This is a genomic window from Streptomyces sp. NPDC001828 (assembly GCF_042892175.1).
In the GTDB taxonomy this organism is placed as follows: domain Bacteria; phylum Actinomycetota; class Actinomycetes; order Streptomycetales; family Streptomycetaceae; genus Streptomyces.
The window spans coordinates 1-115,343 of sequence record NZ_JBIATV010000005.1; the positions used below are offsets into that span (position 1 = coordinate 1).

At 72.3% G+C, this 115,343-nt stretch carries 90 protein-coding genes, 1 tRNA gene and 1 pseudogene; 39 read left to right on the forward strand and 53 right to left on the reverse strand.

From position 1 onward, the window contains the following. Window positions 1-130 precede the first annotated feature (130 nt). The 4 genes from pflB to ACFYZA_RS16405 all read right to left on the reverse strand — a co-directional run bounded on the left by pflB (window position 131) and on the right by ACFYZA_RS16405 (window position 8,072). Entirely contained in the window at window positions 131-2,401 is a 2,271-nt protein-coding gene (gene pflB, locus ACFYZA_RS16390) for a formate C-acetyltransferase (RefSeq protein ID WP_388491032.1), read from the reverse strand. A 330-nt stretch (window positions 2,402-2,731) separates the two neighbouring features. Continuing rightward, window positions 2,732-4,162, reverse strand: a complete 1,431-nt coding sequence (locus tag ACFYZA_RS16395) for a NarK family nitrate/nitrite MFS transporter (RefSeq protein WP_382599413.1) — start codon at window positions 4,160-4,162, stop codon at window positions 2,732-2,734. Window positions 4,163-4,374: 212 nt separating this feature from the next. Beyond that, window positions 4,375-7,140 carry a nitrite reductase large subunit NirB gene (gene nirB / locus ACFYZA_RS16400; RefSeq protein ID WP_388491036.1) on the reverse strand — a complete coding sequence of 922 codons (2,766 nt, stop codon included), beginning with the start codon at window positions 7,138-7,140 and terminating at the stop codon, window positions 4,375-4,377. Between the two features lie 185 nt (window positions 7,141-7,325). Next, on the reverse strand, window positions 7,326-8,072 hold the full coding sequence (locus ACFYZA_RS16405) for a DUF1838 family protein (protein WP_388491039.1): 747 nt from the start codon (window positions 8,070-8,072) through the stop codon (window positions 7,326-7,328). A 535-nt stretch (window positions 8,073-8,607) separates the two neighbouring features. Here ACFYZA_RS16405 and ACFYZA_RS16410 point away from each other — a divergent pair. The 5 genes from ACFYZA_RS16410 (at window position 8,608) to ACFYZA_RS16430 (ending at window position 14,152) form a co-directional block, all read left to right on the forward strand. Then, window positions 8,608-9,279, forward strand: a complete 672-nt coding sequence (locus ACFYZA_RS16410) for a sirohydrochlorin chelatase (RefSeq protein ID WP_388491042.1) — start codon at window positions 8,608-8,610, stop codon at window positions 9,277-9,279. A 29-nt stretch (window positions 9,280-9,308) separates the two neighbouring features. Beyond that, entirely contained in the window at window positions 9,309-10,481 is a 1,173-nt protein-coding gene (locus ACFYZA_RS16415; RefSeq protein ID WP_382581726.1) for a low temperature requirement protein A, read from the forward strand. A 153-nt stretch (window positions 10,482-10,634) separates the two neighbouring features. Continuing rightward, a complete protein-coding gene (locus tag ACFYZA_RS16420; protein ID WP_388491046.1) occupies window positions 10,635-11,687 on the forward strand; it encodes a P1 family peptidase in 1,053 nt (350 codons plus the stop codon). A gap of 112 nt (window positions 11,688-11,799) precedes the next feature. Further along, window positions 11,800-13,107: an Ig-like domain-containing protein gene (locus tag ACFYZA_RS16425; RefSeq protein ID WP_382581732.1), complete on the forward strand. Its 1,308-nt coding sequence runs from the start codon at window positions 11,800-11,802 to the stop codon at window positions 13,105-13,107. A 157-nt stretch (window positions 13,108-13,264) separates the two neighbouring features. After that, window positions 13,265-14,152 carry a DUF6227 family protein gene (locus ACFYZA_RS16430; RefSeq protein WP_382581735.1) on the forward strand — a complete coding sequence of 296 codons (888 nt, stop codon included), beginning with the start codon at window positions 13,265-13,267 and terminating at the stop codon, window positions 14,150-14,152. Between the two features lie 49 nt (window positions 14,153-14,201). Here ACFYZA_RS16430 and ACFYZA_RS16435 read toward each other — a convergent pair whose 3' ends face one another. From ACFYZA_RS16435 to ACFYZA_RS16455, 5 genes are all read right to left on the reverse strand, one after another. After that, on the reverse strand, window positions 14,202-14,456 hold the full coding sequence (locus tag ACFYZA_RS16435) for a hypothetical protein (protein ID WP_382581738.1): 255 nt from the start codon (window positions 14,454-14,456) through the stop codon (window positions 14,202-14,204). 160 nt (window positions 14,457-14,616) lie between these two features. After that, window positions 14,617-16,653 carry a fructose-specific PTS transporter subunit EIIC gene (locus ACFYZA_RS16440; protein WP_388491049.1) on the reverse strand — a complete coding sequence of 679 codons (2,037 nt, stop codon included), beginning with the start codon at window positions 16,651-16,653 and terminating at the stop codon, window positions 14,617-14,619. 37 nt (window positions 16,654-16,690) lie between these two features. Next, window positions 16,691-17,641, reverse strand: coding sequence for a 1-phosphofructokinase (pfkB, locus tag ACFYZA_RS16445; protein ID WP_382581744.1), 951 nt, complete (start codon window positions 17,639-17,641; stop codon window positions 16,691-16,693). Continuing rightward, window positions 17,638-18,399, reverse strand: coding sequence for a DeoR/GlpR family DNA-binding transcription regulator (locus ACFYZA_RS16450; RefSeq protein WP_382581747.1), 762 nt, complete (start codon window positions 18,397-18,399; stop codon window positions 17,638-17,640). The genes pfkB and ACFYZA_RS16450 overlap by 4 nt, the downstream gene beginning before the upstream one ends. A 667-nt stretch (window positions 18,400-19,066) precedes the next feature. Further along, window positions 19,067-20,593 (reverse strand): MFS transporter, encoded by a 1,527-nt coding sequence (locus tag ACFYZA_RS16455; protein ID WP_382581750.1) that lies wholly within the window; start codon window positions 20,591-20,593, stop codon window positions 19,067-19,069. 64 nt (window positions 20,594-20,657) lie between these two features. Between ACFYZA_RS16455 and ACFYZA_RS16460 the strand changes: the two genes are divergently transcribed. After that, entirely contained in the window at window positions 20,658-21,641 is a 984-nt protein-coding gene (locus tag ACFYZA_RS16460) for a helix-turn-helix transcriptional regulator (RefSeq protein ID WP_382581753.1), read from the forward strand. 126 nt (window positions 21,642-21,767) lie between these two features. On the opposite strand, the gene ACFYZA_RS16465 is transcribed toward ACFYZA_RS16460, so the two are convergent. Beyond that, window positions 21,768-22,766 carry an RNA polymerase sigma factor RpoD/SigA gene (locus ACFYZA_RS16465; RefSeq protein WP_382581757.1) on the reverse strand — a complete coding sequence of 333 codons (999 nt, stop codon included), beginning with the start codon at window positions 22,764-22,766 and terminating at the stop codon, window positions 21,768-21,770. Between the two features lie 147 nt (window positions 22,767-22,913). On the opposite strand from ACFYZA_RS16465, the gene ACFYZA_RS16470 reads away from it, so the two are divergent. Next, window positions 22,914-23,450 (forward strand): GNAT family N-acetyltransferase, encoded by a 537-nt coding sequence (locus tag ACFYZA_RS16470; protein WP_382581760.1) that lies wholly within the window; start codon window positions 22,914-22,916, stop codon window positions 23,448-23,450. A gap of 168 nt (window positions 23,451-23,618) precedes the next feature. Here ACFYZA_RS16470 and ACFYZA_RS16475 read toward each other — a convergent pair whose 3' ends face one another. Further along, window positions 23,619-24,404 carry a dioxygenase gene (locus ACFYZA_RS16475; RefSeq protein ID WP_388491055.1) on the reverse strand — a complete coding sequence of 262 codons (786 nt, stop codon included), beginning with the start codon at window positions 24,402-24,404 and terminating at the stop codon, window positions 23,619-23,621. A gap of 109 nt (window positions 24,405-24,513) precedes the next feature. Between ACFYZA_RS16475 and ACFYZA_RS16480 the strand changes: the two genes are divergently transcribed. Continuing rightward, on the forward strand, window positions 24,514-25,005 hold the full coding sequence (locus ACFYZA_RS16480; RefSeq protein ID WP_382581766.1) for a MarR family winged helix-turn-helix transcriptional regulator: 492 nt from the start codon (window positions 24,514-24,516) through the stop codon (window positions 25,003-25,005). 48 nt (window positions 25,006-25,053) lie between these two features. Here ACFYZA_RS16480 and ACFYZA_RS16485 read toward each other — a convergent pair whose 3' ends face one another. After that, window positions 25,054-26,598: an MFS transporter gene (locus ACFYZA_RS16485; RefSeq protein WP_388491059.1), complete on the reverse strand. Its 1,545-nt coding sequence runs from the start codon at window positions 26,596-26,598 to the stop codon at window positions 25,054-25,056. Between the two features lie 105 nt (window positions 26,599-26,703). Continuing rightward, a complete protein-coding gene (locus ACFYZA_RS16490) occupies window positions 26,704-27,360 on the reverse strand; it encodes a TetR/AcrR family transcriptional regulator (protein ID WP_382581772.1) in 657 nt (218 codons plus the stop codon). A 335-nt stretch (window positions 27,361-27,695) separates the two neighbouring features. On the opposite strand from ACFYZA_RS16490, the gene ACFYZA_RS16495 reads away from it, so the two are divergent. Continuing rightward, entirely contained in the window at window positions 27,696-29,003 is a 1,308-nt protein-coding gene (locus ACFYZA_RS16495; RefSeq protein WP_388491527.1) for a M6 family metalloprotease domain-containing protein, read from the forward strand. Window positions 29,004-29,081: 78 nt separating this feature from the next. Here ACFYZA_RS16495 and ACFYZA_RS16500 read toward each other — a convergent pair whose 3' ends face one another. Together ACFYZA_RS16500 and ACFYZA_RS16505 are read right to left on the reverse strand one after the other, a co-directional pair. Continuing rightward, window positions 29,082-30,752, reverse strand: coding sequence for a class I adenylate-forming enzyme family protein (locus ACFYZA_RS16500; protein WP_388491530.1), 1,671 nt, complete (start codon window positions 30,750-30,752; stop codon window positions 29,082-29,084). A 314-nt stretch (window positions 30,753-31,066) separates the two neighbouring features. Further along, window positions 31,067-32,266, reverse strand: coding sequence for an LCP family protein (locus ACFYZA_RS16505; protein ID WP_388491062.1), 1,200 nt, complete (start codon window positions 32,264-32,266; stop codon window positions 31,067-31,069). Window positions 32,267-32,411: 145 nt separating this feature from the next. Here ACFYZA_RS16505 and ACFYZA_RS16510 point away from each other — a divergent pair, with 145 nt between their 5' ends. From ACFYZA_RS16510 to ACFYZA_RS16525, 4 genes are all read left to right on the forward strand, one after another. Then, the gene (locus ACFYZA_RS16510) at window positions 32,412-33,728 is read left to right on the forward strand and encodes an Ig-like domain-containing protein (RefSeq protein ID WP_388491065.1); all 1,317 of its coding nucleotides are present in this window, start codon (window positions 32,412-32,414) and stop codon (window positions 33,726-33,728) included. Window positions 33,729-33,981: 253 nt separating this feature from the next. After that, window positions 33,982-34,057, forward strand: a tRNA-Arg gene (locus ACFYZA_RS16515). 931 nt (window positions 34,058-34,988) lie between these two features. Further along, the gene (locus ACFYZA_RS16520; protein ID WP_388491067.1) at window positions 34,989-35,249 is read left to right on the forward strand and encodes a hypothetical protein; all 261 of its coding nucleotides are present in this window, start codon (window positions 34,989-34,991) and stop codon (window positions 35,247-35,249) included. 11 nt (window positions 35,250-35,260) lie between these two features. Further along, window positions 35,261-36,088 (forward strand): helix-turn-helix domain-containing protein, encoded by an 828-nt coding sequence (locus ACFYZA_RS16525; RefSeq protein ID WP_388491069.1) that lies wholly within the window; start codon window positions 35,261-35,263, stop codon window positions 36,086-36,088. A gap of 271 nt (window positions 36,089-36,359) precedes the next feature. On the opposite strand, the gene ACFYZA_RS16530 is transcribed toward ACFYZA_RS16525, so the two are convergent. Further along, on the reverse strand, window positions 36,360-36,587 hold the full coding sequence (locus tag ACFYZA_RS16530; protein ID WP_388491071.1) for a hypothetical protein: 228 nt from the start codon (window positions 36,585-36,587) through the stop codon (window positions 36,360-36,362). Beyond that, on the reverse strand, window positions 36,584-37,072 hold the full coding sequence (locus ACFYZA_RS16535; protein WP_388491073.1) for a hypothetical protein: 489 nt from the start codon (window positions 37,070-37,072) through the stop codon (window positions 36,584-36,586). Before ACFYZA_RS16535 ends, ACFYZA_RS16530 begins: the two co-directional genes overlap by 4 nt. A gap of 366 nt (window positions 37,073-37,438) precedes the next feature. Here ACFYZA_RS16535 and ACFYZA_RS16540 point away from each other — a divergent pair. Further along, a pseudogene (locus ACFYZA_RS16540) lies at window positions 37,439-38,698 on the forward strand (transcriptional regulator). On the opposite strand, the gene ACFYZA_RS16545 reads toward ACFYZA_RS16540, so the two are convergent. Beyond that, the gene (locus ACFYZA_RS16545) at window positions 38,679-39,344 is read right to left on the reverse strand and encodes an HAD family hydrolase (protein WP_388491075.1); all 666 of its coding nucleotides are present in this window, start codon (window positions 39,342-39,344) and stop codon (window positions 38,679-38,681) included. The pseudogene ACFYZA_RS16540 and the gene ACFYZA_RS16545 overlap by 20 nt on opposite strands. Before the next feature lie 228 nt (window positions 39,345-39,572). Between ACFYZA_RS16545 and ACFYZA_RS16550 the strand changes: the two genes are divergently transcribed. Next, window positions 39,573-43,880, forward strand: a complete 4,308-nt coding sequence (locus ACFYZA_RS16550; RefSeq protein WP_388491077.1) for a molybdopterin-dependent oxidoreductase — start codon at window positions 39,573-39,575, stop codon at window positions 43,878-43,880. 69 nt (window positions 43,881-43,949) lie between these two features. On the opposite strand, the gene ACFYZA_RS16555 is transcribed toward ACFYZA_RS16550, so the two are convergent. Then, window positions 43,950-45,878, reverse strand: coding sequence for an MFS transporter (locus ACFYZA_RS16555; RefSeq protein WP_388491079.1), 1,929 nt, complete (start codon window positions 45,876-45,878; stop codon window positions 43,950-43,952). 222 nt (window positions 45,879-46,100) lie between these two features. Continuing rightward, window positions 46,101-48,617: a serine hydrolase gene (locus ACFYZA_RS16560; RefSeq protein ID WP_388491082.1), complete on the reverse strand. Its 2,517-nt coding sequence runs from the start codon at window positions 48,615-48,617 to the stop codon at window positions 46,101-46,103. Window positions 48,618-48,762: 145 nt separating this feature from the next. On the opposite strand from ACFYZA_RS16560, the gene ACFYZA_RS16565 reads away from it, so the two are divergent. The 3 genes from ACFYZA_RS16565 to ACFYZA_RS16575 all read left to right on the forward strand — a co-directional run bounded on the left by ACFYZA_RS16565 (window position 48,763) and on the right by ACFYZA_RS16575 (window position 50,986). Beyond that, entirely contained in the window at window positions 48,763-49,515 is a 753-nt protein-coding gene (locus ACFYZA_RS16565) for a GPP34 family phosphoprotein (protein ID WP_382581806.1), read from the forward strand. Between the two features lie 226 nt (window positions 49,516-49,741). Further along, on the forward strand, window positions 49,742-50,611 hold the full coding sequence (locus tag ACFYZA_RS16570) for a helix-turn-helix domain-containing protein (protein ID WP_382581809.1): 870 nt from the start codon (window positions 49,742-49,744) through the stop codon (window positions 50,609-50,611). A 171-nt stretch (window positions 50,612-50,782) separates the two neighbouring features. Continuing rightward, a complete protein-coding gene (locus ACFYZA_RS16575; protein WP_382581812.1) occupies window positions 50,783-50,986 on the forward strand; it encodes a DUF397 domain-containing protein in 204 nt (67 codons plus the stop codon). A 103-nt stretch (window positions 50,987-51,089) separates the two neighbouring features. On the opposite strand, the gene ACFYZA_RS16580 is transcribed toward ACFYZA_RS16575, so the two are convergent. Further along, window positions 51,090-51,929 carry a hypothetical protein gene (locus ACFYZA_RS16580; protein WP_382581815.1) on the reverse strand — a complete coding sequence of 280 codons (840 nt, stop codon included), beginning with the start codon at window positions 51,927-51,929 and terminating at the stop codon, window positions 51,090-51,092. Window positions 51,930-52,010: 81 nt separating this feature from the next. On the opposite strand from ACFYZA_RS16580, the gene ACFYZA_RS16585 reads away from it, so the two are divergent. Further along, window positions 52,011-52,793 carry an SDR family oxidoreductase gene (locus ACFYZA_RS16585; protein ID WP_388491086.1) on the forward strand — a complete coding sequence of 261 codons (783 nt, stop codon included), beginning with the start codon at window positions 52,011-52,013 and terminating at the stop codon, window positions 52,791-52,793. A 390-nt stretch (window positions 52,794-53,183) separates the two neighbouring features. Then, window positions 53,184-54,755, forward strand: a complete 1,572-nt coding sequence (locus ACFYZA_RS16590) for a sodium:solute symporter family protein (RefSeq protein WP_382581821.1) — start codon at window positions 53,184-53,186, stop codon at window positions 54,753-54,755. Here the strand turns inward: ACFYZA_RS16590 and ACFYZA_RS16595 are convergent. From ACFYZA_RS16595 to ACFYZA_RS16610, 4 genes are all read right to left on the reverse strand, one after another. Further along, complete coding sequence (locus ACFYZA_RS16595; RefSeq protein ID WP_382581823.1) at window positions 54,692-55,108, reverse strand: hypothetical protein; 417 nt, start codon at window positions 55,106-55,108, stop codon at window positions 54,692-54,694. The genes ACFYZA_RS16590 and ACFYZA_RS16595 overlap by 64 nt on opposite strands. Before the next feature lie 82 nt (window positions 55,109-55,190). Further along, window positions 55,191-56,315, reverse strand: coding sequence for an ADP-ribosylglycohydrolase family protein (locus tag ACFYZA_RS16600; RefSeq protein WP_382581826.1), 1,125 nt, complete (start codon window positions 56,313-56,315; stop codon window positions 55,191-55,193). A gap of 71 nt (window positions 56,316-56,386) precedes the next feature. Then, window positions 56,387-58,891 carry a tetratricopeptide repeat protein gene (locus ACFYZA_RS16605; protein WP_388491532.1) on the reverse strand — a complete coding sequence of 835 codons (2,505 nt, stop codon included), beginning with the start codon at window positions 58,889-58,891 and terminating at the stop codon, window positions 56,387-56,389. A 136-nt stretch (window positions 58,892-59,027) separates the two neighbouring features. Further along, window positions 59,028-61,652, reverse strand: a complete 2,625-nt coding sequence (locus tag ACFYZA_RS16610) for a bifunctional FO biosynthesis protein CofGH (protein WP_382581829.1) — start codon at window positions 61,650-61,652, stop codon at window positions 59,028-59,030. Window positions 61,653-61,848: 196 nt separating this feature from the next. Here ACFYZA_RS16610 and ACFYZA_RS16615 point away from each other — a divergent pair, with 196 nt between their 5' ends. Next, entirely contained in the window at window positions 61,849-63,543 is a 1,695-nt protein-coding gene (locus tag ACFYZA_RS16615) for a CocE/NonD family hydrolase (protein ID WP_382581832.1), read from the forward strand. A gap of 68 nt (window positions 63,544-63,611) precedes the next feature. Here the strand turns inward: ACFYZA_RS16615 and ACFYZA_RS16620 are convergent, their stop codons facing one another. Then, the gene (locus ACFYZA_RS16620) at window positions 63,612-64,442 is read right to left on the reverse strand and encodes a TIGR03619 family F420-dependent LLM class oxidoreductase (RefSeq protein ID WP_382581835.1); all 831 of its coding nucleotides are present in this window, start codon (window positions 64,440-64,442) and stop codon (window positions 63,612-63,614) included. 223 nt (window positions 64,443-64,665) lie between these two features. On the opposite strand from ACFYZA_RS16620, the gene ACFYZA_RS16625 reads away from it, so the two are divergent. Beyond that, the gene (locus tag ACFYZA_RS16625; RefSeq protein WP_388491090.1) at window positions 64,666-66,192 is read left to right on the forward strand and encodes a CehA/McbA family metallohydrolase; all 1,527 of its coding nucleotides are present in this window, start codon (window positions 64,666-64,668) and stop codon (window positions 66,190-66,192) included. Window positions 66,193-66,295: 103 nt separating this feature from the next. Further along, entirely contained in the window at window positions 66,296-66,619 is a 324-nt protein-coding gene (locus tag ACFYZA_RS16630; protein WP_382581841.1) for a putative quinol monooxygenase, read from the forward strand. Between the two features lie 14 nt (window positions 66,620-66,633). On the opposite strand, the gene ACFYZA_RS16635 is transcribed toward ACFYZA_RS16630, so the two are convergent. From ACFYZA_RS16635 to ACFYZA_RS16690, 12 genes are all read right to left on the reverse strand, one after another. Then, window positions 66,634-68,094 carry an aldehyde dehydrogenase family protein gene (locus ACFYZA_RS16635; RefSeq protein WP_388491093.1) on the reverse strand — a complete coding sequence of 487 codons (1,461 nt, stop codon included), beginning with the start codon at window positions 68,092-68,094 and terminating at the stop codon, window positions 66,634-66,636. After that, window positions 68,091-69,830 carry an amidohydrolase family protein gene (locus ACFYZA_RS16640; RefSeq protein ID WP_382581847.1) on the reverse strand — a complete coding sequence of 580 codons (1,740 nt, stop codon included), beginning with the start codon at window positions 69,828-69,830 and terminating at the stop codon, window positions 68,091-68,093. The genes ACFYZA_RS16635 and ACFYZA_RS16640 overlap by 4 nt, the downstream gene beginning before the upstream one ends. Window positions 69,831-70,302: 472 nt before the next feature. Beyond that, a complete protein-coding gene (locus tag ACFYZA_RS16645) occupies window positions 70,303-71,424 on the reverse strand; it encodes an LLM class flavin-dependent oxidoreductase (protein WP_100574011.1) in 1,122 nt (373 codons plus the stop codon). 139 nt (window positions 71,425-71,563) lie between these two features. Next, a complete protein-coding gene (locus ACFYZA_RS16650; RefSeq protein ID WP_388491094.1) occupies window positions 71,564-72,349 on the reverse strand; it encodes an SDR family NAD(P)-dependent oxidoreductase in 786 nt (261 codons plus the stop codon). A gap of 49 nt (window positions 72,350-72,398) precedes the next feature. After that, entirely contained in the window at window positions 72,399-73,307 is a 909-nt protein-coding gene (locus ACFYZA_RS16655; protein ID WP_388491535.1) for an LLM class F420-dependent oxidoreductase, read from the reverse strand. A 142-nt stretch (window positions 73,308-73,449) separates the two neighbouring features. Next, complete coding sequence (locus ACFYZA_RS16660; RefSeq protein ID WP_388491097.1) at window positions 73,450-74,709, reverse strand: S8 family peptidase; 1,260 nt, start codon at window positions 74,707-74,709, stop codon at window positions 73,450-73,452. 106 nt (window positions 74,710-74,815) lie between these two features. Continuing rightward, the gene (locus ACFYZA_RS16665; RefSeq protein ID WP_388491099.1) at window positions 74,816-74,986 is read right to left on the reverse strand and encodes a hypothetical protein; all 171 of its coding nucleotides are present in this window, start codon (window positions 74,984-74,986) and stop codon (window positions 74,816-74,818) included. 32 nt (window positions 74,987-75,018) lie between these two features. Further along, the gene (locus ACFYZA_RS16670) at window positions 75,019-75,684 is read right to left on the reverse strand and encodes a hypothetical protein (RefSeq protein WP_388491101.1); all 666 of its coding nucleotides are present in this window, start codon (window positions 75,682-75,684) and stop codon (window positions 75,019-75,021) included. Continuing rightward, window positions 75,681-76,595, reverse strand: a complete 915-nt coding sequence (locus ACFYZA_RS16675) for an ABC transporter ATP-binding protein (protein WP_388491102.1) — start codon at window positions 76,593-76,595, stop codon at window positions 75,681-75,683. Before ACFYZA_RS16675 ends, ACFYZA_RS16670 begins: the two co-directional genes overlap by 4 nt. A 246-nt stretch (window positions 76,596-76,841) precedes the next feature. Beyond that, the gene (locus tag ACFYZA_RS16680) at window positions 76,842-77,120 is read right to left on the reverse strand and encodes a hypothetical protein (RefSeq protein WP_388491104.1); all 279 of its coding nucleotides are present in this window, start codon (window positions 77,118-77,120) and stop codon (window positions 76,842-76,844) included. Window positions 77,121-77,276: 156 nt separating this feature from the next. Continuing rightward, window positions 77,277-77,708, reverse strand: coding sequence for a hypothetical protein (locus ACFYZA_RS16685; protein WP_388491106.1), 432 nt, complete (start codon window positions 77,706-77,708; stop codon window positions 77,277-77,279). Between the two features lie 504 nt (window positions 77,709-78,212). Then, entirely contained in the window at window positions 78,213-79,433 is a 1,221-nt protein-coding gene (locus ACFYZA_RS16690; protein ID WP_388491107.1) for an amidohydrolase family protein, read from the reverse strand. Window positions 79,434-79,650: 217 nt separating this feature from the next. On the opposite strand from ACFYZA_RS16690, the gene ACFYZA_RS16695 reads away from it, so the two are divergent. Beyond that, window positions 79,651-82,659, forward strand: a complete 3,009-nt coding sequence (locus ACFYZA_RS16695) for a BTAD domain-containing putative transcriptional regulator (protein ID WP_382581873.1) — start codon at window positions 79,651-79,653, stop codon at window positions 82,657-82,659. Window positions 82,660-82,866: 207 nt separating this feature from the next. Continuing rightward, the gene (locus ACFYZA_RS16700) at window positions 82,867-83,070 is read left to right on the forward strand and encodes a hypothetical protein (RefSeq protein ID WP_382581876.1); all 204 of its coding nucleotides are present in this window, start codon (window positions 82,867-82,869) and stop codon (window positions 83,068-83,070) included. A gap of 301 nt (window positions 83,071-83,371) precedes the next feature. On the opposite strand, the gene ACFYZA_RS16705 is transcribed toward ACFYZA_RS16700, so the two are convergent. Then, window positions 83,372-84,952, reverse strand: coding sequence for a FadD3 family acyl-CoA ligase (locus ACFYZA_RS16705; protein WP_388491110.1), 1,581 nt, complete (start codon window positions 84,950-84,952; stop codon window positions 83,372-83,374). 94 nt (window positions 84,953-85,046) lie between these two features. Here ACFYZA_RS16705 and ACFYZA_RS16710 point away from each other — a divergent pair, with 94 nt between their 5' ends. The 3 genes from ACFYZA_RS16710 to ACFYZA_RS16720 are packed head-to-tail and all read left to right on the forward strand — an operon-like array spanning window position 85,047 to window position 87,400. After that, window positions 85,047-86,195: a lipid-transfer protein gene (locus ACFYZA_RS16710; protein ID WP_382581882.1), complete on the forward strand. Its 1,149-nt coding sequence runs from the start codon at window positions 85,047-85,049 to the stop codon at window positions 86,193-86,195. Window positions 86,196-86,198: 3 nt separating this feature from the next. Further along, complete coding sequence (locus ACFYZA_RS16715; RefSeq protein WP_382581885.1) at window positions 86,199-86,630, forward strand: Zn-ribbon domain-containing OB-fold protein; 432 nt, start codon at window positions 86,199-86,201, stop codon at window positions 86,628-86,630. Further along, a complete protein-coding gene (locus ACFYZA_RS16720) occupies window positions 86,627-87,400 on the forward strand; it encodes an enoyl-CoA hydratase/isomerase family protein (protein ID WP_388491113.1) in 774 nt (257 codons plus the stop codon). Before ACFYZA_RS16715 ends, ACFYZA_RS16720 begins: the two co-directional genes overlap by 4 nt. A 156-nt stretch (window positions 87,401-87,556) precedes the next feature. Here ACFYZA_RS16720 and ACFYZA_RS16725 read toward each other — a convergent pair whose 3' ends face one another. Continuing rightward, window positions 87,557-88,123, reverse strand: a complete 567-nt coding sequence (locus tag ACFYZA_RS16725; protein ID WP_388491116.1) for a hypothetical protein — start codon at window positions 88,121-88,123, stop codon at window positions 87,557-87,559. A gap of 257 nt (window positions 88,124-88,380) precedes the next feature. On the opposite strand from ACFYZA_RS16725, the gene ACFYZA_RS16730 reads away from it, so the two are divergent. Then, window positions 88,381-89,175 (forward strand): hypothetical protein, encoded by a 795-nt coding sequence (locus ACFYZA_RS16730; protein ID WP_388491118.1) that lies wholly within the window; start codon window positions 88,381-88,383, stop codon window positions 89,173-89,175. 18 nt (window positions 89,176-89,193) lie between these two features. On the opposite strand, the gene ACFYZA_RS16735 is transcribed toward ACFYZA_RS16730, so the two are convergent. The 3 genes from ACFYZA_RS16735 to ACFYZA_RS16745 form a co-directional block, all read right to left on the reverse strand. Further along, entirely contained in the window at window positions 89,194-89,982 is a 789-nt protein-coding gene (locus ACFYZA_RS16735; RefSeq protein WP_388491121.1) for a putative protein N(5)-glutamine methyltransferase, read from the reverse strand. A 168-nt stretch (window positions 89,983-90,150) separates the two neighbouring features. Then, entirely contained in the window at window positions 90,151-92,508 is a 2,358-nt protein-coding gene (locus tag ACFYZA_RS16740) for a PQQ-binding-like beta-propeller repeat protein (RefSeq protein WP_388491122.1), read from the reverse strand. Between the two features lie 164 nt (window positions 92,509-92,672). Continuing rightward, a complete protein-coding gene (locus ACFYZA_RS16745) occupies window positions 92,673-93,461 on the reverse strand; it encodes a VOC family protein (protein ID WP_388491125.1) in 789 nt (262 codons plus the stop codon). Between the two features lie 412 nt (window positions 93,462-93,873). On the opposite strand from ACFYZA_RS16745, the gene ACFYZA_RS16750 reads away from it, so the two are divergent. Continuing rightward, complete coding sequence (locus ACFYZA_RS16750; RefSeq protein ID WP_100573995.1) at window positions 93,874-94,521, forward strand: TetR family transcriptional regulator; 648 nt, start codon at window positions 93,874-93,876, stop codon at window positions 94,519-94,521. A gap of 117 nt (window positions 94,522-94,638) precedes the next feature. Here the strand turns inward: ACFYZA_RS16750 and ACFYZA_RS16755 are convergent, their stop codons facing one another. Together ACFYZA_RS16755 and ACFYZA_RS16760 are read right to left on the reverse strand one after the other, a co-directional pair. Further along, window positions 94,639-95,172: a nitroreductase family deazaflavin-dependent oxidoreductase gene (locus tag ACFYZA_RS16755; protein ID WP_382581908.1), complete on the reverse strand. Its 534-nt coding sequence runs from the start codon at window positions 95,170-95,172 to the stop codon at window positions 94,639-94,641. Continuing rightward, the gene (locus ACFYZA_RS16760) at window positions 95,169-96,356 is read right to left on the reverse strand and encodes an acyl-CoA dehydrogenase family protein (protein WP_388491126.1); all 1,188 of its coding nucleotides are present in this window, start codon (window positions 96,354-96,356) and stop codon (window positions 95,169-95,171) included. Before ACFYZA_RS16760 ends, ACFYZA_RS16755 begins: the two co-directional genes overlap by 4 nt. Before the next feature lie 159 nt (window positions 96,357-96,515). Here ACFYZA_RS16760 and ACFYZA_RS16765 point away from each other — a divergent pair, with 159 nt between their 5' ends. The 3 genes from ACFYZA_RS16765 to ACFYZA_RS16775 all read left to right on the forward strand — a co-directional run bounded on the left by ACFYZA_RS16765 (window position 96,516) and on the right by ACFYZA_RS16775 (window position 99,539). Then, on the forward strand, window positions 96,516-97,697 hold the full coding sequence (locus ACFYZA_RS16765) for an acetyl-CoA acetyltransferase (protein ID WP_388491128.1): 1,182 nt from the start codon (window positions 96,516-96,518) through the stop codon (window positions 97,695-97,697). Between the two features lie 276 nt (window positions 97,698-97,973). Continuing rightward, window positions 97,974-98,633, forward strand: a complete 660-nt coding sequence (locus tag ACFYZA_RS16770; RefSeq protein WP_382581917.1) for a pyridoxal 5'-phosphate synthase — start codon at window positions 97,974-97,976, stop codon at window positions 98,631-98,633. 204 nt (window positions 98,634-98,837) lie between these two features. Next, the gene (locus tag ACFYZA_RS16775; protein WP_382581919.1) at window positions 98,838-99,539 is read left to right on the forward strand and encodes a DUF4232 domain-containing protein; all 702 of its coding nucleotides are present in this window, start codon (window positions 98,838-98,840) and stop codon (window positions 99,537-99,539) included. Between the two features lie 67 nt (window positions 99,540-99,606). On the opposite strand, the gene ACFYZA_RS16780 is transcribed toward ACFYZA_RS16775, so the two are convergent. From ACFYZA_RS16780 to ACFYZA_RS16790, 3 genes are read right to left on the reverse strand one after another with little or no spacing between them, the layout of a single operon-like run. Further along, window positions 99,607-100,179: a GNAT family N-acetyltransferase gene (locus ACFYZA_RS16780; RefSeq protein ID WP_388491131.1), complete on the reverse strand. Its 573-nt coding sequence runs from the start codon at window positions 100,177-100,179 to the stop codon at window positions 99,607-99,609. A gap of 8 nt (window positions 100,180-100,187) precedes the next feature. After that, complete coding sequence (locus ACFYZA_RS16785) at window positions 100,188-100,652, reverse strand: Zn-ribbon domain-containing OB-fold protein (RefSeq protein ID WP_382581926.1); 465 nt, start codon at window positions 100,650-100,652, stop codon at window positions 100,188-100,190. Further along, complete coding sequence (locus ACFYZA_RS16790) at window positions 100,649-101,101, reverse strand: DoxX family protein (RefSeq protein WP_382581929.1); 453 nt, start codon at window positions 101,099-101,101, stop codon at window positions 100,649-100,651. The genes ACFYZA_RS16785 and ACFYZA_RS16790 overlap by 4 nt, the downstream gene beginning before the upstream one ends. Before the next feature lie 255 nt (window positions 101,102-101,356). Here ACFYZA_RS16790 and ACFYZA_RS16795 point away from each other — a divergent pair, with 255 nt between their 5' ends. The 4 genes from ACFYZA_RS16795 (at window position 101,357) to ACFYZA_RS16810 (ending at window position 106,889) form a co-directional block, all read left to right on the forward strand. Next, entirely contained in the window at window positions 101,357-102,499 is a 1,143-nt protein-coding gene (locus tag ACFYZA_RS16795; protein WP_388491133.1) for a flavin-containing monooxygenase, read from the forward strand. Window positions 102,500-103,062: 563 nt separating this feature from the next. Next, a complete protein-coding gene (locus tag ACFYZA_RS16800) occupies window positions 103,063-105,288 on the forward strand; it encodes an acetate--CoA ligase family protein (protein WP_388491135.1) in 2,226 nt (741 codons plus the stop codon). An 88-nt stretch (window positions 105,289-105,376) separates the two neighbouring features. Then, the gene (locus ACFYZA_RS16805; RefSeq protein ID WP_382581937.1) at window positions 105,377-106,189 is read left to right on the forward strand and encodes an enoyl-CoA hydratase/isomerase family protein; all 813 of its coding nucleotides are present in this window, start codon (window positions 105,377-105,379) and stop codon (window positions 106,187-106,189) included. Window positions 106,190-106,298: 109 nt separating this feature from the next. Next, entirely contained in the window at window positions 106,299-106,889 is a 591-nt protein-coding gene (locus ACFYZA_RS16810; RefSeq protein WP_382582670.1) for a flavin reductase family protein, read from the forward strand. A 27-nt stretch (window positions 106,890-106,916) separates the two neighbouring features. Here ACFYZA_RS16810 and ACFYZA_RS16815 read toward each other — a convergent pair whose 3' ends face one another. From ACFYZA_RS16815 to ACFYZA_RS16825, 3 genes are all read right to left on the reverse strand, one after another. Next, the gene (locus ACFYZA_RS16815; RefSeq protein WP_388491136.1) at window positions 106,917-107,627 is read right to left on the reverse strand and encodes a hypothetical protein; all 711 of its coding nucleotides are present in this window, start codon (window positions 107,625-107,627) and stop codon (window positions 106,917-106,919) included. Between the two features lie 85 nt (window positions 107,628-107,712). Then, the gene (locus ACFYZA_RS16820; RefSeq protein WP_382581941.1) at window positions 107,713-109,020 is read right to left on the reverse strand and encodes an MFS transporter; all 1,308 of its coding nucleotides are present in this window, start codon (window positions 109,018-109,020) and stop codon (window positions 107,713-107,715) included. 83 nt (window positions 109,021-109,103) lie between these two features. Continuing rightward, complete coding sequence (locus tag ACFYZA_RS16825) at window positions 109,104-110,468, reverse strand: MFS transporter (protein ID WP_388491138.1); 1,365 nt, start codon at window positions 110,466-110,468, stop codon at window positions 109,104-109,106. A gap of 69 nt (window positions 110,469-110,537) precedes the next feature. On the opposite strand from ACFYZA_RS16825, the gene ACFYZA_RS16830 reads away from it, so the two are divergent. Both ACFYZA_RS16830 and ACFYZA_RS16835 read left to right on the forward strand, forming a co-directional pair. Continuing rightward, window positions 110,538-111,542, forward strand: a complete 1,005-nt coding sequence (locus tag ACFYZA_RS16830) for a GlxA family transcriptional regulator (protein ID WP_388491140.1) — start codon at window positions 110,538-110,540, stop codon at window positions 111,540-111,542. Window positions 111,543-111,756: 214 nt separating this feature from the next. Continuing rightward, window positions 111,757-112,884: a hypothetical protein gene (locus ACFYZA_RS16835; RefSeq protein ID WP_382581954.1), complete on the forward strand. Its 1,128-nt coding sequence runs from the start codon at window positions 111,757-111,759 to the stop codon at window positions 112,882-112,884. A 63-nt stretch (window positions 112,885-112,947) separates the two neighbouring features. Here ACFYZA_RS16835 and ACFYZA_RS16840 read toward each other — a convergent pair whose 3' ends face one another. Both ACFYZA_RS16840 and ACFYZA_RS16845 read right to left on the reverse strand, forming a co-directional pair. Next, window positions 112,948-113,997 (reverse strand): Zn-dependent alcohol dehydrogenase, encoded by a 1,050-nt coding sequence (locus ACFYZA_RS16840; protein WP_382581957.1) that lies wholly within the window; start codon window positions 113,995-113,997, stop codon window positions 112,948-112,950. Continuing rightward, window positions 113,994-115,142 carry an acyl-CoA dehydrogenase family protein gene (locus tag ACFYZA_RS16845; protein ID WP_388491143.1) on the reverse strand — a complete coding sequence of 383 codons (1,149 nt, stop codon included), beginning with the start codon at window positions 115,140-115,142 and terminating at the stop codon, window positions 113,994-113,996. The genes ACFYZA_RS16840 and ACFYZA_RS16845 overlap by 4 nt, the downstream gene beginning before the upstream one ends. Window positions 115,143-115,343: the final 201 nt, after the last annotated feature.

The window sequence follows — 115,343 nt, forward strand, 5'->3', positions numbered from 1 at the left end:
CGCCCGCCCCCCGCCCCGGCCGCCCCGGCGGGGCGCGCCCCCCCCCCCCCCCGGCCCCGGGCCCCCCCCCCCCCCCGCGCGCGCGCCCGGGGGCCCCCCCCCCCCCACCCCCCCACCCCCGCCCAACCCCTCAAAGCCCCCCGTGGAACGTCCGGTTGATGACGTCCAGTTGCTGTTCGCGGGTGAGGCGGACGAAGTTGACCGCGTAGCCGGAGACCCGGATGGTCAGCTGGGGGTAGTTCTCCGGGTGGCGCATGGCGTCTTCGAGGGTGGTCTTGTCGAGGACGTTGACGTTCATGTGGAAGCCGTTGCTCGCCATGAAGCCGTCGAGGACGCCGGACAGGTTGTCGATGCGCTCGCGCGGGGTGCGGCCGAGGGCGTCGGGGGTGATGGTGTTGGTGAGCGAGATGCCGTCTTCGGCGTCGTCGTAGGGCAGCTTGGCGACGGAGAGCGCGGAGGCGATGTAGCCGTGCTGGTCGCGCCCGTTCATGGGGTTGGCGCCGGGGGCGAACGGGGTGCCCGCGCGGCGGCCGTCGGGGGTGTTGCCGGTCTTCTTGCCGTAGACGACGTTGGACGTGATGGTCAGCACGGACTGGGTGTGGACGGCGTCGCGGTAGGTGGGGTGCTTGCGCACCTTCTCCATGAAGTCGTGCACGATCCGGGTGGCGATCTCGTCGGCGCGGTCGTCGTTGTTGCCGTAGGCGGGGTAGTCGCCCTCGATCTCGTAGTCGACGGCGAGGCCGGTCTCGTCGCGGACGACCTTGACCTTGGCGTGCTTGATGGCGGACAGCGAGTCGGCGGCGACCGAGAGCCCCGCGATACCGCAGGCCATGGTGCGCAGGATCTGCTGGTCGTGGAGCGCCATCTCGATGCGCTCGTAGGCGTACTTGTCGTGCATGTAGTGGATGACGTTGAGGGCGTGGACGTACGTCTTGGCCAGCCAGTCCAGCATCGCGTCGTACTGCCGGGCGACGGTCTCGTAGTCGAGGTGGTCGCCCTCGATGGGGGTGAAGCCTTCGACGACGAGCTTGCCGCTCTTCTCGTCGCGGCCGCCGTTGATGGCGTAGAGCAGGGCCTTGGCGACGTTGACGCGGGCGCCGAAGAACTGCATCTGCTTGCCGACGGCCATGGCGGAGACGCAGCAGGCGATGGCGGTGTCGTCGCCGTACTTGGGCCGCATGAGCGCGTCGGACTCGAACTGGATGGCCGAGGTGTCGATGGCGACCTTGGACGCGAACTCCTTGAATCCGACGGGGAGTTCGCTGTCCCAGAAGACGGTGAGGTTGGGCTCGGGGGCGGGGCCGAGGTTGTAGAGGGTCTGCAGGGCGCGGAAGGTGGTGCGGGAGACGAGGGGGCGGCCGTCCTCGCCGATGCCGGCCATGGACCAGGTGACCCAGGTGGGGTCGCCGGAGTACAGCTCGTTGTATTCGGGGGTGCGCAGGAAGCGGACGATGCGGAGCTTGATGACGAAGTCGTCGATGAACTCCTGGGCCTGCTCCTCGGTGATGAGGCCGGCGTCGATGTCGCGCTGGAGGTAGATGTCGAGGAAGTTGTCGATGCGGCCGATCGACATGGCCGCGCCGTTCTGCTCCTTCACGGCGGCGAGGTAGGCGAAGTACAGCCACTGGACGGCTTCGCGGCCGGTGGTGGCGGGGCCGGAGATGTCGTAGCCGTAGGACTGGGCCATGGCCTTGAGTTCGCCGAGGGCCTTGATCTGCTCGGAGATTTCCTCGCGGTCGCGGATGACGTGTTCGGTGGCCCATTCTTCGCCGAGGCGGGCCTTGTCGGCTTCCTTGGCGGCGATGAGGCGGTCGACGCCGTAGAGGGCGACGCGGCGGTAGTCGCCGATGATGCGGCCGCGGCCGTAGGCGTCGGGGAGGCCGGTGATGATGCCGGAGGAGCGGCAGGCGCGGATTTCGGGGGTGTAGGCGTCGAAGACGCCTTCGTTGTGGGTCTTGCGGAGGTGGGTGTAGACGTCGCGGACGTCGGGGTCGGCTTCGTAGCCGTAGGCGTTGAGGGCGCCTTCGACCATGCGCCAGCCGCCGTTGGGCATGATGGCGCGCTTGAGGGCGCCGTCGGTCTGGAGGCCGACGATGAGGTCGTTGTGGTCGGCGGGGGTGCCGTCGATGTAGCCGGGCTTGAAGGCGTCGATGCGGGACGGGGTCTTCACGTCCACGTCGTAGATGCCCTGCTCGATCTCCTGGGGGAACATCGACAGGAGCTTGTTCCAGACGGCGGTGGTGCGTTCGGAGGGGCCGGCGAGGAAGTCGGCGTCGCCTTCGTAGGGGGTGTAGTTCTGCTGGACGAAGTCGCGGACGTCGATGGCGTCGCGCCACAGTCCACCCTTGAAGCCGTCCCAGGCTGCGCCGTTCTTCGTTGCCTCTGCGGGGGTCGCGGTCATGGCGGGCACCCTTCCGAATCGCCGTTGACGTGTCCTTCTTCGTCGTTGAGCGGTAGCTCTTCGACTGCTTCCATTCCACTCCTTTTGATCGATCAATTGCGGCGGCAGAGGTCACCAGATCCGGGCCGAAAGCCCCGTTCTTTCCCTCCTCCTTTTCTTGACAGTGCCCTTGACCTGCGCATTCGGTCGGGACTTTGGCCCCTAGTTCGCTTGTGAACGCATTCACAAGAATTTCGCACCGCCGAATCGCCGCCCCGGCCCCGGCCCCGGTGGAAATGCGAAGGAGGCCCGCACAGAACGTGCGGGCCTCCTTCCTCCATGATCTGCGGCCTAGCTGGGCGCCTCCGCGCCCTTGCGGGCGTAGAACCACCAGGCGACCACGATGCAGCTGACGTAGAAGGCGACGAAGCCCCACATCGCGCTCGTCACCGCGAAGTTGGCGAACATCGCCGGGATGAAGAAGAAGCCGTACGCGGCGATCGCGGAGGTGAAGCCGGTGACCGCGCCCGCCTCCATCTCGGACTGCTTGAGCGCCTTGGCGTACTCGGGGGTGCCCTCGGTCAGGCCCTTCAGGTGCTGGTTGCGGAAGATCACCGGGATCTGCCGGAAGGTGGAGCCGTTGCCCACTCCGGAGAAGAAGAACGCGGCGAGGAAGCAGCCGAAGAAGCCGTAGAAGTTGCCCGAATCGCCGCCCGCCGGAAGGAAGTTGATGACGCCGATGATCGAGAGCGCCATGCCGACGAACGAGATGATGGTGACCTTCGCGCCGCCGAGCTTGTCGGCGATCCAGCCGCCGGCCCAGCGGGCCAGTGCGCCGAGCGCGGGGCCCATCCAGGCGTAGGTGGCGACGGAGTAGGCCGGGAACGTGGTCTTGATCAGCAGCGGCAGGGCGGCGGCGAAGCCGATGAAGGAGCCGAAGGTGCCGACGTACAGCCAGGTCATCAGCCAGTTGTGCTTGCGCTTGAAGATGACCTTCTGGCGGCTGAAGGGGGTGGAGGCGACCTTGAGGTCGTTCTGGCCGAACCAGGCGATCAGGGCGAGGACGATCAGGACCGGGACCCACAGGAACGCGGCGTTCTGCAGGTAGACCGGAGTGCCGTCCTTCTTGTGCTGGGCGGTGCCGATCGCGATGGTCGAGAAGGTGATGACGATCGGCGTCAGGAGCTGGACGACGGAGACGCCGAGGTTGCCGAGGCCGCCGTTGATGCCGGTGGCGTTGCCCTTCTCCTTCTTCGGGAAGAAGAAGCCGATGTTGGCGAGCGAGGAGGCGAAGTTGGCGCCGCCGATGCCGCAGAGCGCGGCGATGATCACCATGACGCCGTACGGGGTCGAGGTGTTCTGGATGGCGATGCCGAGCCAGATCAGCGGCACGATCAGGATCACCGTCGACAGCGCGGTGAAGCGGCGCTGGCCGATCATCGGGCCGAGGAAGGTGTAGAGGATGCGGGCGGTGCCGCCGGTCAGGCCCGGTATGGCGGTGAGCCAGAACAGCTGGGAGGTGGAGAAGGTGAAGCCGACGTCCTTGAGGTTGGTCGCGGTGACGGACCAGACCTGCCAGACCACGAAGGCGACGAGCAGGGCGGGGACGGCGATCCACAGGTTCCGGGTGGCCACCTTGCGGCCGACCGAGCGCCAGAAGACCTCGTTCTCCGGCTCCCATTCGGTGATGGTGCGGCCGGGACGGTAGTTCTCCGGGTCGTACGGGACTGTGGCGTCGGGGCCGGCATCGTGCCGGGTGGACGGCTGGAGCGCGGAACTCATGGTGCTTCCCAGGGGGTTGAGACGAGTCCTGACATATCCAGGTTGCGCCGCGCTCGCCCCCGGGGTGAGAGGCGAACGCCATGACTGCGGGCGGCCCTAGGTCCCCACCGTCGCCGCCGTACGACCCGGCCGGTCGCCGCAGGCCGCGCGCGTACCACCCGGCCGGTCGCCGCAGGCCGCGCGCGTACCGCCCGGCCGGTTCCCCCGGACCGCTAGAACCGGGTCGCGGGGACGTCGGCGAGGTCGACGACGGGGAGGCGGACGTCCGGGTCGTCGAGGCACTGGCCGGTGCGCAGGTCGAACTCCTGCTTGTGCATGGGCGAGGCGACGACGGGGACGCCGTCGCGGCTGCCCATGATGCCGCCCGCGATGACGTCGGCACCGGAGAACGGATCGCGGTTGGAGACCGCGTACACCTGCCCCGTGGGGGATTTGAACAGGGCGGCCTCGCTGCCGTCGGGGAGCTTGGCGGGGCGGCCCCGGCCGGGTTCCAGTTCCTCGTGGGCGCCGAAGTCGACGTGGCCGAAGCGGTCGAGGGCGGCGGGGTCGGCGAGGACGGCGCCCCATTCGTCGCGGTAGGCGGCGACATGGCGGTCCATCTGGGCTTCGAGCTCGGCGCAGATGCCGAGCGAGTCGCCCAGGAGGACGTCCTTGAGGTGGTCCAGGCCGCCGTCGATGCGCTCGATCCAGGCGGCGGTGCGCTCCAGGCGTTCGGCGGTGCGCGCGTAGTACATGAGGAACCGGTCGACGGTCTTGAAGAGGTCGGCGGTGGACAGGTCGGAGGCGAGCAGGTCGGCGTGGCGGGGCTGGGCGCCGCCGTTGCCGCAGACGTACAGGTTCCACCCTCCGGCGGTGGCGATGACGCCGATGTCCTTGCCGCGCGCTTCGGCGCATTCGCGCAGGCAGCCGGAGACGCCGCCCTTGAACTTGTGCGGGGTGCGCAGGCCCCGGTAGCGGTTCTCCAGGTCGATGGCGAGCTGGATGGAGTCACCCTGGCCGAAGCGGCAGAACCGGGCGCCCACACAGGACTTGACGGCCCGCAGCGACTTCCCGTACGCCTGCCCGGACTCGAAGCCGGCCGTGCCGAGGCGGCGCCAGATGTCGGGGAGCTGGTCGGCGCGGGCGCCGAAGAGGCCGATCCGCTGAGCGCCGGTGATCTTGGTGTAGAGGCCGTAGTCACGGGCGACCTCGCCGAGCGCGATGACCTGCTCGGGGGTGACTTCGCCGCCGGGGACGCGCGGGATGACGGAGTAGGTGCCGTCCTTCTGGAGGTTCGCGAGGAAGAGGTCGTTGGAGTCCTGGAGGGTGGCCTGCTCGCCGTCGAGGACGTGTCCGATGCCGAGTTCGGGGGCGAGGGTGCCAAGTACGTTGCCGACAACGGGCTTGCAGACAGCGCAGCCCTCCCCACCCTTTCCATGACGCTCCATCAACTCAGTGAAGGAACGGATGTGTTCGTCCTTGATGACGGCGTAGATCTCGGAACGGGACAGGGCGAAGTGTTCGCACAGGCCGTGCGCCTTCACGACGCCGGCGGCGGCGAGTTCGGCGTCGAGGACGGCCTGGAGCGATCCGATGCAGCCGCCGCAGCCGGTCCCGGCCTTGGTGCACCGCTTGACGCCGCCGATGTCGGTGAGCCCGTGTTCGGCGACGGCGTCGCGCACCCGGCCCTTGGTGACGTTGTGGCAGGAGCAGACGACGGCGTCGTCGGGCAGCGCGTCGGCGCCCGGCGCCTCGCCGCCGGCCGGGGCGATGAACGCCGATGCGGGGCCCGGGAGTTGACGGCCGGTGTGCGGCTGGAGCGAGCCGTACGCCGCAGCGTCGCCGACCAGGATGCCGCCGAGGAGGCGGCCGTCGGGGGCGAGCAGCAGCTTCTTGTAGACGCCCTCGCGGCCGTCGGAGAAGAGCACCTCGACGGCGCCGCTCCCGGAGGCGGCGAAGGGGTCGCCGAAGGAGGCGACGTCGGCGCCCATCAGCTTGAGCTTGGTGGAGGTGTCGGCGCCGGTGAAGGTGAGGCCGGTGCCGCCCGCGAGGCGCTCGGCGACGGCCTCGGCCATCTGGTATCCGGGCGCGACCAGGCCGTAGACGCGGCCGTCGACGGTCTGGGCGCACTCGCCGATGGCGTAGATGTACGGGTCGGTGGTGCGGCAGTGCGCGTCGACGGCGACCCCGCCCCGGTCGCCGACGGCGAGCCCGCACTCGCGGGCGAGGCGGTCGCGGGGGCGTACCCCGGCGGAGAACACCACGACGTCGGCGCCAATGCGGCGGCCGTCGCTGAGCCGCAGCTCGCGCACCCGGCCGGTGTCGTCGAGCTCGACCTCGTGGGCGCCGACGCCGGTGTGCACGGCGACGCCCATGGACTCGATGGTGGTGCGCAGGGCGGCGGCGCCGCCGTCGTCGACCTGGAGCGGCATGAGACGGGGCGCGAATTCGACGACGTGGGTCTGGAGGCCGAGGGTGCGCAGCGCGCCGGCGGCTTCCAGGCCGAGCAGTCCGCCGCCGATGACGACGCCGGTGCGGGCGCCGCCGTCCTGGGCGTACCGGGTGAGCTGTTCGACGTCGTAGAGGGTGCGGTAGGTGAAGCAGCCGGTGGCGTCCGCGCCGGGGATGGGCGGCACGAAGGGGTAGGAGCCGGTGGCCAGGACGAGCGCGTCGTAGGGGACGACGGTGCCGGAGGTGGTGGTGACCGTGCGGGCGGCCGGGTCGATGACCTCGGCGGGGTCGCCGAGCCTTAGGTCGATGCCGTATCGCTCCATGAACTCGCCGTCGCACAGGGCGAGTTGGTCGGAGGTCGCGCCGGTGAAGGCCGACGAGAGGTGGACGCGGTCGTAGGCGGGGACGTCCTCCTCAGCGAGTACGGTGACGTGCAGGCCGGGGCCGCCGGGCAGGGCGAGGGCCCCGCGCTCGGCGAGGGCTTCCAGGAGCCGGTGGCCGACCATGCCGTGGCCGATCAGCACGAGGTTCTGCGCGGGCTGCGCCATGGCTTCGCTCCGGGGGCTCGGGGCCCGCCTCTTCGAGGGCGCTGGAGGTCCACTCGACGGGGACTGGGCGGTCTACCCCTTCGACGCTAGACCGCCCGCGCCCGCCCGGGCCCCCGAAAAAGCCCTCGTCGCCAGGGCCTTGTGGCCCCCCGGGGCGGGCAGTTGGACCCGCCGTGGGCGACGCTTCAGGCGGGCGGGTTGAGCTTGCGGAAGTAGGTCCAGCTGGTCTCGTTGGGCTCGCTCCACTTCTCCGGGGCGTGCGCGTACTCGGGGTGGTGCTCGGCGATGTGGGCCCGGGTGCGCTCGGGCACCTCGTCGTACGAGCCGAGCTTGCGGCCCCGGCAGTGGTAGGTGAGCCCGCCGGGCCGCTGGCCGCGCGCCATCCAGGGCAGCCACGGCGACATCCGGGTCCAGGACATGGTGGCCGGGACGCTGGGCGCGTCGCCCGCGAGGTCGGCGCGGTCGGCGAAGAACTGGAAGAGCTCCAGGGCCTTGTAGGTGTCGCCGGCCGAGTGCAGCGGGTACTGGGCGACGGGCAGCGGCGAGGGGTAGGCGAGCGGGATCTCCAGGCTGAAGCAGACCTGCCCGCCGAGCTGGGTCGTCGGCACGGGGAAGGGGCGCCAGCGCTGGTTGGCCGGGTCGTTCCAGATGTGCAGCACCGGCAGGTCCTGCCAGGTGTCCAGGATCTCGCGGGTGGCGGGGTCGAGGTAGAACGCGGCCTCGCGGGTGAGGAGTTGGTACGCGTCCGGGCCGTTCTCCTCATCCTCGACGAGGCGGGCGACGTTGACCCCCTCGAACCCGAAGAGCCGCTGGTAGGGCTCGTCGGGCGCCCAGGAGTACACGTCTCCGGACCACCAGTAGGTGACCTCCTCGCCGTCGAGGGAGGCGCGGGTGCGGGCGAGGTCTCGGAGCTGCTGCACGGGTGTGGTCATCCCCCTACTCTGCGCGGCTCCCCCACCCCGGGGAACCCCCAGCCCCCTCCGGCCACGGACCGGCGGCTGCCGTGGCTCCGCCCCCAGACCCCGTTCCGCGCGGTTCCCCGCGCCCCTGAACCCCGTTTTCGTCCGTCCGTCGCACGTGGCCGTTCGCGCAGTTCCCCGCGCCCCTGTAGGTGACCCCGAATGCCTCGGTGCTGGCCCGCACAGGCATCCTCAGCCCGTCCGGCGTTTGAGGACGAGCGCCCTTCAGGCGCGAACGGGGGTCTGGGGGCGGAGCCCCCAGGGTCCCTTCAACCCCCGGAGGGTTGCGGGAAGGGGCGGGGCGGGGCGACTCCCGGGGTCTGGGGCGGAGCCCCAGGGAGCCAAGCCCCAGGGCGCCGAGCCCAAAGGCCCCCCACCAGGGGACTTTGGCGGGCCCCACCCAACCCCACCCCGCGCTAGCGTGAAGACGCCGGGGTGCCACGACACCACCCCGGCACCCAGCACCAGCACCCGCAACCCCGCACCCCCACCCCCCGGGAGGCCCGCGATGCTAGTGATCGCCGTACACGGCAGCTCCGCCCCCGGCGCGGGCGCCACCATCGGCCGGCTCGCCCAGGCCCTGGGCCGCCCCGCCCTGATCGCGCACCTGGACGTGCAGCGCCCCTCCCTCGCCGACGTCCTGGCGAAGAACCCCGGAGCCGTGGTCGTGCCGCTGCTCCTCGGCGAGGGCTACCACCGCCGCGTGGACGTACCCGCCGTCGCCCGCCGCTTCCACTGCACGGTCACCGCCGGGCTCGCGGGCGAGCCGGACGTGGCCCGCGCCGTGCACGACCGGCTGCTCGCGGCCGGCGGCCCCGGCGACGCGATCGTCGTCGCGGGAGCGGGCTCCACCCGCCCGCACGGAAATGCCGGAACCCGGGCCGTGGCAAGGGAGTTGAGCGCCGCCCACCCCGACATCCCCGTACTCGACGCGTACTGCTCCGCCGCCCGCCCCAGCGTCCGCGACCGCGTCGAACAGCTCCAGCGCGCCGGCTTCCGGCGGATCACGATCGCCACCCACCTGCTGGCCCCCGGCCGCTTCACCAGCGCGCTCGAAGAGCTCCGCGCCACGACCCCCGGCGTGCACGCCGTGTCGGCGCCGGTCGCCGACCACCCCCTGCTCGCGCGCCTTGTGCTGAACCGGTACGAATCCGTACGCCCGGAAGTGTTGGCCGCCTAGCGCACCGGCCCGTCTGGTGTGCTGTGCGCATGCCCCGCATGACCGCACGCAGCCGCCACGAGGACCACCGCGCCTCGACCCCGCTAGAACTGTTCTTCGACCTGTGTTTCGTCGTCGCCGTCGCCCAGGCGGGCGCCCGCCTGGTCCACGCCCTGGCCGAGGGCCACGTGGGCACGGGCCTGGCCGGGTACGCCGCCGTGTTCTTCGCGATCTGGTGGGCGTGGATGAACTTCTCGTGGTTCGCCTCCGCCTACGACACCGACGACGCCCTGTACCGGGTGGTGACCCTCGTCCAGATCACCGGCGTCCTGATCCTCGCGGCGGGCGTGCCGCGCGCCTTCGACGACGGTGACTTCACGATCGGCGTCATCGGGTACATCGTGATGCGGCTCGCGCTGACCAGCCAGTGGCTGCGGGCCGCGTACAGCTGCCGGGACCCGGCCGAGCGCCGGGCATGTCTGCGGTACGCGGCCGGGCTCGTGGTGTGCCAAGTCGGCTGGGTGGTCATGCTGTTCGTACCGGACTCGGCGCGCACCTGGCTGTTCCCCCTGCTGGCGCTCGCCGAGCTGAGCGTGCCGTTGGTCGCCGAACGCGACTACTCCACGAGCTGGCATCCGCACCACATCGCCGAGCGGTACGGCCTGTTCACCCTGATCGTGCTCGGCGAGACGGTGTCGGCGGCCACCATCGCCGTACAGGAGGCGCTGGACGAGCACGACGAACTCGGCGACCTGCTGCCGCTCGCGGCGGGCGGCCTGCTCATCGTGTTCGCGGCGTGGTGGATCTATTTCGCGGTCCCCATCCACAACCACCTCACCTCCAACCGGCAGGCTTTCGCGTGGGGTTACGGCCACTTCGTGGTGCTCGCGTCGGCGGCGGCGATCGGCGCGGGCATGGAGGTGGCGATCGAGCAGACGGTCGGCAAGGCCCACATCTCGGCGAACGCGGGCGCGGCCGCCGTGACGGTCCCGGCGGCCCTGTTCCTCCTGACGGTGTGGCTCCTGCACTCCCGCCACTTCAAGCGCGGCACGGCCCAGCAACTGGTGTTGCCCATCTCGGCGTTGGCGATCCTGGCGTGCACGTTCGCGGGCCACACGGCGGTGCCGCTGGCCGGGGCCGTCTCCGCCCTGACGGTCGCGGTCGGCTGGACCCTGAACCGCGCCCGTCCCGAAACCCCGGGGCCCGCCACCGCCCGGCCCTGAAAGCGGCGGACGCCAAACGGGCGGCCGGGCGGAGAGCCGGCCCCACCGTGACCACCACCCCCGCCGCCCGGGCGTCCTTCGTAACCGGGCTCAAGGCATGGCCCGGCCCCGCACCGCCGGCATCGGGGGCCGCGGCGGGGTAGGGATGGCCCCATGACGAACCCCGCACCCACGAACAACTCCCTCACCGACGTGCCCGGCTTCCGCGTCGGGCACGCGGCCGTCGCCGGGCCCGGCGCGCTGAGCGGTACGACCGTCGTGCTGGCCCCGCCCGGCGGCGCCGTCGCCGCCGTCGAGGTGCGTGGGGGCGGCCCCGGCACCCGGGAGACCGACGCGCTCGATCCGAGGAACGTCGTCGAGCGGATCGACGCGGTGGTCCTGACCGGCGGCAGCGCGTTCGGGCTGGACGCGGCAACCGGCGTGATGGCCTGGCTGGAGGAGCGGGGGCGCGGGGTACGCGTGGGGCCCGAGCCGCACCAGGTGGTGCCCGTCGTGCCCGCGGCCTGCGTGTTCGACCTGGGGCGCGGCGGCGACTGGCGGGCCAGGCCCGACGCGTCCGTGGGCCGGGCCGCCGCCGAGGCGGCCGGGGCCGCCGGGACCGAGGTCGCCGAGGGCAATGTGGGCGCCGGGACCGGCGCGGTCGTCGGCGGTGTCAAGGGCGGCGTCGGCACGGCGAGCGTCCGGCTCGCCTCGGGGGCGACGGTCGCGGCGCTGGCCGTCGTCAACGCCTTCGGCTCGGCGGTCGACCCGCACACCGGGGTGCTCTACGGCGAGTACGGCGAGTACGGTGAGGGCGATCTTCAACTCCCCTCCCCCAGGGTGCACTTGGCTGCCCAGGAGGAGATCGCCCGCTCGCGCGAGCGGATGGGGCTGCCGCCGCTCAACACCACGCTCGCCGTCGTCGTCACCGACGCCCCGCTGAGCCGGCCGCAGGCGCAGAAGCTCGCCGGGACCGCGCACGACGGCCTGGCCCGCGCCCTGCGGCCCGTCCATCTGATGCACGACGGCGACACCGTGTTCGCCCTGGCCTCCGGGGAGCACGGCGACTCCGGGGACGCCGCGCTCGGCGCCCTGGAGCTGAACCACGTGCTCGCCGCCGGGGCGGACGTCGTCGCGCGGGCGATCGTGAGGGGCGTGCGGGCCGCCGAAAGCATCGAGGGACCCGGGGGGACATTCCCCTCTTATAGGGATCTGTACGGGAGTTGAGGGCCCAAAAACCTCGATTGTGATCGCCGTCACAATTCAATGTCGCAACCAGTTGGCCCATTGGGGTTCTCTATGCCCGTACTGGATTCATTTCGCAGTACATCACGCATACATGGAGCAGCCCGTGACACCGCCGGCGTCGGACAACGCAGCGCAGCCTCAGCAGTTCAGCACCCCGCGCACCGCGCGTCCGTTCGCCCGGCGTCGTGTCCGCCTCGTCGCGGGAGCGGCCGGCCTGCTGGTCGGCGCGCTCGCGCTGACCGCCTGCGGCGGTGACGCCAAGGCCAACGACGACGGCAAGGGCGGCCAGAGCGGCAAGGGCGCCGACGCCTCGGCCGCCAAGGACGCCTCCACGCTGAAGATCACCATCTCGGCGAAGGACGGCTCCACCAACGCCTCCATCAACGACGTCACCGTCACGGCGGAGGGCGGCAAGCTCTCCGACGTGACGATGACCGAGGCACAGGGCGGCAAGGCCGTGCCCGGCACGCTCGCCGCCGACGGGCTGTCCTGGAAGCCGACCGGCAAGGTCGAGCGCGGCACCCAGTACAAGATCGCCGCGAACGGCAAGGACGACAAGGGCCGGGCCGCGACGGAGAACTCGCAGTTCACCACCGTCTCGGCCAAGGACAGCTTCATCGGCACCTACACCCCCGACGACGGCTCCACGGTCGGCGTCGGCATGCCGGTGTCGTTCAACTTCAACAAGGCGATCACCAACAAGAAGGACGTCCTCTCCCACATCACGGTCACCAGCAGCAGCGGGCAGCAGGTCGTCGGGCACTGGTTCAACTCGCAGCGCCTGGACTTCCGCCCGGAGCAGTACTGGAAGGCCGGGTCGAAGGTGACGATGAAGATCGACCTGGACAAGGTCGAGGGCGCCAAGGGCGTCTACGGCGTGCAGAAGAAGAACGTCACCTTCACCATCGGCCGCAACCAGGTCTCCACCGTCGACGTGAAGACGCAGGAGATGACCGTCCAGCAGGACGGCAAGACCGTCAAGACGATCCCGGTCTCCACCGGAAGCGCCGAACACCCCACGTACAACGGGCAGATGGTGATCTCGGAGAAGTTCACGCAGACCCGGATGAACGGCGACAGCGTGGGCTTCGGCGGTGAGTACGACATCAAGGACGTGCCGCACGCGATGCGCCTGTCCACCTCCGGCACCTTCATCCACGGCAACTACTGGGGCGACCCCTCGGTGTTCGGCAACGAGGGCACCAGCCACGGCTGCGTCGGCATGAGGGACGTGAAGGGCGCCGCCGGGGACACCTCGGCCAAGTGGATGTTCGACCACAGCATCATCGGTGACGTGGTCGTGGTGAAGGGGTCCCCGGACAAGACCATCTCCCCGGACAACGGCCTCAACGGCTGGAACCTGTCGTGGGCGCAGTGGACGGCGGACAGCGCCTCCTGACCAACTCCCCTTCCTCAGAAGGAACTTCACCGGCCGGTAACCCATATGTGGGCTGCCGGCCGGAAAAGTTTCGGCCATGCCCGCTGCGCGAATCGCCCTCAGGGGCTACGTTGAGCACCTTCTACGTGACCAACAGCGACGGCCAGGAGAAGCCTTGGTGCTCCATGTGCCCCACCCGCTCGACGGCGAGCGCGGCCCCCGTGAGGAATCGGCCCAGGATCAGCTGGCCGCGCTTCTGGGGCGGGCCCTGAACTCCTTCGATCTGCCGGACGAGCTCGTCGAACGCCTCGCCCTCGCGATGGCGCACACCACGTCGCTCCATTCCTCGCTGCACACCTCGGCGGCGGGCGAAGCCGGCCACCGCCTGAGCCGCGAGACCTACCGGCACTGCTATCTGCTCCTGGACGGCACCACCGTCACCCTGTGGGAGCTGACCCATCACGACGGCCGCGAGTACACCCACGAGGTCTACGCGTCCGAGGACGACGCCCGCCTGGCCGCGGCCCGGCTGCGCCGCAGGGCGCTCCCCGCCACCGGCGCGGACGACGAACTGGACGCCCTGGTGGCCGAGTTGAACGGCATCGGGCTCGGGCTCGGGCTCGGCGGCCACGAGCACCCCCAGGACGTCGAGGGCTTGGGCGACTGCTGGGAGGCCGGACTCGGCCCCGACGCCGTCGTCGGCCGGGACCGCACCGCACCGCCGTCCGGCCGCGCCCCGTACGCCCACGACGACTCGGCGGACCACGCCCGCCGGCTGCTGCGCCGCGCCGAGAACCCGGACCGGCCCGACGAGCGCACGGCGTTGCGGCTGCGGGCCGCGCACGGGCACCGCATCACCCAGGCCTTCGGCCGGCACTGCCGCACGGGCGGCCGTGACGCCGCGTTCACGCTGTACGAGCACGCCTTCCGACTGCTCGACGGCGGCGAGCTGAGCCTGTGGGAGGTCGAGCACACGGCGACGCCGGACGGCCGCCACATGTGCGAGGTGTACGCCACCGAACAGGCCGCCCGGGCCGCCATGGAGCGCCGCGCACACGTGAGTTGAGCCCCGCGCGAGTCCTGGGCGCGGGGCCGGGGAGCGGCGCGGGGGACGGTCAGGAGCTGCGCGGGTCGAGCTGGCGGATCAGCCCCGCGAAGGCGTCCCGCTCGGCCTCGGTGAGGGCCACCGCCTCCTGGGCGGGCGGCCCGGCCTGCCGGCCCACCGCGCGCAGCGCCCGCAGCGCGTGCCACTCGGCCCGGTCGGCGCGCTCCCGGCGCAGGATGCGGACCAGTCCGACGACCCAGGCGACACTCGCCGCAGCGAGGACGGAAAGGCCTATCTGCTGAATGATCGTGATGTTCTGAGCCACGCGCCCCAGTAGACAACACCGGCCGGGACTTGCGGCAGGGGGTGGCGGGACTTTGGTCCTCAAGTGGTACATGTCACGTCATGACAGGCGAAGACGCCCGGCCCACGGGGGCCGGGCGTCTCGTGCGGGAGGGCGCGGGAGGGTGCGGGAGGGCCGGGTCTCAGGCGGCCACCGCCACCTCGCGGTCGTCGGCGGGCTCGACGGCCGCGCTCTCCGGCTCCGGCTGCTGCTTGCGCAGCCCCTTGAGGAGGACGACCAGGCCCGCGCTCACCGCCGTGCCGGCCGCGATGGCGAGCAGGTAGAGCAGCGCGTTGCCGATCAGCGGGACCACGAAGATGCCGCCGTGCGGAGCCCTCAGGGTGCAGCCGAAGGCCATCGACAGGGCGCCGGTGACCGCGCCGCCCGCCATCGCGGAGGGGATGACCCGCAGCGGGTCGGCCGCGGCGAACGGGATCGCGCCTTCGGTGACGAAGGATGCCCCGAGCACCCAGGCGGCTTTGCCGTTCTCGCGTTCGGTGCGGGTGAACAGGCGCCCCCGTACGGTCGTGGCCAGGGCCATCGCCAGCGGCGGGACCATGCCCGCGGCCATCACGGCCGCCATCACCTTGAAGCTGCCGTCGGTGCCGTCGGCGAGGCCGCCGATCGCGAAGGTGTAGGCCACCTTGTTGAGCGGGCCGCCCAGGTCGAAGCACATCATCAGGCCCAGGATCACGCCGAGGACGATCACGTTGGCGCCGTTGAGCCCGTTGAGCCAACTGGTCAGCGCGGACTGGAGCTTGGAGATCGGCTCGCCTATGACGAGGAACATCAGGAAGCCGACCACCGCCGAGGAGATCAGCGGGATCACCACCACCGGCATGATGCCGCGCAGCGAGGCGGGGATCTTGACCTTCTGGATCGCCATGACCACGGCGCCCGCGATCAGACCGGCCGCGAGGCCGCCGAGGAAGCCCGCCTTGATGTCGAGGGCGATGGCGCCGCCGACGAAGCCGGGCACCAGACCGGGCCGGTCGGCCATTCCGTAGGCGATGTAGCCGGCCAGGACCGGGACGAGGAACTTGAACGCGACCCCGCCGACCTGGAAGAGCAGCGCGGCCCAGCTGCCGGTGTCGGTCCACAGGAAGTGGTCCATGACGGAGGGCGCTTCACTGACCTTGTAGCCGCCGAGTGCGAAGCCGAGGGCGATGAGCAGTCCGCCCGCCGCGACGAACGGGACCATGTAACTGACGCCGGACATCAGCCACTTGCGCAGCTTGGTGCCGTAGCCCTCGCCCGGCTCGCCCGCCGCCTCCACGGGGGACGGCTTGGCGCCGGCCTCGGTGATCTCGCCGCGTGCGGCCTTGTCGCGCACCTCGGCGATCAGTTCGGCGGGCCGGTTGACGCCCGCCTTCACGCCGACGTCGACCGTGGCCTTCCCGGCGAAGCGCTCCTTGTCGCGTACGGGCACGTCGTGCGCGAAGATCACGCCGTCGGCCGCCGCGATGACGTCCGGGTCGAGCCGGGTGAACCCGGACGAGCCCTGCGTCTCGACGCTGACCTCCACGCCCTCGGCGCGCCCGGCCCGCTCCAGGGACTCGGCCGCCATGTAGGTGTGGGCGATGCCGGTGGGGCAGGAGGTGACGGCCACGATCCGGAAGGGCCGGTCCGCCCCGGCGGGGGCGGCAGCGGGGGTCGCTCCGGCGGGTGCCTGCGGCCCGGGGGCCGACGTGGGTTCCGGTGCCGTACGCGGGGCCTCGGCCTGGGTGTCCGTCTCCTCGCCCCCGATGAGTGCCGCCGCCTCGCCGGCCGTCGTCGCCGCGCGCAGCGCCGCGGTGAAGTCGGCGTCCATCAGCTGGCGGGCCAGGCTGGACAGGATGGAGAGGTGGGCGTCGTCGGCGCCCGCCGGGGCCGCGATGAGGAAGATCAGGTCGGCCGGGCCGTCCGGCGCCCCGAAGTCGATTCCGGTGGCGCTGCGCCCGAAGGCCAGCGTCGGCTCGGTGACATGGGCGCTGCGGCAGTGCGGGATGCCGATGCCGCCGTCGAGGCCGGTGGGCATCTGGGCCTCGCGGGCCGCCACGTCGGCGAGGAAGCCGTCGAGGTCGGTGACGCGGCCGAGCGCGACCATCCGCTCGGCGAGCGAACGGGCGGCGGCTTCCTTGGAGTCGGCGGCCAGGTCGAGTTCGAGGTCGACCAGTTCCGCGCTGATCATCTGGCTCATCGCGGGCTCCTTTGCGGGCGGTGAGTGCGGGCGGGGGTCATGGCGCCGGTTCCGTCAGGGGGCGGTCCAGCGGTACGGCGTCGGTGACGGTGACGGATGCCGGGTCGAGGTCGCCGGGGGCGGGCATCACGCTGCCGGGGAGCTGGACGGCGGCGGCCCCGTGGGCGACGGCGGCGGCGAGCGCGCCGGGTCCTTCGCCGCCGGCCGCGAGGAACCCGGCGAGCGAGGCGTCACCGGCTCCCACGTTGCTGCGTACGGTCGCCACCGGCGCGGAGGCGAAGTAGGTGCCGGAGGCGGTGACCAGGAGCTGGCCGTCGGCGCCGAGGCTGGCGAGGACGGCGCCGGCCCCCAACTCCCGTACTTCCTCGGCCGCCTTGACCGCGTCGCCGACGGTGGCGAGGGGGCGGCCGACGGCCTGGGCGAGCTCCTCGGCGTTCGGCTTGACCACGTCGGGGCGCTCGCGCAGCGCGGCGATGAGGGAGGGCCCGGAGGTGTCGAGGGCGACCTTGGCCCCGGCGGCGTGCGCGCGGGCCACGAGGTCGGCGTACCACTGGGGCGCGAGGCCGCGCGGAAGGCTGCCGCAGCAGGCGATCCAGTCGGCGCGGCCGGAGTGCTCGCGCACGGCGTCGAGCAGCAACTCGCTCTCGGCGGCGCTCAGTTCGGGCCCCGGCGCGTTGATCTTCGTGAGGGTTCCGTCGGGTTCGGCGACGGAGATGTTGGAGCGGGTGTGCCCGGCGACGGGCACGGGCGCGACCTCGATGCCTTCGGCGCCGAGCAGTTCGGCGACCAGGGCGCCGGGGGCGCCGCCGAGCGGCATGACGGCGACCGTGCGGTGTCCGGCGGCGGCGACGGCACGCGAGACGTTGACGCCCTTGCCGCCGGGGTCCACGCGTTCACCGGTGGCGCGCAGCACTTCGCCGCGCTGGAGGCCGGGGACCTCGTAGGTGCGGTCCAGGCTGGGGTTGGGGGTGACGGTGAGGATGTTCATACGGTGATCACGTCCGTGCCGGCGGCCTCGATGGCGGCGATGTCGTCGGGCGCGAGCCCGCTGTCGGTGATGAGGAGGTCCACGTCGGCCATGCCGGCGAAGCGGGCGAAGTGCTCCTGGCCGTGCTTGGCGGAGTCGGCGAGCACCACCACGCGCCGGGCGGCCCCGATCGCGGCCCGCTTGACGGCGGCCTCGGCGAGGTCGGGGGTGGTCAGGCCGTGGGTGGCGGAGAACCCGTTGGTGCCGAGGAAGACGACGTCGGCGCGGATCTCGCCGTAGGCGCGCAGCGCCCAGGCGTCCACTGCGGCCCGGGTGCGGTGGCGGACCCGGCCGCCGACGAGGTGGAGGTCGATGGAGGGGTGGTCGGCGAGCCGCGCGGCGACGGGCAGGGCGTGGGTGACGAGGGTCAGCCCGCTGTCCAGGGGGAGCTCGGCGGCCAGGCGCGCGATGGTCGATCCGGCGTCGAGGATGACGCTGCCCTCGGCGGGCAGTTCGGCGAGCGCGGCGTGGGCGATGCGGTCCTTCTCGTCGGCGGCGGTCGACTCCCGCTCGGCGAGGTCGGGCTCGAAGTCGAGCCGCCCGGCCGGGATGGCCCCACCGTGCACCCGACGGACCAGGCCGGCCCGGTCGAGGGCCTTCAGGTCGCGCCGTACGGTCTCGGCGGTGACCTGGAACGTCTCGGCGAGCGAGAGCACGTCGACGCGTCCGCTCTCCCGCGCGATCCGCAGGATCTCCTGCTGGCGCTCCGGTGCATACATGTCTGGTTACGTCCGTTTCCCTACCCGAACCGGTGGTTACACGCCCAGAGTACGACCGCCTCAGCCTCACGTAAACCAATTCGGGCACCACCCGGACACAAACGGGCTTAGGTCCCGCCCCCGGGGAGCCCCCCGACCCGGGCCCGACGACCCGGCCCCCCTCGGGGCTGCGCCCCGAACCCCGCCCGCGCCTGAAGGGCGCTCGTCCTCAAACTCCCCCAAGGCCTTAAGGGCCAGGGGGGACCCCCATGACGGGCTGAGGATGCCCATGCCACCGGCGCCGCCAGGGGCGCGAGGAACTGCGCGAGAAGCGACCAGGGCCCGCAGACGAAAGGGGGTTGGGGGCGCGGGGAACTGCGCGACCAGCCACCCACGGCCCGCACCCGAAAGCCGGTCAGGGGCACGAGGAACCGCGCGAGCAACCACGCACGGCGCGAGGCCGAAAGAGGGGTTAGGGGCGCGGGGAACTGCGCGACCAGCCACGCACGGCCCGCAGCCGACGAACCGGGGCCCGGGGCCAAGCCCCCGCACGAACCGGGGCCCGGGGCCAAGCCCCCGGGGAGCACCCCACCCGCACCCGGCACCGGCACCCGCACCCGCACCCGCCCCCCGGGCAAACCGATGGCCCCGCACCTCGGAAGGTACGGGGCCATCACACGCGAGCGGATCAGACCGGCTGAGCCGACTTCGTGAGGTCGAGCAGCTCGGCCTCATCGATCCCGCCCTCGACATGCTGCCGCGGCCTCGCCGGCAACGCGAACATCACCACGAAGATCACCGCCAGCACCCCCGCCACGTACCAGAGCGAGTGCTCGAAGCCGTCCACGAACGCCTGGTTGAGCTGCGGCGGCACCAGGCCGTCGCCGATCGAGCCGAAGAAGACGACCGACACCAGGCCGAGCCCGAGCGCGTTGCCCATCTGCTGCACGGTGTTGATCAGGCCGGAGGCCGAACCCGAGTGCTCCTTGGGGACCTCGGAGAGCACCGCGTCGGTGAGCGGGGCGACGATGAGGCCCATGCCGAGGCCCATCACGACCAGCGGCAGCGCCATCTGCCAGGAGGCGATGGCCATGCCGTAGTGGTCGGCCTCCCAGATGTAGATCAGGAGCCCGGCCACCATCGTCAGGGCGCCCGCCTGGAGGACCTTGCGGCCGAAGCGCGGGACGAGCTTCTGCACGGACAGGCCGGCCGCCACCGACACCGCGATCGAGAACGGCACCCCGGTCAGGCCCGCGCGCAGGGCGCTCCAGCCGAGGCCTATCTGCATGTACAGCGTCCACACCAGGAAGAAGATGCCGAGGCCGACTCCGAAGGTGGCCTGCACGGCAATGCCCGCCGCGAAGCTCTTGACCTTGAACAGCGACAGCTCGATGAGCGGGGAGCCGTCCCGCCGCGCCTTCATCCGCTCGTACGCGATCAGACCGGCGAAGACCACGACGCTGCCGGCCATCGAGAGGTAGCCCCACAGCGGCCAGCCCAGCTCGCGGCCCCGGGTCAGCGGGTAGAGCAGCATGAGCAGGCCGAGGGTCACCAGGACCACGCCGACGAGGTCGAGCTTGAGGGCCCGGGGCGCCTTGGACTCGCTGATGAACTTGGTGCCGAGGATCAGACCGGCGATGCCGACCGGCAGGTTGATCAGGAAGATCGGGCGCCATTCCAGACCGAACAGGTTCCACTCGGTGAGCAGCGCGCCGAGCAGCGGCCCGGAGACCGCGCCGAGGCCCACGACCGCGCCGAACAGGCCGAACACCTTGCCGCGCTCGTGGGCGGGGAAGGTGGCGTGGACGATCGAGAGGACCTGCGGCACCATCATGGCCGCCATCGCGCCCTGCAGGATGCGGGAGGCGACCAGCATCTCGGGGTTGGCGGCGAAGCCGCACAGCGCGGAGGCGAGCGTGAAGCCGCCGATGCCGAGCAGGAAGAGCTTCTTGCGGCCGTGGATGTCGCCGAGGCGGCCGCCGGTGATCAGGCCCGCGGCGAACGCGAGCGCGTAGCCGGCGGTTATCCACTGGATCGAGGAGAAGCTCGCCCCGGTGTCCTTCTGGATGGAGGGGATGGCGATGTTGACGATGGTGACGTCGACCAGGTCCATGAAGGCCGCGGTCATCACGATGGCCAGGGCGAACCACCGGCGGCGGTCCGCTGCGGCGCTCGCCGCGGTCTCTGGGGTGCTGCTGGTCGCTGTGGAGGTCATGGGAAGAAAGTTAGACCCCCTATAGGACAAGGTGTGTCCTCTTTGGCCGGGCATCCTGGAGGACATGACCGACACCCCGGCACGGCTGCTGCAACTGCTCTCCCTGCTCCAGACCCCGCGCGAGTGGCCCGGCGGCGAGCTCGCCGACCGGCTCGGGGTCTCCCGGCGCACGGTGCGGCGCGACATCGACCGGCTGCGCGAGCTCGGCTATCCCGTCCAGGCGGCCCGTGGCGCGGACGGCGGCTACCGGCTCGTCGCGGGCAAGGCGATGCCCCCGCTGGTCCTGGACGACGAGGAGGCGGTGGCGATCGCGGTGGGCCTGCGGGCCGGCGCGGGCCACGCGGTGGACGGCGTGGACGAGGCCTCGGTGCGGGCCCTGGCCAAGCTGGAGCAGGTCCTGCCCTCGCGTCTGCGCCATCGCGTCGCGAGCCTCCAGGCGGCGACGATGCCGCTGGCCGGGCCCTGGCGCGGCGACGGCGCCACGGTGGACCCGCGCACCCTGACCACGCTCGCCGCCGCCGTCACCGGCGAGGAGCGGCTGCGCTTCGGCTATGTGTCGGGTGACGGCACCGCCACCAAGCGCCTGGTCGAGCCGTACCGCCTGGTGTCGACGGGCCGCCGCTGGTACCTGGTGGCGTACGACGTGGAGCGCGGCGACTGGCGTACGTTCCGGGTCGACCGGGTCGCCGAGCCGTTCGCGACCGGCGCCCGCTTCGCGCCGCGGGAGCTGCCCGAGGCGAACGCGGCGGAGTTCGTGCGCAACTCGATGAACCGCCTGCAGCCCGTGCTGGACGTGGACGTCACCTTCGAGGCGCCGGCCGACTTCGTGACCGCCCGCCTGCCCGCCACGCTCGGCGCCCCCGAGCCGTTGGACGCCGGGCGCTGCCGGCTGCGCACCTCGTGCACGGACTCCCTGGAGTGGGTGGCGCTGCGCCTGGCCCTGGTCGACTGCGAGTTCACCGTGAACGGGCCGCCCGCGATGACGGGCTATCTGCACGAGCTGGGCGAGCGCCTGACCCGGGCCACGGCGGGCGGCCCCGGGGAGTGAGGCGCGGGGCCCGTGCGCGGGGCCCGGAAAGGGGAGGGGCCCCGACACCAGGGGGGGAAGGTGCCGGGGCCGGGAGCCCCAGCACCAGGGGGGGGAGGGTGCCGGAGCTCGTCTTGGGGGCGGGGCCTAGGCCGCCGCGTCGAAGCCCGTGTCACGGGCCATCTTCTTCAGTTCGAGCAAGGCGTGCTTCTCGATCTGGCGAATCCTCTCGCGGGTCAGACCGTGTTCCTTGCCCACCTCTGTCAGCGTACGCTCACGGCCGTCGTCGATGCCGTAGCGCATCTTGATGATCGAGGCGGTGCGCTGGTCGAGCTTGCCGATCAGGTCGTCGAGTTCCTCGCTGCGCAGCAGTGTCAGCACGGACTGCTCGGGCGAGACGGCGGAGGTGTCCTCCAGGAGGTCGCCGAACTGGGTCTCGCCCTGGTCGTCGACCGGCATGTTGAGCGAGACCGGGTCGCGCGCCCAGTCCAGGACGTCACCGACGCGCTCGGGCGTGGAGCCCAGCTCGGCGGCGATCTCCGTGTGCTCGGGGTCCCGCCCGTTCTCCCGGTTGAACTCGCGCTGGACCCGGCGGATGCGGCCCAGCTCCTCCACGAGGTGCACGGGCAGCCGGATGGTGCGGGACTGGTCGGCGATGGAGCGGGTGATGGCCTGGCGGATCCACCAGGTGGCGTACGTGGAGAACTTGAAGCCCTTGGCGTAGTCGAACTTCTCGACCGCGCGCACCAGGCCCGCGTTGCCCTCCTGGATGAGGTCGAGGAGCGGCAGGCCGGCCCTCGGGTACCGCCGGGCGACGGCTACGACCAGGCGGAGGTTGGATCGGATGAACAGGTCCTTGGCGCGCTCACCGGCGGCGTACAGCGCCTCCAGCTCCTCGCGCGAAGCTCCTGCCGCCTTGCTCTCCACCTCACCGTCGAGGATCTGGCGTGCGTACACACCGGCCTCGATGGTCTGCGAGAGCTCGACCTCCTTGGCGGCATCGAGCAGCGGCGTACGCGCGATTTCGTCGAGGTACATACCGACCAGGTCGCGGTCGGCGATCTCACCGCTGACTGCGCGGACCCTGCTTCCCGACTCTGAACCGCCGGTGGCGGACTGTCGGCGGGCGACGGCGCGGGTTGCCATGCGTGCTCCCTTACTGAGTGGTCGCGACACCCTCCCGGGTGCCCTGCATCCGATGGAAACAACGGCTGGAATCCGGACAGAATTCCCGTCCCGCCCATCGATTTTCGTGATCATGCAGTACCCTGTGCCGCCACGGGAGGGGGACAGGTGCCGCAGGAACGTACAGAGGTGCAGGTCAGAGCGGGTGTGGAGGGCGATCTGGGAGCTCTCACGGATCTTTACAACCACTTCATCCGTGAGACCGCCATCACATTCGACACGGCCCCCTTCACCACTGAACAGCGCCGTCCGTGGCTGCACTCCCATCCTGAAGACGGCCCGCACCGCCTTCTGGTTGCTCACGATGACCGATTTGTCGGACAGGAGGGCGTCCTGGGGTACGCGACGAGCGGCCCCTTCCGGGCGAAGCCCGCGTACGCGACCTCCGTGGAGGTCAGCGTGTACTGCGCGCCCGGGGCGACCGGCCGGGGCGTGGGCAGCCTCCTGTACCGCTCCCTCTTCGCGGCCCTGGCCACCGAGGACGTGCACCGCGCCTACGCCGGGATCGCGCTGCCGAACGAGGCCTCGGTCCGCCTGCACGAGCGTTTCGGCTTCGCGCACGTCGGCACCTACCGCGAGGTGGGCCGCAAGTTCGGCCGCTACTGGGACGTGGCCTGGTACGAGAAGGAGCTCGGGGAGCACTGAGGCCACCCGGCGGGGCCCCCTCCGGGACACGCACCCCGGGCGCGCGCCAGGGGCTCAACCCCCTTGAGCCGCGCCCCCGTTCACCTCACCCCGTCCTCACCCCGCTCTCCCCCCGTCCTCACCCTTCCTCACCCTTCCTCACCCTTCCTCACCCTTCCTCAGCCTTCCTCAGCCGTACTGCACCGAGCGCTTCGCGAGCCCCATCCAGAACCCGTCGATGACGCTGCGCGCCCCGCCCGGCTCGCCCTCGCTCGCGCCCATCGTCACGAACAGCGGGGCGAAGTGCTCGGTGCGGGGGTGGGCGAGGCGCCCGGCCGGGGCCTTGTGCTCGAAGTCGAGCAGCGCGTCCACGTCGGCGGCGGCGAGCGCCCGCGCGCCCCAGTCGTCGAACTCGGCCGACCAGCCGGGCACTTGGCCGCCGGGGTGGCGCAGTGCGGCCAGGTTGTGGGTGAAGAAGCCGCTGCCGACGATCAGCACGCCTTCGTCCCGCAGCGGCGCCAGCGTGCGGCCGATGTCGTAGAGGCGCCGCGGGTCGAGCGTCGGCAGGGAGATCTGGAGCACCGGGATGTCGGCGGCGGGGAACATCTCGACGAGCGGGACGTACGCGCCGTGGTCGAGCCCGCGGTCCGGGACGTCCTGCACGGGCACGCCGGGTGCGCGCAGCAACTTGCGTACGGAGTCGGCGAGTTGGGGTGCGCCGGGCGCGGCGTAGCGCACCTGGTAGTAGCGCTCGGGGAAGCCCCGGAAGTCGTACACGAGGGGCACGGTCTCGGTGGCGCCGAGCGCGAGCGGGGCCTCCTCCCAGTGCGCGGACACCATGAGGACGGCGGTCGGCCGGGGCAGCTCCGCCGACCAGGCCGCCAGCTCGGCGGGCCACAGCGGGTCGTCGGCGAGCGGCGGGGCGCCGTGCGAGAGGTAGAGGGCGGGCATGCGCTCGGGGCGGGCGACGGTCATGGCGCACTCTCACGTTGCTCGAACGGAAACGGTGCTTGAACTCTCAAGCTTCTGGGGCAGCCTAACCCGACCTAGTTCAACTTTCAAGAAGTGTCCGTACAGTAGATGCATGACCTCGGCACCTAATTGGCTCAGCGACGAGGAGCAGCGCACCTGGCGCGCCTACCTCCACGCCACCCGGCTCCTCGAAGACCACCTCGACCGACAGCTCCAGCGCGACGCCGGGATGCCGCACATCTATTACGGGCTGCTCGTGCAGCTCTCGCAGGCCCCGCGCCGCCGCATGCGGATGACCGAGCTGGCCAAGAACTCCAAGATCACCCGCTCGCGGCTCTCGCACGCGGTGACGCGCCTGGAGAAGAACGGGTGGATCAGGCGCGAGGACTGCCCCTCCGACAAGCGGGGCCAGCTCGCGATCCTGACCGACGCCGGTTACGGGGTCCTGGAGCGGACCGCGCCCGGGCATGTGGCCGCCGTACGGCAGGCGATGTTCGACCGGCTGTCCCCCGACCAGGTGGACCAGCTCGGCGAGATCATGCGGGTGATGGCGCAGGGCCTCCAGCCCACCGACGCCAAAGCCGACCTGCCCTGGCTCCGCTGAGAGAAGCGGGGCCAGGGCAGGTCGTGCGTCCGGGGTGCTACCGCGGGGTCAGTGCGCGACCACCGGGATGCGCACCTCGTCCTCGGCGTCCTCGCCGGTGCCCGGTCCGGTGACCGAAGTCCCGCCGGGGCGCCCGGTGTTGATGAGCGTGACGGCGATGACGGCGGCGGCCGCCAGGATGCCTACGGCCCACCAGATGGCCGCGGTGAAGCCGTGCACCATGGCCTGGAGCTTCAGGAGCTCGGGGTTGGTGGCGCCCAGGGCCATGTGTCCGGTGACGTAGGCCGTGGTCGCCGAGGCGGCGATGGTGTTGAGCAGCGCCGTGCCGATCGCGCCGCCGACCTGCTGCGAGGTGTTGACCATCGCGGAGGCGACACCCGCGTCACGCGGCTCGACGCCGATGGTGGCGAGCGACATGGCGGGCATGAAGGCGGTGCCCATGCCGAGGCCGAGCAGGATCTGCGCGGGCAGGATCACACCGGCGTACGACGTGTTGATGTCGAGCTGGGTGAGCAGCAGCATGCCGACGGCGGCGGTCAGGAAGCCGGGGCCCATCAGGAGCCGCGGCGCGACCCGGGTCATCAGGCGGGCGCCGATCTGGGTGGAGCCGGTGATCATGCCCGCGATCATGGGCAGGAACGCGAAGCCCGTCTTGACCGGCGAGAAGCCCTGCACGACCTGGAGGTAGTAGGTGAGGAAGAGGAACAGGCCGAACATCGCGATGATCGCGAGGCCGAGCGAGAGGTAGACGCCACCGCGGTTGCGGTTGGTGATGACGCGCAGGGGCAGCAGCGGGTGCCGCACCTTGGCCTCGACGGCGACGAAGGTCGCGAGCAGCACCGCGGAGGCGATGAACATCGAGATGGTCAGCGCGTCCGACCAGCCGGCCGACTCGGCGCGGGTGAAGCCGTAGACGAGGGCGACGAGACCGGTGGTCGACAGGATCACGCCGGGGACGTCGAGCGGCGAGCGGTTGCGGGTGCCGGCCGGCTCGCGGATGACGAGGTAGGCACCGACGGCCGCGACGATCGCGAACGGGATGTTGACGAAGAAGGTCCAGCGCCAGTTCAGGTACTCGGTGAGGAAGCCGCCGAGGATCAGGCCCACGGCGCCGCCGCCACCGGCGATCGCACCGTAGATGCCGAACGCCTTGGCGCGCTCCTTGGCGTCGGTGAACATCACCGCGAGCAGCGAGAGCGCGGCCGGCGCGAGCAGTGCGCCGAAGGCACCCTGGAGCGCGCGCGAGCCGAGCAGCATCGCCTCGCCGGTGGCGGCGCCACCGAGCGCGGAGGCCGCGGCGAAGCCGAGCAGACCGACGACGAAGGTGCGCTTGCGGCCCCACAGGTCGGCGATGCGCCCGCCGAACAGGAGGAGCCCGCCGAACGCCAGCGCGTAGGCCGTGATGACCCACTGCTTGTTGGCGTCACTGATGTGCAGCGCGTGCTGCGCCGAGGGCAGCGCGATGTTCACGATGGTCGCGTCGAGGACGACCATCAGCTGGGCCAGGGCTATGAAGGCGAGTGCCTTCCAGCGACTGGGATCCGGGGCGAGGGAGAACTGGTCCGGCTTGTCCAGACCGACTGTTTTTGACATGGGGGTAGCCACCTTGGGACGCGGATTACCGAGAAAAGTGTTCTATCGGAACTGCAACTACGTTGTGTTAACGGGGAGTTGAGGGCGGTTGAGGATTGAGGGCGATCAACTCTTCCGAAGGTCGTCGAGGGTCGCCGCACTGCCCGGCAGCTCGGACCGCGCCGGGGCCTGAAGCCCGTCGAGGAACAGCTGCAGATGGCGGTGGACGAACTGGTCGATGTTCGGGCACGGCGTGCCCGGCAGCGGCCTGGTCAGCTGGGAGAGGGCGACCATGAGGTCGCCGACGGCGACGTCGGTGCGGAGCCTGCCTGCCGCGCGGGCCCGCCGCATCAGCCCCTCGACGTCGCGTTCGAGGCGCTCGCGGGCCGCGTTCAGTTCGGCGTGGTCCTGGTCGAAGGTGTCGGAGAGCATCGGGCAGAGCGCCCCGATCCGCTCGTCGGCCGCCGCGTGCACGAAGCGGCGCAGCGCGTCGAAGGGATCGGCCTCCTCGGCCGCGGCGGCCTCGGCCTGCGCCGAGACCCGGTCCATGACGGAGAGCACCACGCTGGTGATGAGCTCCGCACGGTCGGCGAAGTGCCGGTAGATCGTGGCGTTGCCGACGCCGGCCCGGCGCGCGATCTCGTCCAGCGGGCGCTCGGCGCCGTACTCGACGAACATCTCGCGCGCGGCGGCGATGATCCGCTCCCGGTTGCGCAGGGCGTCGGCCCGCGGGCGCGGGGCACGACGCGGCTCTGCGGCGACGGAGGCGGCGGCAGTCTGCACGGCTCTGCTCCTTCTTGTACGTGATCAAGCTTGGTCGGGGGCCGGTCGTGTACGCAATCGGTTTTACGTGACCGGTTCACCGCCCGGGACCTGACCCAAGCGGGGAAGCACTCCCCGTTTAGCGGGGACGAAGGTTCAAACGGGGAAACCTTCCCCGGTTATTTCCCGAGCGTCATGTGACCTGGGTCACATGTTCAACCTGCGGCTTCGATATCCGGAAAAACCCACATTTGGTCCACTCAGCGAGCGCACGCGACACGCCCGACACAGGGTGATCAGACGAGCGCAGCCAGGAACCGGCCTGCTGTCACGTCCCCGAAGGCGAGCGCGTGCGCATGCAGGACGTCAGCCAGTCCCGCCCGGCCCGGGCGCCAGGACGCCGGATATGCGGCCGGCGCCGGAACAGCCTTCTCGGCGCCGCTCTCGCCTCGGTCGCGCTCGCGGCGCTGACCACCGGTTCCACCACCCTGTCGATCGCCAGCCGCGCCTCCGCCGGCCCGGTGTCCGCCACCGGCGAGACCCCGCTCGGCCCCTGCCGGATCCCGGCCGGCCTCGGCGTCCAGATGTCGGAGGGCCTGCCGACCGCCCCCGGCTACGCGCACTCCACCGGCATGGTCCGGGCGCTCACCCTCATGATCGACTTCCCGGACGCCGTCGGCTCCGGCTCGGCGCTCAGCCGGTACAAGGAGTTCTTCCCGCAGACCAGCAACTGGTTCCGCAACGCCTCCTACGGCCGGCTCGACTACCGCCCCGAGGCCCCGATCACGGACTGGCTGCGGATGCCGAAGTCCTTCGCGGCGTACGGGATCGAGCGCGGCTCCCCCTACGAGCCCGGGTACCACCGCCTGGTCCAGGACATGATCGCGGCGGCCGGGACGCGGGTGAACTTCTCCCAGTACGACCTGGTGAACGTCCTGGTCACGCCGAACGCGGGCCCCTCCGCACTGGACACGGTCCTGTCGGTGACGTTCTCCGGCAACGAGGACGCGCCCTACGCCGACGGGGTCCCGCTCTCCAGCACCTCGTTCGTCTACAGCCGCCAGGACGACGGCTCCGGCTCCTACGGCGAGACCGGCTACCGGGTGCTGCCGCACGAGAACGGCCACGTCTTCGGCCTGCCCGACCTCTACACCGCGCAGGGCGGCGGGGCCGTCGGGCACTGGGACATCATGTCCGAGGACTGGGGCGCCAACAACGACATGCTGGGCTGGCACAAGTGGAAGCTGGGCTGGCTCGACAACAGCCAGGTGTCCTGCGTGACGGGCGGCGGCACCGGCCAGTACGTCCTGAGCCCACTGGCCACGGAGGGCGGCCCGAAGCTGGTCTTCGTGCCGGTGTCGAAGGACAGCGGCTTCGCGGTGGAGGTCCGCACCCGGGCCGGCAACGACGAGGCGGTCTGCAAACCCGGGGTGCTGATCTACCGGGTGGACGCGACGGTCGACACCGGCCGGGGCCCGGTCAACGTCTCCGACAGCACCCCCAACACGGGAGGCTGCACCCGCACCCCCAACGTCAACGCCGAACTCTCCGACGCGCCGTACACGACGGGCGAGACGTTCGTGGATCGGGCGAGTGGGGTGCGGGTCGCGGTGACGGGGGTGGACGGGATGGGCAACTATCACATCCGGGTGACCCGCTCCTGACGGCCCGTCAGGTCCACCCGGACCGCGCCCGGAACCGAACCAGCCCCGGGTCACGGGATGGGGGTCCCCCCTGCTCCTTCAGAGCTTGGGGGAGGGTGGGAAAACATCCCGGAGCTCTCGCTTCAGCACCTTCCCCGTCGCGTTCCGCGGCAGCGCAACCTCCCCCACAACCACCCGCGCCGGCACCTTGAACCCCGCCAGCACCGCGCGAACGTGGTCCCGGAGCTCCTCCGGGGACACCGCGGCCCCCGCCCGCACCTGCACCACCGCCGCGACCTCCTCCCCCAGCACCGGATGCGGAACCCCGAGCACCGCCGCGTCGAGCACCGCGGGGTGGTCGTGGAGCACCCCCTCCACCTCCACGCAGTACACGTTCTCGCCGCCCCGGATGACCATGTCCTTGATCCGGTCGACGATCCCGACCCGCCCCGCCGCATCCCGCACCGCGAGGTCGCCCGTCCTGAACCACCCGTCCTGGAAGGCGAGTTCGGTCCCGGCGGGATCGTTCCAGTACCCGCGCACCAGTGACTGGCCGCGCAGCCACAGCTCCCCCACCTCGCCGTCGGCGAGCGGGGCCCCGTCGGGCCCGGCGATGCGCACCTCGGTCACCGGCGTGGGCCGCCCCACGCTCTCCGGCCAGCTCCGGTACTCCGCACCGAAGTTGGCAAGGACTCCGCCGCTCGTCTCGGTCAGCCCGTACCCGTTGCGCGGCTCGATGCGCGAGCCGTGCCGCGCGGTGAGGCCGCCGACGAGCCCGGGCGGCGCCGCCGCACCCCCGGTGTTGAGCGCGGCGAGGCTCTCCAGGGCGTCCCCCGACTCCTCGGCGGCGTCCAGGAGTTGGAGCGCGGTCGCGGGCACTCCGGCGTAGTGCGTGACCCCGTGCTCGCGGATCAGCGCGAGGGCCCGGCCCGCGTCCCACTTGCGCATGAGGACGAGCGTGCCGCCCGCCGCCATCGCCGCGTACACCGAGGTGAAGGCGGCGACGTGGAAGAAGGGGAAGGTCATGAGGGTGACGGGGGCGGGCCCCTGCCCCGGCACGACACCGCGTCCGAGCATCGAGGCGGCCGCCTGGAAGCGGGGGTTCATGGCCGCCCCGGCCTGCGCGAGCTGCGTGGCGACGGCGCCCTTGGGGCGGCCGGTGGTGCCGGAGGTGTAGATGATGGTGGCGTCCGCGTCCGGGACGACGTCCACGTCGGGCGGTCCGGCCGCCGGATCGGGCGAGGTGAGCTCGTCGAGGTCGGCGAACCGCTCGAACCCCTCGGGCAGCCCGTCCTCCCGCCTAATCCCCTCGTGGTGGAAGACCATGCCCCGCACACCGTGCGCCCGGGCCCACCCGGCCACCCGCTCAAGACGCTCACCGTCGACGAGCAGCACGCGCGGGGTGCAGTCGTCGAGGGCGTACGCGAACTCCTCGGCCGTCCACCACGCGTTCAGCGGCACCGCGACGAGCCCCGCCAACTGGGCCGCCCAGAAGGCGACTTGCCACTCCGGATGGTTGCGCATGGCGATGGCGGCACGATCGCCAGGGCGCAGCCCGTAGACGTCGACGAGGCGCCGGGCCAGCGCGCAGGAGGCGGCGAGGAACTCCCCGTAGGAGTAGCCGCCGCTCTCGGCGACCAGGAAGGGCCGCTCCCCGAAGGCCCACACCGTCTCGACGAACTCGCGCAGGGTGCGCGGCCCGGTCGCGTACTCCAGGACCCCCGCCTCGCCGCGTACGACGGCGAACGGCGCCCCCGGCGCGGTGAGCAGCGCCTCGGCGCGGACGGGTTCGACGCCCGGCCCATCCGACTGGGGTCCATCCGACTGGGGCCCACCCGATTGCGGCGCATCCGACCGCGACCCACCGGGCTGCGGCGCATCCGACTGGGGCCCACCCGGCTGCGACCCGCCCGGTCGCGGCCCACCCGGCCCGGCCGGCTGTGCCGCCGCACCGCCTTGCGCCCCTGTCGTCGCCACGGGAAGCCCTCCTAAGCGTTCGCTCAGTCCAGTGCTCCCCGACGCTATGCCGCGACCCCGCCCCGGTCAAGGTCGATGTAGAACGCAACCGCTCCGGGGGTCAGTGGTCAGCCAGGCCGTACGACCTGGCCGATGCCGTTCGGCCCCGACGCCGTGCCGGTCAGCGCGTCGCCCGGCACCGCCCGGTCCGCCTTCAGCGCGGCCCAGAGCTTCGCCCCCTTGGCCGCGTCCGGCACCAGGCGGTCCTCGTCCCCCTGCTCCAGCTGGGCCGGCAGGGTGACCATCTGGACGTTCTGCGCCCCGAGCCCCTTCATCGAGTACGCGAGCGAGGCGAGGCTGTCGACGCGCGCGAGGGAGGAGTCGGTGGTCAGGGACTTCGTCGCGGCGTCGGCGGCCGTGAAGAGCCGCGCCGGATCGGTGAGCACGTTCTGGCCGGCCACCTTGCTGATCAGCGCCGTCAGGAACTGGTGCTGGAGCTGGATCCGGCCGAGGTCGCTGCCGTTGCCCACGCCGTGCCGGGTGCGGACGAGGTCGAGCGCCTGCTGTCCGTCCAAGTGGTGCTTCCCGGCCGGGAGATGGAGCCCGCTGTCCTTGTCGTCGATGGGCTTGACCAGGGTCACGTCGGCGCCGCCGACCGCGTCCATCAGCTCCGCGAAGCCGTTGAAGCCGACCTCGACGTAGTGGTTGACCCGCAGTCCGCCGCTCAGCGACTCGACCGCGGCCACCGTGCAGCGGGCGCCGCCCGTCTCGTACACGGAGTTGAACATGACCCCCTCGCGCGCCGTCAGCTTCTGGCCGGAAGCGGTGGTGCAGGCGGGGCGGTTCACGATGGTGTCGCGCGGGATGCTGACGAGCGCCGCCTTCTTGCGCCCGCCGTACACGTGCAGCAGCAAGGTGGTGTCGGAGCGCCCGACGTCATCGCCGCCACCCGCCCGCGAGGCGTTCTTCCCGGCCCGCGAATCGGAGCCGACGACCAGGATGTTGAGGTCGGAGGTGGCGGAGGCCGCCGGGGTGAGCAGCGAGCCGAGCTCGACGCTGCTGATGTTGTGGTTCAGCCGGTGCCAGGCGTACGCGGCCGCGCCGCCCGCGAGCAGCAGGATCCCGGCGAGCGACCAGATCAGGATGTGCGGCCGCGAGCGCCTCGGGCGACCGGAGTTCGGGGCGGCGGGGCTCGGGCGGGCGTACCCGAGCCGTGCGGGCTCGGGCCGGACGGGCCGCAGGCGCGGGGTCTTCGGCCGGACGGGCCGGGCGCCCCGGGGGACCCGGGATATCCGGCGTATCCGCCCCCAGCGAGGTCCGTGCGTCATCCTTCGACTCCGTCCGTCGGCGGCCATCGGCGACCCAGAACTCCGCATGCGTACAAACAGGGCGTTACCGCACACTACAAGAAAGGTGCATAACCCCGCATAACGGGCACTGGAGGCGACGGGCCGCCAGAGGGGAGACGTCCAGGTGAGGACCACGTCGAACGCGTCGATGGGATCGCCGGGCCGGGCCCGCACGCGCCCGAAGGGCGGCCGCCCCCGCATGGCCCCGCTCCTGGCCCTGTGCGCCGCCGCCGCGCTGGCGCTGGCCGGCTGCACCTCGGGCGGCGGCGGCAAGGACGCGCCGAGCCCGAGCCCCACGGTGTCCAAGGCGCTGATCACCACGAAACCGCAGGACGGCGCGGACCACGTCGGCATCGGCGTCAAGGACGTCGGGGCGAACGTCACGCTGGGCACCTTCACCTCCGTCACCCTGACGGCCCAAGGCGGCCGGGAGATACCCGGCGAGCTGAACCCCGCCCGCACGGCCTGGCACCCCTCGGCGAACCTGACCCGGGGCACGGCGTACGTCCTCACCGCCCAGGCGAAGGACCCGGACGGGCGGACCGCCACCAGGACCACGCACTTCACGACGGTCTCCCCGAGCAACTCGGCGGTCGCCTTCTACACCCCCGAGGACGCCTCCACGGTCGGCGTCGGCATGGAGGTGTCGTTCAAGTTCGACAAGCCCGTCGCCGACCGCAGGGCCGTCGAATCCGCCGTGAAGATCACCTCGACCGGCGGCCAGCAGGCGGCCGGCCACTGGTTCGGCACGCAGCGCATCGACTTCCGCCCCCAGGACTTCTGGAAACCCGGCTCCAAGGTCACCGTGTCCTTCGACTTCGACGGGCTCGAACTGGCCAAGGGAATATACGGAGTTCAGGACCGGACGTTCTCCTTCACGGTGGGCCGCGAGCAGATCTCCACGGTGGACGCGGCCACGCAGACGATGACCGTCCAGCAGAACGGGGCCGTCCTCAGGAAGCTCCCCGTCTCCACCGGCTCGCCGCAGTACGCCACGTACAACGGCACCATGGTCATCAGCGAGCAGGACCGGCAGACCAAGATGAACAGCACCACGGTGGGCCTCGGCGACGAGTACGACATCCCCGACGTGCCGCACGCCCAACGCCTCACCAACTCCGGCACGTTCATCCACGGCAACTACTGGGCCGCGCCCTCCACGTTCGGCACCGCGGCCACCAGCCACGGCTGCATAGGCATCCAGGACACCCAGGGCGGCGCCGACCCGGACTCCCCCGGCGCCTGGTTCTACGCCAACTCCCTCCTGGGCGACGTGGTGATCGTGCGGAACTCCACGGGCGGCGGCACGGTCGCCCCCGACAACGGCCTGAACGGCTGGAACCTCCCCTGGACGACCTGGACAACGGAGCAGCCCACCCCCTCCCCCTCCCAGCCCCCGCCCCAGCCCACCGCCTCCCCGTCGACCACCACGACGGGATAACCCGGCCCACGCGGCAGCACGGCCCGGCCATCCCGCGCGGATGCGGTCCCGGGCCCCCGCCCGCGGCGCGACCCGCCTGGCCCTGCCCGGGCCTATGCGGCGGCGCGCCCCCGCCCACCCGGCGGTGCGCCCCGGCCACCCTGACCCACCCGGCGGTGCGGCCCGGACATCCCGCCCGCACCCACGCCCGCCCCTGGCCCCACGCCCCCATCCCCACATCCGCTACCCTGTCCAGGTCTGCCACTGGCAGCGCGCCTCCGTAGCTCAGGGGATAGAGCACCGCTCTCCTAAAGCGGGTGTCGCAGGTTCGAATCCTGCCGGGGGCACCATGTCTGACCAGCGCGCTTACCTCTACGAGGTGGGCGCGCTGTTCGTTGTGGCCGCGCTGGTGGCCACGAATAGGTTCCGCGACAGGGCAAGCACAGCGCCCCCACGGGGTCGGCTTCCAGGTACGGGTCCTCGCCGGCTTTGCCCCGCTCACGAAGAAGGAGATCCACTTCACCCAGCATGCGGACGACTGGACCGAGGCTAAGAAGATCCACTCGGCTCCTCAGTCAGGTCGACTAGCAGCAGCACCCAGGTCCCAGCTGGTCGCCCCACGCATGCCGAGTAGGGCGCTGCCCCTCTGGCGCGAAGGCTGGACGCCGAGAGACCCCAGGCAGGTCTGCCATCGGGCGCATGACGCGAGAGGGCAACGCCGTCCCCTTGGGTTGCTTCTCGAACATGCGGGAGGGGCCCACCCGCGAGTGCTGGTGGGCCCCTCCCGGCAGGCTCACGCGCCAACATGGGCCTGCGATTCCCTGTTCAGCTGTGGTTGGAGCCAGACGCCATCAGGGACGAGAGTTCGTAGACGAGCTGTCTACGAACTGGTCAGGTCGGATCGTGACTCACGTTTGCCGAGGCGTGCAACCACGATTGGGGCGGTGGCGAATCAAACCTCTAGAGCCAGCGTGCACGCGGACAATCTGCATGGTGCACATGCTGGCCACGGACCGGATAAGGGGATTTGGCACCAGAAGCAGCTACAGCTGTCCCTCACACAAAGCGAGTTGATGACTGATGAGCGCTGATGAATCAAACCGACGGGTAAGCCCATTCGAGTTACCGGTGTGCCCTGAGGTGCTGTCAGCATAGGGATACGCACTACGCATCGCATACGGCGGCGCCAACCGCTAGCGGTGCGAACGAAGTTGGAGCCAGCACCCGAGTCCGGCGGCTACCGCCGCCGGACATCAGGTCCATCACGAACCCGAGGTCACCGTGCCCAAAACCCCTGCCGTCGGCTGCGTCGAGACCCCCGCGCCACGCCGCCTGCACACCCCGGAAGCCACCGTCGTCATCGTTGTCGTCCTGATGGGCGGCACCCTGCTCCTCGCCGGCTTTCCGGCCGTCACCGTGGTGCAGCTGCTGGGCAGTACTGGTCTCATCGCGGGAGTCACCGTCACTCTGACGCGGACCGGCGTCGGACGAGGCGCCTGGACTCTGGTGCGCAGGCTGTCCGCAGTCGCACCTGCCGTCTGAGGCGCCGACCCATGGGACGTCCCGAACTCCCCGTCGCTCTGACCACTGTCCCTCTAACCGCACTGGGGAAATGGTTGAGGCACTACCGGGCTCAAGCAGGTATCGGCTATCGAGAGATGTCAGCGCGCACCGGCTTCAGTCCGGCAACCCTTCAGCGCGCCGCGGACGGCAAGAAGGTGCCCAAGCTGCCCGTCGTCCTGGCCTACGCAGAGGCCTGCAGCGCCTCTACTGACGTCGCTGAGCAGATGTGGAAGCAAGCACGCTACACGGAAACGAGGAGCCTCCGCACGAAGGGCGGAGTCCCTCGACCGAGGATGATCCGAGACATCGCCGATCTGGGTGTCGCGCTCGTTGACCTCTATCGCCGGGCCGGGTCGCCCTCGACGCACAAGATGCAGGAGAAGGCCGGCGAATACGGAGTACTCCCGCGTAGCAGTGCCCATCGCATTGTCACCAGGCAGACAGTTCCCCACAGCGAGGCTCAGCTCCAGGGCTTCCTACGAGCCTGCGATGTGCCCGAAGCGGAGTGGACTCAATGGAAACAGGCCTGGTCGCGGGCACGTCAACGTGACCGTCAGACCGACTTGGCCAGGGTCGAGAGGAATTCTTGGAGGAGGATGGAGCAAGCCTCGCCGAGATCGGAATACATGCCGCCACACGGCCTGACCATCCGGCAGGCAGACGACCTTCGGCGGCGAGTCGGGCAGATCGATATCGCGAGCGAAGCGCGGAGGAAACGGCAGAGCCGCGTACCACGAGCGGCTCCGCAACAGCTCGAGCTGGACAGCAGCCTGTGGGACCAGCTGAGAATCGAGCTGTTGGGGACGTTGGCCGGATAGGAGCGGCCGGTAAGCCTGTACCCGGCCGTCCGGGTACGCGTGGGCGTAGACGGGCCGCAAGCCGTTCAACGATCACTCAAATTGCGGAGTTGATCCCAGTCTCCGCACGTGCTCAGGGGATGACCCTGGGAATGGCACACGAACGAGCCCCGGCTGCGCGTGGCGGCCGGGGCCCGGCCGTGCCGATAGTGCGTCGGAAAGCGCGGTGTGCGGCCAGTTCGTGCCCCGCGTTTGGTGGGCCTACTGCCGGGCAGCAGCTCCCACGCCTGCTTCAACGTCGGAAGCTCCGCTGCGACTCTCGGGTCAGCCCCGCGGCACGGGCGGATTCCATCTGCTTGACCGAGGCCGGTTTCAGGTCGCTGGTTCGGACCGTTGCCTCGCTCAACTGGCCTGCCAGGGACGGCCGCAGGAAGGCCACCCGCTTCAGGTCGTCCATGTCGAGCGTGATGAGCCCGGTCCGGCCCTCCGGTTCGTACACGACGTAGTCCCAGAGCTTCATGCCGTGGCCTCCATTCCGAGGACGGCGGTGCCCGCTTCGATCAGCTCGGCGAGACGGAGCGGATCGCACAGGGCCCCTGGGGTGGGCATGGGCACGGCCCAGTAGCTCGCGAGACGTTCGCCCGGCACGTTGTCACCTACGCGGGGCACGCCGACGAAGTGGCCGAGTCCGAGGTGTGCGGCGTACGGGCCGAGGCTCGGTGGGGGTGGAGAAGGCGGCACCAGGGCGTAGAAGCGGCGGCCCCGCATGTCGTGGATAACCGGACCTCGCAGGTTGCGGAGGGCATCGTTTGCGGTCCCCCGGCCTGCCACGGCGTACACGAGGTCATCGGCGAGGCGGACGGCGGAGAAGCGGCTCCCCAGTGCGAGGACAGCGAGGTGGAAGTCCGCCCACTGCCTTCGTGCGTCGGACGGACGACTGAGGCTACTGGCAAGCCACGTCACGACTGCTTCGTGCTGCAGCGCGGCTTCGGTAGGGGTGTTCACGAGAGCTCCTGTCCCGAGGGGGGAGGGTTTCCGAATGCGGGTGTCGAGGGCGTCCTCGATGGCGGCGCACAAGGCCGCCGGCTCGGGGCGCCGGTTCGTGGCGGTCGGGGGCGATCGGGCAGATTCGCCAGTGGGGACTGGGCCCTTGTGCTCGGCGGGCAGGCGGGATGGTGAGCGAGCTGGCTCGCTCCCTCCACCGGCTGAGTGGGGACACCAGAGTGGGGCCGATGCCACCCCAACACGAGGACTTTCAGAGGGCTTTCGCCGCCGGTAAAGCGGGCTTCCATGAACTCATCCGGGTTAGGCCTAGCTGTCGACGGGACCTATGACGACACTGGGTGGGCATCAACGCACCGGAGGTGAACCATGCCGCGCTCCGTCGGAAACACACGTCTTCGAGCCGCCCGCGTGGCGGCCGGATACAACTCGCAACAAGCCCTCGCCGATGGCCTCACAAAGCTCGGCCTGTCGGTCGGCGCCCGGCAGTTGAGGCGCTGGGAGTAGTCCAACCCGACCTGGCCACACCCGGATTGCCAACGCGCGCTCACCCGCCTGCTCGGCCTGGACATGCGGGCTCTCGGGTTCACCGCGCCCGACGGCCGCGACGAGGCACGCCCGGATCCCTCGCGGCGCCTCGTTGTGGGCGGGGCTGTCGCTGCCCTCGGACTGGCTGCCGTTCCCGCGCAGGCGCAGGGACAAGCGACTATGCAACCCGCCACCGTCGCCGCCGACTTCACCGCCGTCACCCGATCACACCGTCGCATGTACTGGTCCGTCGCGTCCTCCGAGCTGCACCCCTCAGTCCTCGCTCACGCCCGACTCGGCTGCGCGCTGCTCGCCGAGACGGCCGGAGAAACCCGCAGGACCGTCGCCGTGGCGCTCGCCGAGAGTTACCTTCTCGCCGGCCGCGTCGAGTTCTTCGATCTGCGTGAGCCCGACTCCGCCGAGGCCACTCTCCTACGCGCCCTCCAGGCCGCCGGAGAGGCAGATGACCCCCTCCTCGGCGCGGCCGTACTCGCCCACACGGCGTTCATCCCGGGGTGGGTGGGCGAGCGGGAGAAGGCGGCCGAGCGGATGGTCGCGGCACGGACCTACGCGCGGCGCGGGCCGGCCAGCGCGGAACTCCTTGCCTGGCTGGACGCCGTCGAGGCGGAGTGCGAGACCCGGTGCGGGAACACGCGCACCGCGCTGCACCTGATTGGGCACGGCGAGGATGTCCTCGCCGCAGGCACGGAACACGCCTCGCCGGATTGGCTGGACTGGTTCAGCGCGGCGCGTCTTGCCGCGTTCAAGGGCAACACCCAGTTGAAAGCGGGGCACTTGCCGCAGGCGCGCGAGACCCTGAGCCGGGTCCTGGAAGACCTGCCGACCGAGTCGGACAAGCAACGCACGGTGATCCTCGGCGACCTCGCCGCGGTGGAGGCGGCGGCCGGGCAGCCCGAAGAGGCATGTCGGTATGCGTCGCTCGCGCTCGCTCAGTTGACGGTCACGTGGTACGCCACCGGGATGGACCGGATCCGCGAGGTGCGGCGCGCGCTGGCGCCGCACCAGCACGAGCAGTGCGTCCGGGACCTCGACGACCAGTTGTACGGGTGGACGACGACGGTCAGCGCTCTGACGCGTTGAACTTCGCGATCAGCTCGGGGAGTTCGGCGAGGCTGCCGATTCGCATGGTCGGCAGGCTTCGGGCTTCCACGGTGTTCCACTGGATCGTGGCCCACGGCCCGCGCCGAATGAGCGCGGTACGCATGCCCGCCTCTGCACCCGGGCGGAGGTCGTTGTCGACGCGGTCGCCGACGTAAAGGATCTCGTGCGTGGCGAACGGCACGACCTCGGCCACGCGGTGGAAGAACTCGATGTCGGGCTTGCTGGCGCCCCAGTCGTCCGAGGTGCCGATCAGGTCGACGTCCTCGGTGAACAGGTCTCGGAGAATTCCGCCCGCGCGTACGGTCTGGTTCCCGGCGATGCCGAGCCACAGGCCGTCGGCGCGGAGCTGCGCGAGTGCTGGGCGGACGTCGGGGTAAAGGTCGCTCTCGTCGAAGTGCTCGGGCCGGCCGGCGTCCGCGCGGGCCTGACGTTGCTCGTACAGATCGAAGCCGGGCCGGAACTCCTGGAAGGTCTCGCGGTAGTCGCGTCCCTGGGCGATGACGGCGCCGAACATGGCGGCGAAGGTGTGGCGGGGCACGCCGAGCCAGTCGGCCCATGTGCCGTACTCGCGAGTCTCGTCCACGAGGCACTCGCCGACATCGAACACCACCGCGCGAATCGTCATGGCCGGATCCTAGGCCGTGCTGAGCGGGGGCTGCTCGACAGCTCTGGGGGGACGCGCGCCCCATCCACCGGCACCCCACCTCACACCCCCCACCCCACCCCCGTGCGCCCCGCGTAACCCCCCGCCCGCCCGGCCCGTGACGGCGGGGTAATCCGGGGTTTCTAAGGTGCTGGGTGCTGGGTGCTGGTTGGCGGTGTCGGGCGGGCCGGGTCGGTCGGGAGCGGGGTTGTGGTGGACGTGGACGGCGGTGGGGTGCGTACGGTCTGTTCGTACTGCGGGGTCGGGTGCGGGATCGTGCTCGACGTGCGGCGGGGCCCGGACGGGCCGCGTGCGGCCGGCGAGGTACGCGGGGATGCCATCCGGCCCACCACCCCCGCACCACGCCAAACCGGCGGCGTGCCCGGCGACACCACGTCGCCCACCACCCCCGTGCCACGCCAAGCCGGCGGCGTGCCCGGCGGCACCACCCCGCCCACCACCCCCGCACCACGCGAAGCCGCCCCCGCCCCCAGCCACGCCATCAAGGTCTCCGGCGACAAAGCCCACCCCGCCAACTTCGGGCGGCTGTGCACCAAGGGGGCTACCAGCGCGGACATGATGGCCGCGTCCGGGCGGCTCGGGCGGGCTCTCGTGCGGGGTGAGCGCGGCGGCCGCGCGGTCGAGGCCGACGTCGACGACGCCGTCGCGGTCGTCGCCGGGCGGCTGCGGGCCGTCCTCGACGCGCACGGCCCCGACGCGCTGTCCTTCTACGTCTCGGGCCAGATGTCCCTGGAGGCGCAGTACCTGGCGAACAAGCTGGCCAAGGGGTTCGTGCGGACGAAGCACATCGAGTCCAACTCCCGTCTGTGCATGGCCTCCGCCGCCTCCGGCTACAAACTGTCGCTGGGGGCGGACGGCCCTCCCGGCTCGTACCAGGACTTCGACCGCGCGGACGCGTTCCTCGTCATCGGCGCCAACATGGCCGACTGCCACCCGATCCTCTTCCTGCGCATGATGGACCGGGTGAAGTCGGCCGGGGCCAGGCTCATCGTCGTCGACCCCCGGCGCACCGCCACCGCCGACAAGGCCGACCTCTTCCTCCAGATACGGCCCGGCACCGACCTCGCCCTGCTCAACGGACTGCTGCACCTGCTCGTCGCGAACGGGCACACCGACGACGCCTTCATCGCCGAGTTCACCGACGGCTGGGCGGACATGCCCGGCTTCCTCGCGGACTACCCGCCGGACCGGGTCGCCGAGATCACCGGTCTCGCGGAGGACGACATCCGGCGGGCGGCACGCTGGATCGGCGAGGCCGGCGCGTGGATGAGCTGCTGGACCATGGGGCTCAACCAGTCCACCCACGGCACCTGGAACACCAACGCCCTGGTCAACCTGCACCTCGCCACCGGCGCCATCTGCCGCCCCGGCGCCGGTCCCTTCTCGCTGACCGGGCAGCCCAACGCCATGGGCGGGCGCGAGATGGGCTACATGGGCCCGGGCCTGCCCGGCCAGCGCTCGGTGCTCGTCGACGCCGAGCGCGCCTACGTCGAGAAGCTGTGGAACATACCCGCGGGCACCCTGCGCGCGGACGTCGCGGGCGGCACCGTCGAGATGTTCGAGCGGCTCGCCGCCGGGGACATCAAGGCCTGCTGGATCATCTGCACCAATCCGGTCGCCTCCGTCGCCAACCGCCGGACCGTCATCGCCGGCCTCGAAGCGGCCGAACTCGTCGTCACCCAGGACGTGTTCGCCGGGACCGAGACCAACGCCTACGCCGATGTCGTGCTGCCCGCGACCCTCTGGGCCGAGTCCGAAGGGGTCATGGTCAATTCCGAGCGTAATCTGACACTCAGTCAGGCCCGTGTCGCGCCGCCGCAACAAGCACTGCCCGACTGGCAGTTGATCGCTCGGGTCGCTTGCGCCATGGGGTTCGCCGACGGGTTCACATACGCCTCTTCCGAGGAGGTCTTCGAGGAGCTCAAGCAGGCCTGGAACCCCAAGACCGGCTGGGACCTGCGGGGCGTCACGTACGAGCGGCTGCGCACCACGCCCGTCCAGTGGCCGGCGCCGAGCGTCGACGGGCCGGACCGCAATCCGGTCCGGTACGTCAACGACGGGGTCAGCCAGACCCTCCTCGAGCGCCCGGACGGCACCCGCCCCCGGCTGGCCTTCCCCACCGCGAGCGGGCGCGCCCAGTTCTTCGCCCGGCCGCACCTCCCGGCGGCCGAACTCCCGGACCACGACTACCCGTTCACCCTCAACACCGGCCGCCTCCAGCACCAGTGGCACACCCTGACCAAGACGGGGAAGGTCGCCAAGCTCAACAAGCTCGACCCGGGCCCGTTCGTCGAGGTCCACCCCGAGGACGCCGCCGCCCTCGGCATCGCGCGGGGCGACCATCTGGAGGTCACCTCGCGGCGCGGGCGGGCCGTGCTGCCCGCCGTGCTCACCGACCGGGTGCGGCCGGGCGAATGCTTCGCCCCGTTCCACTGGAACGACCTGTTCGGCGAGTACCTCAGCGTCAACGCGGTCACCAACGACGCGGTCGATCCGATCTCGTTCCAGCCGGAGTTCAAGGTGTGCGCCGTCGCCCTGGCCCGGACCACCGCGCCCATCCCCACCGCACCGGAAGGACCGGGGGCGACCACGGTTTCGGAGGCGGAGCCCGCGCCGCCCCAACTGGAACCCCTGCGGCGTCTGTTCGGGGTCTCCGATGCCGCCCCCACCCCGCTCACCGAGTCGGAGCGGCACTACCTGTCCGGCCTTCTCGCCGGGCTCGCGCTCGCCCCGCCCGACGGACGCGTCCCCGTACTGCCGCCCGACGCGCCCATCGCGCCGGACCGCGCGCTGTGGGTCGACGGCGTGCTGGCCGGCATGTTCTCGCGGACCGGCGCGCGGACGAGCGCCGCCCCGGAGCCATCGGCGCCGTCGGCACCGGCCCGGCGGCTGCTCATCCTGTGGGCCTCGCAGACCGGCAACGCGGAGGTGTTCGCCGCTGCCGTCGCCGCACGTCTCGCCGAGCCGGGCCGCGCGCCCGAACTGCTCCCCATGGCCGAGGCGACACCCGCCCACCTCACCACCGGGCCCGCCCCGGACGTGCTGGTCGTCACCAGTACGTTCGGCGACGGCGACGCCCCCGACAACGGGGCCGACTTCTGGCAGGCGCTCGCCGCCCCGGAAGCGGCCCGGCTCGACGGGATCCGGTACGCGGTGCTCGCGTTCGGCGACTCCTCCTACGCCGACTTCTGCGGCCACGGCCGCCGCATCGACCAGCGCCTCGGCGAGCTCGGCGCCGCCCGCCTTCTCCCCCGTACCGACTGCGAACCCGACTACGCCGAGGCCGCCGAGCGCTGGCTCGGTGAAGTCGCGGCCGCACTCGCCGAGGCCACGCCCGCCGGGACGGCACCGGCCGCGCGGGGGACCGCGTACACGAAGGCCTCGCCGTTCGCCACGCTCCTGGTCGGCAACAGGCTGCTCAGCCTGCCCGGTTCACACAAGGAGGTGCGGCAGTTCGCCCTGGACACCCGGGGCGGCGAACTCGCCTACGAGGCGGGGGACGCCCTCGGCGTCTGGCCGGTCAACAGCCCGGGCCTGGTCGCGGAGTGGCTCGCCCTCACCGGCCTCGACCCCGAGGAGCCGGTGGAGGCCGGCGAGCCGGGCGAGAGCCTGCGCCTTCCCTTCGAAGAGGCATTGCGCACCCGCCTCGACCTCGCCCGGACCTCCACCGACCTGCTCAGGTTCATCGTCGAGCGCACCGGCGCCCATGACCTGAAGCGGCTGCTGCGCCCGGACAACAAGGACGCGCTGGCGAAGTGGAGTTGGGGCCGCCAGGCGGCCGACGTGGCCGGGGCGTACCCGGTGCGCGCGACCGCGGCGGACTGGACCGGCGTGCTCAAGCGGCTGCAACCCCGCCTGTACTCCGTCTCGTCCAGCCCGCTGGCCCACCCGGGCGAGGTCCGCCTGACCGTCTCCGTCGTCCGCTACGCCAACGACCTCGGGCGCGACCGCAAGGGCGTGTGCTCGACCTATCTGGCCGACTGCGCGGACGACGGCCCGGTGCAGGTCTTCGTGCGGCGCTCCGCGCACTTCCGTCCGCCCGCCGACCCCGGCACGCCCATGATCATGGTCGGCCCCGGCACCGGTGTGGCCCCCTTCATCGGCTTCCTCGAAGACCGTCGGGCGCGCGGCCACACCGGCCCCAACTGGCTCTTCTTCGGCGAACAGCGCGCGGCCACGGACTTCTACTACCGCGAGGACCTGGAGGCGTACGCGGCCTCCGGTCACCTCACCCGGCTCGACCTGGCCTTCTCGCGCGACCAGCGCAACAAGGTCTACGTCCAGGACCGCATGCGCGAACACGGGCCGCGCCTGTGGCAGTGGCTCCAGGACGGGGCCCACTTCTACGTCTGCGGCGACGCGTCCCGCATGGCCAAGGACGTCGACCGTGCGCTCCAGGACATCGTGGCGCTGCACGGCGGCCTGCCCGAGGACGAGGCCGCGGCCTACGTCCGGCGCCTGGCCACGGACAAGCGCTATGTCCGGGACGTCTACTGAACGGGGCGCTGTCCGGGCCGGCCGGTATCCGGGCCGGCCGGTATCCGGGCGCGCGGCGGCGCGGGCGGCTCAGGGCGCCGACAGCTCCGTCGGGCACCCGGTCCCCCGGGGAATGCTGTACGGGGCCGCCACGTGGTAGGTGCCCGGCTTCGGCGCGAGGAGTTCGGTCCACTCGTCGCCCGACGCGTTCGGCTGGGCCTTGCGCAGACAGCCGTTCGGGTTGGTGTACTCCTTCGGGCCGTGGCCGCGGAGCTTGGACTCCGGGGTCTCCTGCGGCGGCACCACACCGTCGCCCTTGGCGTCGACGAGCTTCAGCCACGGCGAGTACGGGATGCGGATCAGGATCGTGCCCGGCGCGCGCACGTCGACCGTGACCTCGCCCTCGCCGGCGTGCTTGACCGTGGCGGGCGGGTCCGCGAGCGGGGTCGGGTCGTCGACCGCGAACAGACGCCAGTGCTCGTTCGACCACACCTGCTTCAGGTAGGGCAGGCCCTGCTGGATCAGCTTGCCCTCCTGCACCGCGCCGTTGCGGTCGGCCGGGCCCAGCGGCAGCACCACGTACCGCACCGCCCAGCGGTTCAGCCAGGCGTGGTAGTTGTCCGCGTTCAGGGTGTCGTCGTAGAACAGCGGGTTGCGCTGCATGTCCGCCTGCCGGTTCCAGCCACGGGCGAGGTTGACGTACGGGGTGAACGCCGAGGCCTCGCGGTGGCTGGAGGCGGGCACCACTTCGACCCGCCCGGTCGCGGCGTCGCGCCCCTGCAGCTGGTCGACCAGGGGCGCCAGATCGCGGGCCCAGGTCGCCGCGGGCGCGGTGTGCACGATGTCGTCCACCGACTTGAAGCCGATCCACCCGTTGAGCCCGACGAAGGCGAGCAGCACCGCGTACCACTTGCGGGACTTCGGCACCGTGTACGGCAGCGCGGCCAGGAGCAGCACCCCGGCGAACAGCATCGCGAGCCGGGTGATGTTGGAGCCGATCTGCGAGTTGATCGCAAAGCAGAGCACCACCCCGATCCCGTACACCAGCGTGGCCGTGCGGACGGTCCGCCAGTCCTTCGGGACGAGGAAGAAGATGAGGACCGCGAACAGGAGCGGCCCCGAGGTGGTGGCGAGCGACATCGGCTGCGTGCCCGAGAACGGGAACAGCCACGCCGACAGGGCCACCACCACGACCGGCGGCAGGCCGATCGCGTACGCGCCCGGGCGGCGCTTGTTGAGGAACAGGGCGGCCGCGACGATGCCGAGGAACAGTCCGGCGACCGGGCTGCTCGCGGTGGCGAGGGCGGCGCAGGGCGCGGCCACGGCGGCCTTCGGCCAGCGGTTCTCGCGCTTGTTGTGCGGCCAGCAGAACACCGCGGCCACCGCGCCGAGCGCGAACATCGTGCCGAGCCCGAAGGTCACCCGGCCCGACATGGCGTTGCACAGGAAGGCGAAGAGCGCGGCGAAGGAGCAGGCCAGCGGATTGCGGACGGCCTTCACGCGCACCAGGATCAGCGCGGTGAGCCCGGCCGACACGGTCCCGGCGATCATCATCGTCGTCCGGACGCCGAGCACCGACATCAGATACGGCGACACCACGCTGTACGAGACCGGGTGCATCCCGCCGTACCAGGCCAGGTTGTACGCGGACTCCGGGTTGCGGCCGACGAACTCGGTCCAGGCGTCCTGCGCCGCGAGGTCGCCGCCGCTGTTGGCGAAGAGGAAGAACCAGAGGATGTGGGTGACGGCCGCGGCGATCGTCACGAACGCGACGGGATGCCGCCTCGGCCACGACTCCGGCCCGAGCCCTATTCGCGAAAGCCGGGACTTCCCGGCGGACCCGGACCCGGACCCGGATCCGGACCCGGATGCGGGCGCGGATCCGGGGGTGCCGCCGGTGTCCGGCGGGTTGCCGGTGTCCGGCTGGGCCCCGGTGGGGTTCGTACGCGTACGCGCGCTGGTCGTGCTCGTACTCGCGGTGCTGTCGGCGCGGGTGGGCGTCGGCTCAGCGGTGGTCACTGCGGCTCTCCCGCCTCACGCTGTCTCACCTGTCATGCGCGACCATGTGCGACTGCACACGGTCCGCGCGGGGGCCGTCCGGGCGGCCCGTACTTCTGCGTCCGGAGGTCTCTCCGGAAATTCTGCCCCGATTCCAAGGACGCCGTCCCCGCGTCCCCAGTTGCCCGAAGCTAGCACGGGGGCGCCCCGCAGGTCGGGGCGCCCTCGACGCGCTCGGGGCGGTCAGCCCAGTCGGGTGAGCTTGTCGCCCACGCCCGGCTCGGCCATCGCGCTCTTCAGCTGGACCGGCGCGGTCACCTTGCCGTTGCCGGTGCCGATGGACAGCTCGCCGACGATGTCGCCCGCCTTCGCGGTGTGCGGGACGGGCTTGTCGCCGCTGCCCAGCGTGACGTCGACCTTCAGGCCCGGCCAGCCGACCGCCTTCAAGTCCTTGGTGGCGACGACCGGGGTCCTGCCGCCCAGGCCGTCGTCCACGTACCCGACGACATCGCCTTTCTTGACGACGGTCGCCGACGTGACGGCGTTCTGCACGGCCTTGATCAGCGTGTAGCTGCTGTTGATCGCGGACTTCAGCTTGTTGTCGAGGGTGGTGCCGGTGCGCTGGCCCATGACCACGCCGTAGATCCGCTGGTTCTTGCCGTCGACGACCGTGTCGGCCGCCCACAGCAGGTTGCCGCCGGCCGGCGTCGAGGAGCCCGTCTTGATGCCGCTGACACCCGGCTTGAGCAGGATCGTGTTGTTGTTGTAGATCATCGAGTCGATGCCCGGGATCTTGATCTGGGGCGTGTTGACGATGCCGCGGAACACGTCGTTCTGCATGACCGCCTGGGCCAGCTTGAGCTGGTCGGCCGGCGTGGAGACCGTGGTCTCCTTCAGACCGCTCGGGTCGGTGTACGTCGTGTTGGTCATGCCGAGCGACTTGGCGGCGTCGTTCATCTTCGCGATGAACGCCTCCTCGCTGCCCGCGTCCCAGCGGGCCAGCAGCCGGGCCGCGTTGTTGCCGGACGGGATCATCAGGAGTTCGAGCATCTGCTTCTCGGTGAACTGCTGGTCCTTGCGGATCGGCGCCGTCGACTCGTCGGGCTTCTTCGCGTCGTCCTCGGCCTGCTGGTCGACCGTGATCTTGTCGCCCTCCTGCTTCCCGCTGATCGGGTGGCCCTTGAGGATCACGTACGCCGTCATCGTCTTGGCCACGCTCGCCAGCGGCGCGGGCTTCTGCTCCCCGTGCGTGCCGAGGCTGCCGACGCCGTCCACGGCGACCGCGGACTGGCCCTCGGCGGGCCACGGCAGGTCCAGCGCGCCGCCGTCGAAGGAGTACGTCGCCTTCGAGGTGAGGGCCAGCTTCGGGTCGGGCAGCGGGCGCATGATCTGTACGACCGCAAAGACGACCAGGAGCAGCAGGACCAGCGGGGTCCAGATCTTGAAGCGCCGCACCGTGGAGCGGACCGCGGTCTGCGCCGGGGGCGGGGTGTTCGTCAGCTCGGCGAGGAGGTCGAGCGGGGGCTTCGGCGGCAGCGGCTGCTGCCGGGTCCGCTCGGCCCGGTCGGGCACGGGCGGGGTGGCTCCGGAAGCGGGAGCCGCGCCGAAGCCGACGGACGGCGGCGGGGTCACCTTGGGCGCCGCCGGCCGTCTGGCAGGGGCCTCGGGCTTCTTGGTCCCCGTCCCCGCGTCGTCCGACCGCAGCGGCACGAACTGGCTGGTCCGCTCGGCGGCCCGCTCGGCCTCGGGCTCCCGCTGGGGTGCGGGCAGCTTGAGCATGGCCGTCGGCTGGTCGACGGCCGGAGCCTTCGGAGCCTTGAAGACGGCGGTGGGCTGATCGATCCCCGCGCCCGCCTCGGCCGCCTTCGGCTTGCCCGCCTCGGCAGCCTCGGAGGCCTTGGCCTGCTCGGGTGCCTTGACGTCATCGGACGCCTTGGCGGCCTCGGGTGCCTTGACGTCATCGGACGCCTTGGCGGCCTTGGCTGCCTCGGGCTGGGGCTCGCGCTCGGCGGGGCTCGGCTTCGCAGCCGCAGCCGCAGCGGGCGTCTCGGGCTCGGCGTCCTTGACGGGGGCGCCCGCGTCCGACTTGGCGGAGCCCTCCGTGGAATCGCTCACCTCATCGGTGCCGGGCGCGACGGCGGTCTCGGCCGAGGCGGGCACGGCCTTGTCCGACCCGGCGGACTTCGCCGGCTCGGCGGGGCTCGCGGACCCGGCGGACTTCGCCGGCTCGGCGGGCTTCGCGGACCCGGCGGACTTCGCGGGCTTCGCCGGCTCGGCGGCACCCTCAGCCTCGGCCTCGGCATCCGCCCCCGTACCGGCACCCGCGTCCGCGTCCGCGTCCACGGCGACAGCGTTGTCCGAACTCGGCTCCTCCGACGGGGAGTCCGCCTCCTGGTCGACCCACGCGGCGACCGCCGCGCGGAGCCGGGAGTCGCCGTCCTCCTGGCGCGGGGCCCGGAAGACCGCGGTCGCCTGGTCCACGGAACCGGACCCGGAACCGTTCGCCGCCCGAGCCGCGTCCTCCCCCTTGCCGGACGCACCGGACGACCCGGACGAGCGGGACGACCCGGACGATCCGGAGGACCCCGTACCGGACTCGCCGGCAGGGGACGGGGAGTGGGAGCCCGCGATGCGCGGATCGCGTTCGCTCGTAGTCGTCTCCCCCGACGACTGCTGCTGCTCCGACTTGTCGGGGGACTCGCCCGCCACCGATGCCTCCTCCAGACGCCGGGTGGCGTCATCCGAAACTGTCCGAACCATGTACCAGTGTCCCGTGTGCCGGGTAGGACCCCCCGGCTAGACGAGAACGACATACCTGTCGGTTCCCGTACGAACCGCCCAGGCGCTCTCGACAGATGAATGTGAGAGGGGTCACCCTGTCATTCATCCACGCGGGGAGGCATGGATGGGCAGGAGCCGCAGAACTATTCCGGAAGAGCTGTTGCTGCTCGCTCTGGACCCGGCCACGGGTACCACAGCGCAGCCGCAGTCGCTCGACCTCGGCCTGGCCGGAGCCCAGCTAGTGGAGCTGGCTCTGGCAGGACGGATAGCCCCAGACGGGGATCGTATCGCCGTGGTGATGGCACGGCCGACAGGAGATCCGACCTTGGACTCCGCACTGGAACTGCTGCGCAGGCGCGGCAGCCCGGTACGGGCGGTCCACTGGATCGGCGGACCCCGCCTCGGGCTCCGCCAGATTTACCTCGCGCACCTGGAGCGCTGCGGCATGGTCCATGCCGTGTCGGGCCAGATGTGCGGGGTGCTGCCGACGACTCGCTACCAAGCGACGGAGACGGCGATCAGCCGGGACATCAGGGCCCGGCTGGACAGTGCGATCCGCACCGGCGTACCGCCGGACCCGCGGACCGCGGCGCTTGCCGCGCTGGCCCACGCAGTCGGGCTCGGCAAGCACCTCTACCCCGGCAACGAGGGGCGGTCATCGCGCTCCCGGCTAAGGGACCTGATCAGGCACGACCCCATGGGCGGTCTCGTCGCGCACGCCGTGATGGACGTCCAGAACGGTGTGGCCGCTCAGCCGCGCCGCAACGGCCAGGGCGGCACCGCCGCGCCGGACCCCGGGAGCCGCCACGCGGCGGCGGCCGGCGTCCCGATGCAACCGCATCACGGGGTGATGGCCAGGGCCGTGGCTCACCACTAGCAGCACCGGCACCGGACACCACCGGCACCAGCAGTCGTACCACCGCCGCACCGACGTCCCCATGACCCGGTTCGGGAGCCGCACCAGGAACGCGCGGGGCTGTCCCAACAGCCCCGCGCGTTCGCGTAGTCGCTGTGTGTGGCCGTTTTCCAGCGCGTGCCGGGATGTTGGTGGCAGTCTGCTGAGCAGAAGAACAGAAGAGCCGTGAGCCGGAGGTGCGTTACCCGTGGCGTCCAACGTCAATCCCACCGTCAGGCGGCGCCGACTGGGCCAGGAGCTGCGCAGACTCCGCGAGCTGAAGGGCATGACGGCCGAAGAGGTCGCCGAGCGCCTGCTGGTCTCCCAGTCGAAGATCAGCCGCCTGGAGAACGGCCGCCGCTCGATCAGCCAGCGCGATGTGCGCGACCTGTGCGGGGTCTACGAGGTCGAGGACCACCGGATCGTCGACTCGCTGATGCAAATGGCCAAGGACTCGCGCCAGCAGGGCTGGTGGCACGCCTTCGGCGACATCCCGTACAGCGTCTACATCGGCCTGGAGACGGACGCGGCGAGCCTGCGCGTCTACGATCCGCAGGTCGTGCCCGGGCTGCTCCAGACCCGGCAGTACGCGGAGTCCCTCATCGCGGGGGCGCTTCCGGAGACCGCCCCGACCGACGTCGAGAAGCGGGTAAACGTCCGGCTGCGACGGCAGGAGCGGGTGAAGGCGGCGGAGAACCCGCTGCGCCTGTGGGTGGTCATCGACGAGGCGGCACTGCGCCGCAGGGTCGGCGACAAACAGCTGATGATCGACCAGCTGGAATTCCTCATCGAACAGTCCCAACTCCCGCACGTCACCGTGCAGGTGCTGCCGTTCAGCATGGGCGCGCATCCGGGAATCAACGGCCAGTACGCGATTCTGGAATTTCCGGACGCCTCGGACTCCAGTGTCGTCTACATCGAGGGCGTCACCAGCGACCTCTACCTGGAGAAGGCCAATGATGTCCAGAAATACAGCGTGATGTACGAGCACTTGCGGGCGCAGGCGCTGAATGTGGACCAGACCCGGGAATTCATTACGAAGGTCGCCAAGGAATACGCCGACGGCACGGCCGGCTGACCGAAGCGCGGCACGGTACACCCCGCGCGTACCGCGATGGAAGACCCAACCGGAATATGCCATCCGGTCGAGTGAATGGCCGCCGCACACTACGGAACCTGCGAGTAGCGTCGATCACGTCAACGAAGACCGTTGGACGAGAACGACCAACTGGCAAGAACCGGAGCGATCATGGCCATTCTTCAGGGCGCCACGGACACTTGGACCAAGTCCTCGTACTCCACCGGAAACGGCGCATGTGTCGAAGTCAAGTCTCCCGAGACGCACGCCATCGCCGTGCGGGACTCCAAAGTCACCGCGGGCCCCTCGATCTCCTTCGCCCCCGGCGCGTGGAACGCGTTCGTGGCCGAGGTGACCCGGGACGCCCTCAGCTGACCACCACCGCAGCCATCGTGATACCCGCCTTACCGACAAGAGCCCTCTCGACTGGTCCGCCGTCCCGGCCGAGGGGGCTCGGCCATGTCCGGCACCGGATCCGCTAGCGGAGTTCGTCCACATAGCGGTCGGTGCCCGGCACGGTGGGGATGAACGGCGCCGCCAACTCCAGCCTCCCCAGACCGGTTTCGGCGATCGCGGCATCGAGCCCGGTGAAGTGGTCCGCCCAGACCTCGCGCGGGTCCCGCTCCAGGAACCAGAGCAGCGTGAGCCGGGTGCCGACGCCCTCGACCTGCTTCACGTACGTCATGCGGTCGCCCGGCAGCGGCGTCGGCCGGAACACCGTCACCATCGCGGCGGGGCCCCCGGAAAGGCGCCGGGGCAGCTCGCGCGAGCGCAGCCACTCCAGCAACTCCGGCCGGGAGCCGGGACTTTCGGCGTCGATGACCTGGAGGACCAGGCCCGCGTAGGGGTGGTCCAGGGCGTGGTAGTCGCGGGGCCCAGCGGCGCCGTCGCGGTAGACGGTCGCCTCGTGGTCCTGGAACGCGGTGAACACGTGGGTGCGGTCCTGGTAGACGCGGCCGTCGCGGTTGAGACGCCTGTTGATGCCGACGGTCCACTTCATGTGCTCGTCGTAGCGCCCGTCGGTGATCCAGTACGTCGACAGGTAGCAGCCCGCGCCCACCGGCTGGGCGATCGCGGACTTCTCCGGGTAGCGCAGCTCCTGGAGTTCGCGGGTGGCGACCCAGCGGCGCCCGGCGTACATCCAGGGCATGGCCATCGCGCCGGCGTAGTAGTGATCGTCCTCGTACCAGCGGTTGTAGGCGTACTCGTGTCCCGGGTGCGGCTCCACCATGGTGATCAGCGCGTGCCCCGGGCGCACCCCGTAGGGCCCCACCGACGCCAGCTCCGCGTAGGCCTCGGGCCGTGTGTCCTCCGTCATGCCGCATCCCTTCCCTCCACCACCGGACGGACTTACTCTGACGCCCCGTCAGAAGTTGCGCCAGAGCCGGGAGGCGACCGGATGTTGCTGAGTGGGAAGACCGTCATCGTGTCCGGGGTCGGGGCCGGGCTCGGGCACCAGGTCGCCGCGGCCGTCGTGCGCGACGGGGGCAACGCGGTGCTCGGCGCGCGCACCGCGGCCAACCTCGCGAAGTCCGCGGCCGAGATCGACCCGGACGGGGCCCGTACCGCGCATCTGCCGACCGACATCACCGACGAGTCCCAGTGCCAGGCCCTGGCCGCGCTCGCCGTGGAGCGCTTCGGGGGGATCGACGCGGTCGTCCATGTCGCCGCCTGGGACAGCTACTTCGGCGGTCTGCGGGACGCGGACTTCGCCACCTGGCAGCAGGTCATCGACGTGAACCTGCTCGGCACCCTGCGCATGACCCGGGCCTGCCTGCCGGCGCTCAAGGCGCGCGGCGGCTCCGTGGTCGTCATCGGTACGCAGTCGTCGGTGGCGGCGCCCTCCCAGGTGTGGCAGGCGGCGTACGCGGCGTCCAAGGGGGCGCTCACCTCCGCGATGTACTCCATGGCGCGCGAGCTCGGCCCCGACCGGATCCGCGTCAACACGGTGCTCCCGGGCTGGATGTGGGGCCCGCCGGTGCAGGCGTACGTCCAGTTCACCGCGCACACCGAGGGCGTGCCGGAGGAGGAGGTGCTCGGCAGGCTCACCGAGCGGATGGCGCTGCCGGAGCTGGCCACGGACGGCGATGTGGCCGACGCCGTGGTCTTCCTGGCATCGGACCGGGCCCGCGCGATCACGGGCCAGTCGCTCCTGGTGAACGCCGGAGAGCTGATGCGGTGAGGACCGCGGACATCAACTGACGGATGGACAGGGGCAGTTGGCTACCTGCCTTTCTCGGCCGCACGGGACCCGCATCCCGTGCGGCCGTTCGCGTCTGTACGCGCCGGGGTGGGCGGAGTCCGACGAAGTGCCCGCTCATCGTGTGGCCCCCGTCACGCGCACGACAACACCCCCATGAGTAAAGGCGAAGCAAAATCGTTCGACTTGATGACCCTCGTTCATATTCATGACCGCTAGACGCCTTGACCATCCCCTCCGACAAGGGGTTCAATCCCCCAAGTCCCGCTCCCGCACGGGGCCCCGCCGAACCGGGCGTACTGACGAAGCGCATCCGAGTTCCTTGACGTCGTTCAGTCGACGTTCACAAGGCGGACCCCTGGGAGGGGGCACATGAACAGTCTCGACTGGGCCGTGCTCATCGGCTACTTCGGCGTGATGGTCGCGATCGGCATCTGGTCCCACAAGCGGGTCGACAACGTCTCCGACTTCTTCACCGCCGGCGGCAGGATGCCGTGGTGGCTGTCCGGCATCTCGCACCACATGTCGGGCTACAGCGCGGTGATGTTCACCGGCTACGCGGGCATCGCCTACCAGTACGGCGTCACCTCCTTCGTGACCTGGTCCTTCCCCATAGCCGTCGGCATCGGCATCGGCGCCAGGCTCTTCGCGCCCCGGCTCAACCGGCTGCGCTCCAAGCTCCTGGTGGCCTCCCCGCTCGAATACCTCAAGAACCGCTACAACGTCTCCACCCAACAGGCCCTCGCCTGGTCCGGCCTGCTGTTGAAGATCGTGGACGTGGGCGCGAAATGGGCCGCCATCGCGACCCTGCTGTCGGTGTTCACCGGCATCACGATCACCCAGGGCATCCTCATCACGGGCTGCATCACCGCCGTGTACTGCACGGTCGGCGGCCTGTGGGCGGACGCGCTCACCGAACTCGGCCAGTTCATCATCCAGTTGTTCGCCGGACTCGCGATGCTGATCGCCGTCATGGGCAAGCTGGACGGCATCTCCACGCTGTGGACGGTGTGGGACAAGCTGCCCAGCGGACACGCCCACGCCACCGCGGGCCCGTACACCGTCACGTTCCTGATGGCGTTCCTGTTCATCAAGACCTTCGAGTACAACGGCGGCATGTGGAACCAGGCCCAGCGCTACATGGCCACCGACTCCGCGCGCTCGGCGACCCGTTCGGCCTGGCTGTCCGCCGCCCTGTGGGCGGTGTGGCCCACCGTGCTCTTCTTCCCGATGTGGTGCGCGCCGCTGCTCGTGCACGCCAAGAAGCCCGACGGGTCCGACAGTTACGCCCTGATGACCGAGACGTTGCTGCCGCACGGCATGCTCGGCCTGGTCGTCGTCGGCTTCTTCTCGCACACCATGGCCATGTGCTCATCGGACGCCAACGCCATCTCGGCCGTCTTCACCCGGGACATCATGCCGGTCCTGTCGAAGTCGGCGCGGGCCTGGAACTCGCGCGCGGGGCTGGTCGCCGCGCGTCTGTCGACGCTCGTCTTCCTCGGCCTGTCGATGGCGGTCGCCACCCAGGTCAGCTCGCCCGCGTTCAAGGACATCATCACCGTGGTGATCAAATGGGTGGCCGGGCTCATGGGGCCGATCGCGATCCCGTTCATGCTCGGCATGCTCAGGCCGTTCCGCAGGTCCGGTCCGACGGCGGCGCTCACCAGCTGGGCGGCCGGGCTGCTCGCGTTCTTCTTCGTGAACTACAACGTGGACGGCTCGCAGAAGACGGACGTCGCCCTCCAGTGGCAGGTGTCGGTGCCGCTGGCGATCTCGCTCGTCCTGTTCGTCGTGATCGGTCTCCTCAAGCCGGAGGACACCCCGGAGCGGGACGCGCTGCTCGCCCGCGTCAACTCCGATGACGACGGCCCGGGTTCGGGTCAGCCGACGATGCCGGCGTCTTCCGCCGAGCCGGAGCCCTCGTCGGCGCCGCGCGCCGGGTAGGCCTCGTCGCGGTGCGGGCCCCAGCGCTCGTAGTCGCCCTGCTCGTCGCGCTGCGGCGGGCAGTGCTGGCCGTCGGCGTCCTCCCGCTCGTCCATCACCATGTCGTCGACGGCCTGCTGGGCGTCCCGGGCGTCGTAGGGCGGGAGTTCGTCGGCGCGCGCGGCGGGATCGGTGAAGGCGGGCTCGTCCTCGGTCTGGACGTACTGGGAGCTGTCGGCGTCGTCGGCGGGGGCCGCGGTGGAGGAGCCGGCGCCGGGGCCGAGCAGCGCGAGGGCGACCAGCGGAGCCGTGAACCAGCGGGCCGCCAGGGGGCGGCGGCCGCACCTGGTGCGGGCGGAGGGAAGCGGGGTCATGACGACGACACTGGCGAACCCCCTCGCGTGCGCGCGAGGGACACGCGGCATTTGAGCCAATCCTTCGTCCTTACGAGTGGTTTCAGCCCCTCGGGTAGCGCAGCAGCCAGCCCGCCGTGTTGACGGCGGGACCGTGCAGCGCGGGGCCCTGGGTCATCTCCATCGCGAAGTCGTCCGCGAGTTCGAGCAGCGTCGAGCGGCCTTCGAGCTGGGCCAGCCAGGCGGGCGGCAGCGCGGTCTCGCCGTGCATCGCCCCGAGCAGGCTCCCGCAGACGGTGCCGGTGGCGTCCGAAGGACCGTCGTGGTTGACCGAGAGCAGCAGCCCGTGCCGGATGTCCTCGCCGACCAGGGCGCAGTACACGCCGATCGCGAGGGCCTCCGGCGCGCTGTGACCGGTGCCGAGGGTCGCGACCAGGGCGGGGCTCGGCATGCCCTGGCGTACCGCGCCCAGGGCGTGCTGGAGCGCCTCGGTGACCCGCTGGTGGCCGGGGCGCACGGCGAGCTGGGCCAGGGTCCGCTGGACGGCGCCGTCCATGGACTCGCCTCGGGCGAGCCCGTGCACGATGACGGCGAGGGCGCCCGCCGAGAGGTAGGCCGCCGGGTCGCCGTGGGTCTGGGCCGCGCACTCCACGGCGAGCTGGAGCACCAACTGCGGCTCCCAGCCCACCAGAAGACCGAACGGCGCGGAGCGGGTGAGCGCGGCGGGGTCGTCGGCGTTGGGGTTCTTCGGCTGTTCCAGGGTGCCCATGATGTCGTCGCCGAGCCCCACCAGACAGGCCTTGGCCGGGTCGCGGCGGGCGTAGAGCCACTCCTCGCGGGCCAGCCAGCCGTTGTCCTCGCGGCGTTCGTCGGGCCCCCAGTCGCGCTGGGTCGCGGCCCAGCGCAGATGCGCCCGGTGCACATCGGTGGGCGGGTGCCAGGCGCCGGTGTCGCGGCGGACCTGGGCGCGTATGAGGCCGTCGACGGTGAACAGGGTCAGCTGCGTGGCCGCGCTCACGGCGCCCGGTCTGCCGTACGCGGGCACGAGGTCGCCCAGCGCGTCCACGCCGTACCGCTCGCGGATCTCGCTCAGCGCGAGGGCGGCGACGCCCGCGCCCAGCGTGTCGCCGATCGCCCCGCCCAGCAGACAACCCCGGACCCGGCTGCGGAAGTCCTGCTGTTCGGCGCGACCCCAGACGGGTGCGGTGGCTCCGGCTGCTGCGCTCATGCGGCAGCACGGTACCTGAACGGATGCGCCCGTTTAAGAGGGCGAATTGACCGGCCCGGTACGAAGGCGGATCACTCTCCGGACGCGGGCCGGGGCGGGGGCGGGCCGGCCGGCCGGGCGGGGCCGCTCTCGTCGGCCGGCAGCGGGCCGCGCGGAATGCCCTGCGCCCCGCTCGCCCGGGCGGCCAGCGCGAGGTCGTCGAGGGCGGCCCGCTCGCGCCCCGCTGCCCGGTGCAGCCGGGCCCGCTGCTCGTACGCCCACCGGTAGCCCGGCACCAGCGTCACCGCGCGGTCCAGGTCGGCCAGGGCCTCGGTGCGCCGGCCCAGCTCCGCGAGCGCCACCGCCCGGCTGCCCAGGGCCCACGCATAGCCGGGGTCGAGCGCGAGGGCCCGCCCGTAGGCGGCGACGGCCTCTTCGTAGCGGGCCGCGAACCGGTAGACGTCGCCGCGCTCGCCCAGCACCCACGCCCACGACGGCGAGAGCCGTTCGGCCCGGTCGAGGTCGGCGAGCGCGCCCTCGGTGTCCCCCAGCTGCCCCCGCACATGGGCCCTGCGCACCAGCGCCCAGCCGTAGTCGGGGTCGATGAGCAGCGCCCGGTCGAAGTCCTCCAACGCCTCGGCTGGACGGCTGAGTTGGGCCCGCGCCTGGCCGCGGCTGCCCAGCGTGAGCGCGTCGGCGGGGTCGAGCGCGAGGGCCCGGCCGAGCTCGGTGACGGCGTCCTCGTAGCGGCCCGCGCGCCGGTGGGTCTCGCCGCGCTCGCGGGGCGCGCGGGCGCGGCCCGGCTCCAGCGCTTCGAGCCGGTCGAGGTCGGCGAGGGCCGCCGCCCAGTCGCCGACGGCCCGGTGCGCCACGGCCCGGCCGTGATGGGCGTCGGCGCTGGACGCGTTCAGGGTGAGGGCCCGGCAGTAGTCGGCGAGCGACTCCTCGTACGCCTCGGTCCTGAAGTGGCCCCAGGCGCGGGCGATGTGCACGGCGACCCGGTCCTGATCGCCCAGTTCGGGCCGGGCCAGCATCATGCCGAGCACGTCGACGCCGTGCCCGCGCCCGGTGGCGAGCGCCGCGAGGCAGGCCGCTCCCCACTTGCGCAGGGCCTCGCGGTTGCCGTCCTCGCCGGCCTCGGCGATCGCCCGCGCCCAGCGCCGGGCGGTGACCGTGCCCTGACGGCAGGCCTCGACGCCGTCGCGCAGCACGTCCCCGAACGCGCCCGTCGGGTCGGCGCACAGCCGGTGGTAGAGCTCCTCGAGACGCGGCTCGCGCCAGGCCTCGTCCCGCCAGCGCCCGCAGGAGGGCCCCTCGGCGGCGGCCCGCTCGCGCCCGTACCAGGCGGCGAGCCGCTCGTGCCCGGCCCGCCAGCGCTGCGGGGACGAGGTGCGCTGGAGGCGCTGCATCGGGGCGCGGACGACCTCGTGGTACTTGATCCGGCCGCCCTGGTCCCGGACGAACGGCAGGGACCGCAGCCAGTCGAAGAGCCCGGCCGCGTCCCCGGTGACGGCCGCCTGGAAGACGTCCTCGTCGAGGCGGCGCGGCAGCGCCCCTTCGAGCGCGGCGGAGCGGCGCACCGGGTCGGGCTCCCACTTCAGGAACCGCTCCACCGCCGTGGCGCTGGGGTCGCCGATGTCGCCCGGGGTCGCGGGGCTGCTGCCGGCGAGGGTGCTGACGAGTACCGGCAGGCGCCCGGAGAGGCGCAGCACATCGCGGACGACCTCCTCCTCCAAAATGCCTTTCATGGCGAGGAGTTGGCGCGCCTCGGCCTCGGTGAAGGGTTCGAGGGGGAGGTCGGTGGCGTAGTCCGCGGCGGCCGGCCAGCCCAGCGGGTCGGGGCGGCCCTGGCCGGACAGGGTGAGGACGGTGTTGGCGGGAAGGCCGCCGTAGCGGTCGGTGGTGACCAGATCGCGCAGCCAGCCGTCGAGGAAGGCGCCGGTGCGCTCGTAGGTGTCGAAGAAAAGCGCCACCCACGGCACCCGCTCGGCCACCCTGCCGAGCTCCTCGACGAACACGGGGGTGAGCACGCGCAGCGGGTCGAGGACGAGCTGTACGTCCTCCTGGCGGCCGAGCCGCGCGCTGAGCGTGGCCCTCAACCGCTCGGCTCCCTCGGCGAGTTGGGCCGGGTCGACGGTGGTCGCGAGCACTCCGACTCCGGGCAGGAGGCCGATCCCGGCGAGGCCCGCCTGCGCGGCGACGACCGCCCCGGCCGAGGGCCCCGCGTCGGCTCCGGCGCCTCCCGCGGCCGCGGCCTCGGCCTCGTAGCGGCGCTGGCGATACGTGGCCAGAATGCGATCGAGTGCTTTCAGCGGCCACCCCTGCCGGGCGAACCGCGCGCTGATCGCGCCCAGCACCTCGGGGACGCCGTCCACGCTCTCGTCGGTGCAGGCGGTCAGCGCCCCGCGCTCGATGGCTGCCTGCTCCAGTTCACGGACCAGGAACGTCTTGCCGACGCCCGCGTTGCCGTGCACCCGGAACACGAAGCGGTGCCGCTCGTCGTCGACGGGAATGTCGAAGTTCCGCCGGTAGACGGCCAGTTCGTCCCGACGGCCCACGAACCCGGCGCGTTTGCGCCGACGGATGAGTTCCTGCATCGAAGGCCGCACGTCTCTCACCCTTCCCCCCACTCGCGCCGGCCGAGGCCGCGACGCTCCCCACCCCGACCCTATCGGGCGGCGCCGGAGTCCACCTGTCCGAAACCGGCCTGCTCCGTGCCGCCCGGCCGGATGGTCAGTCCCCCAACACCGGCAGGAGTTCGGGGAGATGGCCGTCCGAGGTGTGGGCGGCCGAGACCCGCTCCTGCGGCACCTCGCCGTACAGGGTGGTGCGCGGCCGCGACGGGCGGCCCGCCGCCTCCGCGATGGCGACCAGGTCCTTGATGGAACGGTACGAGCCGTAACTGGAGCCCGCCATACGGGAGATGGTCTCCTCCATCAGGGTGCCGCCCAGGTCGTTGGCGCCCGAGCGCAGCATCTCGGCCGCGCCCTCCTGGCCCAGCTTCACCCAGCTGGTCTGGATGTTGGGGATGTGCGGGTGCAGGAGCAGGCGGGCCATGGCCGTCACCGCCCGGTTGTCGCGCGCCGTCGGGCCCGGGCGCGCGATGCCCGCCAGATACACGGGGGCGTTGGTGTGGATGAACGGCAGCGTGACGAACTCGGTGAACCCGCCCGTCTCCTGCTGGATGCGGGCCAGGGTGCGGAAGTGGCCCAGCCAGTGGCGGGGCTGGTCGACATGCCCGTACATCATCGTGGAGGAGGAACGGATGCCCAGCTCGTGGGCGGTCTTCACCACCTCGATCCAGGTGGCGGTGGGCAGCTTGCCCTTGGTGAGGATCCAGCGGACCTCGTCGTCCAGGATCTCCGCCGCCGTGCCGGGGATCGAGTCCAGGCCCGCTGCCTTCGCCTCGGTCAGCCACTCGCGGATCGACATCCCGGTGCGGGTCGCGCCGTTGACGACCTCCATCGGCGAGAACGCGTGGACGTGCATGCCGGGGACGCGCTCCTTGACCGCGCGCGCGATGTCGAAGTAGGCGGTGCCGGGCAGGTCGGGGTGGATGCCGCCCTGCATGCAGACCTCGACCGCCCCGACGTTCCAGGCCTGTTCGGCCCGGTCGGCGACCTGCGACAGCGAGAGGGTGTACGCGTCCGCGTCCGTGCGGCGCTGCGCGAAGGCGCAGAAGCGGCAGCCGGTGTAGCAGACGTTGGTGAAGTTGATGTTCCGCGTGACGATGTACGTCACGTCGTCGCCCACCACCGACCTGCGCACGTCGTCCGCGATCCGGCACAGAGCGTCAAGGGCCTCGCCGTCGGCGTGCAGCAGCGCGAGCGCCTCGTCGTCGCTCAGCTTCGTCGGGTCGTCGGCGGCGACCGAGAGCGCCTGGCGTACGTCCGCGTCGATGCGCGAGGGCACCATGCCCGGGGCCGCCGCCTCGCGCAGCGCCGACCAGTCGCCGTACACGGAGTCGAAGTCCTCGCGGCGGTCGCCGGTGCGGCCCTCGGTGTCGATGGTGCGGTGCAGATCGGTGCGGCCACTGGCGCTGAAGCCCTCGTCGGGCTCCTGCCAGGGGAGGCCGCGCACCTCGGCGCTCTCGTTCGCCAGGCCCGTCTCCGGGTCGGCGAGCGCGCGCACGTGCGGCAGCAGCCGGGGGTCGAGCCAGGGCTCGCCGCGCTGGACGAACTCCGGGTAGATGCACAGGCGTTCACGCAGCGAGAACCCGGCCGCGCCGGACTTCTCGGCGAGCTCGTCGATGCGCGGCCAGGGCCGCTCGGGGTTGACGTGGTCGATGGTGACCGGCGAGACGCCGCCCCAGTCGTCGATGCCCGCCCCGATCAGCCGGCCGTACTCGCCCGCGACCAGGTTGGGCGGCGCCTGGAGGCAGGCGGAGGGGCCCATGATGTGCCGGGCCACCGCGACCGTGGCCACCAGGTCGTCGAGTTCGGCGTCGGGCATGCCGCGCATCGCCGTGTCCGGCTTGGCGCGGAAGTTCTGGATGATCAGTTCCTGGATGCCGTGGTACGAGCGCGCCACCCGGCGCAGCGCGAACAGCGAGTCCGCGCGCTCCTCGTACGTCTCGCCGATGCCGATGAGCAGCCCGCTGGTGAACGGCACCGACGAGCGGCCCGCGTCCTCCAACACCCGCAGCCGCACGGCCGGTTCCTTGTCCGGGGAGCCGTAGTGCGGGCCGCCCGGCTCGGACCACAGGCGGGTCGCGGTCGTCTCCAGCATCATGCCCATGGAGGGCGCGACGGGCTTGAGCCGCTGGAAGTCGGTCCACGAGAGCACCCCGGGGTTGAGGTGCGGAAGCAGGCCCGTCTCCTCCAGGATGCGGATCGCCATGGCGCGTACGTACGCGATCGTGTCGTCGTAGCCGTGCGCGTCGAGCCACTCGCGCGCCTCGGGCCAGCGGTCCTCGGGCTTGTCGCCGAGGGTGATCAGGGCTTCCTTGCAGCCCAGTTCGGCACCCTTGCGCGCGATGTCGAGCACCTCGTCGGGGGACATGAACATGCCGTGCCCGGCCCGGCGCAGCTTGCCGGGCACGGTGACGAAGGTGCAGTAGTGGCACTTGTCCCGGCACAGCCGGGTGAGCGGGACGAACACGCTCTTGGAGTACGTGATGACGCCCGGCCGGCCCGCTGCCGCGAGGCCCGCGTCGCGCACCCGGGCGGCGGACGCGGTGAGGTCGTCGAGGTCGGCGCCACGGGCCTGGAGCAGCACGGCCGCCTCGGCGACGTCGAGGGCAACGCCGTCCCTGGCGCGTTTCAGTGCGCGCCGCATCGAGTTGGCGGTCGGTGCGGCGGCGGGCCGGTGGGCCGCGTCCGGTCCTTCTGCCTGCGGGGGCTGCGCGCTGGAAGTCATCCTCCGAGGATACGAGCGCGTCCTCGTCGCGGGGCGCCCGGCGTCACGCCCACCACTTCGGCACCACCAAGGGCGCGTTTCCGGCCGATCCCTGCGAAAGCACCCCAATACGCAGCGCGTTCACCTCGATACTGGGAGTCGCTCCGGGCCCGAGCGGCGACACCCGTGCAAGTCGACGAAGTGGGATGGGACCGACGTGACTTCAAAGGGAACGCGACCGGACGCCGTACCGGACGCCGTGGTCAGCCTCTACCCGGAACTGGACGAAGGGGCGCTCGCACAGGTCGTGCAGGCGCTGCGCACCGGCGACACCTCGCGGCTCTCCCCCGCGCGGGCGGCCGAGGTCGCCGAGGCGCGCGAGGCCGCGACCTTCCGGGACGGGGTGAAGGTGCCGGTCGGCGAAGGCGTGGAGCTGGACGGCGCGTTATGGCTGCACAACGGCGAGGGACCGCACCCGCTGATCGTGATGCCCTCGCCGTGGGCGAAGCAGGGCTGGACCCTCTACGCCGTGCAGGCCCTGCGCTTCGCGCGCCGGGGCTACCACGTACTGGCCTACACCGCGCGGGGCTTCGGCGAGTCCGGCGGAGAGGTCGAGGTCGCCGGTGAGGCGGACATCCGCGACGGCATCAAGGCGCTCGACTACCTCATCGAGCAGACCGACGGCGCGATCGGCCGGGTCGGTTTCCTCGGCGACTCCTACGGCTCCGGCATCAGCCAGCTGGTCGCCGCCGAGGACCCCCGGGTGCGGGCCGTGGTCGCGCTCAGCACGTGGGGCGATCTGGGCGAGGCGTTCTACGAGAACAACACCCGGCACGTGGCCGCCGTGCGCACGCTGCTCGGGGCCGCCGCGACGGCCCGGCTCAGCGAGCGCACCCAGCAGGCCTTCGACGACGTCCTGGCCAACGAGAACGTCCCCGAGACGCTGCGGTGGGCGGCCGAGCGCTCGCCGTTCCACCGTGCCGAGAAGCTCAACGGCCGCCAAGTACCGGTGCTCTTCTCGCAGGCCTGGCACGAGACGCTGTTCCCGGGCAACCAGACGCTGAAGATGTTCAACGCGCTGAGCGGCCCCAAGCGGCTGCTGTGGTCGATCGGCGACCACTCGGGCCCCGAGATGACCGGCATCCTGGGCCTGCCCAACCGGATCTGGCAGGAGGCGCACCGCTGGTTCGACCAGTACCTCCTCGAAGCGGACGACGACGAGACCGCGGCGGCCGCCTTCGAGGACGAGTCGGGCCCCGAGGACCAGGTGGTCAGCGAGATCATGTGGGGCCGGGCCCTGGAGTCCCGGCCGACCTGGCACGCGGCCACCGGCACCCCCGAGCGCTTCTATCTCACCGGCCCCGCCGAGGGCGGCAAGGACGGCGGCCTCCTGGACAAGCCCACCAACGGCTGGCACACCACGTTCAGCACCGGCACCGACACCCCGGCCACGGTCGCCGACCAGATCCTGCTCACCGGCTACGCCGAACTGGCCGGGCTCCCCAAGCCGTACCGCACCGGGAAGATCGACCGGAACGCGGCCGGGGTGTGGACGAGCGCGCCGCTGCCCTCGCGCCACCAACTGCGCGGTGTACCACGGCTGCGGGTGACGATCGCGCCGAGCGAGGCGGACTCCACGTTCGTGGCGTACCTCTTCGACGTCAACGCGCTCGGGATCGCCCGCATCATCACGCACGCCCCGTACACCGTGCTGGGCGCCGCTCCGAAGGAGCCGGCCACCGTGGACATCGCGCTCCAGGTCACGGGGTACGACGTGAAGGCCGGGCACCGCCTGATGCTGGTCCTGGACTCGGTGGACCCGTTCTACGGACCGGGCGCCGAGACCCCCGGCACTATCACGGTCACCTCGCCCGACGAGGACCCCTCGTATCTGGAGGTCCCGCTGAGCTGAGCCACGGGTGGGGGCGGCCCCGCGCCTTCGGGCCGCCCCTGCCGTCGCCCCCGGGTGTACCGGCTCGCCTACAGGTACCGGGCGTACTCGTCGAGCGCCTTGAGCACCGACGTCTCGTCGGCGGACGGCAGCTGGAGCACGACCTCCTCGATGCCGAGGCTCGCGTAGTGCGCCAGCTTGCCGGCCTCCGGCAGGACCGCGTACGGGACGACCTGGAGGTCGCCCTCCGCCCGCCCGGCGTCCGCCCACACCTGCCGCAGCACGGGCAGCGACTCGCTCAGGCCGCGCCCGCCGATGGGCAGCCAGCCGTCCGCGTACTCGGCGATCCCGGCGAACAGCTTCGGCCCCGCGGCCCCGCCGACCAGGGTGCGCGGCGCCCCGCCCCGGTGCGGCTTGGGGTAGGCGTGCGAGGCCTTGACCGACCCGAACTCGCCCTCGTAGGCGGTCGGTTCGTCCGCCCACAGGGCGCGCATGAGCGCCATCCGGTCCCGGACCAGGTCGCGCCGGGTCGTCCAGCGGACACCGTGGTCGGCGGCCTCCTCCTTGTTCCAGCCGAAGCCGAGCCCGAGCGTGAAGCGCCCGCCGGACAGGTGGTCGAGGGTGGCGATCTGCTTGGCGAGGTCGATCGGGTCGTGCTGGGCGACCAGCGTGATCCCGGTGCCCAGAAGCAGGTTCTCGGTGACCGCCGAGGCCTGGCCGAGCGCCACGAACGGGTCGAGGGTGCGCCCGTACTCCGCGGGCAGCTCGCCGCCCGCCGGGTAGGGGGTGGCCCGCTCCACAGGGATGTGGGTGTGCTCGGGCAGGTAGAGCCCGGCGAAGCCGCGCTCCTCCAGCTCGCGGGCGAGGCGGACGGGGGTGACCGTCTGGTCGGTCAGGAAGATGGTGACGGCGATGCGCATCGGCATACCTTCCGGTCGGTCTGCGGTGGGGATCACTTCTTATCCTCGGTGCCGCGAGGCCGCAAGGGCCGCCCGACGGCCGTGTCTCCGCCCCGCGTGAATCGGACACGGGCCCTCAACTCCCGGACTCCCCCCGTTCACGCGCGGGTACGACAGTGGGCAGGCACCCGGCAGGGGGCGAGCGCCCCCTCCCGTCCCTCTCGACCCGTTGGGAGCTCAGCCCATGACCGAGAACGGATCCGGATCCATCGGCAGACGAGGACTCATCGCGACGGGCGCGGCCACCGCGCTCACCCTGGGAACCGTGAGCTTCGCGAACGCGGCGCCGGGCGGCGGGGCGGGCGCCGGCCGTCCCGACGAGACCCGGGTGGTGCGCGGCACGCTGCCGCACGGCGCCCCCGACTTCGTGTACCTGCCGGTCGAAGTTCCTTCCGGAGTAAGCGAGTTGGCCGTTTCGTACACGTACGAGAAGCCTCCGGTCCCGGCCGGCACGCCGGGCAACGCGCTCGACATCGGCATCTTCGACCAGCGGGGCACGGCCCTCGGCGGGGCCGGGTTCCGGGGCTGGTCGGGCGGGGCGCGCAGCGCGTTCTTCATCCGCGCCGACGACGCCACCCCCGGCTATCTGCGCGGCCCCGTGCGCGCCGGGACCTGGCACATCGCGCTCGGCCCGTACACGGTGGCCCCGCAGGGCCTGCCGTACACCGTGACGGTCACCCTGAAGTACGGCGAGCCCGGCACGACCCCGGCACCGGTCTACCCGCCCACCCGGGCCAGGGGCCGGGGCCGGGCCTGGTACCGGGGCGACTGCCATCTGCACTCGGTCCACTCGGACGGCGGGCGCACCCCCGCCGAGATCGCGGCGCTCGCGCGCGCGGCGGGCCTGGACTTCATCAACACCTCGGAGCACAACACGACTTCGGGCCACCGGGCCTGGCAGGGCCTGTGGGGCGACGACCTGCTGATCATGACGGGCGAGGAGATCACCACCCGCAACGGCCACGTGGTCGCCCTCGGCACCGACCCCGGCCACTTCATCGACTGGCGCTACCGGGCCCGGGACAACCGTTTCGGCCACTTCGCGCGCGAGGCCCGCGCGGCGGGCGGCCTGGTCGTCCCGGCCCACCCGCACGCCACCTGCGTCGGCTGCGGCTGGAAGTTCGGCTTCGGCGACGCGGACGCGGTGGAGGTGTGGAACGGCCCCTACACCCCCGACGACGAGGTCACCCTCCAGGAGTGGGACAACTCCCTTGTCGCAGCGGCCCGTTCGGGCCGACCGTGGCTCCCGGCGATGGGCAACAGCGACGCCCACCGCGACCCGGACCGCGTCGGCGGCCCGCAGACGGTGGTGCTGGCCGACGACCTCTCCCGCGCGGCGATCCAGGCGGGCCTGAAGGCGGGCCACTCGTACGTGGCGGAGTCGGCCGCGGTGTCGCTCTCGTTCTCGGTCTCCGGCGGCCACGGCCAGCACGCCGGCATCGGCGAACGCCTGCGGGCCCGCGCCGGCGAGCCGGTGACGGCCCGCCTGGAGGTGACCGGCGCCCCCGGCTGCTCGGTGTCCTTCGTCACGGACCAGGGGACCCTGTACACGACCCAGCTCCCCGCCTCCGGCACCGGCACCGCCCAGTGGGAGACCACCGTCTCGTACGCGGCCTACGTCCGCGCCGAGGTCCGGCACGCCCCCGTGACCCCGGGCCTGCCGGGCCCTCTGACGGCGTTCACGAACCCGGTGTTCCTGGTGGAGCCGTAGCTGGCCGGGGCTCCGCCGCCGGGCGCGCGGCCGTCCCGCATGGCCGCTTTCGTACGCCGGGGTCCCATTTGCAACCGAACGGCCCGCCCGGCACGGTAGAGGCATGATCTTCATCGCCGTCAGGTTCACCGTCCGCCCCGAGCACGCCGACAACTGGCTCACCATCGTCGACGACTTCACCCGCGCCACCCGCGCCGAGCCGGGCAACCTGTTCTACGACTGGTCGCGGAGCGTGGACGACCCCAACCAGTACACCCTGCTCGAAGCCTTCGCCGACGACGCCGCGGGGGCGGCGCACGTCGACTCCGACCACTTCCGCGCCGGGATGGAGTCGATGGCCGGTGCCATCGCCGCCACCCCGGACATCATCAACGTGCAGGTGCCGGGACAGGGCTGGAACAAGATGGCCGAGCTCCAGCCCAAGTAGCGCCCGGGAAGCGGCTAGCCGGGCCAGACGATCGACTGGAGCTCGCTGTACGCGTGCAGCGCGTACGAGCCCACGTCGCGGCCCACCCCGCTCTTCTTGAAGCCGCCGAACGGCGCCTCCATGTTGCGGCCGATCGTGTTCACGCCGACCCCGCCCGCGCGCAGCCGCCGCGCGACGCGGAAGGCGCGGGCCACGTCCCCGGACCACACGTAGTCGAGCAGGCCGTACTCGCTGTCGTTGGCCAGCGCGACGCCCTCCTCCTCGTCGTCGAAGGGGATCACCACGACGACCGGGCCGAAGATCTCCTCGCGAGCCACCCGCATGTCGTTGGTGCAGTCCGCGAGGAGGGTGGGGGCCACATAGAAACCTCGGTCCAGTGGTGGGCGTTCGCCGCCCGCCACGACCGTGGCGCCCTCCTTGCGACCCAACTCCACATAGGACTCCACCCGGTCCCGGTGCGCGGCCGAGATCACCGGCCCGACCACGGTGTCCCGTGCGGCCGGATCGCCGACCTTCAGATGTCCCGCGTACCCCTTGAGCTTCTCGACCAGCCGGTCGTGCACGCCCCGCTGCACCAGGACCCGGGTCGGGGCGGTGCAGATCTGGCCGCTGTAGAAGGAGAAGGTGGTGCCGATGCCCTGGACCGCCGAGTCGAGGTCGGCGTCGTCGAAGACGAGGGCCGCGCCCTTGCCGCCCAGCTCCATCAGCTGCCGCTTCATGTGGCGCCCGCACACCTCGGCGATGCGCTGCCCCACGGCGGTGGAGCCGGTGAAGGACACCATGTCGACGTCCGGGGAGTCGACGGCGGCCTCCCCCACGGCGGGCGCGGACCCGGTGACCACGTTCACCACCCCGCGCGGCACCCCCGCCTCCGCCAGCGCCTCAGCCATCCGGAACACCGACAGCGGGTCCTGCGGGGCCGGCTTCACCACGACCGTGTTGCCCATGGCGAGCGCGGGCGCGACCTTGCCCGCCGGGTTGGCCCAGGGGTTGTTGTACGAGGTGACGCAGGTGACCACCCCCACCGGCTGGCGCACCGCGAGCGCCCCGAACACCCCGGCCCTGCCCATCGGCCCCGCCTCGTTGACCTGCGGCACGAGCGCCTGCTCCACCGGTTCGAGCGCGCCCTTCGCGTAGCGCCGGAACCGCGAGACGCCCACCGCGACCTGCATGCCGCGAGCGGTGCCGGTGGTGGCCCCGGTCTCGGCGCGGGCCAGCTCGGCGTTGGCGACGAAGTCGCGCTGCATGAGGTCGGCGGCGCGGTCCAGGATCGCGGCCCGCTCCTCGGGGCGCGTACGCGACCACGGCCCGAAGGCCTCCCGCGCGGCGGCGGCCGCCTGGTGGACCTGCTCCCGGCTCGCCTCGGGCGCGAGCCCGACGACCTCCTCGGCGGCGGGATCCAGCACGGGGTAGTGCCCCCCGTCCGGCGCGACCCACTCCCCGCCGATGAACAACTTGCCTTCAGAGACGCTCACTTGGTGCTCACCGTCCTGGTGTCACGGCCCGAACGCAGCACCGTGCCGGGCACGGCCCCCGTCACCCGGTCGTCGCGGAGCGTCTCGACGCCGTTGACCCGGACGGAGACGACGCCGATCGCCTTGGAGTCGAGCCGGGGGCTGTCCCCGGGCAGGTCGTGCACGAGGGTGGCGGGCCCGGCCTCGATGCGCTCGGGGTCGAAGAGGACGAGATCGGCGTGGAAGCCCTCCTCGACCCGGCCGCGCTCCCTGAGCCCGAACAGCCGGGCGGGGTCGTCGGTGAGCATCTGCACGGCCCGCTCCAGAGGGACGAGCTTGCGGCCGCGCAGGCAGTCCCCGAGGAACCGCGTGGTGTACGGGGCGCCGCACATCCGGTCGAGGTGCGCCCCCGCGTCGGACCCGCCGAGCAGCACGTCCTCGTGCTCCCAGGTCTCGCGCCGCAGCGCCCAGGTGGCGGGGTCGTTGTCGGTGGGCATGGGCCAAAGGACGGTGCGCAAGCGGTCGTTGGCGCAGATCTCGACGAGACAGTGGAAGGCGTCGACCCCGCGCTCGGCGGCGATGTCCTGGACCACGCGCCCGGACAGCCCCTCGTTCTCGGGGCTGTAGGTGTCGCCGATGACGTACCGCCCGAAGTTGGCGAGGCGGCGGAAGATGCCGGCCTCCTTGCTGTCGGCGCGGCGCAGCATCTCCGCCCGCACGTCCGCGTCGCGCAGCTTGTCGATGCGCTCGGGGACGGGCAGGGCGAGGATCTCGCCCCAGCCGGGGATGAGGTTGAGGGCGCAGAAGGTGCCGAGCGACATGTTCATGGGCGTGAGGATCGGCATGGTCAGGGCGACGATGCGGCCACCGGCCTTGCGCGCGCGCTCACTTGGGATCAGCTGGCGCGGTACGCGTTCGGGTACGGCGGCGTCGATGGTGAGGACGTTCCAGTTGAGCGGGCGTCCGGCGGCGGCGCTCATCTCGACGAGCAGGTCGATCTCCTCGTCCGCGAACTGGTCGAGGCACCCGGCGACGATGGCTTCCAGCTGGGTCCCCTCGTGCTCACCGACCGCCCGGCTCAAGGCGAGCAGTTCGGCGGGCGTGGCGTGCCGCGAGGCGACGGGCTTCCCGTCACCGTCGGAGTGGGTGGAGGACTGGGTGGTGGACAGGCCCCAGGCCCCGGCGTCCATGGCGTCGTGGAGCAGCGCGAGCATGGCGTCCAGCTGCGCGGGGCTGGGCTGCCCGCCGACGGCGTCCGGGCCCATGACGTGCCGGCGCAGGGCGCAGTGGCCGACCATGAACCCGGCGTTGACGGCGATGCGCCCGTCGAGCGAGCGCAGGTACTCGTCGAAGGTGGACCAGCCCCAACTCACCCCGTCCTCAAGGGCTTTGAGCGACATGCCCTCCACCTTGGACATCATGCGGCGGGTGTAGTCGGCGTCCTCGGGGCGCTCGGGGTTGAGCGGGGCGAGGGTGAATCCGCAGTTGCCGCCGGCGACGGTGGTGACGCCGTGGTTCATGGACGGCGTGGCGTACGGGTCCCAGAAGAGCTGGGCGTCGTAGTGGGTGTGCGGGTCGACGAACCCGGGGGCGAGTACGAGGCCGGTCGCGTCCTCGCTGCTCGTGGCCTCCTCGGTGACGGCGCCGGGGGCCGCGATGACGGCGATCCGGCCGCCCCGGATCCCGACGTCGGCGCGGCGGGCCGGGGCGCCGGTTCCGTCCACGAGGGTGGCGCCCTTGATCAGGTGGTCGAGCATGGGTTCCCTTTCTCGGTGGGTCCTGCCCCGGGGTGCGTACGGGGTCCGCCCCCGGCCGGGGGTCGGCCGCGAATGGCCTCCGGCGGGGGGCGGTAACGAGGCGGCGGTCCGGGAAGACACCGCCCCGCGTCTACACGGGCCCACCCCCCGGGGCTACGCCCCGGGCCCCCTGGTTCGGCCGCGGACCGTGGGGGCCGTTCGCGCAGTTCCCCGCGCCCCTAAACCCGTTTCGGCCTCGGGCCGTGGGCGGCTGGTCGCGCAGTTCCCCGCGCCCCCAACCCCGTCTTCGTCCGTCCACCGTGCGTGGTTGCTCGCGCAGTTCCCCGCGCCCCTAGCAGCGCCGGTGGCATGGGCATCCTCAGCCCGTCCGGCGTTTGAGGACGAGCGCCCTTAAGGCGCGAACGGGGTCTGGGGCGGAGCCCCAGGGGCCCGGGGTCCGGGGCGGAGCCCCAGGGGGTTGGGGGCGGGGCCGTTACGCCGACGCGCGGAAGCGGGACGTGCGGTGGACCGGGTCCGTGTCGATCCGCGGAATCACATGCTCCCCGATCAGCCGAATCGTCTGCATCGTGTCCTCGAACGGCACCCCGATCGGCAGCCCGAACGACAACTGGTCCGCCCCCGCCTGCTCCCACCGCTTGCACTGCGCGGTGACCTCGTCGGGATCGCCGCAGATCATCAGCTCCTCCGCGATGAGCAGCTCGATGATCTCCGCGTTGTACTCCGGCAGCAGCTCCGGCCACTCCGGAATCCCCTCCGGCCGGGGGAACGTGTCGTGGTAGCGGAACACCAGGGACTGGAGCCGGTTGAGCCCGCCCTCGACCGCGATCCGCACCGCCTCGTCGTGCGTCGGCGCACAGATCGCCGTGGAGGTCACCATCACGTTGTCGTTGACGAAGTCCCCGATCGGCTCGGCCTCCTGGATCGCCGTCTTGTACTGCTCAAGGACCCACTCCATGTCGGAGACCTTCTGCACGGAGAAGCCGAGCACGCCGAGCCCCTTGCGCGCCGCCATGGCGTACGAGGGCGGCGATCCGGCCGCGTACCACATGGCCGGGTGCGACTTCCCGTACGGCTTGGGGAAGATCTTGCGCGGCGGGAGCGACCAGTGCTTGCCCTGGAACCCCGGGTACTCCTCCTGGAGCCACATCTTGGGGAACTCGGCGATGGTCTCTTCCCAGATCTCCTTGGTGTAGTTCATATCGGTGACACCCGGTATGAACCCGAGGATCTCGTGCGAGCCCGCGCCCCGGCCGCTGCCGAACTCGAAGCGCCCTTCGGAGAGGTGGTCCAGCATGGCCACCTTCTCGGCGACCTTGACCGGGTGGTTGACCTGGGCCAGCGGGTTGAAGATGCCCGAGCCGAGGTGGATGCGTTCGGTGGCGTGCGCGAGGTAGCCGAGGAAGACCTCGTTGGCCGAGAGGTGCGAGTACTCCTCCAGGAAGTGGTGCTCGGAGGCCCAGGCGTACTTGAAGCCGGACTTGTCGGCCTGGATGACGTACTTCGTCTCCTCCATCAGCGCCTTGTGCTCCGCCATGGGGTCGACCGCGGACCGTGCTGCCGGCACGTATCCCTGCACAAAGAGTCCGAATTCCAAGGGACTTCTCCTTCATGGGAATCACGAGTTTCTGACGCATCGTCAGATTGTGACGAGCTCGACTGTTCCACCGGCCGCGAGGGCCGTCAATACCTGACGCACAGTCAGACACGGGGCCGGGGAGGGCCTCCGCGCCGTCTCAGAACAGCGAGACGCCCGCCAGCCAGCCCCCGTCGATCACGAACGGCTGGCCCGTGATGTAGGAGGAGTCCCCGGCGGACAGGAACAGGGCGAGCGCCGCCACCTCCTCGGGCCTGCCCACCCGCCCCAGCGGCACCAGCTTGCGGTAGAGCCCGTCCAGGGCCGCCGAGGTCTCCGCGGCGTCCGCCGTCGGGTCCAGCTGGGCGGGGTTGGACATCGCGGTGTCGATGGCTCCCGGGCACACCGCGTTGACCCGGATCTTCAGATGCGCGAGCTCCATCGCGGCGACCCGGGTGAGGCCCAGGATGGCGTGCTTGGTGGCGGCGTACGTGCCGACCGCGCTCATGCCGGTCATCGCCGTGTACGAGGCGGTGTTGACGATGGTGCCGCCGCCCGCCTCGCCGATCTCGGGGGCCACGGTCTTGATGCCGAGGAAGCAGCCGACCTGGTTGACCCGCACCACCTGCATGAACTCGTCGAGCGGGGTGTCGACGAGCGCGTTGAAGCGCAGGATCCCGGCGTTGTTGACGAGGCCGTCGATCTTCCCGAAGGCGTCCTTCGCGGCGGCCACGGCGGCCGTCCACTCCTCCTCCTCGCTCACGTCGAGGTGGACGAAGAGCGCGTTCCGCTCCCCCAGCTCCTTGGCCAGCGCCTCGCCCTGTGCGTCGAGCACGTCGGCGATGACGACCCTGGCCCCCTCGGCCGCGAAGAGCCGCGCCTCCTGCTCGCCCTGCCCGCGCGCGGCACCGGTGATGAAGACGACCCGTCCGTCGAGCTTGCCCATGCGGTCCTCCTGTTCGTCGAGGTGTACTGGACGTGCGTGACCGGGACGCTCAGTCATTGAGGTGCGGGGCGACCTCGGCCCCGAAGGCGCCCATCTGATCGATGAGTTCGGACCGGGAGCGGGAGCGGAAGCGCACCTGGATCTGGTCGACGCCCATCGCCCGGTAGGCGCGCAGCGACTCGGCCAGGGCCTCCGGCTTGCCCGTGAGGGTGCGGCGCCCGGTGTCCCAGTCGGGTTCGCCGACGTACAGCGCCTCGGTGATCGCGCCGACGGTGATCGGTTCGGCGATCCCGGCCTGTTCGCGCAGTGTCTTCAACTTCGTTATCTGCGCGGGCAGTTGACTTCTCGGGTCGCCCTGCGGCAGCCAGCCGTCGCCGCGCAGGGCGGCCCGGCGGACGGCGGCGGGCGACGATCCGCCCACCCAGACCGGCACATGGCGCTGGGCGGGCCGGGGCCGCTGGCCGAGGCCCTCGAAGGCGAAGCGCTCGCCCCGGAAGGAGGGGTACTCCTCCGGGCCGAGCGCGGCCCGCAGCGCGTCGATGGTCTCGTCGAGTACCGGCCCGCGCCCCTCGAAGTCGGCCCCGACGGCCTCGAATTCCTCCCGTACGTGCCCGGCCCCGACCCCCAGGATCAGCCGCCCCCCGCTGAGGTGGTCCAGGGTCGCGTACTGCTTGGCGGTGACGAGGGGGTGGCGCAGACCGACGACCGCGACATGGCTCATCAGCAGGACCCGGTCCGTGATGCCCGCGAGGAAGGAGAGGGTGGCGACCGGGTCGTACCAGATGGTGCTCATCGGCCCCGCGAGCCGTCGCGGTACGCCCACGTGGTCGCAGCTCGCGAGGTAGGCGAAGCCGGACCGGTCGGCGGCCCTGGCTATCTCGGCCAGGTCCTCGGGGCCGGCGTCGGCCTCCCAGCCCTCCGCGTAGATGGTGCTCTGCGACTGGACCGGGAGCTGCATCCCGTACACCAGTCGCCCGTTCGGCAGTATCGGCACCGCGCGCCCGCCTCCACCCTTATCTGACGAACCGTCACATGAGTTGGTGAGCCCATCGTCATAGCTGACGCATCGTCAGGCAAGGGGTGTGCGGGACGCGGTGACTTCAGCAGAGCGGTGCGGGCGGCGCCGCCGGGGCCCGCGTCACGGAGCACCGGGGCGCCTCGGCCCGGAACCCGGTGTTGAGGAGCCGGTCGGGCGAGCCGGCCCCGGCCCTGGTGACGACGCCGGTGGTGGCCGAGGCGGTCAGGGCCGAGGCGACCTGACCGGGCCGCGCCTTGGGATGGCCCGCCAGGTAGAGGGCCGCGGCTCCGGCCGCGTGCGGGGCCGCCATGGACGTACCGGAATCGGAGAGGCTGGCGGTGTCGCTGGCGTTCCCGGCCGAGGTGATGAACTCGCCCGGGGCGAACAGGTCCACGGACGGACCGTAGTTGGAGAGGCTGTCCCGGGCGTCGCGCTCGTTGACGGAGCCCACCGTGATGGCCTCACGGATCCGGGCCGGGGAGTGCAGGGAGGCGTCCTCGCCGTCGTTGCCCGCCGCGACGGTGTACGTCACTCCGGAGGCGACGGACTTCCTGACGGCCTGGTCGACCACCGCGTCCGCGCCGCCGCTGAGCGACATGTTGGCGACGGCGGGCTTGACCGCGTGCCGGGTCACCCAGTCGATGCCCGCGACGATCTGCTCGGTGGTGCCGGAGGCGGAGTCGTCGAGCACCCGCACCGCCACGATCTTCGCCTTCTTGGCGACGCCGTACCGGCTGCCCGCGACGATGGCGGCGACATGGGTGCCGTGGCCGTTTCCGTCCTGGGCGGTGTTGTCGTGGTCGATGGCGTCGTAGCCGTAGACGGCGCGCCCGCCGAACTCCTTGTGGGTGATGCGGACGCCCGTGTCGATGACGTACGCGGTCACGCCGGATCCCGCGCTGCCCGGATAGGCATAGCTTCGGTCCAGCGGGAGCTTGCGCTGGTCGATGCGGTCGAGACCCCACGAGGGCGGACCCGACTGGGTGCCCGCGACGTGGAAGGTGCGGTTGACGGAGACCGATGCCACCGCCGGGTCCCCGGCGAGCCGTTCGGCCTGCGGCCCGGAGGCCTGGACCGAGTAGCCGTTGACGGCCTGGTGGTAGGTGCGCCGGACGGTCGCGCCGTACTTGCGGGCCACCGCCTGCCCCTCGGCGGAGTCGGCCCGGACCGCCGAGTCCTTGAGGGTGACGATGTAGCTGCCGGGAACGGCGTCGGCGGCCTTCGCGATGCGGCTCTGCCCGGCCGGAGCGGCGGAGGCCGCGCCCTGGGTGACCGTCGGCAGGCCCACGGCGAGCACGCCGAGCGTGGTCAGGCAGACGGCGGTGCTTCGTGCCCATGGCATGACGGGATACCTCCTTGATGAGGGGATGGGAAAGGGCCGCGCCGCAGACGTGCGAGAGCAGTCCGGCGGGCGAAGGGGCGCGCGCAGCAAGCGTTCTGACAGTTCGTCAGGAGTCTTTGACGTCCCGGCGGCGGTACGCCCACAGCCCGACGGCCGCGACGGCCGCCGCGTACAGGCAGAACACTCCCGACGCGACCGGCGTGGCCAGATGAGACCCGACCAGCGCCTGTGCGAAGGGGCGGTCGTCGGCCGGGTACGCCGAGACGTCGGTCAGCATGGCCCGGCCCGCCGCGAACGGCAGCCAGTCGCTCAGCCCGTCGAGGCGCCCGGCAGCCGCCCAAGGAGCATGCCCACGAGGCGCTCGACGAGCAGCGGCCACAGGACCAGGAACAGGACCGCGAGGGTCCGGCCGCGCAGGACCACGGCCGACGCCGTGCAGAGCACCGACCAGCACGCCATCCAGCCGACGAACCGGATGGCCGGCGCCGCCACGTCACCCCAGGCGGGCTGGGCGGCGCCGGCCGCCGCCAGGCTCAGCGCGCAGGAGAGCGCGCCGAGCAGCGCGCTCACGGCCGCCAGGCCGGCGCCGGTGAGACAGCCGACCGCGCACTTGGCCGCGTAGGCGGTGCCGCGGCCGTTCACGGCCAGCCAGGTCGTCCGGGCGGCCCCCGACACGAGGTCGGTCGTGACCGGCCCGGTGGCCAGCACCAGCGAGAGGAAGCACAGGGTCGGGACCTGCGTGGCCAGTGGGGACCACGCGATCGCGTCCGCCACCGCCACGGAGCCGACCGCCTCCCGGTCGCCGAGGTCGAGCAGGACCGTGATGCCCAGGACCAGGCTCAGAACCGCCGCCACGCCGAGCAGGATCCAGGTCGAGCGCAACGCGCTCAGATGGCGCCATTCGTAGCGGCAGGCGCGGAGGAACGCCTCGCCGGGCCCCACGGTCGCCGGGGCCGTCAGCACGGGAGCGGTCATGAGATCGTGAACTCCTCTTCGGCGATGCCCAGGTAGAAGTCCTCCAGGGAAGGCCGTTCCTCGTGCAGCCAGTACAGGGGCACCCCCGCCTCCAGCGCGAGCGTTGCGATGCGGACCCGGTCCAGGCCCGTGACGATCGCGCCGCGTTCCCCGGTGGGCGTGACCTGCCCGCCCTGCTCGGCCAACACCTGGGCGAGCAGGGCCGGATCGGGTGCCTCCACGGTCACCGCGCGCCGGGCGGCCGCGCGTTCCACCACGTCCGCCATCGGCGCCTGCGCCACCACACGGCCGCGGCTCAGCACCACGACCCGGTCGGCCAACTGCTCCATTTCGCCCAGGAGATGGCTGGAGACCAGCACCGCACGGCCCAACTCGGCCTGGGCGCGCAGGAATTCGCGCAGCCATCGCAGCGCGTGGGGGTCGAGCCCGTTCGCGGGCTCGTCGAGGACCAGTACGGGCGGATCGCCCAGGAGCGCCTGCGCGATGCCCGCGCGCTGCGCCATGCCCAGCGACAGCTGGCCGAGCCGCAGCCGGGCGGCGCCGGTCAGGCCGACGGTCTCCAGGAGTTCGTCGACGCGCCGGTCCGGCACCGCGGAACCGGCGGCCACCATGCGCAGATGCGCCCGCAGGCGGTGCCGAGGATGCCCCGCCACGCCTCCGAGCACCGCCCCGACCACGGTTCCGGGTGCGCCGTGGGCATGCAGCGGGCGGCCGAGGAAAAGGGTGCGCCCCTCCCCCTTCACCAGGCCCAGCATCACGTTGATCGCCGTGGTCTTCCCCGCGCCGTTGGCACCGACGAAACCGGTCACCTCGCCGGCCCGCAGGACGAGCGAGACACCGTCCAGGATCCGTTTCGCGCCAAAGGACCGGCCGAGGCCATGCGCCTCCACCAGCGGGTCGCCCTTCTTCACTGCGTCTTTCCTTCACCTGGCCGGACAGGGCCGGCCAATGAGCCGAGAGGTCCCGACGGCCGCCGCACGTCGACGCCTGGATTCGGGTAGGGTTCTCTTGTGTTATCGCAAGGGGGAGGAAGTCTTCACGGGCAGCCTGAACAGGCGTGGAAACCGAAAGGCCTCCCGCGAGCTTCTTCCCCCGATTACCTCTTTCGAATTGCACGGCACCGATCGAGGGCCATGCGAATTCAACGCCCTATTTGACTACTGCTGCAAAAGCGCAATCAACTGCCAGGCCAGTACGGCGTGGACGAGAACGCACATGGCCCATTGCGCGGGCTCACGCGTTCCGCGGCGGATCACCACCGCCCACTCGGCCGCCACCAACACGGCGGACAGCGCCCAGAGCACCCAGGAAACGACGGTCCACCCAGGGGATGGCTCCTCCGTCAGGATTCCGATGGTCGCCAGCGGCGCCAGCGCCACCAGGGGCAGGGCCCACATGGCTCGGGCGGCGGTGCGGGGGGTCTTGACGTCGTTCATCCAGGACTCTCCGTCTCTGCTTGCGTCGGGCGGTGGCCGGGTCCGTCCGGACGGACCCGGCCACCGCCACGCGGCCTTCCGCTCCGGGGAGTTGTGGCGCGAACCCCGGAGGCGGCTCACCGGGGGATCGTCAACGCGCCGGTCCCCCGACGGTCATCAGTGCAGGGCGTTGTAGATGTCGAGGATCGTCAGGCCCGGGCTGACGGCCGCGAGCGGGGCCTTCACCCACCAGGACAGGCCGTCGTACCACTTCTTGAAGTCGCTGTACTTGCCGGCGATGGCCTTCGCGAAGCCGCCGACCTTGCTGAACGCCGCCTTGATGACGCTCCACTTGCTGGCAGCCGTGAAGTCGCCATTGGCGATCTGCTTCATCTCGGCCTGCTCGGCCGGCGAGAGCTGGGCCGCCAGCGGGCTCGCCAGCAGGGCGCTCGCGGCCTGCCGCGCCTGAGCCTGCTGCGCCTGCTGCGTGACGGCGACCGTCTGAGGCGCGGCCGAGGCCTCGGAGGCCTGGGCCAGGCCGGCGGCCCCGCCGAGGGTGACGGCGGCGATGGCGGAAACGGCGGCCATGCGCAGAGAGTTGCGGTTCATTCGATTCTTCCCTTGCGTCGTCGCAAGGGGGAGGAAGCCCAGATGGGCAACCTGAACAGGCGTGGAAACCGAAAGGTCCCCCCGGACTTCTTTCCCCCGATTACTGGCCGCCGTTTCCCCGTGGTCAAGGAGGTGTACGGCGGCCGGCGCCCAGCCTTTCGGTGCCAGGCACGACTGAACGTAACATGGGAAACGATCACTTGGCCATCGATTCCAGCCAGCAATTGGCCGCCCCATCGGAGGCCCACGGCTGGTTTAGTGCCGGTAATGTGACGGTCAAGCTCAGGCATCGTGGCCCAGTCCGCCCGACGCCGCCGCAATCTGATGGAACGTCAACTCGCGGCAGCAGCCGCGTGCGGCCGCCCGAGCCGGTGCGCACCTCGTGGCGGCGGCCGGCGCCGTGGCCGGCGGCGACTCGGTGGCCCTGCGCGGCCCGGTGGGCGCGTCGGCGGAGGCCCACGCGCCCCGGCCCGCCGCCAGGCCGCGTCCCGGGAGCCGCCGCTCTTACGCTCCGGCCCAGAGCCCCTCGGACGTGAGCCCCAGCAAGTCGATCGCGTTGCCCCGCACGATCCGGTCCACCACGTCCGCCGACAGGTGGCCCATCTGGGCCTCGCCGACCTCCTTCGACTTGGGCCAGGTCGAGTCGGAGTGCGGATAGTCGGTCTCGTACAGGACGTTGCCCACGCCCACCGCGTCCAGGTTCCTCAGGCCGAACGCGTCGTCGAAGAAGCACCCGTACACGTGCTCCGCGAAGAGCTCGGACGGCGGCCGGTGGACCTTGTCGGCCACCCCGCCCCAGCCCCGGTTCTCCTCCCAGACCACGTCCGCGCGCTCCAGGATGTACGGGATCCAGCCGATCTGGCCCTCGGCGTACATGATCTTCAGCCGGGGGAAGCGCTCGAACTTGCCGCTCATCAGCCAGTCGACCATCGAGAAGCAGCAGTTGGCGAAGGTGATGGTGGAGCCGACCGCCGGCGGGGCGTCCGCCGAGGTGGACGGCATGCGGCTGGAGGAGCCGATGTGCATGGCGATGACCGTGCCGGTCTCGTCGCAGGCGGCGAGGAAGGGGTCCCAGTCGTCGGTGTGGATGGAGGGCAGGCCGAGGTGCGGGGGTATCTCCGAGAAGGCCACCGCGCGCACCCCGCGCGCGGCGTTGCGGCGGACCTCGGCGGCGGCCAGCTCCGCGTCCCACAGCGGGATCAGGGTGAGCGGGATGAGACGGCCGTGCGCCTCGGGTCCGCACCACTCCTCCACCATCCAGTCGTTGTACGCCCGCACCGCGAGCAGCCCGAGTTCGCGGTCGGTGGCCTCCGTGAAGGTCTGCCCGCAGAACCGGGGGAAGGTCGGGAAGCAGAGCGCGGACTGGACGTGGTTCACGTCCATGTCGGCGAGCCGGGCCGGCACGTCGAAGGAGCCGGGGCGCATCTGCTCGTAGGTGATGACCTCCAGCCTGATCTCGTCCCTGTCGTAGCCAACCGCCGTGTCCAGGCGGGTCAGCGGGCGGTGCAGGTCCTCGTACACCCACCAGTCGCCGATCGGCCCGTCGTCGCCCTTGGCGCCCATGACCGGCGCGAACTTGCCGCCCAGGAAGGTCATTTCCTTCAGGGGGGCGCGGACGACGCGCGGTCCGGTGTCGCGGTACTTCGACGGGAGGCGGTCCCGCCAGACGTTGGGGGGCTCCACCGTGTGGTCGTCCACCGAGATGATCTTCGGGAAGGTCTCCATGTCGTTTACGGTAGACCTGATCTGACGATCCGTCAGCTAGTTGCGCCGCCCCTCCTGCGCCGCCCGGAGTGCCGCGACGGCCCGGCGGGGCTTGCGATGAGTGTGCAGACCATGTGTCGAAGCCTTGTGCAGAGCGTCACCCGTTGCTGACGCGACCCCTCCGGACAGGGCAGACTGACGGGGAGCATCCAGGAGTACGGGGGTACAGGGGGCAGTTATGGACCGTGACGGCGGGCCGCGCGTACCGGAGCAACGTGCTCCGGTACCGCCGCCGCAGCGCGCGACGGTACCGCTCGGCCGGCCGGAGGCCGAGCACGGCCCGGAGGCCTCCGGCGCCGGGCTCCGCTTCGGCGTACTCGGACCGGTACGGGCCTGGCGGGGCGATCAGGCGCTGCCGTCCGGCTCCCCGCAGCAGCGCGCCCTGCTCGCCGCCCTGCTGCTGCGCGACGGCCGCACCGCCACCGCCGCCGAACTCATCGACGCCATCTGGGGCGAGGAGCCGCCCTCGCAGGCGCTGGCCGCGATCCGCACGTACGCCTCGCGGCTGCGCAAGGTCCTCGACCCCGGGGTCCTGGTCAGCGAGTCCGGCGGCTACGCGATCCGGCCCGGGGCCGCCGCCCTCGACCTCACCGGGGCCCAGGAGCTGGCGACCGCCGCCGAGAAGGCGCGGGCCGGCGGCGAGAAGGGCCGCGCCCGCGATCTGCTGAACGCCGCGCTCGCGCACTGGGACGGCGAACCGCTGGCCGGGGTGCCGGGCCCGTACGCCGAGAACCAGCGCACCCGGCTCGCCGAGTGGCGCCTCCAGCTGACCGAGGCCCGCCTGGACCTGGACCTGGAGGCGGGCTGCCACGCCGAGGCCGTCTCCGAGCTGACCGCCCTGACCGCCGCCCACCCGCTGCGCGAGCGGCTGCGCGAACTCCTGATGCTGGCCCTGTACCGCAGCGGCCGCCAGGCCGAGGCGCTCGCGGTGTACGCCGACACCCGGCGGCTGCTCGCCGACGAGCTCGGCGTCGACCCGCGGCCCGAGCTGGCCCGCCTCCAGCAGCGCATCCTGCGCGCCGACCAGGACCTGGCACGCCCGCCCGCCGACGCGCCCACCGCCACCCAGGCACCGGTGCGACCGGCCCAACTGCCCGCGTCCGTACCGGACTTCACCGGCCGGGCCGCCTTCGTGCGCGAGCTCACCTCGCGGCTCGCGGGCGCCGAGACGACGGTGATGGCGGTCTCCGCGCTCGCCGGGATCGGCGGCGTCGGCAAGACCACCCTCGCCGTGCACGTCGCACACGCCGCCCGCCCCTACTTCCCCGACGGCCAGCTCTACGTCGACCTCCAGGGCGCCGGCCAGCACTTCGCCGAGCCCGACACCGTGCTCGGCGCGTTCCTGCGCGCGCTCGGCACCCCCGACTCGGCGATCCCCGACTCGATGGAGGAGCGCGCCGCCCTGTTCCGCTCCACCCTGGACGGCCGCCGGGTCCTGGTGCTGCTCGACAACGCGCGGGACGCGGCCCAGATCCGGCCGCTCCTTCCGGGCACGGCCGGCTGCGCGGCGCTCGTCACCAGCCGCATCCGCATGGTCGACCTGGTCGGCGCGCACCTCGTCGACCTGGACGTGATGTCCCCCGACGAGGCGCTCCAGCTGTTCACCAGGATCGTCGGCGTGGAGCGGGTGTCCGCCGAGCGCGAGGCCGCCCTGGACGTGGTCGCCGCCTGCGGCTTCCTGCCGCTCGCCATCCGCATCGCCGCGTCCCGGCTCGCCTCGCGCCGCACCTGGACGGTCTCCGTGCTCGCCGCCAAGCTCGCGGACGAGCGCCGCCGCCTGGACGAGCTCCAGGCCGGCGACCTCGCGGTCAAGGCGACCTTCGAGCTGGGCTACGGACATCTGGAGCCCGCGCAGTCCCGCGCCTTCCGGCTGCTCGGCCTGCCCGACGGGCCCGACATCTCGCTGGCCGCCGCGGCCGCCGTCCTCGACCTCCCCCAGCAGGAGACCGAGGACATCCTGGAGTCCCTGGTCGACACGTCCCTGGTGGAGTCGGCCGCACCGGGCCGCTACCGCTATCACGACCTCGTACGCCTCTACGCGCGCTCCTGCGCCGAGCGCGACGACCTGCCCCCGGCGGAGCGCGAGTCGGCCCTCTCGCGCCTGCTCGACTTCTACCTCGCGACGGCGTCCGGGGTGTACGCCCTGGAACGCCCGGGCGACCGGCTCGTGGACCACCTGGAGCCCACCACGTACCAGGGGCTCTCCTTCGGCGACCGCCACCACGCGCAGGACTGGCTGTACACCGAGGCAGACCCGCTGCTCGCCTGCGTGCGCCAGCTGTCGGCCCCCGCCACGCTGCGGCGCGCCGTCGACCTCCTGTACGCGGCGCTCGACCTCGGCGAGTCCGGCGCCAACTCCCGGCAGTACGAGGCGACCGCCGAGGCCGTCCGGGAGGCCGCCCGCACCCGGGGCGACACCCAGGCCGAGGGGCGGGCGGTGATGACGCTCGCCAATGTGCACCAGCTGGCCGGCCGGTTCGAGCACGCCGACCGCGAGGCCCAGGAGGCCATGCGGCTCGCCGGCCCCACCCAGGATCCGCTGCCGCTGTGCTGGGCCTCCAACGCGCGCGGCATCATCGCGCTCTACCAGAACCGGCCCACCGACGGTGAAGGTCATCTGCTGCGCGCCATCGAGGCGTTCCGCGCCGACGCCAACCGGCCCGGCGAGGCCAGCGCGCTGTGCAACCTGTCCCGCATCCACCTGGCGATGGGCCGCACCGCGAGCGCGGTCACCCTGGCCCAGGAGGGCATCGACATCTACGACGCGATGGGCCACGAACTGCGCGGCGCCAACGGCCGTTACGCGCTGGGCCTCGCGCTCACCAAGGGCGGCCAGCTGCGCGCCGCGGCGGACCGGCTCAACGAGGCGCTGGCCGTCTTCCGGGACAGCCGCCAGCGGCTGTGGGAAGGCATGACGCTGTTCCGGCTCGCGGAGGTCGACCTCGCGGGCAGGCGGCCCGCGCAGGCGGCGGCCAACGCCGAGATGGCGCTCACGGTGCTGCGCGGCATCGGCGGGGAGTGGCGGCGCGGCAACGTGCTGACCGTGCTCGGCCAGGCCCTGGCCGGCATAGGGCACGCGGGCCGGGCGCAGGTCTGCTGGCGTGACGCACTGGTCATCTACGAGGAGCTCGGATCGCCGGAGGCGGCCCAGGTCCGCGCTCTGCTCAGCCCCGTGGCGGCCGCATAACGCCCCTGGTCAGCGCGTTCATTGAACGTTTATCGGCGCCCGTCATTGTCTTACCTGTCGGCCCGCCGCGTCGGGGGGCGCGCAAGCCGACTGGAAGGCCGGCCTCTAACCTGTCGGCCCTGGCAAGTCCGTCCGGCCACCCTCGGGGGAGTGGCCGGACGGTTTCGCCTCTCCATCAGGCAGCGTCATCAACGGGAGATGAGAATCATGGGCGACGTGAAGAAGAACGAGCCGCCGATCGTCACGCCGCAGGACCAGCACGCCACGGACGAGCCCGCCATCGCCACGCTCGACCAGCACGCCACCGGTACGCCGGTCACCACGTTCGACCAGCACGCCACGGACGAACCGGCGATCGCCACCCTGGACCAGCACGCCACCTCGGAGCCCTTCAGGCCGCAGGCCCAGTAGTTCCGTCCCACGGGGGAAAGCCGCGGCGGCAGAGGAGGGGAGCCGCCGCGGCCGGGGACACGGGGGCCGCACAAAAGCGGTGCGGACTCGCTGGGGGGCGGATCCGCACGGCAGCACAACGCGGTGCGGACCTGCCGGGGGGCGGGTCGGTACGGCAGCACGACGCGGTGCGGACCTGCCGGGGGGCGGGTCGGTACGGCAGCACGACGCGGTGCGGACCCGCTGGGGGGCGGGTCCGCACCGCGGTCATGTAAGGGCCCGTCGGGGCCGGTCAGACGGCCTCCGCCCGGTTTCGCCGAGGTCACCGCCCCCGCAGCTCCCCCTTCACCACCTTGCCGCTCGCGTTGCGCGGGAGTTCGGACACGAACTCGACCTCCCTCGGCACCTTGTAGTTGGCCATCTCGCGGCGGGACCAGGCGATCAGGTCGTCGGCCGTCAGAGGGGAGCCGGGGCGGCGCACGACGTAGGCGCGGCCCACCTCGCCGAGGCGGGGGTCGGGGATGCCGATGACCGCCACGTCGGCCACCTCCGGGTGCAGGCCGAGGAGTTGCTCGATCTCGGCCGGGTAGGCGTTGAAGCCGCCGACGATGAACATGTCCTTGATCCGGTCGGTGATGCGCAGGTTGCCCGCCTCGTCCAGGACGCCGATGTCGCCCGTGTGCAGCCAGCCGTCCGCGTCGATCGCGCGGGCCGTCTCCGCCGGGTCCTCGAAGTAGCCCCGCATCACGTTGAAGCCGCGTACCAGGATCTCGCCGGGCTCGCCCGGCCCGGCCAGGACGCGGACCTCGGTGCCGGGTATCGCGCGGCCGGAGGTGGCGGAGATGACGCCGGCCGGGTCGCCGCGGCGGCACATCGTGACGATGCCGCTCGCCTCGGACAGTCCGTACGCGGTCAGGACGGTGGCCACGCCCAGCTCGCCGCGCAGCCGCTCGACCAGGCGCAGCGGCACCACCGCCGCCCCGGTCACCACCAGGCGCAGGGCGCTCAGGTCGTGCTGGTCGCGGGTGGGGTGGTCCAGGAGGGACTGGTGGAGGGTGGGCGGCCCCGGCAGTACCGAGATGCGCTCGGCGGCGATGTTGGCGAGGGCGGTGTCGATGTCGAAGACCGGCTGCGGCACCATCGTGGCGCCCCGCATCAGACAGGCGATGATGCCCGCCTTGTAGCCGAAGGTGTGGAAGAACGGGTTCACGATCAGGTAGCGGTCGCCCTCGCGCAGGCCCGCGAGCTCCGACCAGATCGCGTAGCCGCGCAGGGTCTGGGCGTGGGTGATCACGGCGCCCTTGGGGCGGCCGGTGGTGCCCGAGGTGTAGACGAGGTCGGAGGGCGAGTCGGGGGCGATGCCGTCCGCGCGCGCCGCCACCTCCGCGCCCGACACGGCCTCCCCGCCCGCCAGGAAGTCCTTCCACGTACGGAAGTTGTCGGGGGCGTCGTCCGAGAGGACGACCACCTGCTCCAGGTGCGGGAGCGAGGGCAGCGGGCCGGCGCCCGTCCCCTCGGCGGTGGCCCGGCGCAGCGAGGCCACGTAGGAGGTGCCGAGGAAGGTGCCGGTCACGAACAGGAGCTTCGCGCGGCTGCTTTCGAGGACGTACGCCGCCTCCGCGCCCTTGAACCGGGTGTTCAGCGGGACGAGGACCGCGCCCGCGGTGACCGCGCCGAGCGCCGAGACGATCCAGTCGCCGGTGTTGGGCGCCCAGATGGCGACCCGGTCGCCGGGTTCGACACCGGCCGCGATGCAGGCGGCCGCCGCACGCTCCACCCGCTCCCCCAGTTCCGCGTACGAGAGGCGGCCGCGGACCTCGACGACGGCCTCGCGCTCGCCGTACCGGGCGGCCGCGCCGCGCACCAGCTTCGCGATCGTGCCCCACTCCAGGTCCCCGCGCATCAAAAGCCCCCTCCGCACTGGTAGCTGACTAACCGTCAGATTAGCTGTAGCCTCCTCCGCTGTCAGTACTGGTGACGCTCGTGGAGGTGGGGCCATGGCCACCCTGAAGGACGCGACAGCCATAGTCGGGATCGGGCAGACGCCGTTCGCCAAGCAACTGCCCGAGTCCGAGAAGACATTGGCGTGCCGGGCGATCATCGCCGCCCTCGACGACGCCGGCATCAGCCCCGCCGAGGTGGACGCGTTCGCCTCGTACACGATGGAGGAGACCGACGAGGTCGAGGTCGCCAAGGCCGTCGGGGCGGGCGACGTGACCTTCTTCAGCAAGATCGGTTTCGGCGGCGGCGGCTCCTGCGCCACCGTCGGCCACCTCGCCGGCGCGATCGCCACCGGGCAGGCGAGCGTCGGCGTCGCCTGGCGCTCCCGCAAGCGCGGCAGCGGACCGAGGCCCTGGAAGAACACGGCGGTGCAGCTGCCGACCCCGGGCCAGTGGACCCGCCCGTTCGGCCTGCTGCGGCCCGCCGACGAGATCGGCATGCTGGCCCGCCGCTACCTCCACGAGCACGGCGCCACCCGCGACCACCTCTTCAACGTCGCCCTCGCCTGCCGCAACCGCGCCAACCAGAACCCGGCCGCGATGATGTACGAACGCCCGCTGACCCGCGAGATGTACATGACCTCGCGCTGGATCAGCGACCCGCTCTGCCTCTTCGACAACTGCCTGGAGACGGACGGGGCGTTGGCGTGCGTCGTCGTCTCCGCCGAGCGGGCCCGCGACTGCCGGCAGAAGCCCGTCTACGTGCACTCCGCCGCCCAGGGCCTGCCCTCCCAGCACCACGGCATGGTCAACTACTGGAACGACGACCCGCTGACGGGACCGGCGTGGACGGCAGCCCGACACCTGTGGAAACAGGCCGACTTCGGGCCCGATGACGTCGATGTGGCCCAGATCTACGACGCGTTCACCCCGCTCATCCCGCTCTCCCTGGAGGGCTACGGCTTCTGCGGGCGCGGCGAGGGCGCCGCCTTCACCGAGGGCGGGGCCCTGGAGATCGGCGGTCGGCTGCCCATCAACACCGGGGGCGGCGGCCTGAGCGAGGCCTACGTGCACGGCTTCAACCTCATCAACGAGGGCGTGAAGCAGCTGCGCGGCGTCAGCACCGCGCAGGTCCCGAACGCCGCCACCTGCCTGGTCACCGCGGGCGAGGGAGTCCCCACCTCCGCCATTCTGCTGAGGAGTTGAGAGATGCTGTCACCCGTTGTGGACGACGACGGCGCCCCCTTCTGGGAGTACGCGGCCCGCGGCGAACTCCGCGTCCAGGCCTGCGCCGCCCCCGACTGCGGCCGGCTCCGCTTCCCGCCCCGCCCCTGCTGCCCGCACTGCCAGTCCTTCGACAGCGAGTGGCGCCGGGTCTCGGGCCGCGGCCGCATCTGGTCGTACGTCTTCCCGCACCCCCCGCTGCTCCCCGACTACGCGGCCCAGGCCCCCTACAACGCGGTCGTCGTCGAACTCGCCGAGGATCCGCTGATCCGCCTGGTCGGCAACGTGGTCGCCGAACCCGACGCGGCCCTCGACTCCGTCGACCCGACCCGGCTGCGGATCGGCGCCCGCGTGCAGGTCGCGTTCACCGAGGTCGACGGGGTGACCGTGCCGCGCTGGCTCCTGGAGCGCGCGTGAGCCTCCTGGTGACCCGCGACAAGGAGACCGGCGTCGCGGTCGTCACCCTGGACCGGCCCGAGCGCCTGAACGCGATCGACCTGGAGACGGCGGAGCAACTGGGATCCACATGGCGCGAGTTGAGGTTCGACGACACGGTACGCGCGATCGTCCTGACCGGCGCAGGGGAGCGGGCGTTCTGCACCGGGATCGACCGCTCGGCCGAGGTGGCGCAGCCCTCGTCCCCGTACTCCACCGACGATCCCCTCATCGCGATCGGCCCGAAGGCGAACGACCTGTGGAAGCCGGTCGTCGCCGCCGTACGCGGGATGGCCTGCGGCGGGGCGTTCTACCTCCTGGGCGAGGCCGAGTTCGTGATCGCCGCCGAGGACGCGGCGTTCTTCGACCCGCACACCACGTACGGCATGGTCAGCGCGTACGAGTCCATGTACCTCGCGCTGCGGATGCCGCAGGGCGAGGCGGCCCGGCTCGCCCTGATGGGCACGGCCGAGCGGATGTCGGCGCGACGGGCGTACGAGATCGGCTTCGTGAGCGAAGTGACCGCGCCCGGAAGGGAGTTGGCGGCCGCCCTGCGGTGCGCGGAGACGATCGCCGGGTACCCGGCCGAGGCCGTGCAGGGGACGGTGCGCTCGCTGTGGGCGGCGAAGGAGGCCGTCCTCGCCCAGGCCCACGCGCGCGCCCCGGCCTTCGTGGCGCTCGGGAACCTGCCGCCGGAACAGCAGTCCGAGCTGTTCACGGCCCGCCGCTCGAAGGAGTTCCGGGTGCGGTGAGGCGCGTACCGACCGGGGGACCGAGGGGTAGCCGGTGATGAGGATGCCGAGGCGGACGCGTACGTCCCACCCGCCGGACTGCCACATCACACATTCCTCTCGCGGCACGGGCCGGGCCCCACTGTGGCAGCGGCGCGGCCCGGCGACGCCCCGGGGCTAAGCCGTCGCCTGGACGGCGCAGCGGCCGACCTGGGAGGCGAGAGCGGGCTTGCTCATCGCCACCTGGAGGGTCTGCCCGGCGTTCGGGCCCAGGGTCACCGAGGTGGAGGCCTGGTCGACGGTGGCGCCGGCGGCGTCGTAGAAGGTGACCAGGACCTGGTAGCGGTGGCTGCCGCGCCCCGAGCCGGTGCTCACCCGCACCGTGGAGGTGCCCTTCGTCCCGGCCGAGGCGCACGTCGTGACGGACGCGGTGGCCGTCGCCGTGGTGCCGGACGTGCTCCCGCTCGACGAACCGGCCGTGCTGCCGGTGGTGTTGTTGTAACCGGAGCCGTAGCGGTTGCCGTTGTAGCCACCGCCCCCGCCGCTGGTGCTGCCGCTCGTGCCGCTCGTGCTGCCGCTGCTCGCGTCGCTCGTGCTGCTGCCGCCGGAACTCCCGTTGCTCTTGTGGGAGTTGGAGCAGCCGCCGCCCGAGCTGTGGCTCGTTCCGTGACCGCCGTGACTGCCGTGGCTGGAGAATCCGGTCAGCGCGAGCGCCAGACCTGCCGCTATGGCCGCACATTTCATCCCGCGACGTATCACCGTCGCCCCCCTCCGAAGACCGGCCGACACGGTAACAGCGCCCGACCTGCCTTCCGGGGCGATCAGGCGTCGGCGCCCGGCCTGCCACACGATCTCCCCGCACTCCACGTCGTACTCCCACAGCCCTGCCGTCCGCGCGGCACGGACGGCAGGGCTGTGCACGGGACCGTCCGCCGGGTAGCGCGGTGCGCGCGCCGGGCGTAGCGTCGGCAGCGAGAGCCGCTCTAGTTAGGAGGGCCGAGATGGCCCGCAACGTCCTCGGCTCGATCCTCGCTCTCATCGGAGCGACGGCCGCCGTCTGGAGCCCCTTCCGTGCCTGGTACGACGGCCGTCACGGCAGCACCTACCGCATCGACGACCTGTTCTCGGGCATCTCGGCCGACAAGGCCTCGGTGGCCGGCTCGGTGCTGCTCCCCCTCGCCTTCGCGGCACTCGTGACCCTGGTGGGTCTGGTGCTGCGCTCCCGCGTGCTCGTCGCCGTGGCCGGTCTCGTCGTGCTCGGCTTCACCATCCTGTGGATGGTGCGGCAGGGCCAGGCGGCGGGCAGCCTGACGGTCGACTCCGCCGGCAAGGGCCTCGGCCAGGGCGTCGGGATGGCCCTGGGCGGCGGCGTACTGCTGCTCCTCGCGGCGGCCCTGATGTCGGGCCGGCGCCGGACCGTGCGGGAGCCCGCCGGTTACGGGGTCCCGGCACGGGAGGCCCCGCCGCAGCGCGCCCCGGACGAGCGCGCGCCGGAACCGCCCGCCTACGGGGGCCCGCACGACGGCACCTCCGAGCCGGCGCGGTACGGGAATCCGCACGACGGCACCTCCGAGTCGGCGCGGTACGGGAATCCGCAGGACGGCACCGCTGCCCCCTCGCGGCACGGAGCTAACCCGCACGAGGGCACCCGTGAGTACCCGCGGTACGGGGGCCCGGACGAGGCGCCTCCCTACGGCGGCCCGCGCGACCCTCACCCGGGACCGGGGCCGAGTCCCTACGAGGGCCCGCCCCGAGGCCCCTACGACGGCCCGCACGGACCTCCGCCGCGCAACTGACGACTCGTGGTGACCGGCCTACTCGCGTACGCCGGTCACCACGTTCGCGTACAGCTCGTCCGATGTGACCAGGCGGGCCCGCAGGCCGCCCGCGGACATCGCCGCGAGGGCGCCGGGCACCTGTCGCTCGCTGGTCTCCGTGAGCAGGATGCCGCCCGGGGCAAGCCAGTCGGGGGCGGCGAGGGCGACCCGGCGCATGATGTCGAGCCCGTCCGAGCCGCCGTCGAGGGCGACCAGGGGCTCGTGTTCACGGGCCTCCACGGGGAGCAGGCCGACCTCGTCGGAGGGCACGTAGGGGACGTTCGCGGTGAGGATGTCGACCCGGCCGCGCAGCCCGTCCGGGAGCGGGTCGAAGAGGTCGCCCTCGTAGACGCGGCCGCCGTACGGGGCCACGTTGCGGCGGGCGCAGGCCACGGCGGCGGGTTCGATGTCGGCGGCGTGCAGTTCGGCCCCCGGCAGCGCCGCCGCGAGGGCCGCGCCGAGCGCGCCCGAACCGCAGCACAGGTCCACGACGACGAGCGGCCGCGAGCCGTCGGCGGCCGCGAGCGCCTCGCCCACCAGGATCTCGGTGCGGCGGCGCGGCACGAAGACCCCCGGGTCCACGGCCACCTTCAGACCGTGGAACCCGGCCCAGCCCAGGACGTGTTCGAGCGGCAGCCCCGCCGCCCTGCGCTCGACCATGGAGGCGACCTGCGCGGGCCCGACGGCGGTGCCGAGTATCAACTCGGCCTCGTCCTCGGCGAACACACACCCGGCGGCCCGCAGCCGGGACACGACGTCCGACGCGGAGAGGGGCTCAACTGTCATACGGGATAGGCCCTTTCGGACACGGCACGGACACCCTCGCAGCGCGCGGGGAACCACGCGGGCAACCACGCGCGGTGGGCGGCCGGGATCGGGTTTCGGGGCGCGGGGAGCCGGGCGTCCAGCCGCACGGCCCGCGGCGAACGGGCGGCCGCAGGACGGTCCCCCCGCCTAGCGGGATCCAGAGGTGGCCGTCCCCTTCACCACGTCCAGCGCGTACACGCACCGGTCCTTGCTGCACGCGTAGACGACCCCGCCGCGGACGACGGGCGACCCGGTGATCTCACCTCCGGTGGCGAGCTTCCAGCGCAGCTGGCCACCCGCCGCGTCCAGCGTGTAGAGGCAGTGGTCGGCCGAGCCGAAGTGGATGCGGCCGTCGGCGACGACGGGCGTGCCCACGACCTCCCCGCCCGCGGCGAAGCGCCACTTGGGGGTCGAGGTGACCGCGTCCAGGGTGTACAGCGCGTTGCCGCTGCCCACGTGGACGTTGCCGTCGGCGACCAGGACCGGCTCGACGGAGTTGCGGGACTCGGTGGCGATGCGCCAGCGGTCCTTGCCGGTGGAGGCGTCGAGGGCGTACACCGTGCCGAGGTAGTCGGCGAGGTACACGCCGCCGCCCGCCACGGCCGGCCCGGGCGCGAACGCGGGCGGGCACAGGAAGACCGCGGGCGCCTCGAAGTGCCAGCGCACGTGCCCGGAGGCGATGTCGATGGCCAGGACCCGGGTGCCGGCCGAGACGTACACATAGCCGTCCCGCGCGGGCGCGACCCGGACCGGGACGCCGCCGCAGGAGGCCGCGTCGCCGACCGGGTAGGACCAGCGCTCGACGCCGGTGCGGGCGTCCAGGGCGCGCAGCCGGGCGTCCTGCCAGACGTAGACCGTGCCGTCGTGCACGCACGGCCCGGCCTCGGGGGTCTCGAAGTCGCTCTGGGCGCCGGAGAGCTCCCACAGCTTCTCGCCGTTGGCCGCCTCCCAGGCCTGTACGCCGCCGCCGCGCGTGCCGGTGACGACGGTGCCCCGGTCGGCCTTCAGGGAGTACACCCAGGCCTCCGCGGACAGCCGCCACAGCTCGCCGCCGTCGCTCGCGTCCAGGGCGTACAGGCTGGGGCCGTCGGAGGCGTGGATGCGGCCGGCCTCGACGGCCATCGCCCAGGCGACGTCGCGCGTCTTGAACTGGCGGCGGCCGGTGCCCACGTCCAGGGCGTGCACTTCGAAGGACGTCACGTACAGCAGGTCACCGGCGACGGCGGGGGTGCCCCACACGTCGTTCGACATGCGGAAGCGCCAGGGGCGCCAGCGGCCCGGGACCTCGGGCGGGTGGGCGGGCGGCGGCACGGGCGCGGCCTGCGTTCCGACGGCGGCGGCCCCCGGCCTGCGCACCCAGCCGGTGGCGGACCCGGCGTCCACGGCGACCCGGGACGCGTCGGCGGCCCGGGGGCCGGGACCGATCGGCACCTTCGCACCGGGAAGGCGCACCGGCTCGTCGGTGCGGACCGGCGGATAGGTGACGGAGGCACCGGCGTGCCGGGCCGCGTACGGGGGCTCCGCGGGGCGCGGCGGGGGCGGCGGGCCCGTGCGGCCGGAGCGCAGCGCCGAACTCGGCGCGGGGTCGGCGGGCGGCACGATGTGCATCCGGCCGCCGCCCCTGCGCTGCTCGATCATGGCGACCGAGCGGGGCGGCAGCCAGGCGGACGCGGTGCCGCTGTCGTCCGAGCCCGAGGCGAAGAGGTGGGGCGCGAGCTGGGCCTGGAGGTCCTCGGGCGAGGGCCGGTTGGGATGCTCCATCTGCATGCAGGACTCGATGAGCGGGCGCAGCTCGTCCGGCAGGCCCGTGATGTCGGGGCCCTCGCGCAGCAGCATGAACACGGTCTCGACGGGGTTGGCGCCGTGGAAGGGCGCGTGCCCGGTCGCGGCGAACACGAGGGTCGAGCCGAGCGAGAACACGTCGGAGGCGCCGGTGACGCTGCGGGAGTCCTTGGCCTGCTCGGGCGACATGTAGGCGGGGGTGCCCACCGCCACGTTCGTCATGGTCAGGCGGGTGTTGGAGACGCCGGACGCGATGCCGAAGTCGATCACGCGGGGCCCGTCCTCGACGACCAGGACGTTCGACGGCTTCAGGTCACGGTGGACCAGGCCGGCGCCGTGGATGGACTGGAGGGCCTCGGCGATGCCGGCCGCGAGCCAGCGCACGGCCTGGGCCGGCAGCGGCCCGCACTCATTCACTATTTCTTCGAGGGAGGGCGCCGGTACGTAGGCGGTGGCCAGCCACGGCACGGGGGCGCGCGGGTCGGCGTCGACGACGGCGGCGGTGTAGAAGCCGCTGACCGCGCGGGCCGCCTCCACCTCACGGGTGAAGCGGACGCGGAAGAGCTGGTCCTCGGCGAGTTCGGTGCGCACCGTCTTGATGGCGACGCGGCGGCCCGACGCCGAGCGCGCCAGATAGACGAGACCCATGCCGCCGGCACCGAGCCGGCCCAACACCTCGAAGGGTCCGATCCGCCTCGGGTCGTGCTGCGTCAGCTGCTCCACTTGCCTGCCACCTCCCCGTACGGGCCGTGCCTGAATGCGGCCCCGTGCAGCGTCTCACGCGGCGCCCCGATTCTCCCTGCCGGAGGTGGCCGGTGGCCAACCCGGGTCGAGACCGGGAGGTCCCACCCCGATCCGGGACACCCCGGACATGCCGCGCGGGGGCTTTACGTGCCCGAAGCCTGCAGAACGGCGAAGGTGGCGCCCTGGTTGTCGTTGAGGACGGCCATCCGCCCGTACGGAATGTCGAAGGGCGCGGCGGTGACCCGGCCGCCGAGCCGGGTGCAGGCGGCGGCGGCCGCGTCGCAGTCCTCGACGCTGAAGTAGACGAGGAAGTGGTCGGGCAGCGCCGCCGGGAAGGCGTCCGACATCAGGCTGCGGCCGCCGACCGTGCTGTCCGGGCCCGGTTCGGTGCCGGGCAGCGACCAGGTGCGGAAGTCGGCGCCGATCTCGTCGGGGGCGCCCGGGTCGCCGCCCAGGTAGCCGAAGACGGACTCGTAGAACGCGTCGGCCTGGTCCTTGTCGCGGGTGTAGACCTCGGTCCAGCAGTACGCGCCGGGCGCGCGGGTCAGCTCGAAGCCGAGGTGCCCCTCGCCCTGCCACAGGCCGAAGACGGCGCCGCCCGGGTCGGCGGCGACCGCCAGGGTGCCGTGCGGCGGCACCGGCAGCGGGTCGGTGATCAGCTGGCCGCCGGCCTCGCGGATGCGGGCGGCGAGGGCCCGGGCGTCGGGGGTGGCGAGGTAGACGGTCCAGGAGGTGGGCAGCCGGCCGTCCCGCTTGGGCTGGAGGCCCGCGACGCGTCTGCCGCCCTTGTAGGCGGCGGTGTAGCGTCCGCGCCGCTCATCGGACTCGTCGAAGGTCCAGCCGAAGAGCTCCCCGTAGAACCGCTTGCCGGCCGCGAGGTCGGACAGCGTGACGTCGGCCCAGCACGGCGCGCCTTCCGGATATCCGCCCATGCGCCTGTTTCCTTCCTGAGGTGCCCCGCCCCGGGGCCGTCGTGGGACCGCGTCGGGGCCAAGCTAACGAGCCATCACGCCCGACGCGGACGCACAATTCGAACATATGGCCAGATTGCGGCACGCGGCGGGGCGCCCGCCCAGGCCCCGCACGGCCTGTCCGCCAAAGTTGTCCACAGGGTGTTGATAACACCATTCGAGTGGCCGCCCGGTCTTGGCCGCCCCGGTCCGCGTCGCCGCGAGCGTCTTCGCGGCCGAGCCGGCGGACGACCCGTGGCCGGCGTGACGGACACCGGGGCGGACGGTCACACGGGGCGACCGATTCCCCGCGCGCATCGGGACGTACCGCCCTCGGGCCCCCATTTGCACTCGGCCGAATCGCGCTCCGATCACCCCTCGGTAAGCTGACGGCATGACAGGACAAGTACGCACCGTCGATGGCCGCGTGGCCGGCCGACGCGGGCAGGCGACACGGCAGAAGCTGCTCGACTGCCTCAGTGAAATGCTCAGCTCGTCGCCGTACCGGGACGTCAAAGTCATCGACGTGGCCCGGAAGGCGGGCACTTCACCCGCGACCTTCTACCAGTACTTCCCCGACGTCGAAGGGGCCGTCCTGGAGATCGCGGAGGAAATGGCCAAGGAGGGCGCCGGGTTGACCGCTCTGGTCGAAGGCCGCTCCTGGGTCGGGCGCGCGGGCTGGCAGACGGCGGAAGAGCTCGTGGAGGGCTTCCTCGACTTCTGGCGCAAGAACGACGCGATCCTCAGGGTCGTCGACCTGGGCGCCGCCGAGGGCGACAAGCGCTTCTACAAGATCCGCATGAAGATCCTGAACTCGGTCACCAACTCCCTTACGGACGCGGTCACCGAGCTCCAGGCCAAGAACAAGGTCGACAAGGACGTCAGCCCCGCGGCGATGGCGGGCTCCCTCGTCGCGATGCTGGCCTCGGTGGCCTCGCACCAGAAGGGCTTCCAGACCTGGGGCGTCAAACAGGCCGAACTGAAGCCGAACCTGGCGCTGTTGGTCCACCTGGGCATCACGGGCAAGAAGCCGACGAAGTAGCCCCGGGTCGGTCGATACCCAAGTCCTGTCGCGCCGACGGCGGTTCACCCCCACCAGGGGGCGACCGTCGTCGGCGTTCCCGTCTCGGGCCCCGGCCCGCCGTCGGGCGTTCCCGCCTCAGGGCGTGCGCGTGCCGTCGGACGTCCCGCCCCGGACCTCGCGCCGCTCGATCCGGAAGAGGCGTATCTCGCGCTCGATCCGGGACTGGTAAGTGGCGTACGGCGGCCAGAACTTGAGGGCCGCCTCCCAGACCGCGGCCCGCTCCTCACCCTCCAGCAGCCGGGCCCGCACCGCGATGTCCCGGCCCTTCCAGCTGATCTCGGCGTCCGGGTGGGCGAGCAGGTTGCCGGTCCAGGCCGGATGGCCGGACCGTCCGAAGTTGGACCCGACGAGCACCCAGGAGGCGCCGCCCTCCTCGGGCATGCAGGCCAGCGGAGTGGTGCGCGGCAGGCCCGACTTGGCGCCGTGCGCGGTCAGTACGACACCGGGCAGCATCCGCGCGCTGAGGAGGACCCGGCCCCGGGTCAGGCGGTGCACTGCGCGGTCCATCGCGGGCACGAAGTGCGGGGCGATCCTCGCGAACGCCCGTGTCGAGGACACCTTCCGCATGAGCCGCACCCCGGGCGCGGTCCTGGCGGCCGGGGTGCTCATGCCCGCACCCCGGCCGCCGACGGGTCGAACAGGCCGGCCCGTTCGGCGGCGTGACCGCGCAGCCGGTGCACCGGCCCGAAGAGCAGCTCGTCGGAGGCGGCCCGCTTGAAGTAGAGGTGCGCCTCGTGCTCCCAGGTGAAGCCGATGCCGCCGTGCAACTGGACGGCCTCCGAGGCGGCGCAGCGCAGCGCGTCGAGCCCCTGCGCGAGCGCGAGGGCGCCCGCGCCGGGGTCCCAGGCCGCGTAGTACGCCGCCGACCTGGCCGCCTGCACCTGGACGTACAGGTCGGCGAGCCGGTGCTTGACCGCCTGGAAGGACCCGATGGCCCGCCCGAACTGCTCCCGCTCCTTGACGTACGCCACCGTGCGCTCCAGCGCCTCACTCGCGGCCCCGACGGCCTCGGCGGCCAGACAGGCGGCCGCGGCGCGCCCAGTGGCGGCGAGCGCGCCGTGGATGTCGACGGAGTCGTCGCCGCCGAGCAACTCTCCTTCCACATCCCGGAGTTGTACACGTGCTTGGGTCCGGGTCTCATCGAGGGTGGTGCGCCGGGTGCGCCGCAGCCCGGCCGCGTCATCCTGCACCACGAACAGGAGGGCGCGGCTGCGGGCGAAGCCGCCGGTGTGGGCGGCGACGAGGAGCAGCTGGGCGCTGTGTCCGTCGAGCACCTGGTCGGCCTCCCCGTAGAGCCGCCAGGTCCCGTCGGGCAGCCGTCTGGCCTGCACCCCGCCCGCCCGGCCGCCCCCGGCCCACTCGCCGTCCGTGTTCGCCCCGGTGAGCCCGAGGGCGAGGGCGAGGCCGGTACCGGGCACGGCGAGGGTGGCGGTCCGCTCGCCGCGCGCGACGAGCGGGAGCAGGGCGCGCTTCTGGGCGTCGGTGCCGAGCGCGGCGATGAGCGGGGCCGCGAGGACGGCGGTGGCGAGCAGGGGCGACGGCAGCAGCGCGCGCCCGGTCTCCTCGCAGGCGAGGGCGAGTTCGGCGGTGGTGCACCCCACTCCCCCGTACTCCTCGGCCAGCGCGAGACCGGGCAGCCCGAGCTCGGCGGCGAGCCGCCCCCAGAGCGCCCCGTCGTGACCGACCGGGGTGCGTACCGCGCTCTTCACGTCCTGTGGGCCGCAGTGCTTGGCGAGCAGTTCGTGCAGGGTGCGGCGGATCTCGTCCTGTTCCGCGGTGAAGGCGGCGTCCATCGGCGGTCTCCTCCCCCAGAGGCGAAGCCTCTGAACTGACGGGGCGTCATGTTAGGTCCGGAGCCGCCAAATGCACAGGCGGTGGCCGGAGTTACCGAAACTCTCTCCAATGCCGAGCGCGCGTTTCTCGAACAGCACATCTGATGTACCGTCAGATTCATGCCATCACCCTCAACGCGCCGTCCCCGCAAGGTCGCTGTGGTCGGGGTCGCGCTCTCCGACACGGGCCGGGTGGACGACGCCACGCCCTACGCCCTGCACGCCCAGGCCGCCCGGCGGGCGCTCGCGGACTCCGGGCTCGACCGGTCGGTCGTCGACGGGTTCGGCTCGGCGGGGCTCGGCACGCTCGCGCCGGTGGAGGTCGCGGAGTATGTGGGGCTCCGCCCCACCTGGGTCGACTCCACCACCGTCGGGGGCGCCACCTGGGAAGTCATGGCCGCGCACGCCGCCGACGCGATCGCGGCCGGCCACGCCAACGCGGTCCTGCTCGTGTACGGCTCGACGGCGCGCGCGGACATCAAGGCGGGGCGCCGCACCTCCAACCTGTCCTTCGGCGCGCGGGGCCCGCTCCAGTTCGAGGTCCCGTACGGCCATACGCTGATCTCGAAGTACGCGATGGCCGCGCGCCGCCACATGCACCAATACGGCACGACGGTCGAGCAGTTGGCGGAAGTGGCGGTGCAGGCACGGGCGAACGCGGGCACGAATCCGGACGCGATGTTCCGCGATCCGATCACCGTCGACGACGTGCTGTCCGGCCCGATGATCGCCGACCCGTTCACCAAGCTGCACTGCTGCATCCGCTCCGACGGGGGCTGCGCGGTCCTGCTCGCGGCCGAAGAGTACGTGCCGGACACCGCCAAGTCGCCGGTGTGGGTGCTGGGTTCGGGCATGTCGGTGTCGCACACCACGATGTCGGAGTGGGAGGCCTTCACGGTGTCCCCGGCCGCGGTCTCCGGCCGCCTCGCCTTCGAGCGGGCCGGGGTACGCCCGGCGGACGTCGACCTGGCCGAGATCTACGACGCGTTCACGTACATGACGCTGGTGACGCTTGAGGACCTCGGGTTCTGCGCGAAGGGCGAGGGCGGCCCGTTCGTGGAGAAGGGCCGCCTGCTGCGGGACGGCGGCCTCCCGGTCAACACCGACGGCGGCGGCCTCTCGGCCTGCCACCCCGGAATGCGCGGCCTGTTCCTCCTGGTGGAAGCGGTGCGACAGCTGAGGGGCGAGGCGGGCCCGGGCCAGGTACACAAACCCGGCGGCCACCTTCCGGAGGTGGCGGTGGCGTCGGCCACGGGGGGTTGGTTCTGCTCATCGGCAACGGTGGTACTGGGCCGGGGGTGACCCGGGCCCCAGGAGCCCTACCGGTGCGGGCCGGCGCCAAGCCCGCCAGGGGCGCGGGGAACTGCGCGACCGGCCACGCACGGACCGCGGACGAATGCCTACACCCCCGACGGGGTGCACGCACGCTCCCGCGTATGAGCTGTCGGGTGCGGGGCTCGCCCGGCTGATCGCGCAGTTCCCCGCGCCCCTGGCAGGCGACCCGGCACGCACCGGAAGGCAGACGACGGGCAGCCGGGGACGGCCGCAGGCGGAGGGGGCGGCGCTCGGCGCCGGAGAATGGCCCGTATGGAATTCCAGGAACTTCTGCACACCCTCCGCGTCTGGGACGCACCGCTCCCGCACTTCGACCCGGCCAGCACCCCCACCACCCCCCTCCCCCTCTTTCAGGCCTGGCTGACGCACGCCGCCGAGGCGGGCCAGCCCGAGCCGCACACGATGTCGCTCGCGACGGTCGACAGCGAGGGCCGCCCGGACATCCGCACCCTCATGCTGCACGGCGCCGACGACAACGGCTGGCACTTCGCCACGCACTCCACCAGCGCGAAGGGCCGCCAGCTGGCCGCGCACCCGGACGCCGCGCTCGGCTTCTACTGGCCGGCGGTGGGCCGCCAGGTCAGGCTGCGCGGGCACGTCACCCCGGCGGACCCCGCCGCCTCGCAGGCCGACCTGCACGCCCGCTCCACGGGGGCACTCGCGGCGGCGCTGGTCGGCCGGATGAGCGAAGTACTCGACGATTACGCCGAGTTGGAGACGGCGTCCGCAGCGGCGTGGCAGCAGGCGCAGGCGGATCCGCAGGCCCCCGCCCCCACCTGGACCCGGTACGCGCTGGAGCCCACGGAGGTCGAGTTCTTCCAGGGCGACGCCCGCCGGCGCCACGTACGCCTGCACTACCGCCGCGAAGGGGCAGCCTGGACCCGCCAACTCCTTTGGCCCTAAAGGCATTTCGGCTCGACCGGTCAACCTCCCAGCACCGTCAGGCGATTGGCGCCCTGTGACAGAACGGAGACGTCATGGGAGACCGCCCGTAACTCCGTGCGAGATACAAATATTCCTGACCGCACACACCGCACACCGCACACATCGCCCACACCGCGAGCACCGCGCACACCGCGCACACCGCCCTACCGCTGGGGGAACACCGTGAAGTACACCCGCATCACCGCTCTCGCCGCCATATGCGTCGCCGCCAGCCTCTCGCTGACCGCCTGCAACGGCGACGACGGCTCCGGGAGTGACGCGTCCTCCAAGGCCCCCGCGTCCTCGTCCTCGTCCGGCTCCTCGTCGTCCTCGTCCTCCTCCGCCGGATCCTCGGACAGCGGCTCGCAGTCGGCGGACGGCGGCGGTTCCACCGGCTCGACCACCGGCAACGGGAAGTCGGGCTCCGGTGGCGGCTCCAAGGCCGGCGCCTCGAACGGCGGGGCGAAGTCCGGCGGCAAGGCCACGTTCTGCAAGACGCAGGACCTGGCCATCGACGCCACCAACGCCTCGCCCGACAAGACCGAGGGCCGCATCAACATCACCATGATCAACCGGGGTTCGACCACGTGCTCGGCGACGGGCTTCGCGGGCGTCGACATCAAGGACACCGACAACACCTCGAACCCCATCGAGCGCGGCCAGGCCCAGCCGCGCGTCACCACCCTGAAGCCCGGCGACGCCGCCGTCTTCGACCTCGCGTACACCATCGACAACAGCGGCCACAGCCTCGCGCACCCGACCAAGATCCAGGTGACGCCCCCGAACGAGACCCACACCCTGAGCCTGGACTGGCCCTCGGGCGCGCCCGGCATCAAGGGCGCCTACACCGACGTCCAGGTCTACCCCACGCACACGACCGACTAGGGGTGGTGCCACCCACGGCCGCCCCAGTGGTCAGCCGCCGTGTCGGGGCGGGATCCGCAGGGCCGTCCTAACGCCCGCCGCCCCCGTCCGTCGCGAGGCGGGCGTGCAGATGCAGAGCGCGGAAGGCATCCCGGCGCTGGGCCTCGAACATCGCGCCGCGCAGTGTGCCTTCCACGAGGTAGCCGCCGCGCTCGGCGATGCGGCAGGACGCGTCATGGCCCACCGCGTGCCCGAGCTCCAGGCGGTGCAGGCCGACCGTGCCGAAGGCCCAGCGGGTCAGCAGATCGAGGGCGTGGCCCGCCACCCCGCGCCCCCTCGCCTCGGGCAGCGTCCAGTAGCCGACGCGCGCACAACGCATGGGCCGGTTGACTGAGTTGAGGCCGACGTGGCCGAGCACCGACCCGCTCGACTCGTCCGTGACGCAGTACGTGGCGAACTCGCCCCGCGCCCACCCCAACGCCCGCATGCGCAGCAGCTCCGCGGCCGCGGCCTCGTCCTCGACGGGGGCGTTGTGGGTGTTCCAGCGCAGATACTCGGGGTCGGTCACGCCGCGCAGCAGCGTACGGACGTCGTCGTCGCGCCAGACGCGCAGGCGCAGACCGTGGCCGCGCAGGTCGGCGGGGACGAGCTGGAGATCCATGCCGCCATTCAACCCCCCGTCCCCGTAGGGCCGATGCCCCTCCGGCCGCCCTGATCCGGGGCGGGCCCGAAGACCGGCACGGTCACACCGCCGCCATCTGCGGCGCCTTCGGCATCGGAGCGGAACGTCACGTGCAGCTCCATCCCGATCCGCAGGTCCGCCTCGGCGCAGCCGACGACCTCCGTCATCATCCGGGGGCCCTCGTCCAGGTCGACGACGGCGGCGACGTACGGGACCCGGTCGCCGAACGGCGGCAGGTCGTTGCGGTGCACGACGGACCAGGTGTAGAGCGTGGCCCGGCCGCTCGCGGGACGCCAGCGCACGTCCTCGCTCCAGCAGTACGGACAGAACTCGCGGGGATAGTGGTGCGCGCGGTCGCAGGCCGCGCAGTGCCGGATGAGGAGGCGGCCCTCGGCGGCCGCGTCCCAGTACGGGCGGGTGAAGGCGTCGGCCTCCGGAGTGGCGGCGGTCATCGGAACAGTCCCATCGCGTCGTCGAGGGACCAGGTCTGCCACGACATCGCGCCGAGGGCGACCAGCGAGATGAGCGCCATCATCGCGTTCTGGCCCTGCTCGGCCCAGTCGTGGATCATCAGGACCAGGTACAGGAGGTTGAGCAGGAGGCCGCAGACGAGGGCGACCGGCGTCAGGAATCCGGCCACCAGGCCCAGCCCCAGGGCGAGTTCGGCGTACACGACCACGTACGCCATCGTCTTCGGACGGGGTTTGACCACGACGTCGAAGCCGCTGCGGACGGCGTTCCACCGGTGCTTGGCGGCGACGTCCGACGCCCAGGCGATGCCCGTGCCCCGCTCGAACCAGCCCTTCTTGTCCTTGTGCCGCCAGCTCTCCAGCCACCACAGTCCGAGGCCGATGCGCAGGACGGCGAGCCACTCGGCGCCGCTGAGCCAGATGGAGTCCACGCGGCCATCCCTCCCAGTACGTTTCGCATCTCCGCTTGGTTTCTGACGGTACGTCAGTTCAGCGGATCCGGGCCGCGTGCGCAAGGGGTGCGGTCGCGGGGGTACGGGCGGGGGGCGCCCGGAGCCGGACGGGGCGAGGGACGGGGCGTGCGACCGGGCGCGAGAGGGGAGGCGGGGCGAGGCGTGATCAGATCGCAACCGATTCCGGTCTTGACCGAGACCCATCAAGTATTCACGCCGTTACGCTCAGCGTTCATGGTCGACACCACCACCCCCGCGAGCCCCGTCTACGTGATCGGCGCCGGGCCCGGCGGCCTCGCCGTCGCCGCCGAGCTGCGCGCGCGGGGCGTGCGGGCCGTCGTGCTGGAGAAGTCGGACGCGGTGGCCGCGTCCTGGCGCCGCCACTACGACCGGCTGCACCTGCACACCACGCGCCGCCTGTCCGCGCTGCCCGGGCTGCGGATGCCGCGCCGGTTCGGGCGGTGGGTGTCGCGCGACGACGTGGTGCGCTATCTGGAGAAGTACGCCGACGTCCACGAGCTGGAGATCGTCACCGGGGTCGAGGTCGAACGGGTCGAGCGCGGGCCCGACGGCGAGGGGTGGCTGCTGTACGCGACCGGGGGCCGGCGCCTTTCCACACCGGCGGTGGTGGTGGCCACCGGGTTCAACCACACGGCGTACGTTCCCGCGTGGCCCGGCGCCGACTCCTACGCGGGTGAGCTGCTGCACGCCGGCCAGTACCGCAACCCCGCCCCCTTCGTCGGGCGGGACGTGCTCGTCGTCGGGGCCGGCAACACCGGCGCGGAGATCGCGGCCGACCTCGCGGAGGGCGGGGCCGGGCGGGTACGCCTCGCGGTACGCACGCCGCCGCACATCCTGCGCCGGTCCACCGCGGGGTGGCCCGCGCAGGCCACCGGCATCCTGGTGCGCAGGCTCCCGGTACGCCTGGTGGACCGGGCGGCGTCGGTGACCGAACGCCTCTCCGTGCCGGACCTCTCCGCGTACGGCCTGCCGCGCCCGGCGAAGGGGCTCTACTCGCGGGTGCGGGAGGGCGCGATTCCGGTCCAGGACGTGGGGCTGATCGACGCGGTGCGGGGCGGGCGGGTGGAGCCGGTCGCGGCGCTCGACTCCTTCGACGGCACCAAGGCCGTCCTCGCGGACGGAACGCGGATCTCGCCCGACGTGGTCATCGCGGCGACGGGCTACCGCCGGGGCCTCGAAGGCCTCGTGGGCCACCTCGGGGTACTGGACGAGCGGGGCAGGCCACGGGTGCGGGGGGCGCGTACGGTGCCGGGGGTTTCGGGGCTGTACTTCACGGGGTTCACGAATCCGATCAGCGGGATGCTGCGAGAGCTCCGCCTGGACGCCACCCGAATCGCCAAATCCCTGTCCCGCTGACCACCCCGCGGGGCTCCGCCCCCGACCCCGATGTCGCCCCACCCCGCCCCTTCCCGAGACCCTCCGGGGGAGAGTTCTCCGACTGCGGACCGTAGGGGCCGTTCGCGCAGTTCCCCGCGCCCCTGGCGGCGCCGGGTGCGGGGGCATCCTCAGCCCGTACGGCTGAAAGGTGCTGGCCAGTGCAGGCATCTTCAGCCCGTCCGGCGTTTGAGGACGAGCGCCCTTAAGGCGCGAACGGGATCTGGGGCGGAGCCCCAGGGGCCGGAACCGACCAACCCCGAGTCACGGGCGGGCGGGCAAACCCCCGGGGTCGGGGCGGAGCCCCAGGGGGTGGGAATGCGCCAGGTGCCCGGCGAGGGGGTTTGGGAGGGGCGGGGTTCGGGGGAGGCCCTGCGCACCGCTTGCACCCACCCCGCCCCGCAGGGTTCAGGCTTTGCCCGCAGAGCCATTCCTGACAGACCGTCAGGTCTGTAATCTGACTGTGCGTCAGTTAACACACGGCACCGGCACACCCCCGGCACGGCACAGTCATGCTGGCCCTTCGACCAGGAGCGGGCGGAACGATGCTTGGATCGACTCACGGCACCCTCACGACCGACTTCCGCGCGCGCGTGGTCGCCTGCGGCGAGCAGCCCGTCCCCGGCGCCGTCCACGGCAGAGCCGCGGGCGAGGGCGACCTGGACGTCAGCGGGCGCCCGCTGTACGCCGACGTACCGGATCTGGACCGGTTCTTCCGGCCCGAATCCGTCGCCGTCATCGGCGCCTCCGACGCCGAGGGCCGCCCCAACACCGGCATCACCCGCCAACTCCTCGACTGGGCCGAGCGCGTGGGCGCGCGCATCCACCCCGTCCACCCCACCCGGGACAGCGTCTTCGGGCTGCCCTGCGTCAGCTCCGTGGCGGACCTGCCGGAACAGGTCGATCTGGCCGTGCTCCTGGTGGGCGATCCGATCCCCGTCATCGAGGAACTCGCCGAGTCCAAGGTGAAGTTCGCCGTCGCCTTCGCCTCCGGGTTCGCCGAGACCGGCGAGCAGGGCGCCGCCGCCCAGGATCGGCTCGCCGCCGCCGTCAAGCGCTCCGGGCTGCGGCTCCTCGGACCCAACACCAACCTCAACGCGTTCGAGCGCTTCCGCGAGGACCTCGACGGGCCCGCCATCGCGCTCATCACCCAGTCCGGGCACCAGGGGCGCCCCGTGTTCACCCTCCAGGAGCTGGGCGTACGGCTCTCGCACTGGGCGCCCACCGGCAACGAGGCCGATCTCGAAACCTCCGACTTCATCTCCTACTTCGCCGAGCGGCCCGAGGTGGGCGCCATCGCCTGTTACGTGGAGGGGCTCAAGGACGGCCGCGCCTTCCTGCTCGCCGCCGACCGCGCGGCCCGCGCCGGCGTGCCGGTGGTGGCCGTCAAGGTCGGCCGCACCGAGGCCGGCGCCCGCATGGCCGCCTCACACACCGGCAAGCTGACCGGCGCCGACGACGTCGTGGACGCCGCCATGCGCCAGTACGGCGTCATCCGCGTCGACGGCCTCGACCAACTCCAGGACACCGCAGCTCTGTTGGCCCGCGCCCGCAGGCCGCAGGCGGACGGCGTCGTGGTGTATTCGATCTCCGGCGGCACCGGGGCGCACTTCTCGGACCTCGCCACCGCCGCCGGGCTGCGCCTGCCGCCCCTGTCCGCCGCCAAGCAGGCCGAGCTCCACGAGTGGATACCGCCGTACCTCAACGTCGCCAACCCCGTGGACAACGGGGGCCACCCCGTCGGCGACTGGCGCGGGCGGAAGATCATCGACGCGATTCTGGACGACCCGTCCGTGGGCGTACTGATCTGTCCGATCACCGGCCCCTTCCCGCCCATGAGCGACAAGCTGGCGCAGGACCTGGTGGACGCGGCGGAACAGACGGACAAGCTGGTGTGCGTGGTGTGGGGCTCGCCGCTCGGCACCGAGGCCGCCTACCGCGAGACGCTGCTCGGCTCGGACCGCGTCGCCACGTTCCGTACGTTCGCCAACTGCATCGGCGCCGTGAAGGCCTACCTCTCCCACCACCGGTTCACCACCGGCTACCGCTCGCCCTTCGACGAGGCGCCCCGCGTGCCCTCCCCGTCCTTCCGCAAGGCGCAGGCCCTGATGCGCCCGGGCCAGCAGCTCAGCGAACACGCGGCGAAGCAGCTCCTTCGCGCGTACGGGATCCGGGTGCCGCGCGAGCAGCTCGTGACCAGCGCGGCGGCCGCCGTGCGGGCGGCGGGGCTCGTCGGCTACCCCGTCGTCATGAAGGCCTCCGGCGCCCGACTCGCCCACAAGACCGAACTGGGCCTGGTCAAGGTCGGGTTGACCTCGGCCAGCCAGATCCGGGACGCGTACCGCGAGCTCACCGACATCGCCCGGTACGAGGGTGTCGACCTCGACGGGATCCTGGTCTGCCAGATGGTCGAGCGCGGGGTCGAGATGGTGGTCGGCGTCGGACACGACTCCCTGTTCGGCCCCACCGTGACCGTCGGGCTCGGAGGCGTCCTGGTCGAGGTGCTCGGCGACTCGGCCGTCCGCGTGCCCCCCTTCGGCGAGGACCAGGCGCGGGACATGCTCGGCGAGCTCCGGGGGCGGGCGCTCCTCGACGGCGTACGCGGCGGGCCCCCGCTGGACGTGGACGCCCTCGTCGAGGTCGTCCTGCGCGTCCAGCGCATGGCCCTCGAACTGGGCGACGAGATCGCCGAGTTGGACATCAACCCGATCATGGTGCTGCCGCGCGGCCAGGGCGCCGTCGCGCTCGACGCCCTCGCCATCTGCCGCTGAGCCCGGCCGCCATCCCGGCCACCACCCGCCCGTCGTGCCCACCCCCACGCCCATTCCCGCACACCCCCCGCCCCGCCCTGGAGCCCCCATGGACCCCCTGGATTCCTTGGTACTGCACGCCACTGACAACGGCGTCTCATGGATCACGCTCAACCGCCCCGACGCCATGAACGCGGTCACCTGGGACCAGCGGGAGCGGATCATCGCGCTGCTCGGCGAGGCCTCCGCCGACCCCGCCGTACGGGCCGTCGTGATCACCGCCACCGGCAAGGGGTTCTGCGCGGGCGCCGACCTGCGCGGCGCCCCCGCGACAGGGGCCGCCCCCGGGGGCGAGCGGGTCGCGGGCGACATCGCCCGGACCATCCGGCAGGGCGCCCAGCGGCTCGTCACCGCCGTACTCGACTGCGAGAAGCCGGTGATCGCGGCGGTGAACGGAACCGCCGCCGGCCTGGGCGCCCACCTGGCGCTCGCCTGCGATCTGGTCCTGGCCGCGGAGTCGGCCCGGTTCATCGAGGTGTTCGTCCGCCGGGGCCTGGTGCCCGACGGCGGCGGCGCCTATCTGCTGCCGCGCCTGGTGGGGCCGCAGCGCGCCAAGGAGCTGATGTTCTTCGGGGACGCGCTCGCGGCGGCCGACGCCGAGCGCATGGGCCTGGTCAACCGGGTGGTCGCGGACGCCGAACTCGCCGCCACCGCCAAGGAGTGGGCCGAGCGTCTCGCGGCCGGTCCGACCCGTGCGCTCGCCCTCACCAAGCACCTGGTCAACGCCTCCCTCGACGCCGACCGGGGCTCCGCCCTCGCCGCCGAGGCCTGGGCCCAGGAGATCAACATGACGACCCGCGACGCCAACGAGGGGGTGGCGAGTTTCGTCGAGCGCCGCACCCCGAAATACCGTGGTCTGTAGGCTGGTTGGGGCCGGACCCCGGGGGCGGCCCTCCGCTTCCCGCACCGCTCCGGCGCTTCCTATCTGACGTACCGTCAGGTTCAATGGAAGGGTGATGGGACACGCAGGGATGGCGGCCACCGTCGTCCGATACCTCAGGTCCGTCGGCGCCGCCACGGCTGCCGAGCCCGTCGAATTCCTGCCCCGGCCGGACCTTCGGGCCGTACGGGACGACGAGCGGGCTCCGGTCGACCCGGGCGAGTTCCGGCGGGTGCTCGGGGGGTTCGCGAGCGGCGTCACCGTCATCACCGCCGAGGACGCGGCGGGGCCCACCGGGTTCGCCTGCCAGTCCTTCGCCTCGCTCTCGCTCGACCCGCCCCTGGTCGCCTTCATGGTGGCCCGCACGTCGACGACCTGGCCGCGCATCGCCCGTGCCGGGGTGTTCTGCGTGAACGTCCTCGGCGCCGAACAGGGGCCGCTGTGCCGGGGGTTCGCGGTCAGCGGCGCCGACAAGTTCGCCGGGGTCGGCTACGACGCGGCGCCCGCCACCGGCTCGCCCCGGCTCGACGGCGTACCGGCGTGGATCGACTGCCGCATCCACACCGTGCACACCGGCGGGGACCACCTCATCGTGGTCGGCCGCGTCGAGGCCCTGGGGGCCACCGACGACGCCGATCCGCTCCTCTTCCACCGGGGCAGGTTCGGGCGCTTCGGCGAATAACCCCTCTTCGGACCCCCGCGCCCCGGCTCACCAGGACCCGTCGACGACCAGACCTCCGCTGCGGGTCTCGACGCGCAGGGCGCCCCTGTCGTCGTACGTCGTGCGCCGCCAGTCGGCGAAGACCTCGGCCACCCTGCGGCCCTCCCAGTCGCTGCCGCCCGGCGGCGGAACGAAGTTGACCGTCACCACGGCCCGCTCGACCCCGCCCTGCTTGCGGACGCGTACCGCCACCACCGACGGCCACATCCCGTCGTCGGCCTTGGTGAGGTGCTGGGAGTAGTAGTCGACGAAGTCCCGCGTCATGTCGAACCAGCCGTCGGGGAGGCAGGGCATCGCGGTGCCGTCGGTGGGCGGGCCCGGCGTACCGGGATCGGCGTCCGTGGGCGGGCCCGGGGTACCCGGATCGGCATCCGTGGGCGGCCCCAGCGTACCCGGATCGGCATCCGTGGGCGGCCCCGGCGTACCGGGGTCGTCCTCCGTCGCCGGGCCCGCGCCGCTTCCCTCCGCCGAGTCGGTACGGGCCATCTCGTTCCCGGTGGCCGGCCCCTCCCCCGTACTCGTACCGTCGCCGCACGCACGCCCCGCCGTCGCGGACGTCCGCGCCGCGGCCGGGGCCACGGACGCGGGGTCGCCCGGCCGGGACGTTCCGCAGGCGGTCACGGCGGCGCACACCAGGGCCGCGACCAGCACGGCACGCGGCACGGCACCTCGTACGTCAGTCGGCCTGATGGCCTCCACGGCACTCCCCCTCGCCCCTGGAACCCTCGGCCCCGGGCGCAACCTCGCCCCCCGTACGGGCCGTTCCCCGTAGAGGAAGAGGGGATCACACCGCGAGCGGTTCCCCCGCCGGGTCCCGGCGCCGGATGACCAGGGCCATCAGCGCGGCCGCCGCGCACAGCCCGCCCGAGGCGTACCAGACGACGTCGTAGCTGCCGAAGACGTCGCGGGCCACCCCGCCGAGGAAGGCGACCACCGCCGCGCCGACCTGGTGCGAGGCGAGCACCCAGCCGAACACGATCGCGCTGTCCTCGCCGTAGTGCTGGCGGCACAGAGCGATGGTCGGCGGCACGGTGGCCACCCAGTCGAGGCCGTAGAAGACGATGAAGAAGATCATCGGCGGGTGGACCGCGGGTGCGAGCAGCATCGGCAGGAAGAGCAGCGAGACGCCGCGCAGCGCGTAGTACGTCGCCAGCAGCCGACGCGACTCGAAGCGGTCGGTGAGCCAGCCGGAGAAGACCGTGCCGACGACGTCGAAGACGCCGACGACCGCGAGCAGCCCGGCGGCCGCCGTGACCGGCATGCCGTGGTCGTGCGCGGCCGGCACGAAGTGCGTCTGGACCAGGCCGTTGGTGGAGGCGCCGCAGATCGCGAAGGTGCCCGCGAGCAGCCAGAACGGCCCGGTGCGGGCGGCCTGCACGAGGACGGTGAGGGTGCGGCGGGCCGCGCCGGTGACCGGGGGCGGCTTGGGGGCGTACGCGGTCGAGCCGTACGGCGCGAGGCCCAGGTCCGCCGGGTGGTCGCGGAGCAGCAGCCAGACGAACGGGACCACGGCGAGCGCCGCCAGGGCCACGGTGATGGCGGCGGGCCGCCAGCCGTGGGCCTCGACCATCCAGGAGAGCAGCGGCAGGAAGATCAGCTGGCCGGAGGCGGAGGCCGCGGTCAGGACGCCGGTGACCAGTCCCCGGCGCTCGGTGAACCAGCGGTTGGTGACGGTGGCGGCGAACGCGAGCGCCATCGAGCCACTGCCGAGCCCCACCAACAGGCCCCAGTAGAGCATGAGTTGCCAGGCCGAGTGCATGAAGACGGTGAGCCCGGAACCCACCGCGATCACGGTCAGGGCGACCGCGACGACCTTGCGGATGCCGAAGCGGTCCATCAGGGCGGCGGCGAAGGGCGCGGTCAGCCCGTAGAGCGCGAGGTTCACCGAGACCGCCGCCCCGATCGTGCCGCGCGACCAGTGGAACTCGTTGTGCAGCGGGTCGATCAGGAGTCCGGGCAGTGAGCGGAAGGCCGCCGCGCCGATGATCGTGACGAAGGCGACGGCCGCCACGTACCAGGCGCGGTGGATCCGGGACTCGGCCCCGCGCCGCCGAGCGGGCCCGGCCTCGGGCCTGTTGGTTGTCTGGGTCACGTCATCAAGACTGGCCGGGCGGCTCCCTTCGTACGAGTGGCCCGGTGGTCACCGTTCGCAGGGATCGGGCCACGGGCGGGGTATCAGATCCGGCGCAGCCGGCTGATCGCCGGGACCACGAGGAGCACGGCCACCGCGACGACGTTGAGCCCGGCCCCCACGAGCAGCACCCTCTCCGCGCCGAACGCCTCGGCGACCGGTCCGGCGAGCGCGCGTCCGGCCGCGAGCATCAGCAGGGATCCGGCCACGTCGTAGGCGTGCAGGCGGTTCAAGGCCTCCGGCGGGACGTGGGTCTGGACGGTGGTGGACCACATGACGAGCCAGAAGGCGAAGGCCGCGCCGGTCGCGAACTGGCCGGTTCCCAGGGCGAGTACGGGCAGGTCGAGCCCCAGCGAGAGCAGCGCCACCGAGACGCCGAGCAGGGCGAGCGCGCCCGCCGCGAGCGGCCGGGCGGGGCGCAGCCGCAGGGCGAGGAGTCCGCCCATGACGCTGCCCGCGCCGTTCACCGCCATGAGCGCGCCGTACGTTCCGGCGCCGTGGCCCTCGGTCACCAGGACGGCGGTGAGCGGGGTGGCCGGGCCGAGCACGGTGAGCCCGTACACCGTCCAGATGGTGATGACGCCCCAGAGCCAGTCGCGTGCCCTGAACTCCCGCCACCCACCGGCCAGTTCGGCGAAGAAGCCACCTCGCCGGGTCTCGCCGTCGGCGCTGCCGCGCAGCTTGAGCAGGAAGAGGCAGACGCCACTGACGCCGAAGGTCGAGGCGTTCACGGCGAAGACCGCGCCCGCGCCCCAGAATCCGGCGACGGCCCCGGCGACGGCCGGGCCCGCCATGCCCATGAGGGCCTCGGAGACGCCCAGTACGGCGTTGGCGCGCTGGACGTCGGCGCTGATGCGCGGCACGGTCGAGGCGACCCCGGGCTGGAAGAGGGCCGCGCCGACGCCGGACACCGCGCTCAGGGCGTACACCTCCCACAGCGGCGGCCCGCCGTCGAGCACCAGGAACGACACGGCGAGCACGCTCGCGCCGACCAGCCGCAGGGCGTCCGCGATCACCATCATGCGGCGGGGCGTGAAGCGGTCGGCGAGCACGCCCCCGAACAGGACGAACGCGGCGAGCGGCCCCATCCAGGCGCCGAGCGCGTAACCGACGGAGGAGGCGGGCCGGCCGGCCCCGAGGAGACCGGCGGTGAGCGCGACCGGGACCATGCCGTCGCCGAACAGGGCGACGGTCCGGGCGGTGAAGAAGAGCCGGAAGTCGTGGTTCCAGAGGGAGGCCCGGGCAGGACGCGGCTCAGCCGGGGCCGGGTCGCGCACAGGACCCGGCTGGGCCGGGATGTGGCCGATGGGGGCCCGGCCGTGCCCGCCCGGGGGCACGGCGGCCCGCCCCGGGGGCGTCGGGCTCATGGCCTCGGGAATGTCCTGGCCGATCGCAGACTTGTCCGTCACAAGACGGCACTTCTACCAGCTCGACCGACTGGTGGTCTATACCACCAGCCCCATGGCGCGGAGGACGGGATGAACCCGGATCACGGACGCGACGGCACCCGGCCCCACCGGGTCGTCGTGCTCGCCCTCGACGGCCTGCTCCCCTTCGAACTCGGTATCCCCCAACGGATCTTCGGCCGCGCGGCCGACCCCGTGCGCGGGCCGCTGTACGAGGTGGTGACGTGCTCGGTGCGCCCGCCGGGCCCCGTACGCACCGACGCCGACTTCGCGATCCTGGTCGAGAACGGGCCCGAGGCGCTGGCCACCGCCGACACGGTCGTCGTCCCGGCCTCGTACGAGCTCGGGCCGGTCTTCGAGGAGGGCGTGCTCACCCCCGAGCTCGCCGACGCCCTCGCCCTCGTACGCCCCGGGACGCGCATGGTGTCCATCTGCACGGGCGGCTACGTACTGGCGGCGGCCGGCTACCTGGACGGCCGCCCGGCCGCCACGCACTGGGCCTCGGCCGCGCACTTCCAGCGGATCTTCCCGGCCGTCGCGGTGGACCCGGAGGTCCTGTTCATCGACGACGGGGACGTGCTGACCTCGGCCGGGGTGGCCGCCGGGATCGACCTCTGCCTGCACATCGTGCGCCGCGACCACGGCTCGGCCGTCGCCAACGACGTGGCCCGGCGGACCGTCGTGCCGCCGCACCGGGCCGGCGGACAGTCGCAGTTCATCCAACGCCCCGTGCCGGAGCCCAAGTTGGCGACCACGACGAGCGCGCGGGCCTGGGCGCTCGGCCGGCTGCACGAGCCGATCCAGCTGCGCGACCTGGCCGAGCAGGAGGCGATGTCGGTGCGCACCTTCACCCGGCGCTTCCGCGAGGAGGTGGGCCTGAGCCCCGGCCAGTGGCTGACCCAGCAGCGCGTGGAACACGCCCGCCAGCTGCTCGAATCCAGCGACCTCTCGGTGGACGCGATAGCCCGGGCTGCGGGCTTCGGCACGGCGACATCGCTGCGCCAGCACCTCCAGGCGGCCCTCGGCGTCCCGCCGACCGCCTACCGCCGCGCGTTCCGGGCGGGGACGCCAGGCTGAGACCCCGGCAGCCGCGCCCCCGGCAACCGACGACGTCCGCGCGACGCCGCACACCCCGCCTGCCACCCGCCGCACGCTGCCTGCGACCCGCCGTTCAGCAACCTCCGGTATTCGTACAAAAGTTCGGCACGGGACGGACGATTCTGGAAGGATCTTCGGCAGACAGTTTCCGGACGGGTCCGCCATGGGGCCGAAGAGCAGCAGGGAAGACGCCTTGAGACCTCTACGCCCCGCACGCCACCCCGTCGCACGCCCCGCACGCCCCTCGGCGGGACGACCCGCCGTCGCGCTGTCCGCCGTCGCCCTCGTGCTCGGCGCGGGCCTGTTCGCCACACCTCAGGCCGCCGCCGCGGCCGACGGTCGACCGGCCGTGACGGCACCTCGCACCGGGCCCGTCCCGCAGGGCACCTCGGCCGGCTCCCCCAGGCCGGTCTTCGGTGACGTCGACGGGGACGGCGAGCCCGATGTCCTGCTGCCGGACAGCGCGGGCAACCTCCGCCAGGCCGGTCCGGGCGCGGACCCGGCGACGCCGCGGAGCGCGGGGGCCGCGTCGGCGCCGGGCGGCGAGGGCTGGGGCGAGGTGCAGTACACACACCGGGGCAGCCTCGGCTACTCCAACGTCGACGACCTGATCGCCCACGCGACCGGCGGCCGGGCGCTCCATCTCCTGCGCAACGACGGCGACGGCGGTGTCTTCGACGGGCAGGCCCCCAGCCTCGTGGACAAGCCGTCCGCCTGCGTCCGGGCCGACTGGACCGAACTCGCCTGCGGGGACGTCGAGTTCGGCGCGGACTGGTCCGCCGTCACCCAAGTCGTCGCCTTCGGCTCCCCGGTCGGTGACAGCGGACAGACCATGGGTACCGGCTACTACGCCCTGCCCAGAACCTCGCTGGTGTTCGTCGAGAACGGGCGGCTCTGGCTCGCTCTCGCCGGGCCCACGGCCCAGGTCGACAACCCCGCGATCCTGCTGTCCGACAGTACCCAGTGGGGCGACTACGACCTGATCGCTCCCGGCCGGGCGAAGGGCACCGACTTCCCCACCCTGTGGGCCCGGTCCCGACACGACGGCAGCCTCCACGCGTTCGACATCAGGGGCACCGCGGAGGCCCCCGACTTCAGCGCCTTCGCCGACCCCTCCCAAGGGCTGATCTCCGGCACCGTCGACCCGGCGGCGTACGTGCGCGTGGGCTCCGACGGGGACCTCACGGGTGACGGCATCCCCGATCTGTGGGCAGTCGACGCACAGCGGCGACTCGTCGTGTGGAAGGGCGCCGGCACGGCACCCGACCCGGCATCCGGCGTCCCGTACCCGACGGTCACCGGCGTGACCCCCAGCGCCTGACACCATCCGGCCGGCCGCCTCGCACAGGCGGCCGGCCGAGCCCCGGCACCCCGCACCCGCCGCCTAGAAGGTCAGCACCCCCCGGGCCACCCGCCCGTGGTGCAGATCGTCCGCCGCCTTGGCGAAGTCCTCCACGGCGTACGTCCGGGTGACCAGCTCGTCGAGGAGCAGGGCGCCCGCGCGGTACAGCTCGGCGTAGCGGGGGATGTCGCGCTGCGGGCGTGAACTCCCGTACCGGCAGCCCAGGATGGACTTGTCGAGGAAGAGCGCGGCGGGCAGGAAGGACGCCTCCACGGTGGGGGCGGTCATGCCGAGCAGGATCGCCTGGCCGTGCCGGTCCAGGAGGTCGACGGCCGCGCGCACCAGGCCGGGGTGGCCCACGCACTCGAAGGCGTGGTCGGCGCCGGACGGCAGGATCTCGCGGACGCCCTCCGCCGAGGGCAGGAAGTGGGTCGCGCCGAACTGGCGGGCCAGCGGCTCCTTCGCCGGGTTGTTGTCGACGGCGACGATCACCGGGGCGCCGGCGATGCGCGCACCCTGGATGACGTTGAGGCCGATGCCACCGGTGCCGATGACCACGACCGTGTCACCGATGTCCACCTTCGCCCGGTTGAGCACCGCGCCCACGCCCGTCAGGACCCCGCAGCCGATCAGCGCCGCCGAGGTCAGCGGCACGTCCTCGGGGATCTTCACCGCTTGGACGGCCTTGACGAGGGTGCGCTCCGCGAACGCCGAGTTCGAGGCGAACTGGTACAGCGGGGACCCGCCCCGCGAGAAGGGGCGGCCCGGCATGCCGATGGCCTTGCGGCACATCGTGGGCCGGCCCCGGTCGCACTCCGCGCACGCCCCGCAGTTGGCGAGCGTGGACAGCGCGACGTGATCGCCCGGCGCCACATGGCCGACGCCCGCGCCCACCGCCTCCACCACGCCCGCGCCCTCGTGCCCGAGCACCACCGGCACCGGGAACGGGATCGTCCCGTCGATGACGGACAGGTCGGAATGGCACAGGCCGGCCGCCGCGACGGCCACGAGCACCTCCCCCGGCCCCGGGTCCCGTATCTCCAGATCGTCCACGACCTGGCTCTGCTTCCCGTCGAACAGGACACCTCTCACGGAATACGGACCTCCCTCGGCAGGCCGAGCACGCGCTCGGCGATGATGGTGCGCTGGATCTCGTCCGAGCCGCCGTAGATCGTGTCGGCCCTGGTGAACAGGAACAGGTGCTGGAGCGGGTCGAGTTCGTACGGTCTCGACCCGGCGTCCCAGTCGTACGGTCCGACGGTGGCGGCCGCGCCGCGTACGGCCATCGCCAGCTCCCCGAGCCGGCGATGCCAGCCGCCCCACAGCAGCTTGGCCACGCTGGGCGCCCCCGGGTCCCCCGAACTCCCCAGCGTGCGCAGGGCGTTCCAGCGCATGACCTTCAGCTCGGCCCACTGCGCGACGAGCCGGGCGCGGAGCGCGGGGTCGAGTGCGCCACCCGCGGACATGGCGAGGGCGAGTACCCGCTCCAACTCGGCTGCGAATCCGACCTGTTGGGCGAGCGTGGACACCCCGCGCTCCAGGGCGAGCAGGCTCATCGCCACCTGCCATCCGTTGCCCTCGCCGCCGACGAGGTGCTCGGCGCGGGCTTCGGCGCCGTCGAAGAACACCTCGTTGAACTCGCTCGTCCCGGTCATCTGCCGGATCGGGCGGACCTCGATCCTGCCGGGCTGGTCCATCGGCACGAGGAGGAACGAGAGCCCGTGATGGCGCCGGGAGCCCTCCTCGGTGCGGGCGAGCACGAAGCACCAGTGGGCCTCGCGGGCCAGCGAGGTCCAGATCTTCTGGCCCGTGACACGGAACGTGTCACCGTCGCGGCGGGCGACGGTACGGATGCCGGCCAGGTCGGAGCCGGCGCCGGGCTCGCTGTAGCCCTGGCACCACAGTTCCTCGCCACGGGCGATCGGCGGCAGGAAGCGCCGCTTCTGGGCGGGGGTGCCGTGGGCGATGAGGGTGGGGGCGAGGAGGTTCTCGCCGATGTGGCCGGTGCGGGGCGGGGCCTTGGCGCGGGCGTACTCCTCGGCCCAGACGACCTGCTGGGTGAGGCCGGCGGTCCGGTTCCCGTACGCCGCCTCCCCCCATCCGATGCCGATCCATCCGCCCCGCCCCAACTCCCGCTCCCAGTCGCCTGGTTGCCCGCCCCTCGGTACGTGCTGGGCGAGCCAGGCGCGGGCGTCCTCGCGGAACGCGTCGTCCTCTGGGCCGAACCGGAACTCCACGGTGTCCCTCCGGGGGTGGGGAGATGCTGGGGGCGGTGCGGTGCGGTGCGGGTGCGGTGCCGGGTGTCCGCCTTCAACTGCGGGCCGGTGGGGGCCGTTCGCGCAGTTCCCCGCGCCCCTGTAGGTGGACCGGAGCCCGTTGGTCGCGCCCACCGCGGCGGAGCCGCGCGAATGTCACAGCCCCGCGCCCCCAACAGCACC

Coding starts and splice junctions, on each gene's coding strand:
- ACFYZA_RS16725 (WP_388491116.1), bottom strand. CDS start 88,123: ATGAAATGTGCGGCCATAGCGGCAGGTCTGGCGCTCGCGCTGACCGGA.
- ACFYZA_RS16780 (WP_388491131.1), bottom strand. CDS start 100,179: ATGGATCTCCAGCTCGTCCCCGCCGACCTGCGCGGCCACGGTCTGCGC.
- ACFYZA_RS16405 (WP_388491039.1), bottom strand. CDS start 8,072: ATGACCACACCCGTGCAGCAGCTCCGAGACCTCGCCCGCACCCGCGCC.
- ACFYZA_RS16785 (WP_382581926.1), bottom strand. CDS start 100,652: ATGACCGCCGCCACTCCGGAGGCCGACGCCTTCACCCGCCCGTACTGG.
- ACFYZA_RS16670 (WP_388491101.1), bottom strand. CDS start 75,684: ATGACCGCTCCCGTGCTGACGGCCCCGGCGACCGTGGGGCCCGGCGAG.
- ACFYZA_RS16800 (WP_388491135.1), top strand. CDS start 103,063: ATGCTTGGATCGACTCACGGCACCCTCACGACCGACTTCCGCGCGCGC.
- ACFYZA_RS16525 (WP_388491069.1), top strand. CDS start 35,261: ATGGGACGTCCCGAACTCCCCGTCGCTCTGACCACTGTCCCTCTAACC.
- ACFYZA_RS16830 (WP_388491140.1), top strand. CDS start 110,538: ATGAACCCGGATCACGGACGCGACGGCACCCGGCCCCACCGGGTCGTC.
- ACFYZA_RS16665 (WP_388491099.1), bottom strand. CDS start 74,986: ATGCTGACCGACGTCTCGGCGTACCCGGCCGACGACCGCCCCTTCGCA.
- ACFYZA_RS16455 (WP_382581750.1), bottom strand. CDS start 20,593: ATGACCTCCACAGCGACCAGCAGCACCCCAGAGACCGCGGCGAGCGCC.
- ACFYZA_RS16730 (WP_388491118.1), top strand. CDS start 88,381: ATGGCCCGCAACGTCCTCGGCTCGATCCTCGCTCTCATCGGAGCGACG.
- ACFYZA_RS16810 (WP_382582670.1), top strand. CDS start 106,299: ATGGCGGCCACCGTCGTCCGATACCTCAGGTCCGTCGGCGCCGCCACG.
- ACFYZA_RS16475 (WP_388491055.1), bottom strand. CDS start 24,404: ATGACCGTCGCCCGCCCCGAGCGCATGCCCGCCCTCTACCTCTCGCAC.
- ACFYZA_RS16805 (WP_382581937.1), top strand. CDS start 105,377: ATGGACCCCCTGGATTCCTTGGTACTGCACGCCACTGACAACGGCGTC.
- ACFYZA_RS16735 (WP_388491121.1), bottom strand. CDS start 89,982: ATGACAGTTGAGCCCCTCTCCGCGTCGGACGTCGTGTCCCGGCTGCGG.
- ACFYZA_RS16765 (WP_388491128.1), top strand. CDS start 96,516: ATGCCATCACCCTCAACGCGCCGTCCCCGCAAGGTCGCTGTGGTCGGG.
- ACFYZA_RS16630 (WP_382581841.1), top strand. CDS start 66,296: ATGATCTTCATCGCCGTCAGGTTCACCGTCCGCCCCGAGCACGCCGAC.
- ACFYZA_RS16530 (WP_388491071.1), bottom strand. CDS start 36,587: ATGAAGCTCTGGGACTACGTCGTGTACGAACCGGAGGGCCGGACCGGG.
- ACFYZA_RS16755 (WP_382581908.1), bottom strand. CDS start 95,172: ATGAGCACCCCGGCCGCCAGGACCGCGCCCGGGGTGCGGCTCATGCGG.
- ACFYZA_RS16710 (WP_382581882.1), top strand. CDS start 85,047: ATGGCCACCCTGAAGGACGCGACAGCCATAGTCGGGATCGGGCAGACG.
- ACFYZA_RS16425 (WP_382581732.1), top strand. CDS start 11,800: ATGGAGCAGCCCGTGACACCGCCGGCGTCGGACAACGCAGCGCAGCCT.
- ACFYZA_RS16655 (WP_388491535.1), bottom strand. CDS start 73,307: ATGCAGCTCCCGGTCCAGTCGCAGAGCACCATCTACGCGGAGGGCTGG.
- ACFYZA_RS16625 (WP_388491090.1), top strand. CDS start 64,666: ATGACCGAGAACGGATCCGGATCCATCGGCAGACGAGGACTCATCGCG.
- ACFYZA_RS16795 (WP_388491133.1), top strand. CDS start 101,357: ATGGTCGACACCACCACCCCCGCGAGCCCCGTCTACGTGATCGGCGCC.
- ACFYZA_RS16580 (WP_382581815.1), bottom strand. CDS start 51,929: ATGACGGAGGACACACGGCCCGAGGCCTACGCGGAGCTGGCGTCGGTG.
- ACFYZA_RS16715 (WP_382581885.1), top strand. CDS start 86,199: ATGCTGTCACCCGTTGTGGACGACGACGGCGCCCCCTTCTGGGAGTAC.
- ACFYZA_RS16395 (WP_382599413.1), bottom strand. CDS start 4,162: ATGAGTTCCGCGCTCCAGCCGTCCACCCGGCACGATGCCGGCCCCGAC.
- ACFYZA_RS16415 (WP_382581726.1), top strand. CDS start 9,309: ATGCCCCGCATGACCGCACGCAGCCGCCACGAGGACCACCGCGCCTCG.
- ACFYZA_RS16440 (WP_388491049.1), bottom strand. CDS start 16,653: ATGAGCCAGATGATCAGCGCGGAACTGGTCGACCTCGAACTCGACCTG.
- ACFYZA_RS16695 (WP_382581873.1), top strand. CDS start 79,651: ATGGACCGTGACGGCGGGCCGCGCGTACCGGAGCAACGTGCTCCGGTA.
- ACFYZA_RS16700 (WP_382581876.1), top strand. CDS start 82,867: ATGGGCGACGTGAAGAAGAACGAGCCGCCGATCGTCACGCCGCAGGAC.
- ACFYZA_RS16575 (WP_382581812.1), top strand. CDS start 50,783: ATGGCCATTCTTCAGGGCGCCACGGACACTTGGACCAAGTCCTCGTAC.
- ACFYZA_RS16705 (WP_388491110.1), bottom strand. CDS start 84,952: ATGCGCGGGGACCTGGAGTGGGGCACGATCGCGAAGCTGGTGCGCGGC.
- ACFYZA_RS16465 (WP_382581757.1), bottom strand. CDS start 22,766: ATGGCAACCCGCGCCGTCGCCCGCCGACAGTCCGCCACCGGCGGTTCA.
- ACFYZA_RS16680 (WP_388491104.1), bottom strand. CDS start 77,120: ATGAACGACGTCAAGACCCCCCGCACCGCCGCCCGAGCCATGTGGGCC.
- ACFYZA_RS16495 (WP_388491527.1), top strand. CDS start 27,696: ATGCAGGACGTCAGCCAGTCCCGCCCGGCCCGGGCGCCAGGACGCCGG.
- ACFYZA_RS16595 (WP_382581823.1), bottom strand. CDS start 55,108: ATGACCCCGCTTCCCTCCGCCCGCACCAGGTGCGGCCGCCGCCCCCTG.
- ACFYZA_RS16610 (WP_382581829.1), bottom strand. CDS start 61,652: ATGACTTCCAGCGCGCAGCCCCCGCAGGCAGAAGGACCGGACGCGGCC.
- ACFYZA_RS16650 (WP_388491094.1), bottom strand. CDS start 72,349: ATGGGCAAGCTCGACGGACGGGTCGTCTTCATCACCGGTGCCGCGCGC.
- nirB (WP_388491036.1), bottom strand. CDS start 7,140: ATGGCGCAGCCCGCGCAGAACCTCGTGCTGATCGGCCACGGCATGGTC.
- ACFYZA_RS16640 (WP_382581847.1), bottom strand. CDS start 69,830: ATGCTCGACCACCTGATCAAGGGCGCCACCCTCGTGGACGGAACCGGC.
- ACFYZA_RS16420 (WP_388491046.1), top strand. CDS start 10,635: ATGACGAACCCCGCACCCACGAACAACTCCCTCACCGACGTGCCCGGC.
- ACFYZA_RS16505 (WP_388491062.1), bottom strand. CDS start 32,266: ATGACGCACGGACCTCGCTGGGGGCGGATACGCCGGATATCCCGGGTC.
- ACFYZA_RS16770 (WP_382581917.1), top strand. CDS start 97,974: ATGGCCCGTATGGAATTCCAGGAACTTCTGCACACCCTCCGCGTCTGG.
- ACFYZA_RS16545 (WP_388491075.1), bottom strand. CDS start 39,344: ATGACGATTCGCGCGGTGGTGTTCGATGTCGGCGAGTGCCTCGTGGAC.
- ACFYZA_RS16760 (WP_388491126.1), bottom strand. CDS start 96,356: ATGGACGCCGCCTTCACCGCGGAACAGGACGAGATCCGCCGCACCCTG.
- ACFYZA_RS16560 (WP_388491082.1), bottom strand. CDS start 48,617: ATGGTTCGGACAGTTTCGGATGACGCCACCCGGCGTCTGGAGGAGGCA.
- ACFYZA_RS16485 (WP_388491059.1), bottom strand. CDS start 26,598: ATGTCAAAAACAGTCGGTCTGGACAAGCCGGACCAGTTCTCCCTCGCC.
- ACFYZA_RS16620 (WP_382581835.1), bottom strand. CDS start 64,442: ATGCGCATCGCCGTCACCATCTTCCTGACCGACCAGACGGTCACCCCC.
- ACFYZA_RS16605 (WP_388491532.1), bottom strand. CDS start 58,891: ATGCAGGAACTCATCCGTCGGCGCAAACGCGCCGGGTTCGTGGGCCGT.
- ACFYZA_RS16685 (WP_388491106.1), bottom strand. CDS start 77,708: ATGAACCGCAACTCTCTGCGCATGGCCGCCGTTTCCGCCATCGCCGCC.
- pflB (WP_388491032.1), bottom strand. CDS start 2,401: ATGACCGCGACCCCCGCAGAGGCAACGAAGAACGGCGCAGCCTGGGAC.
- ACFYZA_RS16585 (WP_388491086.1), top strand. CDS start 52,011: ATGTTGCTGAGTGGGAAGACCGTCATCGTGTCCGGGGTCGGGGCCGGG.
- ACFYZA_RS16690 (WP_388491107.1), bottom strand. CDS start 79,433: ATGGAGACCTTCCCGAAGATCATCTCGGTGGACGACCACACGGTGGAG.
- ACFYZA_RS16660 (WP_388491097.1), bottom strand. CDS start 74,709: ATGCCATGGGCACGAAGCACCGCCGTCTGCCTGACCACGCTCGGCGTG.
- ACFYZA_RS16565 (WP_382581806.1), top strand. CDS start 48,763: ATGGGCAGGAGCCGCAGAACTATTCCGGAAGAGCTGTTGCTGCTCGCT.
- ACFYZA_RS16745 (WP_388491125.1), bottom strand. CDS start 93,461: ATGGGCGGATATCCGGAAGGCGCGCCGTGCTGGGCCGACGTCACGCTG.
- ACFYZA_RS16590 (WP_382581821.1), top strand. CDS start 53,184: ATGAACAGTCTCGACTGGGCCGTGCTCATCGGCTACTTCGGCGTGATG.
- ACFYZA_RS16600 (WP_382581826.1), bottom strand. CDS start 56,315: ATGAGCGCAGCAGCCGGAGCCACCGCACCCGTCTGGGGTCGCGCCGAA.
- ACFYZA_RS16480 (WP_382581766.1), top strand. CDS start 24,514: ATGACCTCGGCACCTAATTGGCTCAGCGACGAGGAGCAGCGCACCTGG.
- ACFYZA_RS16450 (WP_382581747.1), bottom strand. CDS start 18,399: ATGTATGCACCGGAGCGCCAGCAGGAGATCCTGCGGATCGCGCGGGAG.
- ACFYZA_RS16460 (WP_382581753.1), top strand. CDS start 20,658: ATGACCGACACCCCGGCACGGCTGCTGCAACTGCTCTCCCTGCTCCAG.
- pfkB (WP_382581744.1), bottom strand. CDS start 17,641: ATGAACATCCTCACCGTCACCCCCAACCCCAGCCTGGACCGCACCTAC.
- ACFYZA_RS16410 (WP_388491042.1), top strand. CDS start 8,608: ATGCTAGTGATCGCCGTACACGGCAGCTCCGCCCCCGGCGCGGGCGCC.
- ACFYZA_RS16750 (WP_100573995.1), top strand. CDS start 93,874: ATGACAGGACAAGTACGCACCGTCGATGGCCGCGTGGCCGGCCGACGC.